Source organism: Dolichospermum sp. UHCC 0260 (genome assembly GCF_009711985.1).
Classification (GTDB): Bacteria; Cyanobacteriota; Cyanobacteriia; order Cyanobacteriales; family Nostocaceae; genus Dolichospermum; species Dolichospermum lemmermannii.
In genome coordinates this window covers 25,992-115,683 of the sequence record NZ_VIKZ01000007.1, presented here as the reverse complement: position 1 = coordinate 115,683, position 89,692 = coordinate 25,992, and the positions used below count along the sequence as shown (strand labels likewise).

At 39.1% G+C, this 89,692-nt stretch carries 79 protein-coding genes and 5 pseudogenes; 37 read left to right on the top strand and 47 right to left on the bottom strand.

Features of this window, described 5'->3' with window-relative positions:
• Window positions 1-27 precede the first annotated feature (27 nt).
• The gene (locus tag FJR08_RS04955; protein WP_015083681.1) at window positions 28-735 is read right to left on the bottom strand and encodes a molybdopterin-dependent oxidoreductase; all 708 of its coding nucleotides are present in this window, start codon (window positions 733-735) and stop codon (window positions 28-30) included.
• Between the two features lie 25 nt (window positions 736-760).
• Entirely contained in the window at window positions 761-1,354 is a 594-nt protein-coding gene (locus FJR08_RS04950; RefSeq protein WP_015083682.1) for a cytochrome b/b6 domain-containing protein, read from the bottom strand.
• 345 nt (window positions 1,355-1,699) lie between these two features.
• Here FJR08_RS04950 and nblS point away from each other — a divergent pair, with 345 nt between their 5' ends.
• Window positions 1,700-3,670, top strand: a complete 1,971-nt coding sequence (gene nblS, locus FJR08_RS04945; protein ID WP_015083683.1) for a two-component system sensor histidine kinase NblS — start codon at window positions 1,700-1,702, stop codon at window positions 3,668-3,670.
• Window positions 3,671-3,695: 25 nt separating this feature from the next.
• On the opposite strand, the gene FJR08_RS04940 is transcribed toward nblS, so the two are convergent.
• Window positions 3,696-4,067 (bottom strand): zinc ribbon domain-containing protein, encoded by a 372-nt coding sequence (locus FJR08_RS04940; protein ID WP_168632372.1) that lies wholly within the window; start codon window positions 4,065-4,067, stop codon window positions 3,696-3,698.
• A 175-nt stretch (window positions 4,068-4,242) separates the two neighbouring features.
• On the opposite strand from FJR08_RS04940, the gene FJR08_RS04935 reads away from it, so the two are divergent.
• Window positions 4,243-4,755: a hypothetical protein gene (locus FJR08_RS04935; protein ID WP_168632371.1), complete on the top strand. Its 513-nt coding sequence runs from the start codon at window positions 4,243-4,245 to the stop codon at window positions 4,753-4,755.
• A 50-nt stretch (window positions 4,756-4,805) separates the two neighbouring features.
• Here FJR08_RS04935 and FJR08_RS04930 read toward each other — a convergent pair whose 3' ends face one another.
• Complete coding sequence (locus FJR08_RS04930; protein WP_168632370.1) at window positions 4,806-5,687, bottom strand: alpha/beta fold hydrolase; 882 nt, start codon at window positions 5,685-5,687, stop codon at window positions 4,806-4,808.
• Between the two features lie 254 nt (window positions 5,688-5,941).
• Here FJR08_RS04930 and FJR08_RS04925 point away from each other — a divergent pair, with 254 nt between their 5' ends.
• The 7 genes and pseudogenes from FJR08_RS04925 (at window position 5,942) to FJR08_RS04895 (ending at window position 11,287) form a co-directional block, all read left to right on the top strand.
• Window positions 5,942-6,253, top strand: coding sequence for a carbon dioxide-concentrating mechanism protein CcmK (locus FJR08_RS04925; protein ID WP_015083687.1), 312 nt, complete (start codon window positions 5,942-5,944; stop codon window positions 6,251-6,253).
• An 89-nt stretch (window positions 6,254-6,342) separates the two neighbouring features.
• On the top strand, window positions 6,343-6,690 hold the full coding sequence (locus FJR08_RS04920) for a carbon dioxide-concentrating mechanism protein CcmK (RefSeq protein WP_015083688.1): 348 nt from the start codon (window positions 6,343-6,345) through the stop codon (window positions 6,688-6,690).
• Between the two features lie 305 nt (window positions 6,691-6,995).
• Window positions 6,996-8,129 (top strand): HetZ-related protein 2, encoded by a 1,134-nt coding sequence (locus tag FJR08_RS04915; protein ID WP_168632369.1) that lies wholly within the window; start codon window positions 6,996-6,998, stop codon window positions 8,127-8,129.
• A gap of 94 nt (window positions 8,130-8,223) precedes the next feature.
• Window positions 8,224-8,625 (top strand): annotated as a pseudogene (locus FJR08_RS04910) (methyltransferase domain-containing protein); the annotation flags it as partial.
• Complete coding sequence (locus FJR08_RS04905) at window positions 8,618-9,595, top strand: PrsW family intramembrane metalloprotease (protein WP_168632368.1); 978 nt, start codon at window positions 8,618-8,620, stop codon at window positions 9,593-9,595. The pseudogene FJR08_RS04910 and the gene FJR08_RS04905, both read left to right, overlap by 8 nt.
• 8 nt (window positions 9,596-9,603) lie before the next feature.
• Entirely contained in the window at window positions 9,604-10,875 is a 1,272-nt protein-coding gene (locus FJR08_RS04900; RefSeq protein ID WP_168632367.1) for an MFS transporter, read from the top strand.
• Window positions 10,876-10,954: 79 nt separating this feature from the next.
• Window positions 10,955-11,287, top strand: coding sequence for a BadF/BadG/BcrA/BcrD ATPase family protein (locus tag FJR08_RS04895; RefSeq protein WP_168632366.1), 333 nt, complete (start codon window positions 10,955-10,957; stop codon window positions 11,285-11,287).
• A gap of 100 nt (window positions 11,288-11,387) precedes the next feature.
• On the opposite strand, the pseudogene FJR08_RS24190 reads toward FJR08_RS04895, so the two are convergent.
• The 8 genes and pseudogenes from FJR08_RS24190 to FJR08_RS04860 all read right to left on the bottom strand — a co-directional run.
• Window positions 11,388-11,852: pseudogene (locus tag FJR08_RS24190) on the bottom strand (6-pyruvoyl tetrahydropterin synthase family protein); the annotation flags it as partial.
• Between the two features lie 30 nt (window positions 11,853-11,882).
• A pseudogene (locus tag FJR08_RS24185) lies at window positions 11,883-12,656 on the bottom strand (6-carboxytetrahydropterin synthase); the annotation flags it as partial.
• 454 nt (window positions 12,657-13,110) lie between these two features.
• On the bottom strand, window positions 13,111-14,019 hold the full coding sequence (locus FJR08_RS04885) for a MoxR family ATPase (protein WP_015083692.1): 909 nt from the start codon (window positions 14,017-14,019) through the stop codon (window positions 13,111-13,113).
• A gap of 210 nt (window positions 14,020-14,229) precedes the next feature.
• Window positions 14,230-14,820, bottom strand: coding sequence for a hypothetical protein (locus FJR08_RS04880; protein WP_168632364.1), 591 nt, complete (start codon window positions 14,818-14,820; stop codon window positions 14,230-14,232).
• On the bottom strand, window positions 14,817-16,220 hold the full coding sequence (locus FJR08_RS04875; RefSeq protein ID WP_168632363.1) for an AAA family ATPase: 1,404 nt from the start codon (window positions 16,218-16,220) through the stop codon (window positions 14,817-14,819). The genes FJR08_RS04880 and FJR08_RS04875 overlap by 4 nt, the downstream gene beginning before the upstream one ends.
• 129 nt (window positions 16,221-16,349) lie before the next feature.
• Window positions 16,350-17,348: a bifunctional riboflavin kinase/FAD synthetase gene (locus FJR08_RS04870; protein WP_168632362.1), complete on the bottom strand. Its 999-nt coding sequence runs from the start codon at window positions 17,346-17,348 to the stop codon at window positions 16,350-16,352.
• Window positions 17,349-17,451: 103 nt separating this feature from the next.
• Window positions 17,452-18,207, bottom strand: a complete 756-nt coding sequence (gene rsmG, locus FJR08_RS04865; protein WP_174782991.1) for a 16S rRNA (guanine(527)-N(7))-methyltransferase RsmG — start codon at window positions 18,205-18,207, stop codon at window positions 17,452-17,454.
• A 235-nt stretch (window positions 18,208-18,442) separates the two neighbouring features.
• Complete coding sequence (locus FJR08_RS04860) at window positions 18,443-19,138, bottom strand: ABC transporter ATP-binding protein (RefSeq protein WP_168632361.1); 696 nt, start codon at window positions 19,136-19,138, stop codon at window positions 18,443-18,445.
• Between the two features lie 121 nt (window positions 19,139-19,259).
• Here FJR08_RS04860 and FJR08_RS04855 point away from each other — a divergent pair, with 121 nt between their 5' ends.
• From FJR08_RS04855 to FJR08_RS04845, 3 genes are read left to right on the top strand one after another with little or no spacing between them, the layout of a single operon-like run.
• Window positions 19,260-20,183, top strand: a complete 924-nt coding sequence (locus FJR08_RS04855) for a Sll0314/Alr1548 family TPR repeat-containing protein (protein ID WP_168632360.1) — start codon at window positions 19,260-19,262, stop codon at window positions 20,181-20,183.
• A gap of 45 nt (window positions 20,184-20,228) precedes the next feature.
• Complete coding sequence (locus FJR08_RS04850; RefSeq protein WP_168632359.1) at window positions 20,229-20,681, top strand: DUF3531 family protein; 453 nt, start codon at window positions 20,229-20,231, stop codon at window positions 20,679-20,681.
• A gap of 8 nt (window positions 20,682-20,689) precedes the next feature.
• On the top strand, window positions 20,690-21,121 hold the full coding sequence (locus tag FJR08_RS04845) for an NUDIX hydrolase (protein ID WP_015083700.1): 432 nt from the start codon (window positions 20,690-20,692) through the stop codon (window positions 21,119-21,121).
• Window positions 21,122-21,426: 305 nt separating this feature from the next.
• Here the strand turns inward: FJR08_RS04845 and FJR08_RS04840 are convergent, their stop codons facing one another.
• From FJR08_RS04840 to FJR08_RS04830, 3 genes are all read right to left on the bottom strand, one after another.
• Window positions 21,427-21,699, bottom strand: a complete 273-nt coding sequence (locus FJR08_RS04840) for a cupin domain-containing protein (RefSeq protein WP_168632358.1) — start codon at window positions 21,697-21,699, stop codon at window positions 21,427-21,429.
• A gap of 9 nt (window positions 21,700-21,708) precedes the next feature.
• Window positions 21,709-22,047 carry a Mo-dependent nitrogenase C-terminal domain-containing protein gene (locus tag FJR08_RS04835; RefSeq protein WP_148760798.1) on the bottom strand — a complete coding sequence of 113 codons (339 nt, stop codon included), beginning with the start codon at window positions 22,045-22,047 and terminating at the stop codon, window positions 21,709-21,711.
• Window positions 22,048-22,505: 458 nt separating this feature from the next.
• Window positions 22,506-23,261 (bottom strand): HAD family hydrolase, encoded by a 756-nt coding sequence (locus FJR08_RS04830; RefSeq protein WP_254435689.1) that lies wholly within the window; start codon window positions 23,259-23,261, stop codon window positions 22,506-22,508.
• Window positions 23,262-23,422: 161 nt separating this feature from the next.
• Between FJR08_RS04830 and FJR08_RS04825 the strand changes: the two genes are divergently transcribed.
• Window positions 23,423-24,244 carry a hypothetical protein gene (locus FJR08_RS04825; protein ID WP_168632356.1) on the top strand — a complete coding sequence of 274 codons (822 nt, stop codon included), beginning with the start codon at window positions 23,423-23,425 and terminating at the stop codon, window positions 24,242-24,244.
• Between the two features lie 100 nt (window positions 24,245-24,344).
• On the opposite strand, the gene FJR08_RS04820 is transcribed toward FJR08_RS04825, so the two are convergent.
• A complete protein-coding gene (locus tag FJR08_RS04820; protein ID WP_168632355.1) occupies window positions 24,345-25,061 on the bottom strand; it encodes a DevA family ABC transporter ATP-binding protein in 717 nt (238 codons plus the stop codon).
• Here FJR08_RS04820 and FJR08_RS23100 point away from each other — a divergent pair.
• Entirely contained in the window at window positions 25,051-25,194 is a 144-nt protein-coding gene (locus FJR08_RS23100; protein WP_158310565.1) for a hypothetical protein, read from the top strand. The two genes, FJR08_RS04820 and FJR08_RS23100, sit on opposite strands and share 11 nt — an antisense overlap.
• Here the strand turns inward: FJR08_RS23100 and devC are convergent.
• From devC to FJR08_RS04805, 3 genes are all read right to left on the bottom strand, one after another.
• Window positions 25,191-26,345, bottom strand: coding sequence for an ABC transporter permease DevC (gene devC, locus FJR08_RS04815; RefSeq protein WP_015083706.1), 1,155 nt, complete (start codon window positions 26,343-26,345; stop codon window positions 25,191-25,193). The two genes, FJR08_RS23100 and devC, sit on opposite strands and share 4 nt — an antisense overlap.
• Window positions 26,346-26,414: 69 nt before the next feature.
• On the bottom strand, window positions 26,415-27,833 hold the full coding sequence (locus tag FJR08_RS04810; protein ID WP_015083707.1) for an HlyD family efflux transporter periplasmic adaptor subunit: 1,419 nt from the start codon (window positions 27,831-27,833) through the stop codon (window positions 26,415-26,417).
• A 561-nt stretch (window positions 27,834-28,394) separates the two neighbouring features.
• Entirely contained in the window at window positions 28,395-29,135 is a 741-nt protein-coding gene (locus FJR08_RS04805; protein ID WP_015083708.1) for a phycocyanobilin:ferredoxin oxidoreductase, read from the bottom strand.
• A 265-nt stretch (window positions 29,136-29,400) separates the two neighbouring features.
• On the opposite strand from FJR08_RS04805, the gene FJR08_RS04800 reads away from it, so the two are divergent.
• Window positions 29,401-30,234, top strand: coding sequence for a DUF4351 domain-containing protein (locus FJR08_RS04800; protein WP_168632354.1), 834 nt, complete (start codon window positions 29,401-29,403; stop codon window positions 30,232-30,234).
• A gap of 20 nt (window positions 30,235-30,254) precedes the next feature.
• Here the strand turns inward: FJR08_RS04800 and FJR08_RS04795 are convergent, their stop codons facing one another.
• On the bottom strand, window positions 30,255-30,848 hold the full coding sequence (locus FJR08_RS04795; protein WP_015083709.1) for a nucleoside triphosphate pyrophosphatase: 594 nt from the start codon (window positions 30,846-30,848) through the stop codon (window positions 30,255-30,257).
• A 70-nt stretch (window positions 30,849-30,918) separates the two neighbouring features.
• Window positions 30,919-31,464, bottom strand: coding sequence for a photosystem II reaction center PsbP (gene psbP / locus FJR08_RS04790; protein WP_168632353.1), 546 nt, complete (start codon window positions 31,462-31,464; stop codon window positions 30,919-30,921).
• Between the two features lie 211 nt (window positions 31,465-31,675).
• Here psbP and mnmA point away from each other — a divergent pair, with 211 nt between their 5' ends.
• Entirely contained in the window at window positions 31,676-32,728 is a 1,053-nt protein-coding gene (gene mnmA / locus FJR08_RS04785; protein ID WP_015083711.1) for a tRNA 2-thiouridine(34) synthase MnmA, read from the top strand.
• A gap of 299 nt (window positions 32,729-33,027) precedes the next feature.
• On the opposite strand, the gene FJR08_RS04780 is transcribed toward mnmA, so the two are convergent.
• The 4 genes from FJR08_RS04780 to FJR08_RS04765 all read right to left on the bottom strand — a co-directional run bounded on the left by FJR08_RS04780 (window position 33,028) and on the right by FJR08_RS04765 (window position 37,540).
• The gene (locus tag FJR08_RS04780) at window positions 33,028-33,747 is read right to left on the bottom strand and encodes a class I SAM-dependent methyltransferase (RefSeq protein ID WP_015083712.1); all 720 of its coding nucleotides are present in this window, start codon (window positions 33,745-33,747) and stop codon (window positions 33,028-33,030) included.
• A 471-nt stretch (window positions 33,748-34,218) separates the two neighbouring features.
• A complete protein-coding gene (gene arsS, locus FJR08_RS04775; protein WP_168632352.1) occupies window positions 34,219-35,193 on the bottom strand; it encodes an arsenosugar biosynthesis radical SAM (seleno)protein ArsS in 975 nt (324 codons plus the stop codon).
• A gap of 423 nt (window positions 35,194-35,616) precedes the next feature.
• Window positions 35,617-37,041 carry an SUMF1/EgtB/PvdO family nonheme iron enzyme gene (locus FJR08_RS24180; RefSeq protein ID WP_168632351.1) on the bottom strand — a complete coding sequence of 475 codons (1,425 nt, stop codon included), beginning with the start codon at window positions 37,039-37,041 and terminating at the stop codon, window positions 35,617-35,619.
• 1 nt (window position 37,042) lies between these two features.
• The gene (locus tag FJR08_RS04765; protein WP_168632350.1) at window positions 37,043-37,540 is read right to left on the bottom strand and encodes a hypothetical protein; all 498 of its coding nucleotides are present in this window, start codon (window positions 37,538-37,540) and stop codon (window positions 37,043-37,045) included.
• A gap of 570 nt (window positions 37,541-38,110) precedes the next feature.
• Between FJR08_RS04765 and FJR08_RS04760 the strand changes: the two genes are divergently transcribed.
• Entirely contained in the window at window positions 38,111-38,905 is a 795-nt protein-coding gene (locus tag FJR08_RS04760) for an Rpn family recombination-promoting nuclease/putative transposase (protein ID WP_168632349.1), read from the top strand.
• Window positions 38,906-38,976: 71 nt separating this feature from the next.
• Here FJR08_RS04760 and arsM read toward each other — a convergent pair whose 3' ends face one another.
• Window positions 38,977-39,945 carry an arsenosugar biosynthesis arsenite methyltransferase ArsM gene (arsM, locus tag FJR08_RS04755; protein WP_168632348.1) on the bottom strand — a complete coding sequence of 323 codons (969 nt, stop codon included), beginning with the start codon at window positions 39,943-39,945 and terminating at the stop codon, window positions 38,977-38,979.
• Window positions 39,946-40,224: 279 nt separating this feature from the next.
• On the opposite strand from arsM, the gene FJR08_RS04750 reads away from it, so the two are divergent.
• A complete protein-coding gene (locus FJR08_RS04750) occupies window positions 40,225-40,842 on the top strand; it encodes a TMEM165/GDT1 family protein (protein WP_168632347.1) in 618 nt (205 codons plus the stop codon).
• A gap of 245 nt (window positions 40,843-41,087) precedes the next feature.
• On the opposite strand, the gene FJR08_RS04745 is transcribed toward FJR08_RS04750, so the two are convergent.
• Entirely contained in the window at window positions 41,088-41,999 is a 912-nt protein-coding gene (locus FJR08_RS04745; RefSeq protein WP_168632346.1) for a lipopolysaccharide assembly protein LapB, read from the bottom strand.
• A gap of 391 nt (window positions 42,000-42,390) precedes the next feature.
• On the opposite strand from FJR08_RS04745, the gene FJR08_RS04740 reads away from it, so the two are divergent.
• Window positions 42,391-43,380 (top strand): hypothetical protein, encoded by a 990-nt coding sequence (locus FJR08_RS04740; RefSeq protein ID WP_168632345.1) that lies wholly within the window; start codon window positions 42,391-42,393, stop codon window positions 43,378-43,380.
• Window positions 43,381-43,477: 97 nt separating this feature from the next.
• Here FJR08_RS04740 and FJR08_RS04735 read toward each other — a convergent pair whose 3' ends face one another.
• Together FJR08_RS04735 and hisD are read right to left on the bottom strand one after the other, a co-directional pair.
• Window positions 43,478-44,647: a homocysteine biosynthesis protein gene (locus tag FJR08_RS04735; RefSeq protein ID WP_168632344.1), complete on the bottom strand. Its 1,170-nt coding sequence runs from the start codon at window positions 44,645-44,647 to the stop codon at window positions 43,478-43,480.
• Window positions 44,648-44,746: 99 nt separating this feature from the next.
• The gene (hisD, locus tag FJR08_RS04730) at window positions 44,747-46,042 is read right to left on the bottom strand and encodes a histidinol dehydrogenase (protein WP_168632343.1); all 1,296 of its coding nucleotides are present in this window, start codon (window positions 46,040-46,042) and stop codon (window positions 44,747-44,749) included.
• Between the two features lie 645 nt (window positions 46,043-46,687).
• Here hisD and rpsT point away from each other — a divergent pair.
• The 5 genes from rpsT (at window position 46,688) to FJR08_RS04705 (ending at window position 58,303) form a co-directional block, all read left to right on the top strand.
• On the top strand, window positions 46,688-46,975 hold the full coding sequence (gene rpsT, locus FJR08_RS04725; RefSeq protein ID WP_168632342.1) for a 30S ribosomal protein S20: 288 nt from the start codon (window positions 46,688-46,690) through the stop codon (window positions 46,973-46,975).
• Window positions 46,976-47,089: 114 nt separating this feature from the next.
• Window positions 47,090-47,875, top strand: a complete 786-nt coding sequence (locus tag FJR08_RS04720; protein ID WP_148764606.1) for a TatD family hydrolase — start codon at window positions 47,090-47,092, stop codon at window positions 47,873-47,875.
• Window positions 47,876-48,602: 727 nt separating this feature from the next.
• Complete coding sequence (rpoB, locus tag FJR08_RS04715; RefSeq protein WP_015083023.1) at window positions 48,603-51,941, top strand: DNA-directed RNA polymerase subunit beta; 3,339 nt, start codon at window positions 48,603-48,605, stop codon at window positions 51,939-51,941.
• Window positions 51,942-52,071: 130 nt separating this feature from the next.
• Window positions 52,072-53,964 carry a DNA-directed RNA polymerase subunit gamma gene (locus tag FJR08_RS04710; RefSeq protein WP_015083024.1) on the top strand — a complete coding sequence of 631 codons (1,893 nt, stop codon included), beginning with the start codon at window positions 52,072-52,074 and terminating at the stop codon, window positions 53,962-53,964.
• Window positions 53,965-54,124: 160 nt separating this feature from the next.
• On the top strand, window positions 54,125-58,303 hold the full coding sequence (locus FJR08_RS04705) for a DNA-directed RNA polymerase subunit beta'' (protein ID WP_168632341.1): 4,179 nt from the start codon (window positions 54,125-54,127) through the stop codon (window positions 58,301-58,303).
• Between the two features lie 73 nt (window positions 58,304-58,376).
• Here the strand turns inward: FJR08_RS04705 and FJR08_RS04700 are convergent, their stop codons facing one another.
• The gene (locus tag FJR08_RS04700) at window positions 58,377-59,534 is read right to left on the bottom strand and encodes an FAD-binding oxidoreductase (protein ID WP_168632340.1); all 1,158 of its coding nucleotides are present in this window, start codon (window positions 59,532-59,534) and stop codon (window positions 58,377-58,379) included.
• A 227-nt stretch (window positions 59,535-59,761) separates the two neighbouring features.
• Window positions 59,762-60,214 carry a photosystem II protein PsbQ gene (psbQ, locus tag FJR08_RS04695; RefSeq protein WP_015083028.1) on the bottom strand — a complete coding sequence of 151 codons (453 nt, stop codon included), beginning with the start codon at window positions 60,212-60,214 and terminating at the stop codon, window positions 59,762-59,764.
• A 138-nt stretch (window positions 60,215-60,352) separates the two neighbouring features.
• Here psbQ and FJR08_RS04690 point away from each other — a divergent pair, with 138 nt between their 5' ends.
• Entirely contained in the window at window positions 60,353-60,778 is a 426-nt protein-coding gene (locus FJR08_RS04690; RefSeq protein ID WP_168632339.1) for a hypothetical protein, read from the top strand.
• Window positions 60,779-60,811: 33 nt separating this feature from the next.
• Here the strand turns inward: FJR08_RS04690 and FJR08_RS04685 are convergent, their stop codons facing one another.
• Together FJR08_RS04685 and FJR08_RS04680 are read right to left on the bottom strand one after the other, a co-directional pair.
• A complete protein-coding gene (locus FJR08_RS04685) occupies window positions 60,812-61,195 on the bottom strand; it encodes a HigA family addiction module antitoxin (protein ID WP_168632338.1) in 384 nt (127 codons plus the stop codon).
• Window positions 61,185-61,526, bottom strand: coding sequence for a type II toxin-antitoxin system RelE/ParE family toxin (locus FJR08_RS04680; protein WP_254435688.1), 342 nt, complete (start codon window positions 61,524-61,526; stop codon window positions 61,185-61,187). Before FJR08_RS04680 ends, FJR08_RS04685 begins: the two co-directional genes overlap by 11 nt.
• Window positions 61,527-61,799: 273 nt before the next feature.
• On the opposite strand from FJR08_RS04680, the gene FJR08_RS04675 reads away from it, so the two are divergent.
• Entirely contained in the window at window positions 61,800-62,516 is a 717-nt protein-coding gene (locus tag FJR08_RS04675; protein ID WP_168632337.1) for a pirin family protein, read from the top strand.
• A gap of 109 nt (window positions 62,517-62,625) precedes the next feature.
• Here the strand turns inward: FJR08_RS04675 and ureC are convergent, their stop codons facing one another.
• From ureC to FJR08_RS04655, 4 genes are all read right to left on the bottom strand, one after another.
• The gene (ureC, locus tag FJR08_RS04670; RefSeq protein WP_168632336.1) at window positions 62,626-64,332 is read right to left on the bottom strand and encodes an urease subunit alpha; all 1,707 of its coding nucleotides are present in this window, start codon (window positions 64,330-64,332) and stop codon (window positions 62,626-62,628) included.
• Between the two features lie 51 nt (window positions 64,333-64,383).
• Entirely contained in the window at window positions 64,384-64,689 is a 306-nt protein-coding gene (locus FJR08_RS04665) for an urease subunit beta (protein WP_174782990.1), read from the bottom strand.
• A 212-nt stretch (window positions 64,690-64,901) separates the two neighbouring features.
• Window positions 64,902-65,204 (bottom strand): urease subunit gamma, encoded by a 303-nt coding sequence (gene ureA / locus FJR08_RS04660; protein WP_015083034.1) that lies wholly within the window; start codon window positions 65,202-65,204, stop codon window positions 64,902-64,904.
• 39 nt (window positions 65,205-65,243) lie between these two features.
• Window positions 65,244-66,083, bottom strand: coding sequence for an urease accessory protein UreD (locus FJR08_RS04655; RefSeq protein WP_168632335.1), 840 nt, complete (start codon window positions 66,081-66,083; stop codon window positions 65,244-65,246).
• 298 nt (window positions 66,084-66,381) lie between these two features.
• On the opposite strand from FJR08_RS04655, the gene FJR08_RS04650 reads away from it, so the two are divergent.
• Entirely contained in the window at window positions 66,382-67,023 is a 642-nt protein-coding gene (locus FJR08_RS04650; protein ID WP_168632334.1) for a ParA family protein, read from the top strand.
• Window positions 67,014-67,286, top strand: a pseudogene (locus FJR08_RS04645) (Uma2 family endonuclease); the annotation flags it as partial. The gene FJR08_RS04650 and the pseudogene FJR08_RS04645, both read left to right, overlap by 10 nt.
• Window positions 67,287-67,370: 84 nt before the next feature.
• Here FJR08_RS04645 and FJR08_RS04640 read toward each other — a convergent pair.
• Complete coding sequence (locus FJR08_RS04640; protein ID WP_168632333.1) at window positions 67,371-68,048, bottom strand: response regulator transcription factor; 678 nt, start codon at window positions 68,046-68,048, stop codon at window positions 67,371-67,373.
• Between the two features lie 1,045 nt (window positions 68,049-69,093).
• Here FJR08_RS04640 and groES point away from each other — a divergent pair.
• From groES to FJR08_RS04620, 4 genes are all read left to right on the top strand, one after another.
• Window positions 69,094-69,405 carry a co-chaperone GroES gene (groES, locus tag FJR08_RS04635; protein WP_015083039.1) on the top strand — a complete coding sequence of 104 codons (312 nt, stop codon included), beginning with the start codon at window positions 69,094-69,096 and terminating at the stop codon, window positions 69,403-69,405.
• A gap of 107 nt (window positions 69,406-69,512) precedes the next feature.
• Window positions 69,513-71,147 (top strand): chaperonin GroEL, encoded by a 1,635-nt coding sequence (groL, locus tag FJR08_RS04630; RefSeq protein WP_168632332.1) that lies wholly within the window; start codon window positions 69,513-69,515, stop codon window positions 71,145-71,147.
• A gap of 152 nt (window positions 71,148-71,299) precedes the next feature.
• Window positions 71,300-71,593, top strand: coding sequence for a hypothetical protein (locus FJR08_RS04625; RefSeq protein WP_168632331.1), 294 nt, complete (start codon window positions 71,300-71,302; stop codon window positions 71,591-71,593).
• Complete coding sequence (locus FJR08_RS04620) at window positions 71,594-71,998, top strand: type II toxin-antitoxin system VapC family toxin (protein ID WP_168632330.1); 405 nt, start codon at window positions 71,594-71,596, stop codon at window positions 71,996-71,998. It begins immediately after the preceding gene.
• Here FJR08_RS04620 and FJR08_RS04615 read toward each other — a convergent pair whose 3' ends face one another.
• The 3 genes from FJR08_RS04615 to FJR08_RS04605 are packed head-to-tail and all read right to left on the bottom strand — an operon-like array spanning window position 71,999 to window position 75,793.
• Window positions 71,999-73,309: an AarF/UbiB family protein gene (locus FJR08_RS04615; protein WP_174782989.1), complete on the bottom strand. Its 1,311-nt coding sequence runs from the start codon at window positions 73,307-73,309 to the stop codon at window positions 71,999-72,001.
• Window positions 73,306-74,952, bottom strand: coding sequence for a protein phosphatase 2C family protein (locus tag FJR08_RS04610; protein ID WP_168632329.1), 1,647 nt, complete (start codon window positions 74,950-74,952; stop codon window positions 73,306-73,308). Before FJR08_RS04610 ends, FJR08_RS04615 begins: the two co-directional genes overlap by 4 nt.
• A 40-nt stretch (window positions 74,953-74,992) precedes the next feature.
• On the bottom strand, window positions 74,993-75,793 hold the full coding sequence (locus tag FJR08_RS04605; protein ID WP_168632328.1) for a vWA domain-containing protein: 801 nt from the start codon (window positions 75,791-75,793) through the stop codon (window positions 74,993-74,995).
• Between the two features lie 221 nt (window positions 75,794-76,014).
• Between FJR08_RS04605 and FJR08_RS04600 the strand changes: the two genes are divergently transcribed.
• Together FJR08_RS04600 and FJR08_RS04595 are read left to right on the top strand one after the other, a co-directional pair.
• On the top strand, window positions 76,015-77,385 hold the full coding sequence (locus tag FJR08_RS04600; RefSeq protein ID WP_168632327.1) for an NACHT domain-containing protein: 1,371 nt from the start codon (window positions 76,015-76,017) through the stop codon (window positions 77,383-77,385).
• Window positions 77,386-77,445: 60 nt separating this feature from the next.
• Window positions 77,446-77,904 (top strand): annotated as a pseudogene (locus FJR08_RS04595) (Rpn family recombination-promoting nuclease/putative transposase); the annotation flags it as partial.
• A gap of 49 nt (window positions 77,905-77,953) precedes the next feature.
• On the opposite strand, the gene asnS reads toward FJR08_RS04595, so the two are convergent.
• A complete protein-coding gene (gene asnS / locus FJR08_RS04590) occupies window positions 77,954-79,345 on the bottom strand; it encodes an asparagine--tRNA ligase (protein WP_168632325.1) in 1,392 nt (463 codons plus the stop codon).
• A gap of 84 nt (window positions 79,346-79,429) precedes the next feature.
• The gene (locus FJR08_RS04585) at window positions 79,430-79,774 is read right to left on the bottom strand and encodes a hypothetical protein (RefSeq protein WP_168632324.1); all 345 of its coding nucleotides are present in this window, start codon (window positions 79,772-79,774) and stop codon (window positions 79,430-79,432) included.
• Window positions 79,775-79,840: 66 nt separating this feature from the next.
• Between FJR08_RS04585 and FJR08_RS04580 the strand changes: the two genes are divergently transcribed.
• Complete coding sequence (locus FJR08_RS04580; protein ID WP_168632323.1) at window positions 79,841-80,119, top strand: DUF6439 family protein; 279 nt, start codon at window positions 79,841-79,843, stop codon at window positions 80,117-80,119.
• A gap of 122 nt (window positions 80,120-80,241) precedes the next feature.
• Here the strand turns inward: FJR08_RS04580 and FJR08_RS04575 are convergent, their stop codons facing one another.
• Window positions 80,242-80,691 (bottom strand): anti-sigma regulatory factor, encoded by a 450-nt coding sequence (locus tag FJR08_RS04575; protein ID WP_168632322.1) that lies wholly within the window; start codon window positions 80,689-80,691, stop codon window positions 80,242-80,244.
• Window positions 80,692-81,104: 413 nt separating this feature from the next.
• The gene (gene rlmD, locus FJR08_RS04570) at window positions 81,105-82,487 is read right to left on the bottom strand and encodes a 23S rRNA (uracil(1939)-C(5))-methyltransferase RlmD (protein ID WP_168632321.1); all 1,383 of its coding nucleotides are present in this window, start codon (window positions 82,485-82,487) and stop codon (window positions 81,105-81,107) included.
• 160 nt (window positions 82,488-82,647) lie between these two features.
• Between rlmD and FJR08_RS04565 the strand changes: the two genes are divergently transcribed.
• Together FJR08_RS04565 and pabB are read left to right on the top strand one after the other, a co-directional pair.
• A complete protein-coding gene (locus FJR08_RS04565) occupies window positions 82,648-83,133 on the top strand; it encodes an allophycocyanin subunit alpha-B (protein WP_015083049.1) in 486 nt (161 codons plus the stop codon).
• Window positions 83,134-83,891: 758 nt separating this feature from the next.
• The gene (pabB, locus tag FJR08_RS04560) at window positions 83,892-86,168 is read left to right on the top strand and encodes an aminodeoxychorismate synthase (RefSeq protein ID WP_168632320.1); all 2,277 of its coding nucleotides are present in this window, start codon (window positions 83,892-83,894) and stop codon (window positions 86,166-86,168) included.
• Here pabB and recG read toward each other — a convergent pair.
• A complete protein-coding gene (gene recG / locus FJR08_RS04555; RefSeq protein ID WP_168632319.1) occupies window positions 86,142-88,607 on the bottom strand; it encodes an ATP-dependent DNA helicase RecG in 2,466 nt (821 codons plus the stop codon). The genes pabB and recG overlap by 27 nt on opposite strands.
• Window positions 88,608-88,820: 213 nt before the next feature.
• Window positions 88,821-89,657: a hypothetical protein gene (locus FJR08_RS04550; protein ID WP_168632318.1), complete on the bottom strand. Its 837-nt coding sequence runs from the start codon at window positions 89,655-89,657 to the stop codon at window positions 88,821-88,823.
• Window positions 89,658-89,692 lie beyond the last annotated feature (35 nt).

Below are 89,692 nucleotides of genomic sequence, written 5' to 3'. Positions count from 1 at the left end.
ACTCCTGACTCCTGACTCCTACTTTATTTACAATCCTGCAAACCATTCATAACCCAAATCCTCCCAATAACCTTGAGCATTTGATAATTTACTGGTGAGGGTAACTCGTGTCACCCATTTACTTTGTTTATAGCCAAGTTTAATGGGTGAAGCTAACCGCAAAGGCGCACCATTTTCCACAGGCAAAGCTGCACCATTTTTTTGATAAGCTAATAGGGTTTGTGGGTGTAAAGCTGAGGCTATATCCCAACTTTCATAATAACCATCTGCTGATTTAAAATAGGCATATTTAACCGAGGATTTAGGTTGAGAAAGGGCGATAATTTCCCGCAAACGAATGCCACCCCATTGCACAATTGCCGCCCAGCCTTCTACACAAACATGACGAATAATCATAGAAGTGAGAGGTAAAGCTTGAATATCTGCCATACTCAAACTCAGCGGATGATTTACTTCACCATCTACAATTAAACGATATTTTGCTAGATCAATAACTGGTGTAGATTTAAAACTATTAATTATTAACTTATTTGGTTCAATTTGATTAGGTAAAAATTCTGGAACTGGCTTTTGAGGCTGAAATATCAATTCTTCAAATTTCTGATTGAGAGGTTCAGAAAGTTTCCCTACTAAATCTGCAAATATAGGTGTACCACAACCACCAAGTAATAAACTCATACTCGATAAACCAGAAAGTTGTAAAAACCTTCTTCGGGTAAATTCATGATTATTCATTTTGATGCCTAAATTCTGCTATTTTTTACAAAAATATAGATTTTGTCAGGGGATTTCCCCCTACCTTCTGCCCTAACTTCCAATGAAGCCAGACAAATATTACCACTGTTGGTACAGCAGCAAAGTGGACAATTCTTAATGCTTGCCAACTGCCAAAAATATCAACTATCCAATAAAATTGAGCAGGTTTGTACATTCCTATGCCTGTAAATATTGCCAGTAATAAAATAGGAATGATTGCTGTATAAATAATTCGATGCCAAGCATAATTTAAACGTTGGTGATTCTGACTTTTTTGTAATGCCTTGATATCTTTTTCGCTAACAAATCTATTTTTCCAGCGTTGGGTAACGAAAATATAAATTCCATAGCAGAAAAGATTCAGAGAAAATAGCCACATGGCTGCAAAATGCCAATGTCTACCTCCAGCCAACCAACCACCTAAAGTAAACAGGGGGAAAATATATAATCCACCACGTCCGCCAAAAACAGGATTAGCATTATAAATTTGCAATCCACTGGTGATCATAATAAATAAGCTGATGAAATTACAATAGTGGAAAATTTTTGCCCCTATTGCTTGGGTGGGTGATTTACGTGGTGTTTCCGGAGAATTCATAGATAGAATAGGAAAAATTTAATTACGTTATCAGTATTTTGGGGATAATTGACTGAGTGAGAATGTTTGTTAACCCTAGAACGTTGAAATATTCTTAATTTTGGATTCTAGATGATTACGTATTTTACATTGTAATAGTCCCATCACATTACCTTTCTTGCAACTAAGTTTTTACGATTACTCCAAAAACATAGTTAAATTAGAAAAGAAGAGGTAAAAGATCAACTATATTCTTTCCTCTGTCCCCTGTCCCTCCTGCCAATTCCTAGCACGTTTGGAAAATTAACTGGCAATTTTTAGTTTTTGGGATAGAAAACAACGAACTACTAACAACCGTATTTTAAGATGCTGGCTCTTTTTACAAATTTCCGAGATGAATTCGCCTCTGGTGCATCAAAAGCACTCGCCAATTGGTGGTCAGAGTTTACCCTTCAGACCAAACTCCTAGCCGTCGCCACCCTCATGGTTTCCTTGGTCATGAGTGGTTTGACCTTCTGGGCTGTAAACACAATTCAGCAAGATGCACGTCTCAATGATACCCGCTTTGGTCGTGATTTAGGATTACTCCTGGCCGCAAATGTAGCCCCCCTAATTGCTGATCACAATTTAACTGAAGTTGCCCAATTTTCTCAACGTTTTTTCAGTGCCACTTCTAGCGTGCGTTATATGTTATACGCTGATGAAACTGGGCAAATGTTTTTTGGTCTTCCTTTTTGGGAACCAGAGGTAGAAAACTCCCTCACTATTAAGCGCCATATCCAACTACCAGAAGATTATTCTGACAATCAAGATCAACCAATGGTTAGGCAGCATAACACCCCCGATGGTGCAGTTACAGATGTATTTGTGCCTTTAATAGTAGATAAAAAATACTTAGGTGTATTAGCAGTTGGTATTAACCCTAACCAAATCGCAGTCATATCCACTAATTTCACCCGTGATGTTACCATTGCCGTTTTTATCACAATTTGGGTCATGGTGATTTTAGCAGGAGTAATTAATGCTTTAACTATTACTAAACCTATTAAAGAATTGCTAGTAGGTGTTAAACAAATTGCGGCTGGAAATTTTAAACAGCGCATAGATATCCCTCTCGGTGGTGAACTAGGAGAAGTAATTTTCAGCTTCAATGAAATGGCAGAACGGCTAGAACGTTATGAAGAACAAAATATTGAAGAATTAACTGCCGAAAAAGCTAAATTAGAAACCTTAGTCTCCACCATTGCTGATGGTGCAGTTTTGATTGATAATAATATGCAAGTAATATTAGTTAATCCCACTGCTAAACGGATTTTTAATTGGGAAAGTGTGGATGTTGTTGGTAGTAATATACTCCATCACTTACCCCATACTGTCCAAATGGAAATATCCCGGACTTTATATGAAATGGCAGCAGGTGAATGTGAAAGTGCTGAATTTCGTATCCTCCTCAAACAACCTACTCAACGCACAATTCGCATTGTTTTAACCACAGTTCTTAACCTCCAACGGGAAAGTATTAAAGGTATAGCTATCACTGTCCAAGACATTAGCCGGGAGGTGGAACTAAATGAAGCTAAAAGCCAGTTTATCAGCAATATTTCCCATGAATTAAGGACTCCTTTATTTAACATCAAAACCTATATTGAAACTTTACATGATTATGGCGAAGATTTAGGTATTGATGAACGCAAGGAATTTTTGCAAACAGTTAATAATGAAACTGATAGACTCACCCGCTTGGTTAATGATGTTTTAGATTTATCAAAACTTGAATCTGGTCGGAATTACACTTTTGATAAGGTAGATTTACCACAAGCAATAGAACAGACATTACGGACTTATCAGCTTAATGCTAAAGATAAAGGGATTGAACTGTGCCAGGAACTGACTCATGATTTACCTTTTGTTCTAGGAAATTATGACTTGTTACTGCAAGTTTTTGGGAATTTAATTGGTAATTCTCTTAAATTCAGTCTAGCTGGTGGTAAGGTAGTTATCCGTGCTTATCAACTAGATGCTAATTCTCATTCTCAGCATCATTCTGGTAAAGTGAGAATTGAAATTAGTGATACAGGAATTGGTATCGCACCAGAAGATCAACAGGCAATTTTTGACCGATTCTTTCGTGTAGAAAATAGAGTTCATACTCTAGAAGGAACAGGTTTAGGTTTATCAATTGTCAGAAACATTATGGACAGACATCATAGTCAAGTTAATTTGGTAAGTGAAGTTGGTATTGGTACTACTTTTTGGTTTGATTTAGAAATATTTGCGGAAGAGATTTCATCAACTGGGGAAATTATGCCAGAAAACTTAGAAGTAAAGACAGTTTAAGGGCAGTTTTCGTGATTCTGTTATATCAAGAGTTGAACAAGGTTATTAATAAACAAACTAATAACAAAGTTAGTATTAATAACAAAGTTTGATGGCGTTTTATCCAATTATTAACCCTTGTACTCAAGTTATAATTAGAATTTTGCTTTTGCGATTCTAATTCACTTTCTTCTATATTTTGATAGAGAGTACAATCTTGAGCATAGGGATATTGAGGAAAGTTACAGGTATGATCAAAGTGATAGCTACAACTGTCGCATAGATGATCATTTCCTTGAGCGCGGTGCAAAGGAATACCAGGATGTCCGTAAGCTTTCAGCAATAGCCGACACTGAGGACAAGTAATTGCTTGACTATCAATAATTTGATGACAACGAGGACAAGATATAGTAGCCAAAACTGGAAAAAAATAGATAAGTAAACATCTTGATTCTACCTATTATCTAGACTAAATCACCCATAAATTGAAATAATAAAATACCTGATTTATTGAAGAAGTTGGGTGTCTGATCTTTTTTGTCACTTCCAGACTTATACTTGAAGAATGATCAGATAATGGAGTTTATAAAGTAATGCCTAAAAAAAATCTCTCTAACTTAATACAGGAAGAGGCTACAAAATTTACACCTCTACAAGGTGAACCTGTAATTGAAGTTTCGGCTGAAGCAGTATTGGAAACCCAAGTACAAACGGATAATAATCAGTTAGAACTAGAAGCCAGTATTAAAGAATTACAGCAAACAGTTTCTACATTAAAACAAAAAGAATCTACTTTAATCAAGCAAATTAGTGATTTACAAACAGCTTTTTCAGAAAAAGAAGCATTGGTAGAACGTTTGACAAATGAACTTTACGAAACAAAACAAACCGCTTTACAACTAGCAGATTCCAACTCTCAGTTACTAGAAGAAATCAAGAGTTTAAAACAACCTAGTCAACAACCTCATTCACAACTTAGTCAACAAGCTAGTCAAATTTCCAAATCCATTCAATACAAAAAATCTCATAGGTCAATAGAACGACTTCAAGAAAAACCCAATCAAGACAGTGAGGATTTTTCCAAAAATACTTGGTTGTATGATTGAAGTTAAGAATTTAGATCCCCGACTTCTTGAAGAAGTCGGGGATCTTGTTGCTAAAACTCTAATATATGTTCAGCGACAATTTGTGATTGTTCCAAGTGAGGAATATGACCACAATCTTTAATCCAAATTAGCTGACTTTGGGGAATTGCTTTGGCAAATTTCGGAGCGTCCCCAGTTCCTAAAATTTTATCACTATCACCCCATAAAATTAAAGTTGGTTGTGCAATTTTGGCAAGTTGGGGAAATTTAAAAGCACCATAACCGCCACTTTTGGTAAAGGCAATTAAGGCTTGAGTCCAATTAGGCATTTGTAAGTGTAATTCTCCACAGCACAAAGCATCCTCGGAGATCAGATTTGGGTTTTTATATGCAGTTCGACAAATGCTTTTACGCACTTTGGGATTTCGCAAAAATTCCGTCGCCCAATAATCCAAAGGTGGAAATATATATTTACTTAATGGGGAATTACCTTTCAAACCCGCACTATCTATTAATACCAGTTGTTTTACCGCCTCTGGGTAAGTGAGGGTAAAATCTATAGCCGCAGCCCCACCCATTGACGCACCCACCAAAATCACAGGTTGGTTAATCAGGGTTTGCCAAAATGAGTAGAGATGGTTTTTAATCGTGACCGAACTGTAAGCAATCCCCGGTAATCTATCTGTAAAACCAAATCCCAATAAATCTACGGCCCAAACTGCATTTTTTTCAGCTAGTAAAGGCAAAAGTCGGCGGTATTCTAGCACCGAACTATCAAAACCATGAATTAATAAAATCGGTGTACCACCATAACCTTGTTGGACATAAGTGGTATTAATGGGTTCATTGGCGGCATGAGTAATAATCGCCTGACTTTGGATATTTTGAGCCAAAGCGATGGATGTTGGTTCTGTGAGTTGCCCAACTGCGGCAGGAAGAAAACTTGGAAACATAAACTCCAGTTTACATCAGTGCGGATCACCTTAGGGACTCCCAAATAAAAAAATGTCCCAAAACTGACGCAAAAATTCTCTCTCTGTGTTCTCTGTGCCTCTGTGGTTCGTTTATTGAGATAATTTATTTCTTGCAAGTCCCTTAGCTAATACCCAGTCACCAATTAAAAAAGAAAATTTCCGCAAAAATTAAAATAGGGACACAATCCACGTAAAATAGGAATCAATTATCCCGATAGTAGGAGATTTAAGCCATGCCAATGGCAGTTGGCGCAATTGAAACATTAGGTTTTCCTGCGGTTTTAGCATCAGCAGACGCAATGGTCAAAGCTGCTAGTGTCACGATTGTTTATTACGGTATCGCGGAAAGTGGTCGCATGATAGTTGCTGTCAGAGGCCACGTTGCGGAAGTGCAAACAGCCGTAGCCGCTGGAATTGTTGCTGGTGAAGAAGTTTATGGCGGTGAGGTTATTACCCACTACATTATTCCCAATCCCCCGGAAAATGTGGAAACAGTCTTACCTATCCACTTCACCTCCAAATCTGAACCTTTCCGTATTTTCTAAGTAAGTTCGCTATGAAAAATTGAAGCATTTCTTCATAAAAATTAACTTGTAGCAACCGATAACTTTATATTCAAAACAGGAGATTAAAAATGTCATCACAGGCAGTTGGATCATTAGAAACTAAGGGTTTTCCCGCCGTTCTTGCAGCAGCAGACGCAATGGTAAAAGCCGGTCGAGTTACCCTCGTTGGTTATATCAGAGTTGGGAGCGCTCGCTTTACCGTCAATATTCGTGGTGATGTTTCCGAAGTTAAAGCCGCTATGGCAGCCGGTGTGGATGCTGTAGAAAAAGTTCATGGTGGTACTCTCGAATCCTGGGTAATTATTGCTCGTCCCCATGAAAACGTAGAAGCTGTATTGCCAATTGCTTATACAGCAGACGTTCAACAGTATCGAGAATCTGTGGAAAATCCCATTATCGGTGCTGCTAGGATCTAATTTCATCTATTAGGTGGGCAATGGGTAATAGGTAATAAACCCCTATTCCCTCTTTCCCTAAATAGCAACTTGCATCAATAGTCCACAATATTATTATGTTCGTAATCCCATAACGTCTGAATCTTTACATCAAATCCATTAATTCATCCGTCTTAATCTGCGTTTATCTGCGGTTAATTATTCTTGAAATATTATTCAATGTAGCTTCATCCTAATTTGATATTACGGTCTATTGAACGAATCAATTAGGAGTTATTACCTGCTACTAAATCGCTAAATCTAATTTCAAGGAGCGCAATGTTGCTATGACACAAAATGGGGTAAATTTAGCTCAATATTGGCAACAGCGACTAATTACAGAATGTCCAGAACAAAGTCAGGCTACTAGACAAAGTATTCTTAATTGGCTTTTGGGAGTGGATTTAGCACGGTTTGATCTACTTAACCCCAAAGAACTAGAAATTGCTAAACAAGCAATGGAATATCGGTGGCGAATTCTGCACAAACGCTATTTAGGTATGAGCAGAGAAAAGGCTTATCGTCAACTCATTAGCCGCTTGAGTAGTGTAGTGGCGGTAAGAAACAAAATTCAGACGTGGATATCTCTCAGCCGCGATCGCCAACGAAGCGTTATTGATGTCCTGCAAGAAGTCCTCCAAGACCTGATGCAAAGTGACTCATATATCCAACAACAAATGACTCACATTGCCGCAATCACAACGGACAAAAGATTGCGGGATACGTTACTATTTGCCAGCATAGAAGAATATTGTTTGCGTCCAGTTCGGAATCAACCGATATTAATGTACCGCTTTGTTAACTACCTGCGGCGAATTCAGCGAGGAGGCTTAACACAAGTACCTACTAGCGAATTAGTGAAACTTGTTTCTGAGGAAATTCTCACAGAAAATAACGACAATCCGATTAGCTTAGTTGATAATCAAGCGATCGCTCAATATCAAGAAACCCAACACTTAGAAGAACAACAAGCTAACCGTCAACTTGTACAGCAAGAATTTGAACAATACTTATTAGAAAATATTGGACAACAAGCAGTAGATTGGTTGCGCTTATATCTGCAAGGCAAATCCCAAGAAGAAATTGCCAAACAACTCAACAAACCCATTAAAGAAGTATATCGGCTGCGAGAAAAACTCAGTTATCATGCCGTGCGAGTCTTTGCCATTAAAGGCCAACCAGAACTAATTGATAACTGGTTGTCCATTTCCCTAGAAGAACATAATTTAGGGCTAACAGAAACCCAATGGCAACAACTTCCAGAAAAAATCACTCCCATAGGACAACAAATCCTCAACCTCCGCAAAGCAGGTAACTCCATAGAAGTCATAGCCCAAGAACTACAACTGAAAACCCATCAAGTTCTAGGTGAATGGACAAAAGTTTATCTTGCAGCCCAAACCCTGAGAATTCAAAATTAGCATAAATTGAGAAAATGCCAGATTCACTAAATATAGCCTCAAATATGGTAAATATGTCATAAGTTAAAAAGAGTGTTAAAGACAAAAATGAATTGCACAGATTTCTCACCAAGCGCAAGATATATTAGACTTAGGATGTCCAGTGGTATTAAGTACCTTCGCCTTACAGGTAGTATATCCCCAAGCCAAAATTACTGGTTTAGACTTATCTCCTTACCTTCTAGCTGTAGCTAACTATCGGACTAAACAACGTCGTCTTGCCCAAATCAACTGGGTACATGATCAATCTGAATCTACGGACATGAATCCTAAATCGGAAAATTACAAAAAAATGCCAACTTATATTTTGACGTTGCTTAAAAGTACCGAACCTTATTTAGATGAATATTTTAGTTTGGACATTGAACAAGCCCTAATTGGGGCAGGTTTCCAATCTCCTACTATTACTAGCAATAGTCCTCGTTACCGTACTATCATTGCTCAGGTGAGTGGCTAATTTATATGTAGTGCTGTGGGCAGTTATCCCCCCCCTGCTGTTTTTGTGGTTTTACTACCGCAGAACTCCTGCTGCCCCACCGTGGTTAAATTTATTGATTTTGTTCATTATTGGCGCTATCTCTGGTTTTGCTGCTCTGGGCTGGGAATGGGCTATGGAAAATGTAGCTAACCGGGTTTTAGACTGGCAACAGATCCAGCGTCATTTTTCTGGTGTCGTTTTTCGGCAAATATTAGCGATCGCTCCCATTGAAGAAGGTTGTAAATTAGTAGCAGTTATTCTGCCCATTTGCTATTTACAACGTCAGTATCATCTCCGAGCTACTACAGTTTTTTTATTTACCATAGCCGTGGCTTTAGGTTTCACAGCGGAAGAAACCTGGATTTATTTATCTCACGGCACATCTTCAATTCTAGACCGCATTATTGGTACTCCAGTTCATGCGATGTTTTCTGCTCCTTGGGGGTACGCTTTAGGGATATATATTTCTGCTAGGAGAAGGTTGAATCGAGATCGGGATTTAATTTTTATCGCTTGGTTAAATTCTGTTTGCTTTCATGCTTTAGTCAATATTTTATCTATTTCTGTGAGGTTTTCGCAGCCCACAAATTTACTCATTTATGGGTTATTTCCTTTACTATTATGGATGTTTTGGCGGTGGGAACAACTACTGCGAAAACTCCAGAGAAAACATCCTTTAGTGTTAATTTCTGGACATACATCCTCCGCTCGCACTTGGCAAAGGGGTTTAGTATTGTTAATCCTATCACTAGGCGGAAATTCTCTATTTGGATTATTGATTCTAGCCCGAAAAATTAGTCCTTTGCGGTGGGAACTTTGGTTTGATCCGAAAATTTTCTGGTTTATAGTCCAAGAACTATTATTCAATTTTGGGTTAGGACTTTTAGCTTGGTTAATTTATCGCTATTTACGCAGTTTAGCCAGTCGTTGGTATTTTTTTAAAAGATAATTAGCATTATGAAAAATAAAACTCCGTCTGTTTCTCCTTGGCTTTATATACCCACGCTTTATTTTGCGGAAGGGATACCATACATGATTATTAATGCTGTATCTGTCATTTTCTACAAAAAACTGGGAGTAGATAACACACAAATTGCTTTTTGGACAAGTTTAATCAGTTTTCCTTGGATTTTAAAAATGTTTTGGTCGCCATTTGTGGATATTTATTCTACCAAAAGAAAATGGTTATTGACCATGCAAATTATCATGTTTTTCTGTTTGAGTTTTTTGGCTTTATCTTTCCACCTTCCTAATTTTTTCTTTATATCTCTAGGAATATTAACTATTGCTGCATTTATTTCTGCTACTTATGATATTGCCACAGATGGCTTTTATATGCTGGCTTTACACCCAGAACAACAAGCTTTATTTGTGGGGATTCGCTCACTGTTTTATAGATTTGCAATTTTATTTAGTACAGGTTTTTTAGTATTTTTAGCAGGTTATTTAGAAGAATCAACTCAGAATATTCCGTTAAGTTGGAGTATTGTTATTAGCGTAGCTGCTGTCATCTTTGCATTGTTATTTGTGTTTCATCTAGTCATTTTACCAACACCAGAATCAGATCATCAGAATTTAGAATCAAATCCCCAAGTAAATATCAATAATATTCCTTTTTTACAAATTATTCGCTCTTATTTTAGTAAATCAAAAATAGTCATCATCTTAGCATTTATTTTGCTTTACAGATTTGGTGAAGCAATGTTAGTTAAAGTGGCTTCTTTATTTTTATTAGATAAACCAGAAATGGGAGGGTTAGGTTTATCTACCCAAGAATTTGGTTTAGTCTACGGTACTTTTGGCGTTATCTCTCTGATATGTGGGGGAATTTTGGGAGGTTTATTAATTGCGAAATTTGGGTTAAAAAAATGTTTATTTCCTATGGCTTTAGCATTAAACTTACCTGACATTTTTTATGTATATATGGCTTATGCTAAACCAGCACTAAAATTTGTTTATCCTCTAGTTTCCCTAGAACAATTTGGTTATGGTGTAGGGTTTACAGCCTTTACCGTCTATTTAATGTATATTTGTCAAGGGGAACATAAAACTTCTCATTTTGCCATATCTACTGGATTAATGGCTTTAGGTTTGATGATACCAGGAGCGATTAGTGGTGTAATTCAACAATCACTAGGATATCCATTATTTTTTGTCTTGGTTTGTTTAGCAACTATTCCGGGGATGTTAACTATATTTTTTATTCCTTTAGAACCGGAAAATAAATAAGTATTCAGCGTAGGGGTTTAGCAATGCTAAACCCCTACCCAAATATTTAGATCATGATTTATATAAATAGGAGTTTTATATGAATTTTATTTTGGGTATTGATGGTGGTGGTAGTAAAACTATTTGTATCATTATGGATGATGCAGGTAAAATTTTAGGAAGAGGTGAAGCAGGGGCTTCTAATTATCAAAGTGTTGGTATAGAAGCAGCAAAAAATCAAATTCAATCTGCCATTTATCAAGCAACAATCACAGCCTTAAATTACACAAATAATATTAATTTTATAGCAATTTGTTTAGGGTTAGCAGGTGTTAGTCGTCCAGAGGATATAGAAGTAATAAAAGCTATAGTTAATCAGTTACAAAATAGTGAAAATATATTATCAATTAACTGGAAATTACTAACCAAATAATGATCTGATTAACTAGCTTTGAGTTCCTATTTTGTACAATATAGAGGAGTTAGGAATATAGATACCCGACTTCTTTGAGAAGTCGGGTATCTGGATGTGTTTAAACTATTGCCAATACTGGTTGACTTACCGCTGCATTAACAGATATGGATTCAGAATCAGCCGCATAGATTTCGCAAGCGTTATTAGGACTTTCAACCAGTTTAACTTTGTAAAGAGTTGCACCCAATTCTTGAATAGGCGATCGCAAAGTATTACTAATATAAAGAGCAATATTTTCCGCAGTCGGCACAACTTGATTAAAGAAAGCAACATCCTTATTTAAGAAAGTATGATCAAATGGCTCAATCACGTAATCTGTAATTATCTGATTTAAAGCCCCCAAATCAATAACCATACCCGTAGAGGAATCAATTTCCCCAATTATCGTTACTTCCAATTGATAATTATGTCCATGTCCATTTACACGAGCGCATTTACCATAAATTTCCGTGTTTTTTGCCAAACTCAAATCAGGGTGTGCCAATCTATGAGCAGAGCTAAAATGAGTGCTAATACTCAGATAGCCTGACCTATCTTTACCCGGATAATCTGCCCAAAGTTGATGACTTTCAAACAGTTTAATGTTGGCTAGTTTCACTCCCAATTCATCAATGGGTGATTCTAAAAGACCATGAATGTAACGGGAAATATTCTCTGTAGTGGGTACAATATCGGCAAAATAAGGAATATCCTCATTCACACAAGAGTGATCAAATATTCTCACCACATAATCTTCCACCACTCGATTTAAAGCAGCTACATCCACAATCATGCCCGTACGGGAGTCTATTTCCCCTTCTACAGTCACTTCTAGATGATAATTATGTCCATGAGTCTGAGTACATCTACCATATTTATCAGCACTGAGGTTAGGAGCTAGACGGTGAGCAGCGCTAAAATGAGTCCTGATAGTCAAACTAGCTTTTTCTCCCTCTCCCTGATAATCAGCCCAAAGTTGAGGATGTTCAAATAACTGGACGCGCACCAAAGGTAAATGGGGTGCTAAACGTTCCCAAATCACTCGCGCCATATTTTCCGTAGTGGGGAGAGTTTGTTGAAATTCTGTCCACACATCATTCAGATAGGAAAAATCTAGTTGACTGGTAACTTCCTCTTTGATGACGTGCTTGACATCAGACAGGTTCAGCACCATACCATACTCATCTAATTCCCCAATCATGGAAATGAACAAGACATAGTTGTGTCCGTGTCCGGGAAATTTTGAGTAAGCACCAAATTTTTCTAAATTCTCAATTTGACTCAGTTCTGGGAACCAATACCGACCAACTGCTGAAAACTGATCGCGGCGATTAACAATACATTGCATGATTATACGAGGAGGAGAACTTAATATTTCTTAAACTTTCACTATTTACAGCATAAACCAATTTGTTACTTAGAGGATGTTTTAAAAGTTTTTAATGTGGAAACAGACCCCTCTCCAAACCTCTCCCCTACCAGGGGAGAGGCTTTAAAAACCCCATTCCCTTGTAGGGAAGGGGGGAAGGGGGGAAGGGGGGTTAGGTTTTTGGAGATTATGGGTTTCATATAATACTTTTCAAACAACCTCTTAGGGTTTGCTGAAAAAGTGGCAAAAGGCAAAATCAGGACTTCTTAGTTCTTCAATCAAGATGCAATTATAAGTTCTTGTTATTTTTATCAGACAGATTATAAGTTTTCATAATCAGAAATAAGAAAAAAGATGTTCTTTTCCAAAATTGATATAAAAAACCCGAAAAAATCCGCTTTTTGGGAGGATATACCTCCCATGATATTTTATATTAAGGGATAGGCACAGATCGCAATAACCGTTCAACTATAGTTTTGGCATTTCTTCCCCCTCTAGGAATCAGACGATGACAAAGAACGTGCGGTGCGAGAAACTTGACATCATCAGGAAGAGCATATTCTCTACCTAAAATAAAAGCCAGTGCTTGGGAAGCTTTTTGTAACGCCACAGTACCACGAGGACTCACACCAAGAGTGATTTCTTCATCCTGTCTAGTAGTTCGCACCAATTCCAAAATGTATTGTTGCAAAGATGCTTCTACCTTGACTTGGGAACAAGCTTGGCGTAATGCTTGGACTTCTTCTAAAGTAATACAAGGCTGTAAATCAGCAACTTTTAAACCTGCTTGCAGATTTTGCAGCATTTGCATTTCTTCTGATTCCGAAGGATAGCCCAAACTCAAAGACAGCATAAACCGGTCCATTTGGGCTTCTGGGAGGGGAAACGTCCCTTGATACTCAATGGGGTTTTGGGTAGCAATCACAAAGAATGGCTGAGGAACTAGACGAGAAACACCATCAACTGTTACCTGATGTTCTTCCATCACTTCCAGCAAAGCCGACTGGGTACGGGGTGTAGCCCGGTTAATTTCGTCCGCTAGGAGGACGTTAGCAAATACAGGACCTTGTAGAAATGTAAATTCCCCAGTTTTAGGATTCCAAATATTTGTGCCGGTGATATCTGTGGGGAGTAAGTCAGGGGTACATTGTAACCGTTGAAATTTACCATCTACAGAACGAGCTAGAGATTTGGCTAAGAGGGTTTTACCGACACCGGGGACATCTTCTAATAAAGCATGACCACCACCAAGTAAAGCTACTATGACTAAGCGGATGGCTTCATGTTTACCAACGATGGTACGAGCCAAATTTTGTGTTAAAGCGTCAATTTTTTCTCTCATGCAGTACCTGGGGGGGAATGGAGAAGGTTTACTTCTGAGTTTTGACTAAAAACTTGTTTAATAGTTTAGCCTTTTGTACAGTATTCCCAGGTAACAAGCTTAATCCAGCATAAGAATTAAAGATTTCTGGAGTTGCTAAACCACCGACGCAAGGAGAGGAAAGTCAAAAAACAAATTTTTTGGAACTGGTTTTACTTTTAAATATATTATTTATTTACAAATTTTATTGTTTATTTCAAAAAGTTCAAAACCATACTCTTCTAAAAAATCTTTCGCAAATGCTATCCAGCTTGAATTAAATCTTGGGTAAAATTCAGGAGTACAAACATAAGCTTCTAAATTTAAACCTGCATAGTTTCTAACTAATTTATTATCAAATAAATCAATAGTATTAGTGAGTTGGTTAATAGCTTTGTCGCGGTTTTTATCTACTTTTCTTAAACTTGTTGCATCCAATTTGAACTCTACAAAACAAAAATCATTTTCATCAAAAAATACAAAATCGCAATGAGAATCACCAAATCCTAAAAGTCCTTTTTTTCCGTCAATAGGAATAAAACCAACTATTTTAGCATTAATTACATTAAATAATTTAGTGATATCAAAACCATTTTTAACAGTATCAACAACATTTAGTTTAATAGTAAATGTGTTGTCATCTGAACTAACATTTTTAATAATAAAAGACTGTCCTTGATAGTCTATCATTGAAAATTCCGATCTCATTTCAATTTCCAGAACATCGGAAAAGTTATCAAAAGCAGTTGATAGAAGTTCTTTAATATCCTCAAATTTGCTCATTTTCTTTTGAAAGTTTTAGCGTGAATACTGTACAAAGCTTGAAAATCACCACCCAAAATTTCCGAAACTGTATCTAAATAATTTTGTTGAATAGTACCTTTTTCTTGATTAAAAATAGGTTCGCAATACCTAGTATCCTGACTAACAGATTGATTTGCCAAAGAATAAGCAGAAAAATCTTTAGCACTTAACCAGGAATCTTGGGGAATTATTTGTGCTACTTCTGATTCTGTTGACGGATTTTTTTCAACTACTCTATTCGCAAAGAGTAAATTATTAAAAACTGTGAGAACATAGGGACTGTGGGTGGTTATAATTAGTTGATTATCATCATTATGATTAACCATTAAAGCTAATAACTCAATCAGTTGCTTTTGTGCAACAGGAAATAAATGTGCTTCAGGTTCTTCTATGATCCTTAACACTTTTACGTCGTCAAGGATATTAATAAAAATATCTTGTAATATCCTAATAGATTCTTGCTGTCCTGATGAAGCATGAGAAAGATAGACATAATCGTTTTTCTCATTATTAAAGACAATTTTTTCTCCCATCTGATCAATTTGATATTCTCCTTTTAAAATTTCATTCATTTTGTTTTTAATAAAATGTATTTTATTGGTTATTTTATTTTGATCAATTTCAATTAATCCTTGAAAATTACCAAAATATTTAAATTTTTCTTTAATCGTTTCAACTCTTTCAATGAAATTTAACATTAAATTTTCATCTATTGAGTATTCCTTGTTAAGAAAGACTTTTCTTCTGTTTTCCTCTACACTTTTCTGAACAATTGCAAATAAGTATTTTTCAAAAAGATTAGAATAACTGACTGTAGCATTTCTACCGGAAATTATAAATAATGAATTTGCTTGTGTAATTTCAAAAACTTCATCCAATAATTCATGAAGTCTGTTTATATATGTAATATAAATTGTATTTCGTAATTTATCAAATTGGTTTTTATCTATATTTAATAACTCTTGAAATGCTTTTTTTGTTTGAGTCAAATCATCCTTGAAATTTTTAGTTATTAGATTATCACTGAATTTAGATATTAGTCTTTTTTCATCATTGAGAGTGAGTTTTAAATATTTGTTACTTTCAAAAGTATAATAAAATGTAATTTCAAAATGAGGCAAATTAAATGTAGAACCAAAAAAATTATAGAATTTTTCATTTATAGGTGATATCAAATCAGAATCAATATCAAAATTATCCTTCTGTATATCCTGATAGATTTGACTGAACAAATCTTCTTTTAGTGATTTGAAAAAATAAATCAATTTAGCAATAGTGCTTTTACCACTAGCCTGTTCACCAATCAAAACTAATATTTTCTTAACTTCAATTTCTGCATATTTAATTGGACCGAAGTTCTTGATGATAATTTTTTGCATAAGTAAATGTGATTTTTTTATGATTGTACAACAAATATAACATAATAGAAATACTTTTTGGGAGGTTATACCTCCCATGATATTTCATATTACATAAGTGGTTTTTTGTTTTTGGAAATTTCTCCAGCATTAGCAATTGAAAACTTCTTGAGCTATTTTACAATCTAGTTGGATTTGATTTTTCAGCGCTTCTAAGGAGGTAAATTTCTGTTCGGGACGCAAAAATTTTACTAACTGTACCAGCAAATTTTTACCATACAAATCACCAGACCAATTTAAACAATGTACTTCTACGCTAGTATCTATACCATGAACTGTGGGACGATTGCCAATATTCATGACTCCAAAATGTTGAGTGGGAGAGTTGTCTGGAGTTTCGTTATCAATAATAACCTCCACAGCATAAACACCATGACGAGGTAAAAATTTGTCTTTTGGTAGTTGAATGTTGGCGGTAGGAAAGCCGATAGTTCTCCCTAATTTTTGACCTGTTACTACTATACCTGTAAGGCTGTAAGGTCTTCCCAAAAGACGATTTGCTTTTTGAATATCACCGACTTCCAAACTTTCCCGGATTAATGAGGTACTAATGCGAGTATCATCTGCTGCGGAAAAGTTTTCCATATCAGTTTTTATAGGAACTATGGTCACGGGTATATTATATTTTGCTGCGAGTATTTGCAAATCTTGAGCAGTACCCATGCGCTTTTTGCCAAAACAAAAGTCTTGTCCAACGCTAATCTGTTGACATTGTAGTTGTTGAACCAGGATTTTATCTACAAATTCTTCAGGGGAAAGGGCAGATAGTTCTCTATCAAAAGGTAATAATACCAATTGTTCTACCCCAAGCGATCGCAATTGTGCAACTTTTTCATCCAGTGGTGTTAACAAATCACGGGGAAGTCCTGTAAAAAACTCCTGGGGATGGGGATCAAATGTGACAACGGTTGAGTACGGGCGGACTGAATTCTCCTCACCCCGTGCTGACTGCAATACTGGCTGAATCACTCTTTGATGACCAAGATGAACACCATCAAATTTGCCAAGAGCAACAGCAGTTGGTGTCAGCAGTTCTTCTGTTGCAGAAGCAACCCATACAGAACACCCATTTTGAGACAAATTTAACACTTGGATTCTGGGATTTTAGGTTTATTGTCGCTATCAGCGTTGAGGCTCTCGCGCTGTTAGATATCTAATCACCAATCTAATCTAAAATCGAGAAATCAGTTGATTAAATTGGTTTTTGACTGGGTATACCAACCGCACGGGGAAAACTAATTGGTGTGTTTGCTACTTTTCGTAAATAAAGACAATGACGAATACTATTACTCAAGGGAGTAGAAAATTCTTCAATTAGTTCAATTACCCCACCTAATTGGGTAACAGCCATTTCTAAACTTTCATTTTCGGCTTGAGTCCAAGTACCGCGATAAATTACCGCTAAACCGCCTTTTTTTACTAAAGGTAAAGAATATTCAGCACAAGCAGAAACATTACCCACAGCCCTAATTACAGCTAGATCATACTGTTGTCTGTGTTGAATTTGCTGACCAACTTCTTCGGCTCTCCCCAGTAAAGTTTTGGCATTATTCAGAGCAAGTGCTGATAAAATTGTCTCAATAAAACTAATTTTCTTCCCTGTAGAATCTAAAAGCGTAACTTGAGAATTAGGAAAAACTAGAGAAATTGGGATACCAGGAAAACCTGCACCCGTACCAATATCAATTATCCGCTTACCCTTTTCAATACCGGGAATAAATACTTGTTTAGGTGCAATTCCTCGCAAAGAATCCCAAAGATGTTTTTCCCAAAATTCTTCAGGTTCAGTAATGCGAGTTAAGTTAAGTTGACAATTTCCTGCCAAGATTAATTGATAAAGTTGTTGAAATTGGTTTTCTTCCCAATTTGTTGGTTGCCAATTCAGAGTTTTTTGCCATATTTCCCCCATTTCTGGCAAACTAGTTATAGGTAAAGATTCTAAATTCATTGGTTAAAATTAATTTTTTTAAGTTATTTTGGCGTTACTGATTCAGGGTATGAATTTTAGTCTCACGCAAAGGCGCAATCACGCAAAGGAAAGAGTTTTAAAGGTTCAATTTGGGAATTTCATACCTAATTTTATGTGAAGCTACATAACATCATCAAATCCATGAATTCATCCCTCCTTATCTGTGTTCATCTGCGTTCATCTGCGTTCAATTACTCTGAAGATTAATTTAGAATTAAGCAGATTTTACCTCTTCTCCCTGACTTCTGACTCCTGACTGGTCACTGAGCGAAGCCGAAGTGCTGACTCCTGATGTTAAGACCCCATGATCTAAAGTCCAACAATAATCAGCTATTGGTAACATATCACCAGCGTCGTGTGTTACAACTAACAATGTCCAATCTTTTTTGAGTTTGGCTAATAAATTCACCAATTGGCGACGCATTGACCAATCTAAACCCGCTGTAGGTTCATCTAATAATAGTAAATTTGGTTGACGAATTAACTGCACCGCTAAAGCTAAACGTCGCTGTTGTCCACCACTTAAAGCATGAGGTGACGCAGATAAAGATAAATGATCTAATCCAACCTCTGTTAATGCTTGTTTAACCCTGTCCGCTCCCAGTTCAGGATGTCCTAAGCGCAATTCTTCTAAAATTGTCCCCCCGCAAAAGTGTCTTTCTGGAAATTGAAATACTAAACCGGCTAATTGTTGTAGTTCTTCGGCTATGAGTCCCTGTTCTCTCCAGAAAACTCCACCAGCAGTGGGATCAGCCAATCCAGATAAAATTTCTAATAAGGTGCTTTTACCCGAACCGCTAGGACCAATAATTAAACCCAGTTTCTGGGGTGGTAATTCTAAATTTATAGCTTGAAGAATTGCTTTTGGGCAGGCTGTGGGGTGATAAGTTAGATTTCTGAGATAGAGCATTTGTGAAGATTACCAAGTTATGAGAAATTTTTGATGGAAATAGACGTAATTTATATTCACTATTTTTGCATTTTAGGTAATAGACACAACAATTTCAACTGTAATTATTCTGAGGGTTATCATGTTTAAACAGGTTTTAATGCCTCAATTTAGGATATTCTGGCGATTTGCTCCATTTTTCAAGGTGACTGTAACTACTTCCATCCTTTTAAATATTTTAGTAAATCCATCCTTTGCGGGTGATCCATTTCGCTCTCGTGAACCTCATAAAATTGGCGATCGCACGGAAGCTGTTTTTAATGCTATTTTTCAGCAAGGAAATTACCCAGCAGCCAAAGATGCTTTACAAAAAGCCGTCTCTAGCGAACCCAATGAACCTTTAATTTACGCCATTCAGGCTTCTTTAGCATATCAAAATCAAGATCAGACTAGTTTAGCAAAATACAGCCGAAAAACCCTGGAAACTGGACAAAATCTCATCGCTAGTGACCCATTACGTGGTAATTTATACACTGCGGTTGGTCATTTTTTAGAGGGGGCGGTAATTTTAAAGCGGGAAGGAACTGTAAATGGTGCGCCCCTCGCTTTTAGTCGGTTGCGGAAAGTCTATACATATCTTGACAGAGCCGAAGAGATTTCTGCTAATGATCCAGAGTTAAACTTAATTCGCGGTTATATGGATTTAATGTTAGCTGTGAATTTACCTTTTACTAGTCCAGATGATGCAATTAACCGATTGGAAAAAAATGCAGCACCTGGTTATTTAGTAGATAGAGGTATTGCTTTAGCATATCGAGATTTAAAACAACATTCCCAGGCTTTAGATTATGTCAACCGCGCCTTAAAAACAACTGCTGACAACCCAGAAATTTACTATCTCAAAGCCCAAATTCTCCATGAAAAAGGAAAAAAAGAAAAAAGTCAGGATTTAATCAAGGAAGCAATAATTCATTTTGATAAAGCATTAGCCAAAAAATCTCAACTTCCTGCTAACTTAGTTAAACAAATTGAATATGAACGCAATCAGGCTGTCAGTGGTCAGTAGTCAGTGGTCAGTTGTTACAAAATTCTAGTTTTACCCATTACAAAAATGGAAATTCAATTCCGCGAGTTTAATCCTTTTGATACTTGGATTTGGTTGAAGTTTAGCAATGTTCCCTCCCAACGGGAAAAACAATATGTAGAAGAAGTATTCAATTCCTGGTTTTATCTAGGTAAATTGGGAGGATTTAATGCGGAAAATCTGCAAATCCAAGATACAGGACTTGATATCAGCCACATGGACTATGATGCAAGAGGCTATGATAAAAGCTTAATGGCTTTGATGCACAACATGGGTGAATTTGAATATGAAGGAGAATGGGGACGTTGTTGGTTTGATTTAGGTACAAGTGATGCGATCGCCTTAGACATTCTTATCAACGCCCTCACCCAACTAACTGAAGAATACGTCACAATTGAAGAACTATACATTGGTGGTGAAAATCCAGATTGGCCTACAGAAGATAGCGAAAGTCGTCCCTCTTCAATTTACGATAATTAATTGTCATCATGAATAAAGAAGGTCAAATCCGGGTAATTGTTTTAGCCCTAATTCGAGATGGTAATCGAATATTTGTTTCTGAAGGATTCGATCCTAAAAAACAATCAATATTCTACCGGGCTTTAGGTGGTGGCGTAGAATTTGGCGAAACTAGCCGCATAGCCTTAGCTAGAGAATTTCAAGAAGAAATTCAAGCCGAATTAACAAATATTCGCTATCTAAGTTGTATTGAGAACTTATTTACTTTTGACGGTAGACAAGGACATGAAATCATTCAACTTTATGAATGCGACTTTGCTGATTCCCAGTTTTATCAAATTGAAAGTTTAACTTTTGCGGAAACACCAGAACGTCAACATCGCGCATTGTGGATAGATATTTCTCGATTCAAATCTGGTGAATTAAGATTAGTTCCCGAAGTCTTTTTTGATTATTTGTAATCCTAGATCCCCGACTTCTTTGTTATATCTTGTTAATAAATAATCAATTGAGTTGAGAAGTCGGGGATCTGATTGCTTCTTTGTTATATCTTGTATTATTGTTTATCGCTACCCTAGCGAAAATGGTTATAGCGACATTCAAAAACTAAGTCGAGGAGAAAAAATGTCAATTCAAGCATTCCCCGAAATTAATTTAGTTGTAGATGATATTTTGGGATCAATAGTTTCATAGCCAACCTCTAAATAACATCCAATTCACATCCAATTCACATCTTCAGATATTGGTTATTGAGATTGCAAAAATATTAATCAAAGCAATAATGTTTTTTTACGTCGCTGGTAATTTCCCATGTACAAGACATCCCAGCGGGAAAAGTTACTAAGTCTCCCTTACCCATTTTTACCGCTTGTCCTCCATTAGGAGTGACAACAACATTACCTGCTAAAAAGTAGCAAGTTTCTTGATCATCGTAAGTCCAGGAAAATTGAGATATTTCCTTTTCCCAAATTGGCCAGTTGAATACATCTAACTCCTTGAGATGTTCAAGATTTGGTTGATGTACGACTTTAATTTCCATGAGTTGTATTTAACAATAAGATTGGATGTCTTCTCCACACTTATCTACTAAATAACATAATGCGCGAAAACGCAAGCCGACAAACTGATCATACAGTGGGTTTAGTTTGCACATAGGTGGAATATGAGCAATTGTTCGTCCAAAAACCACGATATCACGCTCAAAGGGACATTGGGCAGGAATTACTTTAGCAATCAATTTGGCAACTCGACGATTATCAATTTCAATGTCGTCTAGACGTTGACGGATTTTTTGCAATAAATCAAACTTATTTTTAACTGAATGGTTTTCTTCGATAGGGTTGACAAAACTGGAGAGAATCATCGGTTCACTATTTGTTTTTAGCATTATTGTAAATCCTATGTAGATGAGATTGATAGAAACTGGACAATGTGGCAATTTACACTACAAATTATCTTGGCAATTTGGACTGAACTTGAAGAAAGGTAAAGTAGTTGAACTAATTTTTATTAAAACTGGCTTTGTGTTGAATAACTGTTCAGTTGAATACAAAATAACAAAGAAAATATAAAAATGGTATAGTTTTAGCTTATGGATTCCTGATATTGAATATAGTAATTTTATATATAAAATTACTATGGGAATTGCCAAAAACACTGATATATATAGCTTTCTCCTCCAGCTAGACTGCATAACCATTAGGAAACGATGACATTAATTTTAGGTGATAGAAGATCCATAAAAAAGCTATGCAAGTCACTTTATCGCAGGGAATAGGGAACAGGTAATTTTCTTCTGACTCGGTGACTCCTGACTGGGCGTAGTCCCTGCGCCCCTACCTCCTGCTAACGCTGGCAATTTTGCAAAATATAACTACACAACTCGCAAAAACCATCTCCTTCGGCTGCTGTAGTTATATATGTAGGTTGATGCTGTAACTGATTTGTATACTCCTGGATATTTGCCACACCTACGGACATAGGAAAATAACGCTGGTTAAATAAACTTTCATCATTGGGACTGTCACCAACAGTGATAACCTGTTCTGGCAAGTATGTGGGAAAATATTGATCTAAGACTTTTAATAAACCAGCAGCTTTATTTTGTCCTTGGGGTTTAATATGGCACTGAATATTGCTGTAAGTAAATCCCCAACCCATCTGTTTACAAAGATCACTTATATTTTTTAGTTGATCAGTCGTTAGTGAGGTAAGATCAAATGTCCAGTCTGTGACTCGAAATAAATTATCAGCAGATGCTCGGATTTGCGGAAAATAAGTTTGTAAGTTCACAAAGGTTCTAGCTAAATCTTGACGATGGTTAGCCAAATCAGGAATATGCGTGAGTGTAACTGGATCAGAATTACCTGATGGATAAAATAAACCACCATTTTCGGCAATCGCACCGACAATGGGCATTAAACTACTAATAGCACTTACCCACCCAGCCGAACGTCCAGTCACAATCAAGACCGGAATTTTGGCTGCTGATAGACTCTCTAAAGTATTTAGGAGTTGAGATGTAAATCTGCCATCTTTAGTTAGTGTCCCATCCATATCTGTTGCTAACAGGCAAATATGATATGAATGCGTAGATGTCATATCAGACAATGGCTGTATATTGATAAAATGCTGATCCAAGTGACTAATAGGTTTGTACATATGACATGATCAAGACAATGTAAGAAATACTTATACCACAGCCAACTACTAAATAAGATTTTGGGTATTCTAAACATCAGGAGTTAAAAGGTTCATGAATTATGGTTAGTACAATTTTTCTGGCTCAATCGTCTAGATTGAAAACAACAAAAACGAATACAGAAGTTTCTAGCAATGAATTCCCAGCTATACCATTGCTATTGTGTGCTAGTGGAGGACTGGTTTTAGCTCTGGTTGCTGTAATTATTTATGGCAAAATTTTAGTGCAAAAGAGGGAGAAGAAACTAACTTTTGAAAAATTCCGCACACGAGAATTAGAGAAAAAGCTGAAGTTAGCTTTAGAAACTATTCGCAAAATGGAAACTAATCCAGATTTAGTTCACTCACGGGACTTTAACTTAGATTATCTGCGAATGCGGATGTCAGAGGAGGTATTCCATTTTGCCCTAGTTAATCAAATTAAAATTAAGGTTAAAGATAAGATATCTCAAGTCCTACGTCCTGCTCAAGCTAACCAAGGATCTATAGGAATTGCTAGTAATACTGGTAAGCAAGTAGATGAAACTTTCGATATTGAGTATGAAACTGGTGTAGCACCCAACATTGTGAAGCGGGTGCTGTTTAGAACGCAAATTCGATTAATGAAGTTGCCAACTCAAGCTACTTCTTCTACAATTAATCAAATTATGAATTGTATAGAAACATACCTTAGCCCCAGGGAAGATGATGATACCTGGCAACCGACTATTCAAGGTAGGATTGTTTATATGCACTGGGATCAAAAGGCTAAACCTACCGCGTTGCTAGTACTAGAACAATCAAATGAAGGCGTGAATGTGACATTTAGAACTAGCCGTCAAACCCCTCTGACAAAAAACAATAGGACAGCAAATTCACATCATGCAGACACTATTCAGAAATAATCACAACTTGAAATTACGAATAAATACCGAAAAATTCAAACCGGAAAAAAATTTTGGTTTGGAATATATTACTTGTATTGAAGAAGACGGATCATCAAAATTAGGAGTTGTGATTAGAAGCAACATTTTGAGCATCACGGGTCAGAAGACCATCTTCCATTTCGACAATGCGATCAGCGATATCTAAAATCCGGTTATCGTGGGTTACTAATAAGATAGCAGTTCCCTGATCTTTAGCCAAACGCTGCATGATTTCGACTACATCACGTCCTGATTGTTTATCTAATGCGGCTGTTGGTTCATCTGCTAATACTAAAGGAGGATGATTAACTAAAGCGCGAGCGATCGCTATTCTTTGTTTTTGTCCACCAGATAAATTATCTGGATAGTAGTTAACCCGTTCTTGTAAACCTACAGATGCCAGCATATCTTCTGATTGGGAAATAGCTGTTGATTGGGAAATATTATTATTTAATTCCACAGCCATTTGCACATTTTGCCGAGCAGTTAAAAAACCCAATAAATTATGAGCTTGGAAAATATAACCAATCTTCCGTCTCATGTGTACCAGTTTGTTTTGACTAGCACCACACAATTCATCACCTAAGAATTTTAAACTTCCCTCTTGTACCGATCTTAACCCACCAATCAAACTTAATAAAGTCGTTTTCCCTGAACCAGATGGTCCAGTCATAATCACGATTTCTCCAGCATATATTTCCAAACTAATATCAAATAGGATCTGTTTTTTCAGCGATCCTTTACCGTAGTAGTGATTGATATTTTTAATAGATATTACAGGTTCTTTGTTGATCATAATAAAAGGATTCAGGAGTTCAGGAGTCAGGAGTCAGGAGTCAGGAGTCAGGAGTCAGGATAAAGAAGGAAGAAGAAAGAAGGAAGAAGGAAGAATAAATATTGTTTTTTCCAATGACCAAGAACTAAGCTAAAAAATATCGGCTGGATCAGCAGAACTTAATTTCCGAATAGCAATCATTCCCGAAATAAAGCACATTAAAATAGTTAACATGATTACCATAATGGCGCGATTATAACTCATAAATATAGGCAAAAGTGTAGCATCTCTAGCAACATTGTAAAGAACAAGAGCGCAGCCAAATCCAGGTAAATAACCAACAACAGCTAATAAAAAAGCCTCTTGAAGAATTACAGTTAGTAAATAATTTTGAGTGTAACCTATAGCTTTGAGCGTAGCATATTCAGATAAATGGTCATTGACTTCTGTATACAAAATTTGATAAACAATTACAGTTCCTACAATAAAACCCATAATTGTTCCCAAGGTAAAAATAAAGCCAATAGCTGTACTACTTGCCCAATAATTTCTTTCAAATTCAATAAATTCTTCCTTAGTTAAAACATTGATATCTGTAGGTAGATAACTTCGCAATTCTTGAGCTACTAGGATGGGATCTGCACCAGGCTTTAACTTAATAATGCCAATATCAATTAATCCCCTTTGACGGTTATTAAAAATCCGTAAAAAGTTAACATCACTGGTAATTAAATTTCCATCTGCACCAAAAGATGCCCCTAATGTAAATAATCCACCGACCTGAACTTTTCTTCTGCGTACTTCGGCTGTTACAACTTTTCCGGCATTAAAACTATCAGCAATCGGACCATATTCTACTCTGGAAGAACGGTCATATAAAACAACATCAGGAAGTTTGAGTTTATTTAAATTTTCGTCTACTCCAGGTAAATCAAAAAGATTAACTTCTGGATTTATGCCGAAAATTAAGATACTGCGAGGGCGACCTGTAACAGGATTTCTCCAGCTTGTATAGTCTAAATATATAGGATGTACTGACTGAACTGTAGGCAAGTCTAATGCCTTATATAAACGGCGTTGGGAAAAGGTTTTCATTGCTAAAACAGCATTAGATTGACTGTTAATTAAAACCACTTCTCCGGCTAAACTGCTGTGCATTCTCACGTTACTGTAATAGAGTGCATCCCGAAAACCTAGCTGCATGAACATTAAAATATCAGCAAAGGCAATACCTGACAAAGCCACTGCTAGGCGAGTTTTTTCTCTTGTCAGTTGCAGCCAAGATAAAGGTATTTTTACTGCCATTTTTTATTTTTTTTGATCTCGATACTAATTAAGTAGTTGAACATGAATATTTGGCGTAGAAATAGGAAGTTAATTCTCATTAATTTCTACGGTGACTTTAGCATTTGTTAAACCGGAAACTTGCTTGGTAAATTCTGGAGATAGGGCAATTTTCACTTCGACAACTCTGGCATCAATATCTGCCGCTGGATCATTATTGAGGACATCTTTCTTGCCAATTTTTCTACCAATTGATGTAATTCTGCCTTTTAATTGACCATTAAATGCACCGTTGTCACTAGAGATAGTAGCACTTTGACCCAAACGGACTTTATTAATACTATCTTCAGGAACTTCTGCAACTACAAACATCTGATCTGTTTGTCCGATTTCCGCAATTCCATTTGCTCCCATGATTTCCCCTGATTTAGTGTGAATTTTTAATATTTCACCAGAACTAGGAGCTTTAACATAGCTTTGCTGAAGTTCTACTTGAGCTTTTCTCATTAAAGCAATGGCATTAGTAACTTGTGCTTGAGCAACTTGGACATTTAGCGGACTAACTACTAATATTCTGCTCAATCTTTCTCTTTCTTCGTCTATTTGTCTTTGTAAAGTGGAGACAGTTTTGTTACGGTTGGCTGTGGCTTCAATTAACTGCTGTTGTAAGGTCGCTAGGGTTTTAATTTGATTAGCTCTAGCTTCGGAAACTTGCTGTTGAATAGTATCTATTGCCCGTTTTAAACTAGCTTCACTTTCAATTAACTGTTGATTTGTAGTTAACGCACTTAAGCGACGGCGATCGCGTTCTTGCTGAGAAATAGCACCTTGTTTGTATAAAAAATCATAGCGCCCATAATCTACTTGAGCATTTCGTTGTTCGGCTCTAATCCGCTCCATATTGGCTTTTAAAGAATTTCTTTGTCCCAGTAGTTCCGCTTCCAAACGGTTAACTGTGGCTTGTTGGGCAACTTTATCACCACTTAACTGGGCAGCAATTCGGCTAATTGTTGCCTGTTGAGCCTCTTTTTCTCCAGCTAGTTGGGCTTGCAACCGAGAAATAATGAATCTTTGAGCTTGAGCATCTCTTGGTGGACCAGCACTAACTTGGGCTAAATTCGCACGGGATTCTTGCAATTTAGCTTTGGCTTCTTCTACTACTGCCATACTGGTATCGCGGCTGTCTAAAATGGCCACAATCTGTCCTTGCTGTACTCGTTGCCCTTCTCTGACTAAAAGTTGTTGTACTCGTGAACTACCTGATAAACCCGCTGGAGCAGAAAGTTTAACTACTTCTCCTCTTGGTTCTAAGCGTCCTATGGCAGTAATACTATTGGGAACTGGAGCAACAGATACAGTAGAAGTCAGTTTTTTTAATTGTTCCATTCTCGCTGTAGCTAAGAAACCGGCAGCTATAGCTACTGGTAAAGCTACGGCAATACTCAACCAAATTTTTGGCTGCTCAAGTGCCTTTTCTGGGGATTTTGATTTTTCATTCACCCTTGACATGATATTTAACCTATTTATCTGAATTGTGGTGATGAAACTAAAAAAGTAAATTAGCTGTAATTAAAATCCACAGCAAACTTTATCCAAGATTTACACCTCTTTAGGTTTTTGTTTTGGCAATTTTATAACTATTGTTGGGTATGATTAACTTTGGATAAACTACACTCTGTGATTATTCAGGTGTATTATCTTTACATGAAAATTTCTATCTCAAAGCAACCTGGGATACAATTGGTAGATTTTATAAATCATTAGTAGTTGAGATTCCACACTTCATTTTTAAGAAGATGTGCGAAACTTCAAAACTTGCAGTTTACAAGAGAAAATAAAACTTTTGAGCAAATAGGTAAGAATTTTAACAATTAATAATTACTAATTATCAGCCAAAACCAGATAACTAGGAATTTTAGTGATTAACGTTAGTTTTCCCTCCCAAAAGTATCAGTGGTGATGACTTCATATAAATTCTACATTTATCAGTTGAGGGAAAACGTAACGCATTTTACAGATAAGGTAATAGCAATTTTTAATTGCTGACACTTTTGGTAATATTTTCTCAGATTATTCTGGTAACTCTGGCAAGTCAAATAAAACTTTAGTCATATAATTTTCTGCCCAATCTACACCAAAAGCCTTTTCTAAAACTCTACGGGTTTTATCATTTTGTTGCTGTTTGGTACAATAATTATGTTGTCCAGCAATAATTTGAGCTACTTTTTCCGGTGCAACTGGACTAGATGCGATGGCTTGTGTACAATGGATATCTAAAAATGATTCTACGTGAGAAATAAACATTGTTTCTTCTTGGGGGGAACTAGGACGAATAAATAGACAAAAATCGGAAAAAATATTTCCCCATTCTGGTAAATCACGAGGTTGAGAAAAGTTGGCTGTGGTTAATTTACTAAGTTGCGAATTATAACCATCTGGTAAAATCCGCTCTAAGTTTACCGGCGAAAGATCGGCAATTGCTGCACTAATTTGACCTCTACCTCCGACTAAATCACAACCAAACATGGGAATATCATATTCTGGACGGGGAAACATCACACAGTGCAGAATATCTAACATATTCCCTACTCTTGCTAGTTCCAAGTGTATTTTGCGAAACTGGGGACTTTGATAACAGCGATTTTCGATAATTAGTTTTTCCCCTTCTAATTTACCTTCTACATATCCCAATTCCGCTGGTAAATGGTATGGTGATAAGTCTAGGTGTTTATGCCAAACTGCTTCAATACAATCAGCTAGTTGACGAATCAGAGGATGTTGTTGTTCACGAAGAGAAGGAGTAGAAGACATATTATGTAAGAGGGACAATTTATTTGTTAGTTTACAATTATTTGTACCATTTTTTTATGCCTGGAAATATAAACAAAGAGTTATAGTATGGGCTGATCATGAAAATAAATTTATGTAACAAAAAGTGCAATTGTATTCTGTAATATGATTAATTATCTGGGATACTGAATTGTAAGATATTAATATATGACTACTGACTCAAATAATAATTTCAAAAACCAAATTATGATAATTCTTTACAAATAAATAACGACCATAAAAAAATATGAGCTATGACAGTACGCTGAAATACTTAATTGAAGAATATCCCCAAGCCATTGTTCAATGGTTGTTGAATACAGAAATTACAGAAAATCCAGAATTACTAAAAACAGAATTAAACTTAGAACCAATTCGTGTTGATGGACTTTTTTTATTAAAAACCAACAAAAATATTATTCATTTAGAATTTCAAACAGTTCATCAATCAAAACCCCCGCTACCATTACGAATGCTAGATTATTGGGTGAGATTATATCGCCAATATGATACTAACATTGAACAAATTATTATCTTTTTAAAACCCACCACATCAGAGGAGGTTTTTATCAATGAATTTAAAACAGCTAATACTTTTCATCGCTATCGAGTCATCAGAATTTGGGAATGTGATCCTCAACCATTATTAGCAATGACCGAACTGTTACCCTTAGCTGTATTAGCCAAAGTTGATAATCCCAGAGCAATATTAGAACAAGTTGCAGCTAAAGTAAATATAATAGAAGATAGAAGACAGCAAATCAACGTCTCAGCCTGTGTGCAACTTCTAGCTGGAATTAGATTTGATGCGGATTTGATTAACGCTTATTTTCGGGAGGATATTATGCAAGAATCTGTCGTTTATCAAAAAATCGTTCGAGAAGGTTTAGAACAGGGAAGACGTTCTGAAATTAGATTAATTGTTCGTCAACTTCAACGTCATTTAGGAAAAATAGGGACTGAAACTCAAAATAAAATTCAAGACTTATCTTTTCTGCAATTAGAGGATTTAGGAGAAGCTTTATTAGATTTTAAAACTGAAACTGATCTAATTAACTGGTTAACTGAACATTGTGATTGAAAAAATCATAATTTTACAAATTATCCCCAAAAATCTATAACTTCATATCCCAATTCCCCGATCATCTGCCGCAATAAGGGTAAACTCAAACCAATGACATTACTGTGGCAACCCTCGATTTTCTCCACAAATAAACTCCCAAAACCTTCTAAAGCAAAAGCCCCAGCGCATTGAAGAGGTTCACCTGTAGCTACATAGGCAAGAATAGCGCGATCGCTCATTTTTGCAAAATACACCCTAGTAACTTGACATTTAACCACAGTTTGATTTTTAGTGGTATCAATCAAAACATGACCAGTGTACAAGTCACCAAAATTACCTTGCATCAATTGCCACCGAGCGATCGCTTCCTCAGCATTTTCTGGTTTACCATAAATCCCCCCACCCATAGCCAAAACCGAATCACAACCCATCACCAAAGCTGATGGAAATTGGGAAACCACAGTTTCCGCCTTACACTGAGCCAGCGTTTTCACCAATTCCCCAGGTTCAGTCAGTTGTATTTGTGACTCATCAAAATCACTCGCACAAACCATTGGTTCAATTCCCACAGTTTGCAATAACCGACGACGGGCAACAGAAGCAGAAGCAAGGACAAATTGCGGAATTTTCATAAATTGCTGTATAAGTAATTTTTTGGGTAATTGATCATAGTTAATTCTCAATTACCACCATTTCTAATTATTAATAAACAGTGAAAGAACTCACAACTTCATCAATTATTCGTTGCAGTTTCTTCCAACGTTTCTCAGGAACAGAAGCATTAAACGTAAACAGCTTACCACGACTGATAGCCACACTAGAAATATTATGTCTTTCCTGTCCATTAGGAAATTTAACTCCATATTCTAGAAAGTAGTAAATTTTCCCATTTACTTCCCTTTCAGCCGCATTGATTAACTCAGCAGTCCGATCAGAACCGACGGGAGCAAGAGCCGCCTTTCCTAACTTATAACCGACTTCTGTTGGTGTTCCCAATTCCGCTAAAGTTTTACCAGAGGGAACAGGACTAATTACCACAGACACATTTTCTGATACTTCAATTAAATCATGAAACACCACATCAGGACCATCACCAACTTTAACTTGTAACCAACCATTAGGATAATCAAATTGATAACCGTCAGCACTATCTACAAACCGATTTAGTCCAGCCGCATTAGCCACACCAACACTACTCAAGCTGAAGCTCAACACCAATAATAAGATCAACGTAATTCTTTGCCACATTTTTTCCAATTCCTTTGGTCAGTCAAGAATACAAGGTAAAGATAATTGCAAGTTCTTATTTTCTCACTAATCTGGACAATCTGGAGACTTTACTTTTGTTATCCCCTTCAGGCTTGATAAGTATGTGTGCTATAATTGGACAGTCTCGCACCTTGTGGTCAAATAAAAATCTCTTTGTGGCAACAATTAAGCCCCAAAGACTTTGAAAAATATGAAAAAAGTTGTCGTTGGTCTTTCCGGTGGCGTTGATAGTTCCGTAGCCGCCGCTATGCTGCATAATCAGGGCTATGATGTAATTGGTTTAACTCTTTGGCTGATGAAAGGCAAAGGGCAATGTTGCTCTGAAGGAATGATCGACGCGGCTGATATTTGTGAACAATTGGGTATACCCCATGAAGTTGTTGATATTCGGGATGTCTTTCAAACAGAAATTATTGATTTTTTAGTGACAGGTTATAGTGTGGGAATTACACCTTTGCCTTGTTCCCAATGTAACAAAACGGTGAAATTCGGTCCAATGGTGGAATATGCTCGGGAAAAATTGGCATCAACGAAAATCGCCACAGGTCATTATGCCCAAATCCGCTACGATGACACTACTAACCGTTACCAATTGTTACGAGCCGTAGACCGCAACAAAGATCAATCTTATTTCCTCTATGACTTATCCCAAGACTTATTAGGGGCAACAATTTTTCCTCTGGGTGAACTGAATAAAACTGATACTCGGAGAATTGCTACTGAATACAACTTAAAAACCGCCGATAAACCAGAAAGTCAAGATTTATGCTTGGTAGAAAGCAATGGTTCTATGCGGGCATTTTTAGATAAATATTTAGCCCCCAAACCCGGTGATATTGTTGATGAAACTGGTAAAGTTCTGGGACAACATGATGGTGTTCATCATTACACTATTGGTCAGCGAAAAGGCTTAGGTATCGCCGCCGCCGCACCCTTGTATGTGATCGAATTAGATGCAGCTAATAACAGGGTAATTGTAGGCGATCGCACCAAAGGATCTCAGTCAGAATGTACAATAAATCGAGTAAATTGGGTTTCCATAGCTGAACCCGTTGCCCCCATTCGCGCCGAAGTTCAAATCCGTTATCGTTCCCAACCCGTACCCGTCACAGTCATTCCCCTACCAGATTCCCGCGTCCGGTTAGTATTTGATGAACCACAATTCAGCATCACCCCTGGACAAGCAGCGGTTTGGTACGACGAAGATACGGTATTAGGTGGCGGAATCATCGAACAATCGTAGGGGCGCAGGGCCTGCGCCCTGTCTTTCTGGGGAGAGAACCACCTCTGGCTTAAATACCGCAAGGGGTCTAAATTAAGGGACTTCCAAGAAATAAATTATCCTGATTAACGAACCACAGAGGCGCAGAGGACACAGAGGAATAAGGGTTTGAGAGATTTTTGCGTTAGGTGGTTGAGTATTTTTTTATTTGGAAGTCCCTAAGTGGACTCGTTGAACCAAGAATCTCAGTGGCTAAAGCCAGTAAGAGTGTCAAAGTCATGATAGTTTCGATCCGTATCTTTACCCCTGAGAGTGTAAAATCACTTGTATAGGCATAAAAATTGTGCAGATTCAGGAGTATCTTTGTATAAGCATTCAAAACGAACAAAATTGTGCTTTTGTGCAATTTGGTACAAAGTAGTTTGAGTTTCGGGCAAATCATAAGTAGATATATGATTTTCAATCATGGACATATCTTGAGACGAGAGTGCAGTCCAGTTTTGACGCATATTTTCTAAGTAGCGATTAACAAATTTTTCTCGGTCTTCCCCTTGTTTACAAACTATGTCAATCAAAACAAATACACCCTTGGGTTTCAAAAGATGGAATACTTGCTCAATAACTTTATCTTTTTGTGCCAAACTTAGATGATGTAAAACAAAGGAAGTCGTAACTATATCAAAGCTTTGCTTTCGGTTTTCAGCTAGTTCCTCAACAACTTTCGATATGTCGTCTTCAATAAAAGTTTGTTCACAGTTAATTTGTGCCATGTTGCCTTGGGCAATTTCCAAAGCAGCCGCAGATAAGTCAATTCCGGTATAGGAGGCAACGGTAGTATTTAATAAAGCTTGAACTGATGAACTAGCATCACCGCATCCAAGTTCAAGTAAGGAAAATGGTGTTGGCAAGTAATCAGTTAATAATTTATGCAAAACACCATAAATTTCTCGGTGTTCCATGTAATTATTGGCTAAGACTTTTTGATATGTTTCCCAATTCTTCTTAAAGTAATTATCTGATTGAGTTTTCAGAGTATTCATGGAAGCATTCTCATAACTGACAATATATTGAAAATAATAGCAGTATAAGAGGATGTTTGAAAAGTATCAGAATTAATCGAGATCCCCCCAACCCCCCTTACAAAAGGGGGCTAAATTCCTCAAAGTCCCCCTTTTCAAGGGGGATTTAGGGGGATCTGCGGGTGTCAGATGCCACACGAAAAAGTTTTCAAACAACCTCTTAGTTTCATTGGGTTGTTAATTAGCTGTTCCCCAGCACAAACAAAACCACCCGTTAAAAATTTTATCAATGCGTAAGTCATAATTATTTTTTTGTCCATAAAAAAATAAAAACCGTGAAAAAATAAATTCACGGCTTTAATAAAAAATGTGGTGTGAGGAGACTTAACTCACTTCATCTTACTGCATCTAAAAATTAGAAGTTCAACTACCGCAAATTTCTTTACAAAGTAATTCTTTGATGACATATATATTTTCTTAATCTTTGTCACTTTATACTATCGCACCACCACAACTAGAACCACACCCCGCAGTACAACCATAGCAATATTCAGCAGTTTGGACTTCTTGAATTATATCTAAACTACCAATTTCTAATAATTTGCTCACTGTCAATTTTTCACCATTGCTAGTTTTTGCAGGTAAATTCATCATTTGGTTAAAGTCACAATCATAAATATTCCCTAAATAATCAATAGAAAGTTGTTCACGACACATTAAACCATCAATTGTTTTGGGGTTAAAGTGAGACTCTAAAAAATGCAAATAGCTAAAATAAAGTTGCTTTCTTTCTAAATGAAATTTTGTTCTTCCTACCGGGATATTAGTAATTGTGAAAAGATGATTAAATCGAATATCAAACTTTTCCAACAGAAAGGTTTTATAAGCCTTTTCTAAATTTTCTTGTTCGGGAGTTAAAGAAAAATTTTCACTATTTGGTAATGGAGGATTGTACACCAAATCTAAAACTAAATTTGGGTTTTGACCATAACCAATTTTATTCAACCATTGCAAAGCCTTAATTGATTGTTCAAAAACACCATTTCCCCGCATCTTATCAACATTGTCTGCTAAATAACAGGGAAGAGAAGCCACAATCCTAACTTGATTTTGAGCAAAGAAATCTGGTAAATCCTCAAATCCCTCGACAAAATAAATTGTCAGATTTGATCTCACAATTACCTGTTTTCCTGCCTTTCTAGCAGCTTCTACCAATGGCTTAAAACCATAATTCATTTCTGGAGCGCCACCAGTTAAATCCACCGTTTTAATTTGCGGAAACTTACTAATTAAAGTAATTAACTGTTGACAAATTTCCGGTGTCAGTTCCTCTGTTCTTTTGGGACTAGCTTCTACATGGCAATGGTTACAAGCTAAATTACAACGCTTTCCTAAATTAATTTGTAAAACGTTAATTTGCTTTTTTGTTAAAGGTGAATTTAGCTGTTGAAAAAAAGGTGTAATCATAGAAGCATCTCTAGCACGAATTTCTATAAGAGGATGTTTTAAAAGTCATTCAACCTAAGAGGATGTTTGAAAAGTTTTGAATGTATAGACTGACCCCTCTCCAAACCTCTCCCCCTGCAAGGGGAGAGGCTTTAAAACCCCCATTCCCTTGCAGGGAAGGGGGATAGGGGGGTTAGGTTTTTGGAGATTACGGGTTTGATATAATACTTTTCAAACACCCTCTAAGAGACAGGGGGAAGTGGCAGACTATTGATAATTGGAACATACCACTTGACTAAATCGAAAGTTTCCTATATCATAGAGAGACAACCCATCAATCATTCCCGAAATCTAAGTAAAATATTTTTGATCGCTCCACTCCGTTACGCTAGGGAAGTGAAAAGAATAAGAGCGCAAAGCGCGAAAGAGCAAAAGTGCAGAGTGCTAACAAGTCCTCGCCGCACCACTACACACAACCCGAAAACCAATATTGACGTAGTCGTTGTCGAGGTTGCTGCCGTAGCGATAAGCAGAACGGCAATAAGCAGGACTGTCGTACCACGAACCACCGCGCAGCAGCTTATGTTGACTGCTTAGACTTGTCCAAGCACTGCCATCGGTAGGCGCGTTTATATAGTGATCATGCCACCCATCCTTACACCATTCCCACACATTCCCACACATATCATATAAACCAAAAGGGTTGGCGGGAAAAATTCCTACCTCTGTGGTTTTTTCTCGATACTGTCCTTTTTGTCCCTGCCCGTAAGTGCAGTAACCAGCATAATTAGCTAAATCCGTAGAAATTGTTTCCCCACAATAAAACGGGGTAGTAGTTCCTCCACGACAAGCATATTCCCATTCAGCTTCGCTAGGTAAACGATAGGTTTTATTTCCCATTCGGGAAAGTCTGGCACAAAATTCTTGAGCATCATTCCATGATACACACTCAACAGGCAGATTATCACCTTTAAAACGAGATGGATCGGATTGTAAATTAATCTTAACCTTTTCTAATGCGGCTACAGCCTTCCATTGTTTTTGAGTAACTGGATATTTACCCATGAAAAATGGGGGAACAGTAACTTGATGTTGTGGACTTTGATAAGAACTATAACCTTCCTCATTTTCTGGAGAACCCATGATAAAAGTCCCTCCAGGAATAGCCACCATTTCTAGATTTACACCATTTCCCAAATCTTGGGCAAAATACTCTGCTGTTTTGAAAATGGGTGTAATTTCTGAACTTTTTCCCAAACTCAAAACGCCAGGTTTTAACTTAGCTGTTTCAAATTTAAAACTGGTAACGGGAATATCTAAAAACTTTTCCGGTTCTGGTTCAGTATTATTTGGTGAGGGAGGTGAATATACTACTTGTTTATTAGCTAATATTCGCTTTTCAATAGAAGCTATATCTTCATCTTTAAAATTCCGTCCTCTGATACCACGGATTAAATCCTGTAATGCTTCTTCATCTTCTTCAACATTTGAATTAGTAAATCTAATCCAAGCCCACTGTTTTAAATGATATAATTCATCTGGAATATCGCTAATATCAGGAAGTAAAATAGGAATCACACGAAAACCTTTTTCTTTTTTTTCCAGAAAAAATTGTATTATTGCACCAAGTTCTAAATTCCTCTGAAAAGCTCCCAATCTATTTTGGCTAATAAAAAAAGCACCTACTTTAGACTGCGAAATTCCTTGAAAAACAACTTCTTGAATATTGTCTCCAGGAAAAATTTGCTCCTTATCTAACCAAGGATTTAAACCACCTTGTCGTAGTTTGTTGGCAATTTTTATAACTTCTGGTTTATCTTTACTATTGTGAGCAAGGAAAACATCAAATTGTAGTCGGTTATCAGACATTTTACTCCTCCACACCGGCAATAATCGCCAAAGCCTTCGCATAATCTTCTAAATCACCTCGCAAAGCAGCCAACTCGCTTCGCAACTTTCCTTCCTCAGACCAACTCACCTCGTGTTCCTTCACACTTACCCCCATAGGCCGTCTTGCTTCCCAAGCTTGTAAAATAGGATGCCATTTAGCTAAAAATGGTCGTAACCCATTATTCAACACCGCAATAGCAATACCCCCAACTGAGTTCTTAGAAGCACCCACATCAGGTCCAGCCGCTTTGAGAACTTCGCGGGTAGTTCCGAATAAACTATACAAAGAATTCAACGCTTCCCGCACTAACCCCTGGTCAACTTCTAAAGACTGCACAGCAACCCGTGTTACCAGTTCCACATACAACGACCAAGCGGCTTTCCGTTCTGTTGTGTCCGCTTCCCATTCCGCAGCACCAATACCAAAGGGAAGACTAATGGATACCTTTTTTAATTTTGCGGGATCTTGTTTAGGCATAAAAGCCATTTTAATAAAATTAATTATTTATTCCATCTAAATTAAACCATACTGAACTTAGAAATAAAAGCAAGAGAATTTATAATTTGGGGAAATCTTGCTGTTTGAGCGAGTTACACGCATTTATTTAGACATCTGGTTCCCATGCTCTGCGTGGGAATGTAGTTAAGAGGCTCTGCCTCTATTATACCTAGAGGTAGAACCTCCAAGATGACATTCCCAGTCAGAGACTGGGAACGAGAGTTTTCTGGCTTTGCGTCTACAGAAGCATCTGCAACAGGTAAATTAAAAGCATCTCCCGGACGAATTTCGACAAAGCCATCTCGTTCCCATGCTCTGCGTGGGAATGTAGTTAAGAGGCTCTGCCTCTATTATACCTGGAGGTAGAACCTCTAAGATGGCATTCCCAGTCAGAGACTGGGAACGAGGAAATTGCGTCGTTTGGGAATAACTTATTGAGTAGGGTGCGTCAGATAGAAGAAATCTGTTTTTTGTCAAAATATCCTCTCTGACGCACCCTACAAGAGATAAAATTCACTAGAGTTTAGATATAAGAATTACTCAATTACCGTGAAAACCGATACAATTTTCTATAGCTTATTTCAAGCATTTCCTAGCATCTTTTTTGAACTAATTAATAATTCTCCCACAGAAGCAGATGTTTATGAATTTACCTCTCGTGAAGTTAAACAACTGGCTTTTCGTTTAGACGGTTTATTTTTACCAACCACCAAAGATCCTAAAAAACCATTTTACATTGTCGAGGTTCAATTTCAACCCGATGATGATTTATATTATCGTCTCTTTGCAGAACTTTTTCTCTACCTACGACAATACAAAACTCCTCATCCTTGGCAAGCTGTAATCATCTATCCTAGTCGTAATATAGAAAGAGAACAGAATTTACAATTTGGCGAAATCTTGCTGCTTGAAAGAGTTACACGCATTTATTTAGATGAGTTGGGAGAGAGTTCTTTAGGGGTGGGAGTTGTTAAACTAGTAATAGAAACAGAGAAGGCTGCACCAGCATTAGCAAGACGCTTAATTGCACAAGCAAACCAACAACTAACTGATATCAAAATTAAACGGGATTTAATTAATCTGATTGAGACAATTATCGTCTACAAATTACCCAAAAAAAGCAGAGAGGAGATTGAAGCTATGTTAGGTTTAAGTGAGTTGAAACAAACCAGAGTTTATCAAGAAGCTTTAGAAGAAGGTAAAGCTGAAGGTGAAGCAGAAGCAACCAGAAAGTTTGCTTTAAAATTGTTACGAACTGGCATGAGTTTAGAACAAATTGCCGAAATTACGGAATTATCTCTTCAGCAAATTCAGGCTTTACAAAAAGAAATTCAAGAATCATAGTTTTAATTAGAACTTGCTGATAGCGTGGCGGATGATTATTGCATCGTCACGCAAGCTATAACTATCTAAAATTAACAACATCCCCCACCATCGTAATACCATGTAGAATCAGTAATTATAATTTCTTCAGGATTTACAACTGCTAAATTTGCCGCTGTTTTATCACAAACCGCCGCAGGAATTCCTCTTTGTAAAATATGCCCATTCTTATCATCAAAAAATATTTCCTTACCTGCATAAATCGCTGTTTTACCAGTAAAAATACAAGCTCCGTCCGCGGGAATATCTACTTTAAAAGCCACAGAATCGAGACTTTCTAAAAGTAGATTTTCCGAAAGTTGATAAGTTTGTTTATCTAATAAGCGATAAGGACGACGAGCGCGAATTTCAATTTGTCCAAAACCAGCATTAATAATTAAGTTAGTATACTCTTGATATGTAAGTGCGCCAGATAAACATAAAGCGCGTAAATGTTCATTTTGTTGTAAATGAGCAGGAATTGGACTTGTTGCAATCGGGTCACTCATCTGCAAGCGTCCACCTGATTTTAATACCCGATATGCTTCTTTTAAAGCACGAGTTAAATCTGCTGGTTCAAAAATATTAAACAGGCAATTTTGCGCTACTACATCTACAGAAGCATCCGCAACAGGTAAATTAAAAGCATCTCCCGGACGAATTTCGACAAAGCTAGGATCAAACCAAGGGTTTTCCTTTGCAGCAAGTTGTAAATTACGGGTTGCAGCTTCTCTCATAGCTTCCACAGGTTCGACAGCAATAATCGCACCAGGACGACGAGAAAAATAAGCAAATTGCAAAGCTTCTAAGCCACCACCGACACCAACATATAAAACTGTGGGTTCATTACTGAGTTCATTGTGATGAACTGTAGTTCCACAACCATAGTTCATTTCCTGCATAGCTATAGGAATTTTCAGTCCTGGTAATTGTAAAGGTGTACTTTGGACACAGCATAGCCCCACTTCCGGTGTTTGAGCAACTTGGCTGTAAAATTGGGCTGCGGTTTCTAAATAGGTCATAATCTCAAATTAGGGTTTATGGCTTGACTTTTATTGTCAAAAAGAGTATTATACATGACTAATAGAAGGGGAGTAGCTGCTGGCAGTAAATCAAAGTTTTCTGTTCAGTATATCTAAGTCAACATACTGGTGATGAGCCTGGTTTAGATAGCGAATAAATAAAGTATTTGAAAGCGAGACCTTCACTGACTACACATTTAACTATGTGGAGTTCAGTGAGGTTTGATTGCTCTCATTGATACTCCACACAGGTAAAAAATCCTTTAGGAGTTTGAGAGAGTGTTAACAGCTTTTACCCAAGGTTTACTACTAATTACCTTTTCCGAACTAGGTGATAAAACATTTTTTATTGCTGTGATTTTGTCCATTCACCACCCCCGACGCTTGGTATTCGCTGGTGTGGTAGCTGCTTTGGCGGCTATGACTGTCTTATCAGTTGCGCTTGGGCAGGTAGCATCTTTATTGCCAAAAGACTATATTCATTACGCCAAAATAGTTTTCTTTATTGCCTTTGGTTTGAAGTTAATTTATGATGCCAATAAAATGGGTGTATCTGCTACCGAAGAAGTCGCAGAAGAAGCACAAGAAGCGGTGGAAAAAGCAGATTTAGATAATTCCCAGCAAAAAAGTGTTTGGTCAATTTTACTGAAATCCTTCGTACTAACATTTATAGCAGAATGGGGCGATCGCACACAAATAGCCACCATAGCCCTAGCTGCTGGAAATAACCCCATTGGTGTCACCGCTGGTGCAATATTAGGACACGCAATTTGTGCAGCGATCGCCGTCATCGGTGGTAGATTAATAGCAGGTAAGATATCCGAACGGCAAATTACCTTTGTAGGTGGCTTTCTATTTATCATCTTCGGCATAGTGGCAGCCATAGAAGGAAAATAAACTGAACATTACCAGAGTTCAGATCCCGGACTTCTTAGAGAAGTCCGGGATCTTGTTATTCATAACTAATCTAGGATTGCTATAGCAATGCGTAACTCCTATGCTATACCAATAATCAAAAGATGCTACCGATTAAGATTACATCTTATTCTATATACAAGCATATACGCTTCCATTTTTGACTTTGTTACAACTTCACCTCTATCACGCTCAATCAATTCCTTAGTTACTCGATCAATACATTTCTATTTTGTTTCTTCGGTTATTGCTTCAGGTGTTGATTGAGGTGTTTCTTCAACTATTGCTTCAGGTGGAGTAAGATTAGAAGCTGCGGCTTTATTTATTTCATCCTTATACTGAGCCGGTGCTAAAGCCGTCGCACTATCAAATAAAGGTTTTGCTTTATCAAGCTTACCTTGTTCCTTAAACAGCATTGCCTTTGCTAAAACGGGGCGAAAATCTTGAGCATCTTTCTTAATTGCTTGATCATAAGCAGAGATAGCTTTATTATCATTCTTTTGAAAAGCGTAGACACTACCTAAAAGCACCTGCACAGCAACAACATCCACACTTCCCGGCTGAATAGTATTCGCTTGAGTCGCAGCAGCCAAACTCTCTTGTAATAAGCCAATAGCTGCTTCTGGACGCTTTTCGCTTAATTGCAAATTCACCATTCCCTGCAAAGCTTTCAAATCGCCCGGTTTTGTAGTTAAAATAGAGCGATAAGTTTGAGCAGCCCCCTCCTTATCGCCAATTTGTTGTTTAGCTTGTGCCAGTAAAACCCCATACTCCGACTGTTGGGGATTGAGTTTAGCGAGTTTTTCCAAAGGTTCAATCACAGCTTGAATATCCGCTGGTTTAACTTCCCCTTGGCTTTTTTGACTCAACAAACCTAAACGCGCTTGCAAAAGTCCCTTGAGTGCAGTTTGATTTTCTGCATCTTTTTGTAAAACTAATTCATAACCCCGAACTTGATCTTCCAGTTTTGACTTTTGCTCCGATGAAGATATTTTAGGGTCAGCAGTGGGCTGATTTTGTGGAGATGATTGGGGTTTATTAACCGCTGTAATGATGGGCATAATAGAAACACCCAAAAAAGCAACAACAGCGAAAGCTAAAACTACTCGGACTATCCAGCGATTACGCGATTCAGACACAATATTATTCTGCTCCTAAATGGGAATGAGATAAATTGCAAAGTTAAAAATTTCCAAAACTTTGCGGAATACGGTCATTTGTCTGTGAATTTTATAACAAATAAATATCTATCCTGCTAAAGTAAGTGATGACTTTAGGAAGATCCGTCCGAATTATCGCTATGCTATGCTTCCGATAGCGTAGCTTGGCGTAAGCCATAACTGGATTAAGGACGCTAAATTACACATTTAGTGTATAAATGTGATATCTAGCGTTTTGATTTTCGTACAGAGCATCAAGGGAGTGACCAGATTAAAAAGAAATATACTTTGATCAGTCACACACTTGCTCTTTTCCTTTGTTTTTATTAAATCCCACAATGGGGTATGTCTTGTGCCGTAAGGAGTTTTTATGAATTCCGACCTGATGCCGTCTTCTGAATCCGCAAATTTAACAGCCTCTAACCAAGGCATAAAAGAGATTGAATCCCCTGTTAATGCTAATACATTAGCAGACCAATCCTCTAAACTGGAAAAATCCCTGACTGACTCTAATGGGCATTTGCCTAATCGAGAACAACCAATTCCACCTCCTAGCGAACCGACTCAATACCGAGCTATTGGGTTAATTCGCGGATGTTACCATGCTAGTGATGAACAGTTCACCCAAGGAACACTAATCACAAAAGATGGGGTTGAACTTAATGCCGTCCTCTTAGGTCGGATTATGAGTTTAGTCAAAAATCACTTAGACCTAGAAACAGAACATCTATGGGTAGTTTATCCCCGCACTAGACAAGAAAATGACGCATTGCACCTGCAAATTGTTGGTGTTTGGGAACCAGAAAATCTGGCCAAATATGAACTAGATGAAGCTGGTACAGATTCGACAGCAGTTTCTAATAACGGTAGTGTAGCGTTAAGCATTCATCCAAAACCCTCATCAGCAGTTCCTGATGGTGGCTTTTCTGTGCGTGGTGAGGTAGTTTACCAGTCTTTTGACGAAAAGAGTTTGGTTGTGAAAATCAAACAAGCTCCCCGTAAACCTACTGATAAAGCTAAATATTTTAAGTTGAAACTCAAGGGCGTATTAACTACCAAAGCTGTAGGTAAGTTCTGGGACTTCAATGTTAAACGGGAAAATGACGCATTAGTAGTAGTTAATGCCGAAGCGATCGCCGATTTACCCAAAAAACGCCGACCACCGTTCAAAGGAGCGCCTCGTGGTGGTGGTGGTGGTGGTGGTGGTGATAGAAGGCCATTCCCTCCCAGACGCAATGGCAATGGAGATGCCCCACGTCCCATTAAAAAGACAGCAGGTGATCCCACCGTCATCACCAAACCCATACCAAAAACCCCCACTCCTATGCCAGTTAAAAAGCCTAAACCTGCTGGGGAATAGGTAATTGGTGATTGGTAATTGGTGATTGGTGATTGGTAATTGATAAAAACTATTACCCAGTCCCCAGTCCCCAGTCCCCAGTCCCCAGTCCCCAATCTTAAAACTCCGTCCAACGGTCTTGGGGTAAAAAAGAACGCTCCATAGGAATTGAGGCTACTGGTTCAGTTAGGGTAAATATCCCTTCTTTAATCCACTGTTTCAACTCTTGGGCTACTTGTCGGGAAAGAAATAAACTGGCTAAAGAGGCTACTCGTACCGTCCTACCTTCAATAGTGATACGTCCAGATTTAAGTTGTGCGTAACTCACTAAACCGAAGGTAGGACGGACACGACGAGGAATCGAAAAATCTACAATTGGTGCTACTAAATCCTTGTCTTGCACAGCACAGCGTTCTACCACACCAGCATTTAAAACTGGCAATGGTACACCCACACCCATCATTAAAGATGGTCCATAGCTTTTAAAATAACAGCCTCGTATCCATCGCGCATCCATTTGTTTAGCATCACCAATTAACGCCAAAGTTGCCGAAGGTCCAATAGGTGTGCGATTTTCTAACCGCTTTTGCAAGGGAAAATGTTGTGTCCCTTCCCAAGCCACATAACCAACACCCCCAGCCAAAAAAATCTTTGTCCCAATTCCCACAAGTTGTAAATCGGGGTCATTCAGGAGGGGGGAAAGCGAACCGGGGTTAGAATAAACCGCATTTCCTAAGCGGGGTTGCAATGGTCCTAGATAGGTATGTAGTGGGCGATCGCCTCCATTCACACCAACAATAAAATTTTGATAAAGATTGCGCGGATTAAATAAATAAAACTGATTGATAGTGTCACGGGTAACGGTGGTTTCAAATGTGGCTCTAGGGTAGCAATCGGTAACTTGTCCCACAGCGCGAACTTGGATAGATTTACCGGCAATTAAATCCTCAATCACATGACCACCACCACGTTCCCGCACATCTTCCCCATCCAGAGAGTCAACTGGACAACTAGCACCTAAGTATAAATCCACAGCCCCAAAACCCGCATAAGCCGGGACTCCATCTAACCAGCAACGCCGAATTTTAATGGGTGGGTCAGTATGTCCTAAGTTAATAATTGCACCACTTGATTCCATTGGTTCAAATGTGCCAGTGGTAATTACATCTACTTCTTTGGCAGCTTTACTAACACCAATTTCCGCAACTCGGGCTTTTAACTCTTCAGCAGTCCAGACTACCGCCCGTTTTCGGGTGATTTTCTCATTAATTTCCGCAATTGTTCGCATTTTAAATTTATTTGAAGGACTATCGGTACACTGGGGGCGTTGACGATAGCCTGCTTACGGGGGAGTAATTTTTAGGACCGTATTTTCAACCTAAGAGTGTCAATCCTCTACCCTGAGTTTAACGGAATCAGCATGAGAAGGTAAACCCTCCGTAGTTGCTAAGATGTCAATGGCAGATGCCACTTTTTCCAAAGCAGTTTGTGAGTATTGGATAATACTTGAGTGTTTTAAAAATGTTTCTACCCCTAAAGCTGAAGCATAACGGGCTGCACCGGAAGTAGGTAAGGTATGGTTAGGACCGGCTAAATAGTCTCCTACAGCTTCAGGTGTGGAACTACCCAAGAAAATTGCCCCAGCATGGCGAATTTGGTTCATTAAAGCCCAAGGATCAGCAACTTCTAATTCTAAGTGTTCTGGTGCAAACTCGTTGGCAAGTTCGGCGGCGGCTTCCAGGGATTCCACCACGACGATTAAACCATAATGGGCGATCGCTTTTTCCGTATCTATCCGGCGCGGGTGATCTACCAATTGTCTTTCCACCGCCATTTGTACTTTTTTTGCCAACCCAGCATCTGTTGTCAGCAAAATTGCGGCCGCCATAGGATCATGTTCTGCTTGAGCTAACAAGTCAGCCGCTACATAGGCAGGATTAGCTGTTTCATCAGCAATTACCAGCACTTCGCTAGGACCTGCTAAAGAATCAATTCCCACCGTTCCGTAAACCAACTTTTTCGCCAAGGTGACATAAATATTCCCTGGTCCTGTAATGACATTAACCTTGGGAATGGTTTCTGTGCCATAGGCTAAAGCCGCGATAGCTTGAGCGCCACCCACACGGTAAATTTCCTGAACTCCTGCTTCTTGGGCCGCTACCAAAACCGCAGGATTCACCATTTTACCGCCTCTAGCAGGTGTCACCATCACCACACGAGGGACACCAGCCACTTTGGCCGGAATGGCGTTCATTAACACTGTACTGGGGTAACAAGCCCGACCGCCTGGGATATATAAACCTGCTCGGTCTACGGGGGTATAGCGTTTGCCTAAAACTACTTGATCATCACCAAACTGTACCCAGCTTTTGGGAACTCGCTGACGGTGAAAAGCTTCTATTTTTTGGCAAGCGAGGCGAATCGCCTGGAGTAAATCCTTGGATACCTGTTGGTAAGCTGCATCCAGTTCTGAGCCTGTTACTTTGAGTTCTTCTGGTTTGAGGATTTGGTGATCAAATTCCGCTGTATAATGTAGTACAGCTTTGTCACCTTGGCGCTTCACCGCTTGCAACACTTCGCGGACTGTTGCTTCTTTATGAAGTACCTGTTCATCCTGGGTGCGATCGCAGATCCGTTGCAGTTCTGATCTAACGTCTGCCTGCTGAGTAATAATTCGCAGCATGGAGTAATGACAATGCCAAATTTTACAATATTTTGATTTTAAGAACCATTTGGGCTTTTTACTTGCTACTACAACATTGCGTCAGTAGAAAAACCATTCAAAATAGCTAAAAAGCCTAACATATAAGCTTTTTGACCTTTGATTTTTGACTTTTGACTTCCGCTCTGCGGTGTTAGGGTCTAAAGCTGGATATGATTCTCTTCTCTAGCTTAACCTGGATTTTTTCTGATACTACTTTATAAAACTCGGACAACCGTTCTATAAAACTTACCCAAAATTACCAAAGTCTAGACACATCTGGACAGCGATAACCTTAGTGTTTACTTCCTGCTTCATCACGGTCTTAGAATGGCTTCTAAGAGGTTTTTCCGCTCCACAGGCAATCTCGGTAGAACTTACCGTTTCTGACCGTAGTTCCTAAAAGGAACCCCAGAAATTTAATATTCCCTCTGTCTGAATTGAGGTAACTGGTCTGTTTTCCTTGTCAGTAAACCATTCTAATCTATTTTTTTAGCCGTAAGCATCAGCTTTTACGCCCAAATAAAATATTTTTTTTCAAAAATTATCACATCAGCAAAAATAATGCTATATTTATTAAACCTAGTAGTGTGTGTACATAATTAATAGTCTTTTTTTGGAATTACTGTGGCGAATACAAAATCTGCTCTTAAACGCGCTCAAATCGGAGAACGAAACCGACTGCGTAACAAAGCTTATAAATCAGCAGTTAAAACGCTGATGAAGAAATACTTTAGTTCTGTGGAAGCTTTTGCTGCCAACCCGACAACAGAACTCAAGCAGGAAGTGGAAACGAGAATGTCCGAAGCTTACAGCAAAATTGATAAAGCTGTGAAGACTGGTGTGCTTCATGCCAACAATGGAGCTAGAAAAAAGTCAAGTTTAGCTCGTAAACACAAAACCCTTACCGCTTAGTCAATAGTCAGTGGTTTGTTGACAACTCACCCTCTCCGGGGTTAGTCATTTGTTCATTGGGGAAACCTTCAAGACCGCGCTAACTCACCACTGACCATTGATTAATGATAAGCTATGCAACTTATAGATACCCACGTACACATTAACTTTGACACTTTCCAGCCAGATTTAGCAGCCGTTCGCACTCGGTGGCAAGAAGCAGGAGTAGTCCGATTAGTCCACTCCTGTGTTCACCCCCAGGAATTTGCGAGCATTAGGCGCATAGCCGAGCAGTTTCCTGAACTTAGCTTTGCTGTGGGGCTGCATCCTCTGGATGCTCATAAATGGGATGACCAAACAGCCGCCCAAATCAAGTCTTTAGCCAGTTCTCATTCTCAAGTGGTAGCCATTGGGGAAATGGGGTTGGATTTCTACAAAGCAGATAATTATGAGCTTCAGCATGAGGTATTTGCATCACAATTAGCGATCGCTTGTGAACTGAATTTACCAGTGATCATCCATTGTCGTGATGCTGCACCAGCAGTCAGGGATGTATTGCAAAAATGGCGGAATTGGCATGGGGAAAGGGTACGGGGTGTCATGCACTGCTGGGGAGGGACACCAGAAGAAACTCAATGGTTTCTAGATTTAGGTTTCTATATTAGCTTTAGCGGCACAGTGACATTCAAGAATGCTAAAACTATTCAAGAGTCTGCCGCAATGGTGAATAGCGATCGCTTACTGATAGAAACAGATTGTCCATTTCTGTCACCCGTTCCCAAACGTGGCGAAAAGCGGAATGAACCCGCCAATGTTCGCTATGTAGCGGAGCAATTAGCAAAACTACGAGAAGAAACAATAGAGGAAATTGCCCAGAAAACCACCCAAAATGCCTGTAGATTATTTGGTCTAGCGTTGTAGATCAGCATCAAGTCCCAAAGAATTAGCGCTGATTTCATCAAGAAGATACTTCTATTGAATGAAAATGTGCTAGAATTATTCCCTCTAAAACATTTAGGTTAAGCCATAATGGTAAAGGAAGGATAATAACTCCTAAAACTCAATTTGTGCTGTTATCAAAATGATATTAGCCAGTTTGGGAATTTGTGGTTTTAGCCAGCTTGATCAATCGCAACAACCCCAATCTAAAATCCAAAATTGTCTGCCCATCCACTTAAATCTCTACAAACGGATGCTCTCAATAGATAACAAACCGTGGCAACCTAGGTTGACTAAAAAAAACTTGAAACCTGAAAACAGCAATCCTTCAATATATCAAACAATAAAGAAAATCGTTAAAAATAATTGTCTAGTCCAGACAATCATATCCATATCAAATCCATAGTGCAGGCTCTGATGCCATATTGCGCTATCGAATTCGACTCTTGCGGAACTCCCAGTTTGGGGATCTTACAGCAAGGATAAAGTATCAGGCATAAGGTGTGAGGGGTGAAGTATGAAGAAGTGTGAAGTAAAAAAAATCTTATAGCCAACGCCACGCTATCAGCTAAATTGTCGGTGGAGCAGGCTGTTACCAAGTAAATAGACTTCAACACTCACCAATTCATATTTTATGCAAAAAAGCCTTCATGGCAGAACTCCACCAATACCTCTTTGAAAGTTTAACCAGGTTGATAAAGGTAAAGGCATGACTAACGACGATAAATACATGGAATCCGCCTTTCTATTACCCGACTTGATTGAAATTCAGCGTTCTAGTTTTCGCTGGTTTCTAGAAGAAGGGCTAATCGAAGAACTGAACTCCTTTAGTCCAATTACAGACTACACTGGCAAACTAGAACTGCACTTTTTAGGCAATAACTATAAACTTAAAGAACCTAAATACAGTGTTGAAGAATCCAAGCGGAGAGATAGCACTTATGCAGTGCAAATGTATGTCCCCACCCGGTTGCTAAACAAAGAAACAGGAGACATTAAAGAACAAGAAGTATTTATTGGCGATTTGCCATTGATGACAGATAGAGGCACATTTATTATCAACGGTGCTGAACGCGTCATTGTCAATCAAATTGTGCGATCGCCTGGAGTTTACTATAAATCAGAAATTGATAAAAACGGACGACGGACTTATTCTGCCAGCTTAATTCCCAACCGGGGGGCATGGCTGAAATTTGAAACAGATCGTAATGACTTAGTTTGGGTACGGATAGACAAAACCCGGAAACTGTCAGCCCAGGTACTGTTGAAAGCCCTGGGATTATCAGATAACGAGATATTTGATGCACTGCGCCATCCAGAATACTTCCAAAAAACCATCGAAAAAGAAGGGCAATTTTCCGAAGAAGAAGCCCTAATGGAATTATATCGGAAACTTCGTCCCGGTGAACCGCCTACAGTCCTAGGTGGACAACAGCTTTTAGACTCCCGCTTCTTTGATCCTAAACGCTATGACCTGGGTAAAGTTGGACGTTATAAACTCAACAAAAAACTTCGTCTTTCCGCCCCCGACACCATGCGCGTCCTCACCCCTGGGGACATCTTAGCCGCCATTGATTACCTCATAAATCTAGAATACGACATCGGTAGTATTGATGACATTGACCACCTCGGAAATCGCCGAGTCAGAAGCGTTGGTGAATTGCTGCAAAATCAAGTCAGAGTAGGGTTAAATCGCTTAGAAAGAATTATTCGAGAACGGATGACCGTATCCGATGCCGAATCTCTCACTCCCGCATCTCTAGTTAACCCCAAACCCTTAGTAGCAGCTATCAAAGAATTCTTTGGTTCGAGCCAACTCAGTCAATTCATGGATCAAACTAATCCCTTGGCAGAATTGACCCATAAACGCCGCCTCAGTGCCTTGGGGCCAGGTGGTTTGACCAGAGAAAGAGCCGGGTTTGCAGTTCGAGATATTCACCCCAGCCACTACGGACGGATTTGCCCCATTGAAACACCAGAAGGACCAAATGCCGGACTCATCGGTTCATTAGCCACCCATGCCCGCGTTAACCTCTATGGTTTTCTAGAAACACCCTTCCGACCAGTAGAAAATGGCAAAGTCCTCTTTGATGTGCTGCCTGTTTACATGACAGCAGACGAAGAAGACGACCTGCGGACAGCCACAGGTGACGTTCCCCTGGATGAAAATGGTTACATCAAAGGACCCCACGTGCCAGTGCGCTATCGCCAAGACTGGACAACCACAGGACCCGAACAGGTGGATTATGTGGCAGTTTCTCCAGTGCAGATTGTCTCAGTAGCCACCAGCATGATTCCCTTCTTGGAACATGACGACGCTAACCGAGCGCTCATGGGTTCTAATATGCAGCGCCAAGCTGTACCCCTACTCAGACCAGAACGCCCCTTGGTGGGAACCGGTTTGGAGGCCCAAGCCGCCAGAGACTCCGGCATGGTGATAGTTTCCCGCACCGATGGCGATGTGGTCTATGTTGATGCCACAGAAATTCGTGTCCGCGCCAGTGGTCAGTTGTCCGCAGCCAGTGGTAGCCAAGTTATTGAAAAAGGCCAAGAACTTAAATACAAACTTTCCAAATATCAACGTTCCAACCAAGACACCTGTTTAAACCAAAAACCATTGGTGAGAATTGGCGAAAAAGTCGTAGCCGGTCAGGTATTGGCAGATGGTTCCTCCACAGAAGGGGGAGAACTGGCACTAGGACAAAATATAGTTGTCGCCTATATGCCCTGGGAAGGCTACAACTACGAGGACGCAATTCTCATTTCCGAGCGCCTGGTACAGGAAGATGTCTATACTTCCATTCACATCGAAAAATACGAAATCGAAGCCAGACAAACCAAACTCGGACCCGAAGAAATCACCAGAGAAATTCCCAACGTTGGTGAAGATGCCCTTAGACAATTGGATGAACAAGGCATTATCCGCATTGGGGCGTGGGTAGATGCTGGGGATATTCTCGTGGGAAAAGTTACTCCCAAGGGTGAATCTGACCAACCCCCCGAAGAAAAACTCCTCCGCGCCATCTTTGGTGAAAAAGCCCGTGATGTCCGCGACAACTCCCTGCGAGTTCCCAATGGTGAAAAAGGTCGGGTAGTTGATGTCCGGTTGTTCACCCGTGAACAAGGTGATGAACTGCCACCGGGGGCAAATATGGTAGTCCGGGTTTATGTCGCTCAAAAGCGCAAAATCCAAGTGGGCGACAAAATGGCAGGGAGACATGGCAACAAGGGGATTATTTCCCGGATTCTGGCTGCTGAAGATATGCCCTACTTAGCTGACGGTTCACCCGTGGATATTGTTCTCAATCCCTTGGGTGTCCCCAGCCGGATGAATGTGGGTCAGGTGTTTGAATGTTTACTGGGTTGGGCAGGTCATAATTTGGGAGTCAGGTTCAAGATTACTCCCTTCGATGAAATGTATGGCGAAGAAACTTCCCGGCGGCTAGTTCACGGCAAACTCCAAGAAGCCAGAGACGAAACCACTAAAGACTGGATCTATAACCCCGACAATGCCGGTAAAATCATGGTCTATGATGGTCGCACTGGTGAACCCTTTGACCGGGCTATTACCGTCGGTGTGGCCTATATGCTCAAGCTCGTGCATTTGGTTGATGACAAAATTCACGCCCGTTCCACTGGACCCTATTCTCTGGTGACTCAGCAACCTTTGGGCGGTAAGGCTCAACAGGGTGGGCAAAGATTTGGAGAAATGGAAGTTTGGGCGTTGGAAGCTTTCGGCGCTGCTTATACTTTGCAAGAATTGTTAACTGTCAAATCCGATGATATGCAGGGACGGAATGAAGCCCTCAACGCCATTGTCAAGGGTAAGGCTATTCCCCGTCCTGGTACTCCTGAATCTTTCAAGGTCTTAATGCGCGAGTTGCAATCTTTGGGTTTGGATATTGCCGTGCATAAGGTGGAAACCCAAGCAGATGGTAGTTCCCTGGATGTGGAAGTAGACCTAATGGCAGACCAAGCTGCCCGGCGCACACCTCCTAGACCGACTTATGAGTCACTCTCTCGTGAGTCTCTGGAAGGGGAAGAGTAACAATTAAAAATTATCAATTAAAAATTAAAAATTTAAGAGGTTTTTCGCTCTTCATTTTTAATTTTTAATTCTCAATTTTTAATTGTTTTGTTCTCCTTTTTTAATTTTTAATTTTTCATTTTTAATTCTCATGAGATCCCCCCAAACTAATCAATTTGACTACGTAAAAATTGGCATAGCTTCACCAGAACGCATCCGTCAATGGGGTGAACGGACTTTACCCAATGGACAACTTGTAGGTGAAGTTACCAAGCCAGAAACTATTAATTACCGCACCCTCAAACCAGAAATGGATGGTTTGTTTTGCGAGCGCATCTTTGGACCAGCTAAGGATTGGGAATGCCATTGTGGTAAGTACAAACGGGTGCGCCATAGAGGGATTGTCTGCGAGCGCTGTGGTGTAGAAGTTACAGAGTCCCGCGTCCGTCGCCACAGGATGGGTTTTATTAAGTTGGCTGCCCCTGTGGCTCATGTTTGGTATCTCAAAGGGATTCCTAGCTATATTGCTATTCTCCTAGATATGCCGTTGCGGGATGTGGAGCAGATTGTTTATTTCAACTCCTACTGCGTTTTAGCACCGGGCAACGCTGATACTCTCAGTTACAAACAACTGTTGAGCGAAGACCAATGGTTAGAAATCGAAGATGCTATCTACAGCGAAGATTCCCAGTTAGAGGGTGTGGAAGTTGGCATTGGTGCTGAAGCTCTGCTGCGGCTGTTGGCAGATATTAATTTGGAGCAAGAAGCGGAAACCCTGCGGGATGAAATCGAAAAGGCCAAGGGTCAGAAACGGGCAAAATTAATTAAACGGCTGCGGGTAATTGATAATTTCATCGCTACCGGTTCTCAGCCAGAATGGATGGTAATGGAAATTATTCCCGTCATTCCCCCAGATTTGCGCCCCATGGTGCAGCTAGATGGAGGCAGATTTGCCACCAGCGATTTAAATGATTTGTACCGCCGGGTGATTAATCGCAACAACCGTTTGGCTAGACTTCAGGAAATTCTCGCGCCGGAGATTATTGTCCGCAACGAGAAACGGATGCTGCAAGAGGCTGTGGATGCCTTGATTGACAATGGTCGGCGGGGACGGACTGTGGTGGGGGCTAATAACCGGCCGCTGAAATCCTTGTCCGATATTATTGAGGGAAAACAAGGACGTTTCCGCCAAAACCTGCTGGGTAAACGGGTGGACTATTCGGGACGGTCGGTAATTGTGGTCGGTCCGAATCTGAAGATTCACCAGTGCGGTCTACCCAGAGAAATGGCCATTGAGTTGTTCCAGCCCTTTGTGATCAATCGTCTGATTCGTTCCGGCATGGTGAACAATATCAAGGCAGCGAAAAAGCTGATTTCTCGCAATGATGCCAGTGTTTGGGATGTGTTGCAGGAGGTGATTGAGGGACATCCAGTGATGCTAAACCGAGCGCCAACGTTGCACCGATTGGGGATTCAGGCCTTTGAACCGATTTTGGTAGAAGGGAGAGCCATTCAACTCCATCCTTTAGTCTGTCCCGCCTTTAATGCTGACTTTGACGGTGACCAAATGGCGGTTCATGTTCCCTTGTCCTTAGAGAGTCAAGCTGAAGCCCGGCTGTTGATGCTGGCTTCTAATAATATTTTGTCACCAGCAACGGGCAAACCGATTGTGACTCCTAGCCAAGATATGGTGTTGGGAGCATATTATTTGACAGCGGAAAACCCCAAGGCAACCAAGGGGGCGGGTAAGTATTTCTCCTCTTTGGATGATGTAATTATGGCCTATGAGGCGAAACAGGTAGAGCTTCATGCCTATATTTATGTGCGTTTTGATGGGGAAATTGATTCGGGTGAACCGGATACTGAACCTGTGGAGGTAATTGAGGACAAAGACGCTAAGGGCAGGCTGATGAGTCGGACTCTGATTTATAAGTTCCGACGGGTGCGGGAAGATGGGGAGGGGAATTTGATTTCTCAGTATATTTATACGACTCCAGGACGAGCAATTTATAACCAGGCAATTCAGGAAGCGATAGATGCTTAGGGAAATTAAAAATTGAGAATTAAAAATTAAAAATGAAAGAAATAACTTTGGAAATTGAAAATTGATAATTTTTAATTGAAAAACTTCTTTTGTTTTTAATTTCTTCTTCTCTTAATTTTTAATTATTAATTTGTAATTTTTAATTGGAACGAAGTGACTTATGACTAAAGCAGTTTTTCGGAATCTGGTAGTAAACAAAGCTAAGTTGAGAGACCTGATTTCTTGGTCTTTTACTCATTATGGAACAGCGCGGACGGCAGTAATGGCCGATAAACTCAAGGAATTGGGTTTTCGCTATGCTACCAGAGCCGGAGTATCTATTAGTGTGGATGATTTGATGATTCCTCCGGCTAAGAAAGAGATGCTGGAAGCAGCAGAGATGGAAATTTTAGTAACGGAGGAACGCTATCAACGGGGGGAAATTACCGAAGTTGAACGTTTTCAGAAGGTAATTGATACTTGGAACAGTACCTCAGAAGCACTCAAGGATGAGGTGGTGGTGCATTTCCAGAAAACAGATCCCCTCAACTCCGTGTATATGATGGCCTTTTCCGGGGCGCGGGGGAATATTTCCCAGGTGCGGCAGTTGGTGGGGATGCGGGGACTGATGGCAGATCCCCAGGGGGAAATTATTGATTTACCAATTAAAACCAACTTCCGAGAAGGTTTGACAGTTACAGAATATATTATTTCTAGTTATGGAGCGCGGAAGGGGCTGGTGGATACGGCGCTGCGGACTGCTGACTCTGGGTACTTGACCCGGCGGTTGGTGGATGTGTCCCAGGACGTGATTGTGCGAGAGTTTGACTGTGGCACAAATAAGGGCTTAACCATTGGGGCAATGGTCGAAGGGAATAAAATCTTAATTAAACTAGCGACGCGGTTGATGGGTCGGGTTGTGGGTGAGGACGTGGTGCATCCCGTCACAGGCGAAATCATTGCCCTGCGGAATACGCCCATTGATGATGATTTAGCGATCGCTATCCAAAAATCCGGAGTCCAAAAGGTGACTGTCCGCAGTCCCTTGACCTGTGAAGCTGCCCGGTCAGTGTGTCAGCATTGCTACGGTTGGAGTTTAGCCCATGCCAAGATGGTAGATTTGGGTGAAGCTGTGGGGATTATTGCCGCCCAAAGTATTGGCGAACCAGGGACGCAGTTGACCATGCGGACATTCCACACTGGAGGCGTATTCACGGGGGAAGTTGCCCAACAGGTGCGGTCTAAGGTGGCAGGAACAGTGAAGATTCCTCGCAAATTGCAAACCCGTCCCTACCGCACTCGTCATGGTGAAGATGCCCTGTATGTGGAAGCCAACGGGACCTTGACGATTGAGGGCGATAAGAAGTCGGGAACGGGGGAAAGCCAGGAAATTGCTGTTACCCAGGGTTCAACTCTATATATTCACAATGGTCAGCAGGTATTGGCAGAGCATTTGGTGGCTGAAGTGGCGCTGGGAGGTAGAACCACCAGAACCAATACAGAAAAAGCCGTGAAAGACGTAGCTTCTGACTTGGCTGGTGAGGTGAAATTTGCGGATCTGGTGGCAGAACCAAAGACTGACCGCCAGGGGAATACCACTACTACTGCTTCTAGAGGCGGTTTGATTTGGATTCTATCGGGGGACGTATATAACTTGCTGCCGGGGGCGGAGTTGATTGTCAAGAATGGGGATGCGATCGCAACTAATGGAGTATTGGCGCAAACTAAGCTGACAACGGTACATGGAGGCGTAGTGCGATTACCAGAAGCCATTCCCGGGAAAGGGACGCGGGAAATCGAGATTATTACCGCTTCTGTGGTATTGGATCAGGCAGCGATTACCGTGCAGAGTTCCCAAGGGCGAAATAGCTACTTGATTACAACCACGAATAATCAGGTATTTAATTTGCGGGCGACTCCAGGGACTAAGGTGCAGAATGGTCAGGTAGTGGCAGAATTGATTGATGACCAGTACCGGACGACCACCGGGGGCTTATTGAAATTTGCCCAAGTGGAAGTACAGAAGAAAGGGAAAGCCAAATTAGGCTATGAGGTGGTGCAGGGGGGAACGCTGCTGTGGATACCGGAAGAAACCCATGAAGTGAACAAGGATATTTCCTTGCTGCTGGTGGAGGATGGCCAGTATGTGGAAGCGGGAACAGAAGTAGTCAAAGACATTTTCTGTCAAACCGGTGGGGTGGTAGAAGTTACCCAAAAGAATGACATTTTGCGAGAAGTGGTGGTGAAACCGGGTGAGTTGTTGATGGTAGATGATCCGGAAACTGCGATCGCCCATGACAATACATTTTTGCAGCCCGGTGAAGAATTGCAAGGAATGGTGGCGACAGAGTTGCGGTATATCCAGTACGTAGAGACCCCAGAAGGTCCAGCATTGCTGAGTCGTCCGGTGGTAGAATTTGCTGTGCCAACCCACCCTGATGTCCCAGCGACAACGACGGTGAGTCAGGATACAGGGCGTTCGATTCAGTTACGAGCGGTGCAAAGGATTCCTTATAAGGATTCAGAGCGGGTGAAGTCAGTGGAGGGTGTGGAACTGCTGCGGACACAGATAGTATTGGAGATTGAGCAGGAGACGGAGGGAGAACACGGGGCTTCGCCTTTGGCTGCGGACATTGAATTGATTACTGATGCTGAAAATGAGGAAATTCAGCGGTTACAGTTGGTAATTTTGGAGTCTTTGGTAGTGCGGCGCGACATTACAGCGGATGCGACCCAAGGCAGTACAGAGACTAATTTGGAAGTTGCGGACGGTGACACCATTGAACCTGGGGCTGTGGTAGCACGGACGAAGATTTTGTGTAAGGAAGGGGGAATTGTTCGCGGTGTGCAGCAGGGGGCGGAAACGGTGCGCCGTTGTTTGGTGCTGCGTCCGAATGATTTGGTAACTATAGGTACGAATGTGCTGCCCAATCTCAAAAAAGGAGATTTGGTGGTAGAAGGCAGCGAAATTGCACCGGGGGTATTTGCGGCTGAATCTGGGCAAGTGGTGGAAGTCGTCAGTGGTCAGTCGTCAGTGGTGAGTCAGCGCGGTCTTGGGGGTTTCCCCCATGAGCGACTGACGAACCCCGAAGGGGTCAGTGACAAAACAACGGACAACGGACAACACTTCGACAAGCTCAGTGCATCGCTGACAAAGGACAATTCAGCCCACTCTATTACTCTCCGCGTTGGTCGTCCTTACCGAGTCAGTCCGGGAGCGGTGCTACAGGTCGAAGATGGGGATTTGGTGCAACGGGGTGACAACTTAGTGTTGTTGGTGTTTGAACGAGCCAAGACTGGGGACATTATCCAAGGTTTGCCCCGGATTGAGGAACTGCTAGAAGCCCGCAAACCCAAGGAAGGCTGTATTTTGGCGCGTCGTCCGGGGGAAGTGAAGATTGTCTATGGGGATGGGGATGAGGTGACATCTGTTACTCGTGAGGCCTATTCTATTAAGATTGTGGAAGCTAATGGGACAGTGACCGACTATCCCCTCGGACCTGGGCAGAATTTGATTGTTCCTGACGGGGCGCAGATTGTGGCTGGACAACCAATGACTGATGGCCCTTCTAATCCCCATGAAATTTTGGAGATATTCTTCAGCTTGGGGTCAGAGGATGGGGTCTATGCTTGTGCGAGTCATGCGTTGCAGAAGGTGCAGACCTTTTTGGTGAATGAGGTGCAGATGGTGTATCAGTCTCAAGGGATTGAGATTTCTGACAAACACATTGAGGTGATTGTCCGCCAAATGACCAATAAGGTGCGGATTGATGACGGTGGGGACACAACTATGCTACCGGGTGAGTTGGTGGAATTACGGCAGGTGGAGCAGGTGAATGAGGCGATGTCCATTACTGGTGGGGCTAGAGCGGAATATACTCCCATGCTGCTAGGGATTACCAAGGCATCGTTGAATACTGACAGTTTCATCTCTGCGGCTTCGTTCCAGGAAACCACGCGGGTATTAACGGAAGCTGCCATTGAGGGTAAATCCGACTGGCTGCGCGGACTCAAGGAAAACGTGATCATTGGGCGCTTGATTCCCGCTGGGACTGGGTACAACACCTATGAGGAAGCGGGGGTGATTGATGATTACGTGATAGAGCCGGGTAGTGGGGTGCTGGATGAGGTTGATGACCCATTGGACATGGTGTTAGATGACCGGACAGCAAAACTCTATAATTTGGATGCACCGGGAATGGGAGATGGTGCTTTTGGTAGCAAGATAGGAGAAAGGCTGATTTTAGATGATGATGATGATTTAATTGCTGATGAAATTAGCGATATCGTTGTTGAAGATGATGAAGATTTTGAGGAAGATGATGATGAGGAAGATGATGATGACTTTGATGATGAATAAAATCTAGTTATCAGGTAAGATACTGATGAATTGGCAGATCCCCGACTTCTTTAAGAAGTCGGGGATCTTATTCTTATTGGGGTACGATCATTTGCCGAATCGCTGTGGCTGTGGCTGGTGCGAGTAAAACACCATTGCGATAGTGTCCCGTAGCCAGAAGAACGTTCGTAAAACCCGGTAACTTATCAATTACTGGCGCTGGTCTGCCTTCGGGACGAGGGCGCAATCCTGACCAAGTGCGGAGAACCTTAGCTGCGGCTAAATCTGGGATAAATGCGATCGCTTGTTGTCTGACAGCATCCAATAATTCTTGACTTGGAGATATTTGATCTTCATCATCAGGAAATTCTACCGTTGCTCCTATCCAATAATCACCATTTCCCATTGGTACAATATGCACATCATTACCAGTAATCACCGGTTGAAAATCAGGATTTCCTAAAGTCCGTCCTAAACTTAAATATAAAGCTTGTCCCAGCACCGGACGGATATTCACCATTTGATCTAATTGTGCAGTTAAGGCCGTTGAACCTAAACCCGCAGACATGATAAACCAATCAGCGGTAACTTCGCCCTCTGTAGTTTCAATAAAATTACATTTATGTGGTTCTCCTAATCCTTTTTTGATGTGTAAAGGAGTTGGGGGTGGTGGAGGTGGGGTTTCTGTTCCCGTCACAGATACACCAAATTTGAACTTTACCCCATTGCGTTGGGCTGCATCTACTAAGGCTAAAGTTAAAGCTGTAGCATTTAGTTGTAAGTCTTGGGGAGAATAGACAGCACCAATAATTTGCGGATCACTAACTTGGGGACAATATTTTTGCAGTTGTTCTTGATCCCAAACTTGCAATTCCCAACCTTGAGATTGGCGAATTTCTCGCAGTTGTTCCCATTCTGAAAGCACCTCAACCCCACTTTCTAAGGGGTGTTCTAAATTTTCTGACAACAGCATCACGATTCCTTGACGGTTACAAGGGATTTTTCGCCCTGTAATCCCTTCTAATTCAGGAATCAAAGTTTCATAGCGTTGGATGCTATTTTGTCGCATTCGCCAAGCAATACCCTTGGTTTTACTACTGATTATGCCCATTAAAACACCGAGGGCAGCGCTGGTAGAACCTTGTGCAGGTTGTTTTTGCTCGAAAACGGTGATGTTTAAACCTTTAACTTGGCTGAGTTCATAGGCGATCGCCGCCCCAACCACACCACAGCCGATAATTACTATATTCATGGTTTTTGCTAGGAGTCAGGGGTGAAGAATCAAAAGTCTTCCTTTCCACCCTATCACTCCATCACCCTAGTATTTTGTAATTCAAGACTCGAATTGAAGCAAGGGACAGGGAGCAGGGAGCAGGGAGCAGGGGGAATATTGCCTCTTGCCTCTTGCCTCTTGCCTCTTGCCTCTTGCCTCTTGCCTCTTGCCTCTTGCCTCTTGCCTCTTGCCTCTTGCCTTTTCCTTTAGCTACTCTTTTCAGGAACTAGTTCTAAGAATTTGTCAATATCTGCAAAAGCTTCTTTGTATTTACTCGCAGCTAGGCTAGTATTGCTCGCAGTAGCAGCTTGATCAATTCTTACTAAGTCATTCAACAAATCTTTGCTGATTTGTCGAGCTTTGGCTTGGTTTTGTTTGGCTAGATTAGGAATGATATAAGTCATATTTAACCTAGCTTCTGTCATTGGTCCGTGGATAAAATTACCCACTTTCACCCATTCACCCTTAGAAATGAGGTTTTTCAGTTCTGAAGAGCGATCGCGCACCATCTGAATTCCGGGAACATATTCCTGAATTTTGGCAACTTCCGCTGCTGTATAAGATGGTGGTACAGTAGCAACAGTAGGACTACCACAACTAATCAAAAATGTGGCCAATAATCCAAAAATCAGTGAAAAAATAGAACGTTGACGCACCATAGATGAAAATTAATTTTTTATTTGTTTACAGATTAACAGTGTTATTTTAGATCGCTATGTAATGAACCGTTACAATTAACTTAGGTTTTTCTGTCTTGATCTTCCCCACAGACCAAGCGAATAGAGGAGTATTATTGAGTGAACGCAGCCGAACAAGCCACAAACCTAGAATTTGCCAGCAAAATTGCTACAGTAGTAAATTTATTTAAATATGAATTTCCTGATGTCAAATCCGATCTTAAACCCTGGCACAATGACCCAGAAACCAGAGAATTAGTAGATCCAGATTCCATAGACATTGGTTTTCACTTTCCTGGTATTAGCAAATCTTGGCGTTGTCGGAGTATTTTAATTCAAATCCGATTTTATCAAGATCCTATCAATAATCACCGTCGCGCCATTGGTGTCGAAGCCGCTGGATTTGACCACAGTGGTGAAGTTTGGCGACTTTCTACCGTTGAAACTTGGAGTTTTGTTGGTGATTCCACACCCTCGGCTGTTGTTGGGGAAAAGCTTAAACAGGTTTGTCGGCAAATTTTAGAGGTGTTTAACAGAGTCGCCTAATTTCAGGGGTAGAAACAGCTAAAGGACGTGTTTTCAACCCAAATTTTCGATAACCATAGTCCGTTTTAACGGACTACAAATTTCCATGATGGCTTTGACAGGAATTTCTTTAAGCTGGGGTAATTGTTTTTTTAAAAGCTTTTTTTCTTCCTGTTGCCCTAAAAATTCCCGGTAACGCCGTTCGTGATTATTCCAAAAACTAGCTGAAATATTGAATAATAGTTCTAGCTGTAATGCTATTTCAGGGGTAATGGCTGCTTGACCACTAATAATTTCGTTAATTGTTTTTTTTGGTGTTCCAGTTCGTTCCGCTAGTTGTGCTTGGGTCATACCGCTATCTTCCAGCACTTCCAGCAGGGTATCTCCAGGGGGAGAAACGTAATCTGGATTGTACTCATTCTGAATCCTAATTTCCATGTGTATCCTCCACACTGAGTATTCTAACGGCAGTTACTTTAGACCAGTCAAGACCACCATCGGGTTTGGTAGGAATTGGCTCATTTGCAGGCTCAAATATCAATCGGTATGGATGATCTAAATATACTGATAGTTGACCTGCTCGGTTGTGAAGCAACTCGTGACAAGAACCAGGAATATTTCGCATATCCTCAAGAAACTCAACACTACGCAAACTATCCAGCCGTTTGCGGATGCGTTTCGCTCTTTCTGCACCGTGATTTTTAATGAGAAGTCGTTGGTTATTGCATTCCTTTTTCAATTGATCATTCCTAAACACAATATCCATCATATCTGAATTTTATAATTATCATAAAAATAATGAACCTATATAAATTTTGAATAAATTATTTGGTTCTCGTCAATCAGTATATTCATGTTTATGCTACTTTATGTTGTATTTCGTAATAAAACTTTACGTAACCGCTCAATAATCCGGGGTAAATCCTTCCATGACAAGCCTCAAATGGCGTAAAATCCTTCCCGAACAGGTAGTCCGCCCCCATTTATTGAGCGGATACATAAAACTTTTGCAATCCTCCAGTGTCAATAGCAAGGTGTAATCATGGCTCAAAATACAATTAATTATGTGATTCACGATAGAAATACCCGTGGACATAATCATATTGATTGGCTGAATAGTTATCATACATTTTCCTTTAGCGGTTTTTATGATCCCAACCGGATGGGATTCCGTTCTTTGCGAGTGATTAATGATGATCGCATTGCTGCTGGTGCAGGATTTCCCACTCATGGACATAAAGATATGGAAATTCTCACTTATGTTTTATCAGGTGCGGTTGAACATAAAGATAGTTTAGGCACAGGTTCGGTAATTATTCCCGGTGAAGCCCAGGTTATGAGTGCAGGAACTGGAATTATGCACAGCGAATTTAATCCTTCCCAAACTGAAGAATTACACTTGCTGCAAATTTGGATTTTACCAAATCAGCAAGGACTAAAACCTAGATATGAACAAAAAGCTTTTCCTATAGAAGAAAATCAGGGAAAACTACGTTTAATTGCGGCTGAAGATGGACGAGAGGGGGCTGTAACTATTCACCAAGATGTCTCTTTATATGCGGGAATTTTAGCACAAGGTGATGTGGTAAATTATCATGTCCAAAACCATCGTTATGCTTGGTTGCAAATAGCTAAAGGTGAAGTAATTTTCAATAATCACGAATTGAAAGCTGGAGATGGAGTAGAAATTACAGGAGAAGAGAAATTAACAATTAGCAGTAATTCAAATGCAGAAATATTACTGTTTGATTTAGGTTAAGTATTCAGTTATAGCAATCGTTCATATCCAGATCCCCGACTTCTTTTATTTATTGTGTCCACAAATTATAAATTGATGTCAGAAGTCGGGGATCTTATCTTCATCTATTCTAAAAGAGAAAGTATCTTTGTGCCATTGGTAAAACGGTTGCTGGTTCACAAGTTAATAATTCACCATCTGCGCGAACTTCGTAGGTTTCTGGATCTACTTCAATATGAGGTAAAGCATCATTTAATTTCATATCTCGCTTAGTAATTTGACGAGTTCCTGAAACTGCGATCGCTAATTTTCTTAATTCTAATTGTTGAGGAATTTCTCTGGACAAAGCAGCTTGAGACACAAAAGTTAATGATGTTGCATTTCTAGCACCAGCAAAACTGCCAAACATCGGGCGCATATATACAGGCTGGGGTGTGGGAATACTAGCATTAGCATCACCCATCTGTGACCAAGCAATCATGCCGCCTTTAATGACAATTTCCGGTTTGACACCAAAAAAAGCAGGTTTCCACAAACACAAATCGGCTAATTTTCCCGCTTCTACTGATCCCACATATTCAGAAATACCATGAGTGATTGCCGGATTAATTGTATATTTAGCAACATAACGTTTAGCTCGTAAATTATCGGCATGACTATCACCAGCAAGGCTTCCCCGTTGCACCTTCATTTTATGTGCTGTCTGCCAAGTTCTAATTATTACTTCACCGACACGCCCCATTGCTTGGGAGTCAGAAGCAATCATACTAAACGCGCCTAAATCGTGCAGAATATCTTCCGCAGCAATAGTTTCTCGACGGATACGGGATTCAGCAAAAGATACATCTTCAGGAATAGCTGCCTCTAAATGATGACATACCATCAACATATCCAAATGTTCATCTAGAGTGTTGACGGTGTAAGGACGGGTAGGATTAGTGGAAGATGGTAAAACGTTACTTTGTCCGCAAACTTTAATAATGTCTGGTGCATGACCACCTCCAGCCCCTTCTGTGTGATAAGTGTGAATAGCACGATGTTTAAAAGCGGCAATTGTATCTTCCACAAAGCCGGCTTCGTTTAAAGTATCAGTGTGAATTGCTACTTGCACATCATATTCATCAGCAACGGTCAAACAAGTATCAATTGTGGCTGGATTTGTTCCCCAATCTTCATGGAGTTTTAACCCCATTGCCCCGGCTTCGATTTGTTCTATCAGTCCTTGGGGTTGACTGGTGTTACCTTTGCCCAAAAATCCTAAATTGACAGGGAATGCGTCAGCAGCTTGCAACATTCGGTACATATTCCAGGGACCAGGGGTACAAGTTGTGGCATTTGTTCCCGTAGCTGGGCCTGTCCCACCACCAATCATGGTGGTAATACCGGAAGCAATAGCGACTTCAATTTGTTGGGGACAGATAAAATGGATGTGGGTATCTATTCCCCCCGCAGTGAGAATCATTCCTTCGCCGGCTAAAGCTTCTGTTCCCGGTCCAATAATAATATCTATATTGTCTTGAATATAGGGATTTCCGGCTTTACCAATTTTATAAATTTTGCCGTCTTTAATGCCAATATCTGCTTTGACAATTCCCCACCAATCGAGAATTAAAGCATTAGTAATAACTAAATCTACTGCACCATCATGATTAGAAATTGGGGATTGTCCCATCCCATCTCTAATGACTTTTCCCCCACCAAATTTCACTTCATCACCGTAGGTTGTAAAGTCTCTTTCTACTTCTATAAATAGTTCTGTATCGGCTAATCTAATTCTGTCTCCTACTGTTGGTCCGAAGGTATCGGCGTAGGCTTGGCGGTTCATTTTGTAGGGCATATTTTTATCCTTTTTTTATCACGCTTTAGAGGCAGAGAGACAGAGAGAATTTTAGAGGTTTCCGTCAATTTTGTTGTTGAAGCCGTAGATTTGGCGTGTCCCAACGAGAGGAACTAGAGTAACTTCTTTTTCATCTCCTGGTTCAAATCTGACGGCTGTGCCGGCGGGAATATCTAATCTCATTCCTCGTGTTTTTTCTCTGTCGAAGTTTAAAGCGGTATTGACTTCGTAAAAGTGAAAGTGTGATCCTATTTGAATTGGTCTGTCTCCTGTATTTGCGACTATTATTTTAGTAGTTGGACGACCTGCATTTAATTCTATTTCACCATTGGGTGTGATGATTTCGCCTGGTATCATAATTGAGTTTTCCTGATTTAAAGGTTTTCTAAGAATTCCACAAATGGTCTCAAAGCTTGAGGACATTCAACTTTCATGGAAGCCTCTCTAAAATTTCTAGTGGTTGTAATGGTGCTTGAAAATTTCCAAAAGGACGATATCCTTGAATATTAACTGATGTTAATCTCATATTGTTTTGTCTTCATTTGCACTTTCTCCTATCTTAATCATTTCTAACGAATTGGATTATGTACAGTTACCAACTTTGTACCATCAGGAAAAGTGGCTTCCACTTGAACATCATGAATCATTTCAGGAATCCCTTCCATAACATCATCACGAGTTAATAAAGTCGTACCATAACTCATTAAATCTGCTACAGTTTGACCATCTCTTGCACCTTCCAAAATCGCCGCAGAAATAAAGGCAACTGCTTCAGGATAATTTAATTTTAACCCTCTATTTTTACGTCTTTCTGCCACTAAAGCAGCGGTGAAAATTAATAATTTATCTTTCTCTTGGGGTGTAAGCTGCATTGTTCCCTCCTCTGCGTTCTCTGCGTCTCTGTGGTTCGTTTAAATTTGCCATACTCTAGGAATACAATTACCACGATTTAGACAAGATACTCGTAACATTTGCCAAATATTTGTAAACCAACTTCTGACTTGGGATGTAGAATTACCACGATATCGGCACAAAAATCCATGTTGTAAGCGAGTTACTCCAGCATCAGAGTTTTGAATAATTAAAGAACGTGCTTGGTTGATGATTTCTGGAGATATGGGGAAACCAACGCCAACAAAACTACCAACAACGGGATTGTCTCTTAAACCATGAGGACTGTGAAACACTTCTTCGCTACCGGGAACGATTTGTCTATCAATCCATAGGGGTATACCATTTTGCCAGATTTCCGTGTGCGATCGCATCTCTCCCTGTACAAATTTTTCTCCCCTAGCACTGCGTCCAAACCGCGTAATTTCCCAAGCTAAATAACTCGCATCCGTAGCTAATTCTACTCGTAAATCTTGCCGATAAATCCCACCATTAAATAAAATCGTTTCTTGGGGCAAATATTCTAAACAAGCGTGACTATCAACTTGGATATTTACGGTTTGTCTTGCTGGTAAGCCATTACTACGATATATTTTACCAGCAGCGGCTGTAGTAATCAAGGCGTTTGTATCGGGTTGGAGGTGAATATCAGAGGATAGGCGATCGCCCCCCACAATGCCCCCAGCCGTATGTAAAATCACACTATGGCAAATTTCTTGTCCTTCCGGGTAAAAGGGGCGTTGTACCTTTAATGGGGCTTGATGGTGGTTGTAAATTAACTGAGTGGAATCTTGGCGATTAGCATAGACTAAGTTAAGTAAGCCATGCCAACCTTGTATTGTTTGGGTGTTCTCAATCATTTATGGGGTAAAGTAAAAATTAATCACCTGATTTGTACGGTTTAACATATTGTGCTAAATAGATTTAAATAATTTTGGGATAAAAATTCAAGAATTACAGATTATTACTTTTCTGTCAACTCGTTATCTCCTTTGTAATGTTCAGTGGAATCCTAATTTTATGGCAGCAAGGAGAATTATTAGTTTTTTTGTGAAAATCACTTTTAATTTAATTTTGATCTTTTTTAGTTGTTAATTTTGTACCATTTTCGGTCAAAATAGAACAGCATTTCCATCAATACAGCATCTACTAAAAAATATGACAGCCAAAGTAATTAGCGTTTGTAACCTTAAGGGTGGAGTTGGCAAAACTACTCTTGTTATGGCCTTAGCAGAGTATTTAGCAGGGGATACAATGTATGGTCAGCGTGTTCTTGCTATTGACTTAGACCCCCAAAGTAACTTAACTACTGGCTTAATGTCTGAGGAAGTTTGGGAATGGCAATATAATAATCGAGGGTTGACATTGCCTTTTTTGTTTAAAAATGCTGAATATTTTTTAGCAAATGGTAATTATGATAAATTTATAGTCAAAGAAGAAGTTTCTAATGTCAGAAATAAAAACTCTTTTAATTGCCTACATCTAATTCCTAGCAGTCCAAGATTATTTGAAGTGCAAGAGTATTTACCAGAAAGTTCTGTTTCTATTTTGCGGCAAATTATCACTCCATTGCTAGCAGAGTATGACTACATTTTAATAGACTGTCCACCCAGTATTAATAATATTATCAAAAGCGCGTTTTATGCCAGTGATTTTTGTCTTACTCCCTGTGTCCCTAGCAGAATGTCAATTCATGGTTTAGAACTATTACTCAAACAGATTGAGAAGTTTAATCAAGATTATGAACATCACCTCAACCCGATAGGAACTTTAATTTCTCGTTATAAAATCCTTGTTTAATAATCGAAGTTTTATCTGATTCTACAGAAGGATTTGATCGAGGTGACAAATTCGCTGATTATCAAACTATAGAAACTTTACAAGAATATATTTTAATTAATCCGAAAAAACCGAGAGTTGAATGTTTCCGCCGTAATGAAGATGGACTTTGGGTATTACAGTCTTATGTAGGAGAAGAAACTTCATTTCAATTACAAAGCATTAACTTTGCAGGAACAATGACGCAACTTTATGAAGATGTAGATTTTCCCTCTCCAGCGTAATTTTCCCAAATCCAAAATCAAAAATTTTGGACTTTAGACCTTAGATAAATCATCCAAAATCCAAAATCCAAAATCTAAAATTGTTTAAGCCATTTGATTTTCAATCGCCCACCGTGCTAATTCAGTCCGGTTGTGGAGATTGGTTTTGCCCAACATATTGGACACATGGCTTTCAACAGTCCGCTGGCTGACATTTAATTCTTCAGCGATTTCGCGGTTTGCTAAACCCCTAGCGACAAACTGGACTACTTTCAGTTCAGTGGGGGTTAACTGGACATCGAAAGGAACTTGGATACGAGAACTGCTGTCCCCACCCTTGGTTTGATGTTCTTTCCAACGTACAGTTTGCTTGAGTGAGGATTCTACTTGTGCTACGAGTTCTTCCGGTTCAAAGGGCTTGATCATATATACGTCAGCACCTTTATTTAACCCCTTAACTCGGTCTGCACTTTGACCTTTAGCTGAGAGGAAAAGAACGGGAATCCAACTAGTTCGTTCAGTCTTGCGGACTTCTTCGACAAAAGTGTATCCGTCCATTTCCGGCATAATCACATCACAGATGATCATATCTGGAACTTCGGTTTCTAGAAGATCCAGGGCTTCTCTGCCATTGGCGGACGTGATGACTTCGTAGCCCCGGAACTCGAAGTAATCCTTCACCAGCAAGATGAGGTTAGGGTCATCATCAATGAATAGAAGTCTTTTGTGGTCTTTCATGCTGGGTTCTTTCATAACAGTGGCACTTCTCGCGCTTCGATCCATTAAGGTATTGATATAGTTATCCCGTATGGTGGATGACTTAGGATGTTGTCTTTTTTCCCACTTAACTTACTTTAACTCCCCTAAGTCTTAAAAGTGTTAGTTACTTTCAACAGACTTGCAGGTGAATGGAAAAAGTCTAGTAAGGATACGTATAGCAGTAGTCTTTATAATGCGCTATTATAGATCCATTTGAAAGTTGCAGGCTGAAAACCCTGATTAAATTATCGTCCTTGTGAATCACAAGTCGGTATTTTTCAAGATGACCTTAGTTCAAAACTCACCTGCGCTTTCATTGGCATACTGCTGCTCTACTTATCCTTAGGATGTGAAGCCTCTATCAGAGGTTCAAAATCAGCCGGGAAGTTTTTTTTGGCAAAGCATGGGTTAAAAATACAGATTTTTTCACCATCCTCATGGCCAATTTACTGGTCTTGGATGACCTGCTCTCATGACTTCTGGATTTAATTGGCGATACCAGACCCCATCTAGGTAAACTACCATTATCGTTCTAGAACAACAAACACGCAAGTTTTTGGCTTGGGCTGTGAAGATGCCTATGGAATAACTGTGTGCTAACTGATGGGTTGATCGCTCCCCCAGTCCTTGTTAACAGCATTACCAAGTTCTAGACTAGCCGATTTGTAACAGAATTGAGCATTTATCTGTTTTGGGCAATAGGTAATTGGTAATGGGTAATTGGTAATTGGTAATGTCACCTGTTCCCTGTTACCTGTTCCCAGTTCCCTAGTAGTTTTAGGGATGAGATGCCTGTTCGTGGATCACGGTGCTGTTACTCATTGAGTAGATCCCTGATTACAGTTCTATAACAATTTCCCAAGTTTGCAAATAAAGTTGTCCATATCAAAATATTCATTACCTACGCAACAAACCCTGACAACTAAAATAATTGGATATTTGCACTTAAGTATTGCTACCCTAGCCCTAGTTCGGAAACCCGTACACCAGTCATGATTGCTATTATGTCCTATATAAAGCTAGATTAGCACTCATGAGTCGAGAGTGCTAATTTAGCAAAAAATTTTGTATGGCAGCCGTATCTTTAAGCGTTTCCACCGTTAAGCCCCTGGGCGATCGCGTTTTCATCAAAGTGAGCGCCCCCCAAGAAAAAACCGCAGGCGGTTTGTTTTTGCCCGATAATGCTCAGGAAAAACCCCAAGTTGGCGAAATAGCCGCTGTTGGACCTGGCAAGCGCAATGACGACGGGACTCGTCAAACAATGGACATTAATGTTGGCGATAAAGTGTTGTACTCCAAGTATGCTGGCACCGATATCAAGTTGGCTACAGAAGAATATGTATTGCTTTCTGAAAAAGACATTTTAGCAATCGTCAGCTAATTGGGCATGGGTGATGGGTAAGGATTTTTCCGAATTACCTGTTCACCACTCACCAATTTCTTTGAAAATCAGAAAAATTTAATTTACTACCGGGATTTAGACTTATTATGGCAAAGCGCATTATTTACAACGAAAACGCCCGTCGCGCTCTAGAGCGTGGTATTGATATTCTCGCTGAAGCTGTAGCTGTTACCCTTGGACCTAAAGGTCGTAACGTAGTTTTAGAAAAGAAATTTGGCGCACCACAAATCGTTAATGATGGTGTCACCATCGCTAAAGAAATTGAATTAGAAGACCACATCGAAAATACTGGTGTAGCTCTAATTCGTCAAGCTGCTTCCAAAACCAATGACGCTGCTGGTGATGGTACAACCACAGCTACCGTTTTGGCTCACGCCATTGTTAAAGAAGGCTTGCGGAACGTTGCTGCTGGTGCTAATGCGATTTTATTGAAGCGCGGTATTGACAAAGCATCTGCCTTTTTAGTCGAAAAAATTGCTGAACACGCTCGCCCTGTAGAAGATTCTAAAGCGATCGCTCAAGTTGCGGCAATTTCTGCTGGTAACGACGAAGAAGTCGGGGCTATGATTGCTCAAGCTATGGACAAGGTGGGCAAAGAAGGCGTAATTTCCCTAGAAGAAGGGAAGTCTATGACCACCGAATTGGAAATTACCGAAGGGATGCGCTTTGATAAGGGTTATATTTCCCCTTACTTCGCTACCGATGCAGAACGGATGGAAACCGTTTTTGATGAGCCTTACATCTTGTTGACTGACAAGAAGATTGCTTTGGTACAAGATTTAGTTCCTGTCCTCGAACAAGTAGCTCGTTCCGGTCGTCCTTTGGTAATTATTGCTGAAGACATCGAAAAAGAAGCTTTGGCAACTTTGGTAGTTAACCGTTTACGCGGTGTTCTTAACGTGGCTGCTGTGAAAGCTCCTGGTTTTGGCGATCGCCGTAAGGCTATGCTAGAAGATATCGCAGTTCTCACCGGTGGTCAACTCGTAACCGAAGACGCTGGTTTGAAACTAGATACCACCAAGTTAGAAAGCTTAGGTAAAGCCCGCCGCATCACCATCACCAAAGACAGCACCACAATTGTGGCTGAAGGTAATGAAGCTGGTGTTAAGGCTCGTTGCGAACAAATCCGTCGTCAGATGGATGAAACCGAATCTTCCTACGACAAAGAAAAACTCCAAGAGCGTTTGGCTAAATTGTCCGGTGGTGTTGCTGTAGTTAAAGTTGGTGCAGCTACCGAGACCGAAATGAAAGACAAGAAACTCCGCTTGGAAGATGCTATCAACGCTACCAAGGCTGCTGTAGAAGAAGGTATTGTTCCCGGTGGTGGTACAACCTTGGCTCACCTCGCTCCTGTATTGGAAGCTTGGGCGCACAGCAACCTCAAAGATGAAGAGTTGACTGGTGCTTTAATTGTCGTTCGGGCTTTACCTGCTCCTCTAAAGAGAATTGCAGAAAACGCTGGTCAAAACGGCGCAGTTATTGCTGAAAGAGTGAAAGAGAAGGATTTCAACATTGGCTTCAATGCTTCTACCAACGAATTCGTTGATATGTTGGCAGCTGGAATTGTTGACCCTGCTAAGGTAACTCGTTCTGCTCTGCAAAACGCTGCTTCTATCGCTGGTATGGTGTTGACAACCGAATGTATTATTGTTGACAAGCCCGAACCTAAAGATGGCGCTCCTGCTGCTGGCGCTGGTATGGGTGGAGATTACGATTACTAAAATCTTTTAGTAGTTTTCCTAGTTTGAATAATGGCCGCTTCCGCAAGGGGGCGGCTGTTTTTTGTTGCTTTCTACCTTTGCGGGGATATTGTAGCTGTTATAATAGGTTTGCAAGTTATCCAACAACGATATTATTTTGAGGAGGCTTAACTATGACTCAAATTATTAATCATCAATCTAATTATCAAAAATTACCCGAAATTGTCAAAACTTTAATTGACAATAATCCTCTTTATCAAGAAAATTTAGATAGAGAGAAAATGATTGAAGTGATTAATCGTAATTTTGATCCTATTGCTGTTCCTGATGTTAATAATATCTCTCAGGGGGAATTAACGAAACGGATTAAAAGTATTTTATCTTTACATTTAGTTTCAGGAATGTTAAATGATTTGAGTCCAGAGCAAATGCAAATTTTTGATGAATCTGTAAAACGTGGGGGTTAAATGGGTTATTTACTAGATACGAATATTGTTTCAGCCTCACTAAAACAGAATATTGAAGTGGCATTGAAAATTACAGAAATACGTCGTCAAGGTGAATTTATCGGTATTAGTGGCATAACTTATTATGAAGTTCAAAGAGGACTTTTAAGAAGTAATGCGACTAAGAAGTTGGCTTGGTTTCAACAATTTTGTCAAGATTATCCTATTTTGTTTTTAGATGATCTGAGAATATTTGAAAAAGCATCCGAAATTCATGCTGATTTAACAAACAGAGGTAAAATTATTCAGGACGCAGATATTTTAATAGCTGCTACCGCTATTATTCATAATTTAGTTTTAGTTTCTCACGATTCTGATTTAACTAGAGTTAAAGATTTACAGTTAGAAAATTGGTTAATTTCTTAGTTAATTAAACCACTTGACAAATCTACTCCAGATAGATGAGGCAGATTTTAATAATTTATTCCACATATTATCAAATTTATTCCAGCTATTTTCGTCTGTAGCCGATTCTGTCTTCTTGCTTTTCTCAAGCTGACCAAATTTGTCCCAAGCATTCTTAGTAGGTGTTTTATTTCCATCTAGTTTATCCCAAGCATTGGATTGATTGGTATCGAGTTTACCCCAAGGATCTGAACTTGGGACATTTACTGGAATGGATTTATTTACTGTAGGGGATTTAGTTGTATTTGTTACTACGATATTCCAACCAGAACTCTTTAAATCTATAGGAATTGGTGCAGGAATTGTTGATGTTGCGGATAAATTTGGAATGGCATTAGGTACAAAATCCCAACTTACTTTTGAACCAGTATAAGCAGTTACTAAATTCTCAAGTGGTTGCAATTTTTCAATATCTGATTCTCGACAAAACTTCTCTAATTCTAATGTAAAATACTGAACTTCATCCGAGAGATTTTTAAGCTCTGCAAATATCTGAGGTGATTTAGTAATATCTAAATCTTTGTCAGAAAAGAGTAGTCTTTCTTCTTTCTCTATTTGTTTCCAATAGCTTGGCTTTTCTGATATAGCAAGCAATGATAAATAAATAATAAGTTCTGAAAAATAGTCCGATTTTGGGCTAAGTTTAATTAATTTATTTCTGTTAAGATGCTGATATCCTGGTATTCCTTTAATATTATCTTTTTCATTGCTTAACTGGGGAACATACAAACTATCATAGTCAATTAAACATATAGCTCCATTTTTACGCACCATAATATTACCATGTTGTAAATCTCCGTGAGAAATATTATTTTGGTGTAGAACCTTTACCATTTCTAAGAATTTCTCAGCGAAGTCACGAATAAGAGCAGGATTATTAATATTATTAGCTAAAAATCTTCTAAAACTAATACCATCAATCCATTCCATTCTAATAATTGGAAATTTTTGACCATTCACTAAAATCCCTTGTTCATTATAAGAAAAATCTACAAAATAAGGAAGTTTAACTTTTTTAAGGTACTCATCAATTGCTTTATAGCGAATTTTTAAATCACCTAAATCTTCTACCCAACATTTGATGGCATACTTTTTTGTATTTGCTGTAATTTCATAAACAATAGCTTTTCCACCATTAGATGAACGTAAAAGAGTAGGGTTTTGGGGTTGCATAGCAGGTTTTCCAACCTTCAAAACACTGTCAAGTACGAATTTATCAAGATTCCTAACAGCCGTATCATATTCGCCTCTAAGCGGATATTTAATTGTCATTTTTTTATATATCCCACAAATTCAAATTTATACCAACCTGAGTTAACTTCGAGTTTCTTGAACTTTGATTTATCTTTTAATTGTGCAAAAAGAATTCCATTCCTTGATGGTGATGATCTAAGATTAATTACTATATTGGTATCGGGTGTGATTGTTTCAATTTCATCACTTTTACAACTAATGCAAGGATCTGTAATTAGGGTTTGATGAATATAAATAGGCATTTTAAATTTAATCCAATTGTCTACTTCCTCTACGATTGGTACTGTATATTGATTAGATACAGAGTCTATAAGAACCTGTGTAAGCTCTTTATCCTTGTATATGCTAATTCCTTTTTTAAGTAGTGTAAGTTTAGATTTTTCGGTAGATACAGGAGTTGCTTTTGTTTTAGCCTGATTTGAATTTGTATTGGCTGGCTGTTCTAATTTAGTAATATTTTCTTGTTTTCCGTTAATAAGTATACCAAATAATAGCGATATTCCAAAAAGACAAATACCTAAACCCAAACGCTGATACTTTAATATTGTGTTTTCGTTTCTCAAGTCTTTATTGATTGAAACAAGCTCATCATAACTACTAATAATCGGAACTTTTGGAATACTTTTCTGTGTTAGATTAGGAAATTGAACAGCAGAAATCGGTTGACGAAAAATAACGTTTGAACTGTTTTGGGTTTCTTTGCTAGACTGTTTATTGCTTGAAGCTGGAGAAACTTTGGTATTTCCTTCTATTTCATCTCTTGATTGTAAAGAAGACTTATTTTCTTTACCATACCCTTCATTGATTGAAGATGGAAAAACTTTTCTATTTCCTTCTATTTCATCTCTTGATTGTAGAGAAGACCTATCTATGCTTCTGTTAGGTATAGATAAAATTAACAGTGTTACATCATCATTTTTCATTTTTATATTGTCAGAATTTCTAGCAGATGCGACAAAATCTTCAAATATTTCTGGTGAAGAAATGCTTAGTAAAGTTTCAAAAATATTATTTCCATCATTTTCTGTGCATTTAAAGATATATTCAGATAGAGCATCTGTAGCCAAAATGAAATAAAGATTATTTGAGGATTTTTTCTGATTTAAAGATATTTTGAAATCATGAGGTGTAAAGTTATTGTCTTTCTTATAACTTGCAAAATATCCTGGACTATCATTAAAATCTCTAGATGTTTTTAACAAATACGTTTGAATCAGTTGATATGTTTTGCTTGATTGATCACCTTCTACAATAAATAGACAACTATCACCAACAATAGAACCTTTTACTTGATCTTCAATAAGTTGCAACCCTATGAATGTAGATGTTGCTGGTTCACGGAAATTGAAGCGATTTTGACTTGTAACCCAAATAGGTCTATTTTCATTTTTAGCTTTTATTACTCGCTGTTCTACCTCTTGAAACCATTTTTCTTGAATAGGTTGAAGCCAATCATTCCAGTTATTTTGATTAATTTCAGGGTTTTGGCAAAAATGGTTAACAAGAAGTTCTGCCCATATACTCGGATAAAATGATTGACTTGCACCATCAGCGATCGCAAAACAATTGTTTTCGAGGTTAGCTTGAAAATAATCTTGACAATCATTAATGCTTTCGTTTTCTTTATGCGTTCTACCATTGAAAATAAGTTTGATTGACATATTCTTGTTAACCCCGAATAATGTTGAGTGACAGGAAACTTTAGCGTAAAGCTCCTAAAGAACCAAAATTTAGAATTCTGATCAAGGTTTCAGCATCAGCATTAAATACAAAGCCTCTAGAACCGGGCTGAACATTAAAACCTACATCTTTAGCTCTATTGGCAAGATTTTCGGGTAGAACAGTGGAAATATCAAACAAAAAGTTTGCAAATTTATTACCGCTAAAGCCAGAATTATCGCTTGGCAACTCTACTTTACCTGCCGATGCTGTAGAAATATGTGCATTCATAATGATCACATTGCCATCAGCAGTTTTTAGTTGTGCTAGTTTTTTAGCTTCAGTAGCTGCGGTGTTAATATCATTTGGCTCTCCATCAGTAATATTAATAACAATAGGTGGAAAGCTATTTGGATTACCAGAAATAAATTTTTCTACGCCTTGATAAGCCTGTTTAAAGGCTTCTGTCATAGGTGTACCACCACTGGAAGTGGGATTTACAAAAACTCTAACTACTTCATCTACTTCAACAAGTCCACCTGCACCATCAGAAACCTTTTTCTTTAGCGTTGTTGTGTTGGGATTTTTGGCTAAATCCGATACTTTATCTAGAAAAGCTACGTTGACACCTGAACCATAGCCAACTACAGCGACATAACATCTGTCCTTGATTTCATCGCCTGCTGTACAAGCCGTAATAATTTCGGCTATGACTCTATTAACCGCCAATGCAGCAAAGTTAGCCTTAGTTGAGTTGTCATAAGAATCGGACATTGAACCTGATTGGTCAATCATGATGATTATCAACCCTGGCTTGGAACTACTCAATAGTTCTTGGTACATAGCTTAGATCACCCTTGCTAATTATTTTGTGCTAGAAATCATCACTTCATGCAAGTGCTGTATTAGAATGATTTAAGCTAATTTACTTTATATGCAGTATTGTATTTTCTTCTTTGTTAGCACAGAGTAGGATTTAGTACACAATGTTGGCAGTATTTCGCAGTAATTTAGTAGGATTCGGTATAATATATTTATTTTAAATACCTTTAGTGTAAATACAGATGAATAATATCGAGGATGTTTTACAATACGCTGATAATTTAATTTTTGAGACGACTGGTGAAAATATTAGTCCTGTGGAAGAAGCAATTCTCAAAGGTGTTTGGCAAGGTCAAAAATATTGGCAAATAGCTGTAGGATTTAATAATTGCAGTGAATCTCATATCAAAAAAGAAGCAGCTAAATTATGGAAAAAACTAGGACAATCATTAGGAGAAAATCTGAATAAAGATAATTTTCGTTCTAGAGTAGAAAAGAAATATCGTGTTTCTCAAAGGGATAATTTTGGTGTGCAAGTTAATGGTGAAGGTAATATTAATATTTGTGATAAGTCTTTACCAATTGTAAATAATACACAAGAGCATTTTAAACCTCCTCAACCCAAACATCAAACCCCAATAATTGACTTAACAAAAGCACCAGAATTAAACTATAATTATGGACGCACTTCAGAAATTTCTACCCTGAAAGAATGGATATTAGAAAATAAAACTAGACTTATCACAATTTATGGATTAAGTGGAATAGGCAAAACTGCTTTAACTCTGAAATTAATCTCAGAAATTCAAGCTAATTTTGATTATATTATTTATCGCAGTCTTGATCATCTTCCTCAACTGATAACTCTTAAAGATGAACTTAAACAATTTTTTTCTCAATCACAAAACCCATTACCTGAAATCATAGATTATTTTCGTTCATCTCGTTGTTTAGTAATCATTGATGACGTGGATAATATTTTTCAATTTGGTAACTTAGCAGGCCAATATTTAACAGAATATAAAGATTATAGTAAATTTTTTCAACAAATTGCCACCTCATATCATCAAAGTTGTTTAATTTTGATTAGTTCGGAAAAACCTCCAGATATAGAAACTTTAGAAATTCAAAACAAACACACAAAAACATTATATCTTCAGGGTTTAGGAGAAGATGCTAAAGCAATATTGAGAGAAAAAGGCTTAAAAGATGAGGATAAATGGGATGAATTAATCAGACTTTACCAAGGTCATCCTGGGTGGTTAAATATCATAATCTTAACTATAATAGAATTTTTTAATGGTCAAGTTTCCCTATTTTTAACAGCTAATGATGATCTATTTTTAGGAGATATAGAAGCACTTTTAGAAAATCATTTAGAGCGTTTATCAGAATTAGAAAATAAGGTTATCAACTGGTTAGCGACACAAAATGAACTTATAGATATTTTCCAAAAACCTGCTGATTTTGAATTATCCAATGCTAGATTTTTGCAAATTATACAATCTTTAACACGACGGTGTTTAGTAGAAAAACTGTTAGAAGAAGAGGGAGTTAAATTTCAGCTAAATTATTTATTTAAAGTATATTTGAACATAAAATATATGTTTTGAATAAGACTTTTCCTTTTAATCTAATATTTTAATATGTGGTGAAAAATCATAATGGAGTAATTTGAGGTTGTGCGTCTTTGGGAGCAAGATTCAAAGGTATTTTTAGATAATTCCGCATTATTACCTTTAGCAACTTTAACCCGCACTGACTCAGCACAAAGTTTATTATCCCAAGTAGCTCAAAAAGTCGCTACAATTCCAGATAGGGAACAGCAACAAAATATTGCTGGTTGTGTAGAAGTTCTCGCAGGTTTACGGTTTGGAAAAGATTTAGTTCGTCAATTTCTCCGGGAGGATATTATGAAAGAGTCTGTCATTTATCAAGATATCGTGCAAAAAGAGGCATTGAAAATTATTTGTCGTCAGCTTAAAAAACGTTTTGGTGATATCTATGATTCATTAATGACCAAAGTTAGAAATTTATCTGCTGACGATTTAGAAGATTTAGGAGAAGCATTATTTGATTTTTCTGATATTGCTGATTTGGTAACTTGGTTAAACCACAAAGTTAGCAATTAGAAAAATAATATTTTTGAAAGAGACGTTATTAATAACGTCTCTAAATTCATTAAAACTCCGCGCTTTGGGGTGTGCGGGGGAACGGAATCACATCCCGAATATTCCCCATACCCGTCATAAATTGCACCAATCTTTCAAACCCTAAACCAAAACCAGCATGGGGAACAGTACCATAACGACGCAAATCTAAATACCACCACAAATCTTCCGGGTTCATACCTTGTGCTAAAACCCGTTTTTCTAACACATCTAACCGTTCTTCCCGTTGTGAACCACCAATAATTTCCCCTATTTTCGGTGCGAGAATATCCATAGCGCGGACGGTTTTTTCATCGTCACTTAACCGCATATAAAAAGCTTTGATTTGTGCGGGATAATCTGTAACAATGACAGGCTTTTTAAACAGGTTTTCGGCTAAATAGCGTTCATGTTCTGATTGTAAATCTGCACCCCAACTCACAGGATAATCAAATTTAACATCGGCTTTTTCTAGAAGTTTGACTGCTTCTGTATAGGTCAATCTTTCAAATTGATTGTTAATAATGTTATTTGCAGTTTCTAAAACAGTATTATCAATCCGTTCATTGAAAAATTCCATGTCTTCAGGACAGGTTTCCATCACATATTTAAAAATGTGTTTGAGAAACTCCTCAGCCAAATCCATATCACCTTCTAAATCACAAAAAGCCATTTCTGGTTCAACCATCCAAAATTCGGCTAAGTGACGCGAAGTATTAGAATTTTCCGCCCGGAATGTGGGACCAAAGGTATAGACATTAGTAAAAGCCATAGCCATGATTTCGGCTTCTAATTGGCCACTGACTGTTAAATATGCAGGTTTACTAAAGAAGTCTTGGCTATAATCAATTTCCTGATTTTCGGTTTTGGGAACATTCTTTAAATTGAAATTGGTAACACTAAATAATTCACCTGCACCTTCACAATCACTGGCGGTAATAATGGGAGTATGCACCCATAAAAAGCCTCGTTGTTGAAAAAATTGGTGAATAGCAGTAGCGCAAGCATTTCTCACCCGAAATACTGCACCAAAGGAGTTAGTTCGAGGACGCAAATGGGCGATGGTTCGCAGAAACTCAAAGGAATGACGTTTCTTTTGCAGAGGATAGGTATCAGGATCAGCGTCTCCGTATACTTTCACTGTATCTGCTTTTAATTCTATTCTTTGTCCTTTACCTTGAGAAGCTACCAGCACTCCTGATACTTCTATAGAAGCACCTGTATTGATTTGTTTTAATATTCCTTGATAATCTGGTAAGTCTTGATTAATGACAACTTGCAAATTCCCCAAAGATGAACCATCATTAACTTCCAGAAACGCAAATCCTTTTAATTCGCGTTTTGTTCTTACCCAACCTTGGACTACCAAAGTTTCTTCGGGTTTACCACTTCTTAATATTTCCGCAATACGACGATTTAGCATTTTCTAAAATTTGTATTTTTTAAAGGATCAGATCCCCGACTTCTTCAAGAAGTCGGGGATCTTAGAAGTCGGGGATATTTTAAATCACCCCACCCAAGATTTTAATAACCAACCTATAATAACGCCTAAACCACCAAACCGGATAGCTTGCCAAAAAGGTCTTTTTAGGCTACTCCAAGAAAACAAGTGGCTTTCTAGGTTTATTTCTAAGGTTTCTAACTGTTTTTGCAGGCGGCTTAGTTCGTTCTTAATTTCTGGAGTCTGCTTTCTATTTTGCTTTAAATTTTTTAATTCCTGTTGCCATTGTGCCTGTTGTTGTTGATCATTTTGCACTTGGGTATATCTATCTTTCAAGAATCGCAGTGAAGTTTCTACCTCCTCTAATTCCTGTGCAAAATCTGGCTGGGGATTTTCGTCTAAATTAGTCATTGGTGATTAGTCATTGGCTATGATGATTAAATCATAACTTTTACTCTTAACTCAACACTTAGTCTTATGTCACAAACTAGCCAACTAAATGAAATTAGCACTCTAGAACTAGCACAGGCACTCATGGAAAGGCTGAGTATCTCTCCTGATGATTGGCATCGTCTCAAGTCTAACCGCAATTCCCGCGCTAGTGAACAGGCAGCCGCTGCCATGGTATTTTTGGTCAAAAATGAACCCCAAGAGGCAAAAGTAAGGCTAGAACAGGCTGTAGGCTGGCTAGATAAATCAATTTCCGCCCCTCCCTGCCCAACTCACGGACACAATCGTGAGACTATAAAGGAATAACTCTCACCTGTAGCCGAGTAAAAAAATTTTTTCTCTGTGTCCTCTGTGCCTCTGTGGTTAGATAAATTACTTTAAAACCGCAGACGCGCAAAGTAAAAAAAAGAACTTTTTCGAGTCACCTCTCACCGTCGCAAAGATAATAAACGACGGCTTTCTAATTGCTTACAAAGCGTGAGTTCTGTACCTTTGCGATTCCATTTTACTTGATCAAAAATCTGATGCAGTAAGGACATACCCCGGCCACTTTCAGCTTCGTCTGGTGGTAAATAGTCATCGGAATCACTATCACCTTCGAGGGAGGGAGTGAAGCCGCTACCCTGATCTGAGATAATCCACCAATACTGATTATCTATTAATGAGAACCGAACGACGACGAATTTGCCGGGATCAAGATTATTCCCATGTTTAGCGGCATTTACTAGGGCTTCTTGGAGTCCTAGTCGCAGTTCAGATTGTAATTTTGCCGGAATATCAGTCAAGAGTAAATCTAGGATTGGACAAAGATAAAGGGTGGAGGCAAAACTAATTGTCCCCCAATAACGCCCAACTGGACGAAGAGAAATGGTAATCACAAGAGAAACCCCGTAGCTTTATATTTAGCTAGACATCAGTTTGCTTTTTTGGGCATTCTGATCAAAATTAGGTAGTCATGCTGCCTTCAAACTTGCCTCTGTAAAACTAAATTTATAAAAATGCTAGAGCATAGCAATTCAGTGGGAGAATTCATATTGCTTATTTACAATTTGCTTAAGTTAATCTGTTCATTTAGCAGATGAGTAAAAACTGCTATTTTTGAACAAGAGGAGAAAGATATTCTCGTTAACTGCTCATTTTGTAATTAACACAATTTTATTCACCTTGATTAAGAGTCTATGCAGCTTCGATTTCTTTAAAACAAAATGAGTTTCTATTTTTATGTAATTTCATTCTAGCATTATGAGTATCCACTAGACTACAAATTTCTGATTTTTATTTTTGTGAAGAATTAACTATCCTGATCATTGTCCGATAACACCAGAAAAGCGGCTGCTTCTACATGAGCCGTTTGCGGAAAAAAGTCCGCAGGTTGCACCCTTGTGAGTTTATATAGCCCATCTTCACAAAGCAATTTTAGGTCACGGGCAAGAGTAGCTACTTTACAACTGACGTAAACAATGCGAGATGGTTTCAGGTTTCTTAATGTTTTGATAACGTTAGCTTCACATCCTTTCCGGGGCGGATCAAGTAAGACCACATCTGGTACAATTTCCAAATTCTGGAGAATTTTTTCCACTGGGCCGACTTGGAAAGTCACATTATTAATTCCATTCTGTTGGGCATTAACAATTGCCTGTTCTACTGCTGTTGATTGCAATTCTAACCCGGTGACTTGCCGTGCTTGTTTGGCCAGGGGCAAAGTTAAAGTTCCTATACCACAATAGGCATCTACTAGGACTTCATGACCTTGTAAATTTAGTTCTGACTGAATCACCTCTAAAAGTGCTTCGGCTGTTTCTGTGTACACTTGGAAAAAGGTATCTGGTCCGATTTGAAAATCCAGTCCGGCGAATTTTTCTCGCAGGTAAGGAATTCCAGCTAGACAACGGGTTTCTGATCCAAATATAGCATTTGTGCGATCGCTATTGCGGTTGAGTGACACGCAGACCAATTGAGGATAACGCTGTAACCATTGCTGTGCCTGGGTTTCGATTCCTGGCAAATTCCAATCTTTGACGACCAAAGTTAGCAGCATTTCTCCTGTGCGGCGGCCAATGCGTAAACCCAAATGGCGAATTAAGCCTTTGTGTCGGGTTTCGTCATAAATTGGCCAACCCTGCTTTTGAATATCTAATTTTATTTCAGCTAATAAAGGATTTAACTGCTGGTCTTGCACAGGGCATTGATTCAAGTTAATTAATTTATGGCTACCTTTTTGATAATATCCAGCTTGGACATGACCTGTAGCGGACATACCAATAGGATAAGTAACTTTGTTGCGATAACCAAAGGATGCAGCAGCCACTAAAACTGGATCTATTGGTGGATTCACAAAACCGCCAATTCTTTCTAAAGCTTGGGTTACTTGATTGCGTTTGGCTGATAACTGGTAATCATATTTAATATGTTGCCATTGACAACCACCACATTTATCAGCGACAATACAACTTGGACGCACCCGTTGAGGCGAAGCTTGCAATAATTCCTGCACCTGTCCATGAGCATATTTTGGCTTAACATTGAATAATTTGACAAGTAGGATATCTCCTGGTACTGTATCAGGAACAAACACCACCCGTTGCTCAAAGCGTCCCACACCATCACCAGTGTCGCTTAAATCAGTAATTTCCAGTTCGATAATTTCATCTTGTCGCCACATTGTATTAGTCATTAGTCAGTTATAAGGGAAGAGGGAACTTTTTCACAGGGAAGGGAGAGTTCCCAATGTAGAATTGTAAATTCATTTATCCCTATCTTCCCATACACTTCACGAATGTCCCTCTAAGTCGGTAAACTAGCAGATATAAATATTTCAGTTCATTTAGATAATCATGACTGTAATTAGCCAAGTTATTCTCCAAGCTGACGACGAACTGCGTTACCCCAGCAGTGGCGAACTCAAAAACATCAAAGCATTTTTGGAAACAGGTGTAAAGCGAACAAGAATCGCTGCTACCCTTTCAGAAAACGAGAAAAAGATCGTTCAAGAAGCTACCAAAAAACTTTGGCAAAAACGCCCTGACTTTATCTCCCCTGGTGGTAATGCTTACGGCGAAAAACAACGGGCTTTGTGTATTCGGGACTTTGGCTGGTATTTACGCCTAATTACCTACGGTGTACTTGCTGGTGACAAAGAACCCATTGAAAAAATTGGTTTGGTTGGTGTGCGGGAAATGTACAACTCTCTAGGTGTTCCTGTTCCTGGAATGGTAGAAGCTATCACTTCCCTCAAACAAGCGTCTTTGGATTTATTGAATGCAGAAGACGCTGGGGAAACCGCACCTTACTTTGATTACATCATTCAAGCGATGTCTTAAAGGTCTTTAATTCCCCACAATTGGTAGTGGCTATGGCAATATCCATCAGGTTATTAACCAGTTGTGGGGATATGTTATGATTATCGTCAGTTTTTACGTTACTAATAGCAAAAAAAACGACAGACTGGTTGTAGACTGTCGGCAGTTGGTTTGTTCCCTATTAATGACTCGGCTAGAGTTCAGTTACTATTAATTATACCAACATGGCGATTTCTATGGGAGGATCTAAATCATATATATGTGATTTACGTCACTTAATAGGAACAACTGAAATCGAAGTTGGGTTTTTATTCAGTAAAAACAAAGAATATCCATAACACTAATAAGCTTGATATTATTAACATTAGCTACACCTAGCGTAGCTTCAATGAATCGAAAAGAATATAAATATTGTGAAAACTGATACTATATTCTATCAACTATTTCAAACTTTACTTAGTATCCTTTTTTAACTAAATAGGTGGCCGTAAAATAACCAAAATGTGTGAAGAAAAGTAAAATCTCTCAAAACTTCTTCACTCTTGCCTCTGTCCTTGCCATAACGACAATTTTTAACGCCAACCTACTTAATTGGCAAACCACTATACAGCACTTTTCGGAGACATATTTTAGTTACAAAGATATTCAATCAATGCTGCAAAATTATGTTGAAATCTTAAAAGATAGAGTTTATGGATAAAAATTGCTGGAAACCTATCAAACTTTTATATGTAGTTGGACTTTAGCCCTTTCGACGAGTTAATTAGGAAGATTTAAACATGAAAACCCTGATTATTGATAACTACGACTCTTATACTTTTAACCTTTACCAATTGATTGCAGAAGTTAATGGAGAGTATCCCACTGTAATTTATAATGATCAAGTTATATGGGATGAACTGAAACAATGGGAATTTGATAACATCGTAATTTCACCAGGTCCTGGCCGTCCAGAGAAATCAAAAGATTTTGGGATCTGTCGTCAAATGATTGAAAATGCCCAAGTACCACTTCTAGGCGTTTGCTTGGGACATCAGGGACTAGGATTTGGCTATGGAGGAAAAGTTATTCACGCACCTGAAGTTCGGCATGGTCGGCTCAGTGAGGTTTATCATACTGCTACTGATTTGTTTGCAGGAATACCTTCTCCTTTTTCTGTGGTGCGCTACCATTCTTTGCTGGTTGCAGATGACCTACCGGACTGTTTAGAAAAAATAGCGTGGACAGAGGACAACCTGATCATGGGAATGCGCCATCGCTCTTTACCAATGTGGGGTGTGCAGTTTCATCCAGAGTCAATCTGTACTGAGTATGGACATACTTTGTTTGAGAATTTTCAAGAAATTACCCAAAAATTTGCCCAAGAGCAAGGCAAAAGCCCGAAAAAACACTATTGGACAGAAAATAACGGGAATGGGAACTTACCCACAAATTCTCCTCACAAAAAACAGCAACAGGAATTTGAACTTTGTAACCGCAAATTGAATTTGTTTACAGTAAGCGAAGCCGAACTTTGTCCCGATACCGAACAGATGTTTGTGCATTTATTTGGCAAATCAGCTAGTGCATTTTGGTTAGATAGCAGTCGGGTTGAACCTGGTCTTTCTCGCTTTTCTTTCATGGGAGATAACAGTGGTGAAAACAGTCTCCTAATTCATTATCGGACGCAAGGGCAAGAACTGACAATTACACAGTCCGATACTGTCAGTTTCAAAACAGAGGGAATTTTTGATTATCTCCAGCGGGAAATTGAACGGCGACATTGCCCATCTAATGATTTACCTTTTGATTTTAACTGCGGATTTGTGGGTTATTTTGGCTATGAATTAAAGGCAGAATCTGGAGGGAAATTCAATCACACATCTGCCTTACCTGATGCCATGTTTATGTTAGCAGATAGAATGATTGCAATTGATCACCAAGAGCAAACTATCTATCTGCTTTGTCTAATTCATAAAGGAAAAACAGCCTCCGCAGAAGATTGGTTTGAAGCGATCAAAAACCAAATTGACAATCTTCCTCCTCTGTCGCCTATTGTTCCTCAAAACAAAAAAACACCTGTTATTTTTAGATTGAGCAGGTCTGAAAAGACTTATCTTGATGATATTGAAAAATGTTTGCAAGAAATTCATGAAGGAGAAACTTATCAAGTTTGTTTAACAAACCAGATTCACACAGACACAACAGCAGATCCTCTGGAATTCTATCGTTCATTACGTCAGATCAATCCTGCTCCTTATGCGGCATTTTTGCGCTTTGGTGATGTGGGAATTGCCTGTTCATCTCCAGAGCGATTTCTGCAAATTGATCGCCAAGGTTGGGTGGAAACAAAACCCATCAAGGGAACTCTACCACGAGGAAAAACACCCGCAGAAGATTTTATTCTACGCGATCGCTTGCAAAATAGCGAAAAAGATCGAGCGGAGAATCTGATGATTGTGGATTTACTGAGAAATGATCTGGGACGGGTTTGTGCTGTGGGAACGGTTCATGTACCCAAATTAATGGATGTAGAAACCTACGCAACAGTACATCAATTAGTGACGACAATTCGCGGTCAATTACGAGCTAATATGAGTGCCGTAGACTGCATTCGGAACGCCTTTCCTGGGGGTTCTATGACTGGCGCACCTAAGATTAGAACCCTGGAAATTATTGATAAATTAGAGCAAGAAGCGCGGGGAGTTTACTCTGGGTCTATTGGCTTTTTAGGATTAAATGGTTCAGCCGATTTGAATATTGTTATTCGTACTGCTGTGATGACGGCCGAACAAACTTCCATTGGTGTTGGTGGTGGTATTGTGGCACTTTCTGATCCCCAAATGGAGTTTCAAGAAATAATGCTGAAAGCTAAGGCATTGATTCAGGCAATGATGATCACAATAAATGGAAGCAATTATCAAAGCATTGTGGCAAGCCCTAAGTGCGAACAATTTACAACAGGGATATGTGCGTTTACGGATCTACCACCTGCTATTTGTATTCCCCTCAATAATTGGGGGGGAGTGCCAACATTGATAACTAAGATTTTACGTCAAAATCGCGCCACCCATTAACCGCTCATACCTATACTTCAACTCATCCTGCATTAATGGCCAACGCGCTAAACTTGCATCCATCTCAATCACCTTTTCCGCTGCTTGTCGTGCTAACAGCAAAATGTCCTCATCTTCCACCAAACTAGCTAAAGTAAAATCCGCTACACCTGATTGGCGAGTTCCCATCACTTCTCCAGGACCGCGAAACCGCATATCCATTTCCGAGATAAAAAAACCATCTTGGGACTGTTCCAACACCTTCAAGCGTTGTTGAGCATCAGGACTTCTAGAACTACTCATTAATAAACAATAAGATTGCGCTGCACCCCGTCCTACACGCCCCCGTAATTGGTGCAATTGTGATAAACCAAATCTTTCCGCGTGTTCAATCAGCATCACAGTGGCATTAGGAACATCCACTCCCACCTCAATCACAGTGGTAGAAACGATAATTTGAGTTTCATTATCGCGGAATTTGTGAATTGCTGCTTCTTTTTCGGCTGAAGTCATGCGTCCATGCAATAACCCAATTTGAAAATCAGGAAAAACACTTTCTTGTAACTTTTGATGTTCATCTACAGCCGAACGTAAATCTAATTTTTCCGATTCTTCTACCAAAGGCAAAACTATATAAACTTGTCTACCTTGGGCAACTTCTCGACGGATTAAATCGTAAGCCTGGGGACGTTGTTGACCACTTAACATTGTGGTTTTAATTTGTTGTCTTCCCGGTGGTAATTCATCAATTTGACTAACATCTAAATCCCCATGTACAGTTAATGCCAAAGTCCGAGGAATGGGCGTAGCTGTCATGGTTAAAACATGAGATTGTTCGCCTTTTTGCTGTAACTTTGCCCGTTGTTGTACCCCAAAACGATGCTGTTCATCTATGACAACTAAGCCCAAACGTTGAAAATTAACTTTATCTTGAATTAAGGCATGAGTCCCGACTAATAAAGGTAACTCACCTGTTTCTAACTGAGAATGAATTTCTCTTCTTTTGGCTATTTTTGTCGAACCTGTTAATAATTCCACAGGCAAATGTAACAAGTTAAACCAACTAACTAACTTACGATAATGCTGTTCTGCTAATACTTCCGTGGGAGCCATTAACGCCGCTTGATAACCTGATTGAATTGCTGCCAAAATAGCAATAACAGCAACCACAGTTTTCCCTGAACCAACATCACCCTGAACTAAGCGATTCATGGCTACAGGTTTTTGTAAATCGGTGAGAATTTCATTAACAACTCGTTGTTGTGCGCCGGTCAGTTGAAAAGGGAGAATTTCGTTAAATTCTTCTAATAATTTACCTGTGGGTGCAAGTATGGCACTAGTTTGAATTTCTCGCGCTTTTTTTTGCCGTTGCAATAAGCCCAGTTGCAAGTAGAAAAATTCATCAAATACTAACCGACGACGAGCAATTTTTAAGGAGTCACTATCTTTAGGAAAATGAATATTAGGAATTGCCTCTTTCAATTCCATCAAAGCATATTTTTCTCGTAAACCTTTAGGTAAAGGATCTTTTAAATTCACTGCTGCTGTTAAAGCGATCATCATTGCCTGTCTGACTGTATTAGCCATTACTCCTTCAGTCAGGGCGTAAATGGGAACAACTCGCCCAATAGTGAGAGAATCAATGGTATCTCCTGGATTTGCCAAAACTTCCAATTCTGGGTTATCCAAAGTTAAACCATATTTACCACCTTTTACTAATCCACAAGCTGCTAACATACTACCTACAGGATATAGGCGTTTTAAACTTTCTTGCCAACCACGACTACTAAAACGCGCACCTGCATAAAAACGGGTAACTTTAATTTGTCCAGTATTATCTTTGAGGATTAATTCTAAAATTGATAATTTCTTATTTTTAGGACTGGTGAAAAAATTAAACCGTTTTACCGTCGCTATGATAGTTACTGTTTCTCCTCCTTCTAACTCACTAATATTTACTTGACGGGCATAATCAATATGATCACGAGGATAATAAAATAGTAAATCACGGACTGTATATAAATTTAATCGCCCTAAATTCTCGGATTTTCTGATGCCAATTTCTGGTAAATCTCTCAGTTGTTTATCCAGTGTTGGTGCTAGTCTTTTACTAACTTCGGCAACAATTGGAGTTGTGGGATGTTGATTTTTAGATTCGTAATTTATTTGAGGTTCTCCTGTTTCTAGCTCTTGTTGAAGTTGATTTAGATATCTTCTAACTTCTGCTACTAAATGTTGTCTTTCTGGTAATGTTAAATTTGGATAATTGGCAAATTGCATTCCTACTTGATGCCAGCGGAGTCTTTCCTTTGGTGGTAAAGCAGTTGGGAAATTACCAAAAGTCAAACAAAGAAATTCACTAAAGCGATATTGCTTACCTACTAAATCTATAAAGCCTTTTTCTGCCTCAAATGCTAAAGCTTTATGTAATCTTATCCAATCGGGCATTTCATTAGTCATTGGTTAATTGTCAGTTGTCGGTTGTTAGTTGTTAGTAGGGGCGAAGCATTTGGAAGATAAATTATCGGTCATTGCCAAAAATAGTTCTCCAAATGCTTCGCCCGTACAGTTGTCAGTTGTCAAGGGAGTATGTAGTTTTAATAGATATATATTTTCAATAACCTATACAGGTTCTAATTTTTAATTTTGCATTTTTCATTCCGCCCTGCGGTACTAATCCTCAAACCAACTAGCACGCCAAGCGGCTTCAGCTTCAGCAATTTTAAGTTCTCGTTGTCTTTTTTGATATTCTCGTCCGAGTTTATTCAATTGCATTAAAATATTACGAATTGCCTTGCGTTCTGACAATAGTGTTGCTTCAGCAAATTCTATTTCTCCTAGTCGTAAGTGAATAGCCATAATCTGAGTGAGGCTAGAATCTTCGGAATCTTCCTCATTACTAATTTCTATGACTAAGTTTAATAAATTGGGAGGGCTGGGTATCATATTACTAGAAGCTTCTGAAGCAGCAGCAGCAGCGGTGGCAGCGACTAAAATCGGTTCTGGTAGTTTTTTGGGTAAAACCCCTGTTTTTTGGATGAAGATATTAGCTGATTGGGAGACTTTTTTTAAAGTTTCTTGAATCTCTTCCTCTAAATTTTGTTGCCATTCAACTAGTTCTATGGGGTTAGAAGGATCTAATGCTTGAGGTTGTTGTTCGTTTTCTTCGTTTTCTTCGTTTTCTTCTTCCTCCTCAATTTCTACAACTGCTTCTGTTTGGGTAACTTCTGGAGGTTGAATATAACTAATTAATTCTTTAGCGGCTTGTTGACTTAATTTACGAAGGCTTTGTTGTAATTTTTGCCGTTGATTTAGTGATAAGTTCAGAAATTCATCAGGATATCCTTGGGTACACAGGTAATAACTAGCCAAAATCAATTGTTTTTGTAAGGCTGATCCCAAGGTATTTATATATTTAGTATAGGCTAAATTGAGTTCGTGAGCGATCGCACTAATCGCCTCTTTTAATTCAGTAATGTCTTTTTCTATCCGTTCAATTGCTCTTGCCATAACTTTAAGCTAATTAGTTGTCGGTTGTCAGTTGT

Coding starts and splice junctions, on each gene's coding strand:
- FJR08_RS04955 (WP_015083681.1), bottom strand. CDS start 735: ATGAATAATCATGAATTTACCCGAAGAAGGTTTTTACAACTTTCTGGT.
- FJR08_RS04950 (WP_015083682.1), bottom strand. CDS start 1,354: ATGAATTCTCCGGAAACACCACGTAAATCACCCACCCAAGCAATAGGG.
- nblS (WP_015083683.1), top strand. CDS start 1,700: ATGCTGGCTCTTTTTACAAATTTCCGAGATGAATTCGCCTCTGGTGCA.
- FJR08_RS04935 (WP_168632371.1), top strand. CDS start 4,243: ATGCCTAAAAAAAATCTCTCTAACTTAATACAGGAAGAGGCTACAAAA.
- FJR08_RS04930 (WP_168632370.1), bottom strand. CDS start 5,687: ATGTTTCCAAGTTTTCTTCCTGCCGCAGTTGGGCAACTCACAGAACCA.
- FJR08_RS04925 (WP_015083687.1), top strand. CDS start 5,942: ATGCCAATGGCAGTTGGCGCAATTGAAACATTAGGTTTTCCTGCGGTT.
- FJR08_RS04920 (WP_015083688.1), top strand. CDS start 6,343: ATGTCATCACAGGCAGTTGGATCATTAGAAACTAAGGGTTTTCCCGCC.
- FJR08_RS04915 (WP_168632369.1), top strand. CDS start 6,996: ATGACACAAAATGGGGTAAATTTAGCTCAATATTGGCAACAGCGACTA.
- FJR08_RS04900 (WP_168632367.1), top strand. CDS start 9,604: ATGAAAAATAAAACTCCGTCTGTTTCTCCTTGGCTTTATATACCCACG.
- FJR08_RS04895 (WP_168632366.1), top strand. CDS start 10,955: ATGAATTTTATTTTGGGTATTGATGGTGGTGGTAGTAAAACTATTTGT.
- FJR08_RS04885 (WP_015083692.1), bottom strand. CDS start 14,019: ATGAGAGAAAAAATTGACGCTTTAACACAAAATTTGGCTCGTACCATC.
- FJR08_RS04880 (WP_168632364.1), bottom strand. CDS start 14,820: ATGAGCAAATTTGAGGATATTAAAGAACTTCTATCAACTGCTTTTGAT.
- FJR08_RS04875 (WP_168632363.1), bottom strand. CDS start 16,220: ATGCAAAAAATTATCATCAAGAACTTCGGTCCAATTAAATATGCAGAA.
- rsmG (WP_174782991.1), bottom strand. CDS start 18,207: ATGAATTTAGAATCTTTACCTATAACTAGTTTGCCAGAAATGGGGGAA.
- FJR08_RS04860 (WP_168632361.1), bottom strand. CDS start 19,138: ATGCTCTATCTCAGAAATCTAACTTATCACCCCACAGCCTGCCCAAAA.
- FJR08_RS04855 (WP_168632360.1), top strand. CDS start 19,260: ATGTTTAAACAGGTTTTAATGCCTCAATTTAGGATATTCTGGCGATTT.
- FJR08_RS04850 (WP_168632359.1), top strand. CDS start 20,229: ATGGAAATTCAATTCCGCGAGTTTAATCCTTTTGATACTTGGATTTGG.
- FJR08_RS04845 (WP_015083700.1), top strand. CDS start 20,690: ATGAATAAAGAAGGTCAAATCCGGGTAATTGTTTTAGCCCTAATTCGA.
- FJR08_RS04840 (WP_168632358.1), bottom strand. CDS start 21,699: ATGGAAATTAAAGTCGTACATCAACCAAATCTTGAACATCTCAAGGAG.
- FJR08_RS04835 (WP_148760798.1), bottom strand. CDS start 22,047: ATGCTAAAAACAAATAGTGAACCGATGATTCTCTCCAGTTTTGTCAAC.
- FJR08_RS04830 (WP_254435689.1), bottom strand. CDS start 23,261: ATGACATCTACGCATTCATATCATATTTGCCTGTTAGCAACAGATATG.
- FJR08_RS04825 (WP_168632356.1), top strand. CDS start 23,423: ATGGTTAGTACAATTTTTCTGGCTCAATCGTCTAGATTGAAAACAACA.
- FJR08_RS04820 (WP_168632355.1), bottom strand. CDS start 25,061: ATGATCAACAAAGAACCTGTAATATCTATTAAAAATATCAATCACTAC.
- devC (WP_015083706.1), bottom strand. CDS start 26,345: ATGGCAGTAAAAATACCTTTATCTTGGCTGCAACTGACAAGAGAAAAA.
- FJR08_RS04810 (WP_015083707.1), bottom strand. CDS start 27,833: ATGTCAAGGGTGAATGAAAAATCAAAATCCCCAGAAAAGGCACTTGAG.
- FJR08_RS04805 (WP_015083708.1), bottom strand. CDS start 29,135: ATGTCTTCTACTCCTTCTCTTCGTGAACAACAACATCCTCTGATTCGT.
- FJR08_RS04800 (WP_168632354.1), top strand. CDS start 29,401: ATGAGCTATGACAGTACGCTGAAATACTTAATTGAAGAATATCCCCAA.
- FJR08_RS04795 (WP_015083709.1), bottom strand. CDS start 30,848: ATGAAAATTCCGCAATTTGTCCTTGCTTCTGCTTCTGTTGCCCGTCGT.
- psbP (WP_168632353.1), bottom strand. CDS start 31,464: ATGTGGCAAAGAATTACGTTGATCTTATTATTGGTGTTGAGCTTCAGC.
- mnmA (WP_015083711.1), top strand. CDS start 31,676: ATGAAAAAAGTTGTCGTTGGTCTTTCCGGTGGCGTTGATAGTTCCGTA.
- FJR08_RS04780 (WP_015083712.1), bottom strand. CDS start 33,747: ATGAATACTCTGAAAACTCAATCAGATAATTACTTTAAGAAGAATTGG.
- arsS (WP_168632352.1), bottom strand. CDS start 35,193: ATGATTACACCTTTTTTTCAACAGCTAAATTCACCTTTAACAAAAAAG.
- FJR08_RS24180 (WP_168632351.1), bottom strand. CDS start 37,041: ATGTCTGATAACCGACTACAATTTGATGTTTTCCTTGCTCACAATAGT.
- FJR08_RS04765 (WP_168632350.1), bottom strand. CDS start 37,540: ATGCCTAAACAAGATCCCGCAAAATTAAAAAAGGTATCCATTAGTCTT.
- arsM (WP_168632348.1), bottom strand. CDS start 39,945: ATGACCTATTTAGAAACCGCAGCCCAATTTTACAGCCAAGTTGCTCAA.
- FJR08_RS04740 (WP_168632345.1), top strand. CDS start 42,391: ATGAATTCCGACCTGATGCCGTCTTCTGAATCCGCAAATTTAACAGCC.
- FJR08_RS04735 (WP_168632344.1), bottom strand. CDS start 44,647: ATGCGAACAATTGCGGAAATTAATGAGAAAATCACCCGAAAACGGGCG.
- hisD (WP_168632343.1), bottom strand. CDS start 46,042: ATGCTGCGAATTATTACTCAGCAGGCAGACGTTAGATCAGAACTGCAA.
- FJR08_RS04720 (WP_148764606.1), top strand. CDS start 47,090: ATGCAACTTATAGATACCCACGTACACATTAACTTTGACACTTTCCAG.
- rpoB (WP_015083023.1), top strand. CDS start 48,603: ATGACTAACGACGATAAATACATGGAATCCGCCTTTCTATTACCCGAC.
- FJR08_RS04710 (WP_015083024.1), top strand. CDS start 52,072: ATGAGATCCCCCCAAACTAATCAATTTGACTACGTAAAAATTGGCATA.
- FJR08_RS04705 (WP_168632341.1), top strand. CDS start 54,125: ATGACTAAAGCAGTTTTTCGGAATCTGGTAGTAAACAAAGCTAAGTTG.
- FJR08_RS04700 (WP_168632340.1), bottom strand. CDS start 59,534: ATGAATATAGTAATTATCGGCTGTGGTGTGGTTGGGGCGGCGATCGCC.
- psbQ (WP_015083028.1), bottom strand. CDS start 60,214: ATGGTGCGTCAACGTTCTATTTTTTCACTGATTTTTGGATTATTGGCC.
- FJR08_RS04685 (WP_168632338.1), bottom strand. CDS start 61,195: ATGGAAATTAGGATTCAGAATGAGTACAATCCAGATTACGTTTCTCCC.
- FJR08_RS04680 (WP_254435688.1), bottom strand. CDS start 61,526: ATGATGGATATTGTGTTTAGGAATGATCAATTGAAAAAGGAATGCAAT.
- FJR08_RS04675 (WP_168632337.1), top strand. CDS start 61,800: ATGGCTCAAAATACAATTAATTATGTGATTCACGATAGAAATACCCGT.
- ureC (WP_168632336.1), bottom strand. CDS start 64,332: ATGCCCTACAAAATGAACCGCCAAGCCTACGCCGATACCTTCGGACCA.
- FJR08_RS04665 (WP_174782990.1), bottom strand. CDS start 64,689: ATGATACCAGGCGAAATCATCACACCCAATGGTGAAATAGAATTAAAT.
- ureA (WP_015083034.1), bottom strand. CDS start 65,204: ATGCAGCTTACACCCCAAGAGAAAGATAAATTATTAATTTTCACCGCT.
- FJR08_RS04655 (WP_168632335.1), bottom strand. CDS start 66,083: ATGATTGAGAACACCCAAACAATACAAGGTTGGCATGGCTTACTTAAC.
- FJR08_RS04650 (WP_168632334.1), top strand. CDS start 66,382: ATGACAGCCAAAGTAATTAGCGTTTGTAACCTTAAGGGTGGAGTTGGC.
- FJR08_RS04640 (WP_168632333.1), bottom strand. CDS start 68,048: ATGGATCGAAGCGCGAGAAGTGCCACTGTTATGAAAGAACCCAGCATG.
- groES (WP_015083039.1), top strand. CDS start 69,094: ATGGCAGCCGTATCTTTAAGCGTTTCCACCGTTAAGCCCCTGGGCGAT.
- groL (WP_168632332.1), top strand. CDS start 69,513: ATGGCAAAGCGCATTATTTACAACGAAAACGCCCGTCGCGCTCTAGAG.
- FJR08_RS04625 (WP_168632331.1), top strand. CDS start 71,300: ATGACTCAAATTATTAATCATCAATCTAATTATCAAAAATTACCCGAA.
- FJR08_RS04620 (WP_168632330.1), top strand. CDS start 71,594: ATGGGTTATTTACTAGATACGAATATTGTTTCAGCCTCACTAAAACAG.
- FJR08_RS04615 (WP_174782989.1), bottom strand. CDS start 73,309: ATGACAATTAAATATCCGCTTAGAGGCGAATATGATACGGCTGTTAGG.
- FJR08_RS04610 (WP_168632329.1), bottom strand. CDS start 74,952: ATGTCAATCAAACTTATTTTCAATGGTAGAACGCATAAAGAAAACGAA.
- FJR08_RS04605 (WP_168632328.1), bottom strand. CDS start 75,793: ATGTACCAAGAACTATTGAGTAGTTCCAAGCCAGGGTTGATAATCATC.
- FJR08_RS04600 (WP_168632327.1), top strand. CDS start 76,015: ATGAATAATATCGAGGATGTTTTACAATACGCTGATAATTTAATTTTT.
- asnS (WP_168632325.1), bottom strand. CDS start 79,345: ATGCTAAATCGTCGTATTGCGGAAATATTAAGAAGTGGTAAACCCGAA.
- FJR08_RS04585 (WP_168632324.1), bottom strand. CDS start 79,774: ATGACTAATTTAGACGAAAATCCCCAGCCAGATTTTGCACAGGAATTA.
- FJR08_RS04580 (WP_168632323.1), top strand. CDS start 79,841: ATGTCACAAACTAGCCAACTAAATGAAATTAGCACTCTAGAACTAGCA.
- rlmD (WP_168632321.1), bottom strand. CDS start 82,487: ATGACTAATACAATGTGGCGACAAGATGAAATTATCGAACTGGAAATT.
- FJR08_RS04565 (WP_015083049.1), top strand. CDS start 82,648: ATGACTGTAATTAGCCAAGTTATTCTCCAAGCTGACGACGAACTGCGT.
- pabB (WP_168632320.1), top strand. CDS start 83,892: ATGAAAACCCTGATTATTGATAACTACGACTCTTATACTTTTAACCTT.
- recG (WP_168632319.1), bottom strand. CDS start 88,607: ATGACTAATGAAATGCCCGATTGGATAAGATTACATAAAGCTTTAGCA.
- FJR08_RS04550 (WP_168632318.1), bottom strand. CDS start 89,657: ATGGCAAGAGCAATTGAACGGATAGAAAAAGACATTACTGAATTAAAA.